Origin of the sequence: Oleidesulfovibrio alaskensis DSM 16109, from assembly GCF_000482745.1 — a bacterium.
GTDB classification, from domain to species: Bacteria; Desulfobacterota; Desulfovibrionia; order Desulfovibrionales; family Desulfovibrionaceae; genus Oleidesulfovibrio; species Oleidesulfovibrio alaskensis.
Genome location: NZ_KI519495.1, coordinates 57,672 through 173,014 on the forward strand (window position 1 = coordinate 57,672; position 115,343 = coordinate 173,014).

Below are 115,343 nucleotides of genomic sequence, written 5' to 3' on the forward strand. Positions count from 1 at the left end.
CGGACCCCAGCGCCTTCGGCCAGTGGACGGCATCGTCCGCCGACCTGTTCAGCAACGGGCACGACTACATGGCAGCCATGATGTGCCAGGCATGCCACGGCGCAACCCATGCCGTGTATATGGCCGACAACGCATGGGGCGGCATGGAGCGCGACAACATACAGCCCCTGCAGTATCAGCAGATGGCAGGACCCGTAGGCGGGGCCAACAACTGCGGCGTGTGCCACACGCGTGAACTGGATATGTCAGAATCGGCACATCACCCCATTCCGCAGTAACCGCATAACAAACCACAACGAAAAACGCCCCGACCTGCACCGTCGGGGCGTTTTCTGTATGGAGTTCCGGCACAACGCTGCCGGATTCCAAGGGAGGAGGCTACAAGACCAAGGCCGGATGACCAATCCGGCCGCAGGATAAAAACACCACGGCTCCCTTTTCTTACAGCGTGAAAAGGGAGCCGCAAGGAGGAGCGGGCTGGCACTCGGACGGCGCGGGATTTGCGGAAGCCGCACCGGTGAAGGAGGGGGAAGCGTACCAGCCGGTATGCATGAAGAATTACTTCCGGCCCCAGCCCTTGCCGAAGGCGTCAAAGGCGCTGGCAAAAGCGGGTGCTGCCTGACGGGCTGCGTCCCTGCCGGTGCGGCCGGATTCGCGCTTGCTGTTGCGGGCAGCATCAGCGGAAGAGGAAACATTCACAGTGTGATTGATAGTAGCTTGATATGTTGTCATGGCGTACTCCTTATGAAGCAGCGTTTGTTTACTCAATCTATAGCGCGAAGCGTGCCAAAACAATCTTATCATTAAATATCATACAGTTGAAAGAATGGCATGTTTTCAATTCTGGCCATCTGTTCAATTATGGTGCATCATTTTTGACCAGTTGATCAAAAAATAACCGGAGCCGCTTCATGAGCATAGCCCTCATAGCCCCGTACGAAAGTCTGGCCACCCTGTGCCGGTCCATCTGTCAGGAACTGGATCTTGATGTTTCGGTACATACCGGCAGCATGGAAGACGGAGTGCGCATTGCCAGAAACCTTATGGCCGAAGGTGTGGACTTTTTCATCAGCCGCGGGCTGACAGCCCAGCTCATACGCGAGCAGTGCCCGCTGCCCGTGGCCGAGCTGGAGGTTTCGGCATTTGACATTTACCTGTGCCTCGAACCGTTGCTCAGGAGCGGCAAAAGCATCGGCGTCGTCGGCCACAGTGACATTCTGCGCAAGGCCAAGGGAGCCAGCGCGGCGCTGGGGTTCACCATCGACTTTTATGCCACGGCCCACCCCGGCGGCATGGGACACATAATGGAAGCCGCCCGCAGACAGGGCATTGCCGCCATCGCAGGGGACGCTGTGGCGGCGCGCACGGCGGAACGGTACGGCATGGAAGGGGTTCTGGTACAGAACGGTGCGGATTCCGTTACCAACACGCTGCAATATGCCGTTGCCACATACTCATACCTCACACGGCAGGCCACCATGGCGGGCAGGCTGCAGACCGTGCTGGACCGCATGGACGGCGGGGCACTGCTGGCTTCACCCGATGGCCGCATGCTGCACTGCAATGCGGCGGTACGCGCCATGCTGGAGCCTGATCAGGGCTGCACAGACACGTCCATGGACGATCTTTTTCCTCAGCTGGACTGGCGTGCCGTTCCCGAAGGACGCGCCGAAACCGTGCGCGAACTTGTCACCGTGGGCGGGTCCAAGCTGGCGGTTACCGTCACCGGCACCATGCACGACGACGCCATGGATGCGCTCATATGCACCTTTCATGACGTACGGCAGATTGAACAACTGGAACACAGCTTCCGCAAGAGCGCCAAACCGGACACCCCCACGGCGCGCCACACGTTCAGCTCCATTGTACACCGCAGCCCCGCCATGCACCGGTGCATCGCACGGGCCGAACAGTTTGCCGCAACGCAGAGCAGTATATTGCTTGTGGGCGAAACGGGTACGGGCAAAGAACTTTTTGCCCAGAGTATCCACAACCACAGCCCGCGCGCGCAGGGCAATTTTGTGGCCATCAACTGCGGGGCGCTGCCGGAAGACCTGCTGGAAAGCGAACTTTTCGGGTACGCGGGCGGCGCTTTCACGGGGGCACTGAAATCCGGCAAAGCCGGTATGTTTGAACTGGCGCACAACGGCACCCTGTTTCTGGACGAAGTAAACGCAACCAGCCCCAAACTGCAGACGCGGCTGCTGCGCACCCTGCAGGAGCATGAAGTGATGCGCGTGGGTTCCACGGCGGTCATACCGGTGAACGTCCGTGTCATCGCCGCATCAAACGCCCCGCTGGAGGCGGAGGTAAGCGCCGGAAGATTCCGCGCCGACCTGTTCTACCGCCTCAATGTGCTCGACATCCGCATACCGCCGCTGCGTGAACGGCCGGAAGACATCCTGCTGCTGTTCAACATGTTTCTGGAACGCTTCAGCGCGGAACAGCACCGCAGCACGCCGCCGGTGCCCCGCGGTACAGAGCGGAAAATCATGGCCCACGGCTGGCCGGGAAACGTGCGCGAGCTGCAGAACTATGCGGAAAAGTATGCCATTCTGTATCCGGAGGAAGCCGCGCTGGGCGCCGACATAACTCCGTGGACGCCTCACGCCGCCCTCACGGCGGAGAATGCGCACACACCGGCGTACGGCACGGCCGCTGCTCCGGTTTCCCGCGATCTGCTGCATGGAACACTGGAAGACATCACACGAGCAGCCGTTGCCGCCGTGCTGCATGAAGAAAACGGCAACCTGAGCAGTGCGGCACGGCGGCTGGGCATCAGCCGCAACACCCTGCGCCGCAGGCTGGGATAAAGGGGCACAACCGGCGGCAAAGCTTGCCTGCAGGCAGACGCACAAAATTACAACATTCTGTATTTTTTGCTTAAACTATCAGTGTGACCGTGTTTTGCATCTTGCGGCACTACAGGAAAACCCTTCCCAAGGAGTGTCGCATGTCCATTACCGCCACACGCAACGAGGCTCTCGGTTCATCGCTTTCGCGCATTGAAGAAATGCTGGCAAAAGCCAGAGAGGCTTCCGGCCGCAGACAGACCGGCGCCACCACCACGGCACCGGCAGCGCAGCAGCCCATGCAGAGCGTACCCGCGGCCGACGATGTTGATCAGGCCTACGGCATGACCATGAACCTGCTGGGCGGCGGGCTGCACCATAATGCGGATGCAACCCGTACCGGCCACGCACTTGACCCCGAGCGCGTCGCCAAGCTTCTCGAGCTGTAGTCCCTGCGCGCGGCACTGCCGCACAGCCGCACACTTCAGCCCGCAGAACAGCAAAAACCGCATGAGACAGTGCTGTCTCGTGCGGTTTGCCTTCATGACTGCACGGGTATTTCCGCCCCGCCACGGTCACGGCATCAGGAGCCAAGCAGCGCAGCGAACTGCTGCTGCAGCTTGGCAGCCGCACCGTGATTTCCCGAACGCTTGTAGGCATCAATGGTCATTTCCACCACCTGCCGCTCGGGAGAAGCCTTGAGAGCCCTCTTCAGATACCGCAAAGCCAGCGCCGGCTGCGATGCGGCCATCATGCGTTCGCCCATCATCCGGAATATGACGTCCTCATCTTTATGATAGGTCATGGCTTCCTGAAAGGCCTCATCGGCTTCTTTGGGCTTATGGGTTTCCAGCAGGCGGCTGCCGTATATGAACAGCCTGTCCAGTTTCTGCTTGCGTTCAAGAATCTTGCGATGATCTTCATCCAGTTCCTGATGCTGCAGGGCACGCAACACTTTTGCCAGCTGGATAAGCAGACTTTTTTCCTGCCCCGGCTGCCACACCGGGGGGCCGCCCAGCTCTCCTGTGACCTCGTCGGCCCTTCCGAGCAGCGCCACCACTTCGCGCAGGGCGCCTACCAGTTCATTCTTGCCCGCCGGTTCGCCGGCCTGCACCCATGCCTGCAGCGCCGCCGCCGTGGCGGCAACGGCCCGCTGCACATCATGCCTGTTGAAATACGCCTTTGCTCTGGCGAGATTTTCCTTGATGGCCTTTGCACTGTTACTCATTTGCACCTCAGTTTCAGCCGTGCATCATCACTCTGCCGGTCAGCACGCGCGAACGGCACTCGATTGTGTACACCGTTCCGCAGCCATGATAGTCTTCCGGCAGCTAACATATTATCAGTATCCGGAGGTATATTGTATGGCTAAAAATCTTGTTATCGATCAGGAAGAATGTGTGGCCTGCGAATCGTGCGTTGAACTTTGCCCCGAGGCGTTCAGAATGTCCAGCGACGGCTCGTGTGCAGAAGTCATCGACCCGCAGACCGGCGCCGACTGTGTGGAAGACGCCATTTCCACCTGTCCTGTGGAATGTATTTCATGGGTCGACGAATAGCCGGCCCGCGGCGCATCCGCGCCGTCCTGTAACAAAAAAAGGCATCCGCAGGGATGCCTTTTTTATACCTCAGACGCTGCCTGTATACATGATAAAGCCCAGCAGCGTCACAGCCAGCGCCCCCGTGACGGAAAGCAGCGCATAACCGGCCACAACGGCCCGTGTGCTGCGCCCCGTGCTGTGCAGCAGCACCCTGCGCGAAACCATGCTCAGCAGGCCGAACGCCGATGTGGTCAGCCCCATGCCCAGCGCCAGCGCCACCAGCGCCAGCACTCCCGCCTGTGTGATGTCCAGCCCCCGCGCAAAGGTAAGTATAAGCACCGCTGCCGGGCAGGGCACCAGTCCGGCCAGTACGGAAACGGCAGTCAGACTGCCATAACCTGCAGGACATTCCGCCGTGGCCTGCCGCACCCGTCCGCCCAGCCTGCCGCTGAAAAGCTCGTACAGTGCATGCAGCAGCATGGCGGCGCCCACCAGCATGATGATGCCGTAGCTGAAACGCTGCACGGGACCGCTCACACCGTGGATACCGCGGGCGGCGCCCTGCTCGAACAGCAGATGCGCGGCAAAAACCAGCACCGCCGCCGACAGCACATGAACAGATGTCAGCAGGTTGCCCATAAGCAGCCCCCGGGATATTCCGCCCGAACGCCCCAGAAAATAGCAGAAGACCACGGCCTTGCCGTGTCCCGGCCCTATGGCGTGCACCACGCCATACACAAATGACACGGCCAGAAACAGCCAAAAGGAAGTACCGTAAGGTGACTCCTTGATGCCCGAGGCAAAGGAAACCATCCGCCCCCGCAAATAATGCTGCGCTCTGGTGGACAGACTGATGATGCGGTTATAAAGGGGCGGCGGAGTGAAAAAAGGCTCTACGCCCTGTCCGGCATCCGCACCGTAAACGGCCGCGGGCGCGTGCTGATGCCCCCTGCCGCCGGTAAATCCGCCGCCGGTCCCGCGCTCAGCCGCATCCCGCGCTTCTTTTGGTGCGGCATGCTGACCGTCCGCGCCGGAAACCTGCCCCGCGGGCGGCTCCAGCGCAAAAAAACCGCTTTCGGAAGCGGGACCGCGGGCATTGCCCCCGCTGCCTGTAAACGGCGACGCATGGGCGGCACATGCCAGCAGACATACGGCAACCACCGCCGGAAACACTCTTTTCAGCACCATTACAACTCCAGCTCTATGGCATAGGGCACTATCTGCCCGTAATAATAGGCAAGTTCAGGAGCTTCCTGCAGCACCACCCTTGCTTTGTCCGCACCCTTCACCGTCACATGCCGTTCATCAAAGAAAAAGGCTGTGTAATAGGTAGGGTCGTACAAGGCCACTTTGACCACTTCTCCTGCAGCCGCAGGCAGATCGAGCGGCACCGTGAAGGAATACCGCAGCATGCCGTCGCTGAACGTGGCGGTGAAATGCTCCACCCGTGTGACACCGGCGGTCTTTCCGCCCGCATAAATGTGTGTGTAAAAGCCTTCCTCGTGCAGGTAGCCGGTAATGTCCGCCTTCAGTTTTTCCCATTCATCAGGCGTCAGCGCACCGTCCTGATTCAAATCAAGATCGCCCAGAAACAAGGCACTGGACATCTCGTCAAAGCTCCACGTCTCGTGCAGAGCCTTCAGGCGGCCGTTTTCAATCTCCAGCTGTACCAGCGCCTCCACAAACACATGCGGATGCGCAACCGCCTGCTGCGGTACAAATGCCGCACAGCAGACAGCTATAAACCACAGCAGCTGTATGTTAACCTTCATTCTTTTCATTATTTTTTTTCCGGACTGTTTTCTACGTGCGGCCATGCGGGGCGCAGACCGCCCGCCGCGGTTTTCAGGACCGCACTGTTAGCACAGGCTGACAGCCAAGTTGTACCACTTTTTTAGTTGACATTGATTTTCATTTTCACTATAGACTGTATCCATGCTGTGCAATTCAACATGACACCCTACTACGCAGGAGAAAGATTATGTGCGCCACCCTTATCGGAGGCATGGACAGACTGAAGAGAGAATACATCGACACCGCCAGAAAAAGCGGCGTTGACCTCAAGGTGTTCACAGGCAAGGAAAACAGAATTTCCGGCCAGATGGGCTCCACAGACCTTGTCATCGTGTTCACCAACAAAGTCTCGCATTCCGCCCGCAAGGAAGTGATGCAGTATGCCCGTTCGCGCAGCATTCCCGTAGCCATGATCCACTCGTGCGGCATTTCCACGCTGCGCCAGTGCCTCAGCAACCATTCCAGATAATCAGGACACCGCAAAAGGAGAGACACCATGTGCGCCGCCAGCCGTATCACCCATCTCAACCGTACCGGAATGAAGGCTTTTTCCGACGGAAACCTTGCCAATGCCGAATTTTTGCTCCAGCAGGCCCTGCGGCAGGCGCGTCAGCTCAATTCCGACACGTTCGAAGCAAAAATACGCAACAACCTCGGTCTTGTCTGCTTCAAGGCAGGCAGACTGCAGGAAGCCCGCGAACACTTCGGACATGCTCTTGCATTCATCGGCGGCAGGATTGGCAGCGAAAACCGGCTGTACCGTGCCGTGCAGACCAATCTTGCCGCCGCCGAAGCATGCTGAACACACATAATATCATTCCGCTGCATGAAACCGTCAGCATAATGGACTAGACGGAAACACACTCGTCACGTAGTATCGCTATGTTCTGAAAGTGATCATGTATTCGCTCTGTAGGGTGCGGTGCGCATGCGCTGACGTGCTGCACACGCCATTTTCAGGAAAGCAAGGAGACGCTCAGGATGAGCAGCAGCGGAATTGAAATCGCAAAGCCGTTCGTCACGGCCACAACCAACGTGCTGTCCACCATGGCAGGCATACAGCCCATACCCGGCCAGCCGTATGTAAAGAAAAACAACGTTGCCAAGGGTGACGTTTCAGCCGTTGTGGGCATTACCGGCCACAAAAACGGCAGTATTTCCGTGACGTTTACCAAACAATGCGCCATAGCCGTGGTAAAGGCCATGCTGGGGGACGATATTCAGGATATCATACAGGACACCAAAGACGCCGTGGGCGAAGTGACCAACATGATATCAGGTCAGGCCCGAGCCGCCCTTTCTGAAATGGGCATGACCTTTCAGGGAGCCACCCCCTCGGTCATCATGGGCGACGGACACACCATCAGCCATGTGACCAAAAGCCCTGTCATCGCCATTCCCTTCAAAACAAATCACGGAGAATTCACCGTGGAGTTCTGTCTGGAATAGCAAAAGGCTTCTGCAAATTTTCCGGCCCGCCTGTGCGGGCTTTTTTTTATGTTCACCGGCACAGAAAAAGGTTTTTCTATACAACGCTGTGCCCTTGCGCACACAAAACCCCTTCATGCTGTGCGCTTACGCCCGCACAGACCGTATCCACACGCTAAGATACTGTATTTTAACATCATACACATCAAACAACGGGGCGACACAGGGCAAGCAAGCATCCCTCTAGGGGCACCTCGGTTTTCCACATGGTTATTCACTGTGGAAAACCCCCTCCGGCCAAGGCCTCAAAAAGTAAAACAACATGAAAAATTACAAAAACACAAACAAAAACAAGGCATAACCATTTTCCTTTTCTCTTTTTTCCCTTAGCGGCCTGTACAAGATGCACCCCCTCATGTATCTTTCTGACCTGTGCGTACGTACTTTGTTTAAAGTTTTGCTACACATTTTCTAAATCACAACCTCCCTGCCGCAACACAGCAGTTTCACACATAAAAAACGGCTTTCCGATAGACGCCGATTCCTGCGCGTCCGGACGGCGGCAGCAATACCAAGAAGTTATCATAATGAACTCTGCATGGTCCTACGTCCGCGGATTTGAGCGTGTCAGCCTGTGCGACTGGCCCGGCTGCAACACCAGCGTCATCTTCATGGGGGGCTGCAACATGCGCTGCCCCACCTGCCACAACTACACCATAGCATGGCAGCCGGAACAGGTTCCCGCCATCAGCAGACAATCCATACTCACCTACCTGAAAAACAGGGCAAAATGGATTGACGGCGTGGTCGTGACCGGCGGAGAGGCCACTCTGGTGCCGCAGCTGGAAACGGTGCTGCACGACATCAAGGCGCTCGGCATGCGTATAAAACTGGACACCAACGGAATGCGCCCCGACGTGGTTGAATCGCTCATGCAGCAGCAGCTTGTGGACCTGTTTGCCGTGGATGTGAAAGGCCCGTGGGAGCTTTACCCCCGGCTCACCGGCGGCACACACAGCCCCGAAGAAGCCCGCACCGGACTCAGCCGCATATTTGCACTGGCGCAGACCGCGCCTGAGGCGTTTCTCTTCCGGCTGACACAGGTTCCCGTGCTTACCCCTGACCACATTGACACCGCGCGGCAGTATCTGCCGCAGGGATTCACTCTGAAACTTCAGGACTATGTCGCCCCGAGGAGGTCTCATGCCGAAACAGATTCAGAAACGCGACGGATGTCTGGAGACGTGGTCACCCGACCGCATAGCGCTGGCCATACTGAAAGCGCTCAAAGCCAGCGGCATTAAAGACCCGCTGCTCTCCAGACGCCTTGCCCGCAAGGTGGAGCAACGCCTCGAAGGCATTGACGTCCCCTGCCAGGAGCAGGTGCAGGACACCATTGAGATGATTCTCATGGAGTCACGGCTGTACCATGTGGCGCGCCGTTTCATCATCTACCGTGAAAACAGGCGCCAGCTGCGCGAACAGCAGGCAGCGTATCTGGATATTTCCGAGACCATAGACAACTATCTGGACAAGGCTGACTGGCGGGTAAATGAAAACGCCAACATGACCCACTCGTTTCAGGGGCTCATGCTGCATCTTTCCGGCACGCTGCAGGCCAGATATTCGCTGGAAAAGTACCCCGAGGAAGTGCGTCAGGCGCACGAACACGGTTACTTTCACATCCACGATCTTTCCTTCGGGCTGGCGGGCTACTGCGCGGGCTGGAGTCTGCGCGACCTGCTGCTGGAAGGTTTCAATCTGGAAGGACGCTCCAGCGCCGGACCGGCAAAGCATCTTGATACAGCACTGGGCCAGATGAACAATTTTCTCGGCACACTGCAGAACGAGTGGGCCGGTGCACAGGCCTTCAACAATGTGGACACCTACCTTGCGCCCTTTGTGCGCAGGGACGGCCTGAACTACCAGCAGGTGCGTCAGGCCATACAGAAATTTGTCTTCAACCTGAACACAACCTCGCGCTGGGGAGGGCAAAGCCCCTTCACCAACCTGAGCTTCGACCTTGTGTGCCCGCGCCATATAGGCAAGGAAGCGGCCATAATCGGCGGCATGCTGACCGACGACACCTATGCCGGATTCCAGACCGAAATGGACATGATCAACAAGGCATTTCTTGAAGTGATGCTGGGGGGCGACCATGACGGACGCATTTTCTCGTTCCCCATTCCCACCTACAATATAACAACCGACTTTCCGTGGGACAGCGAAATAGGCGACCTGCTGCTGCGGCTTACCGCCAAGTACGGTGTCCCTTATTTCCAGAATTTCATCAGTTCCGACCTGAACCCCGAAGACGTGCGTTCCATGTGCTGCCGCCTGCAGATGGACCTGCGCGAGCTGCGCAAAAAAACCGGCGGCCTTTTCGGGGCGGGCGATCTGACAGGCTCCATCGGCGTGGTCACGCTCAACCTGCCCAAGCTGGCCTATCTGGCGCAGGGTGAGGAAGATTTTCTCGACCTGCTGGAAGAGTATGCCGACCTTGCACGCCAGTCGCTCGAATTCAAACGCAAAATGGTCAATGACAACCTTGAGCGCGGCATGTTCCCATGGAGCAGAAGGTATCTGAAAAACGGACTCAACGGCCACTTTTCCACCATCGGACTGGTGGGCGGGCACGAAGCCTGCCTCAACCTGCTGGGCAAAGGCATTGAAACCGACGCCGGTGTACGGCTGATGCAGCGCGCACTGGAACATCTGCGCAACCTGACGGCCCGTTATCAGGAAGAAACCGGCAACCTGTACAATCTTGAAGCCACTCCGGCGGAAGGCACAAGCTACCGGCTGGCACGCATCGACAAGCGTCTGTATTCCGAAATCAAAGCTTCCGGTAACGGCACGCCCTATTACACCAACTCCACCGCCCTGCCCGTGGGCACCACCGAAGACGTTTTCGCGGCGCTGGAACACCAGAACAAACTGCAGCCTCTGTATACAGGCGGCACCGTGTTTCATACCTATCTGGGCGAAGCCGTGGCCGACCATCAGTCGCTGAAAAAGTTCATTCTCAAGGCGTTCAGCAATACCAAGCTGCCGTACATATCCATCACGCCCACATTTTCCGTGTGCAAAGATCACGGGTACCTGCAGGGCGAACATCACACCTGCCCCTCATGCGGGGCGGACGCCGAAGTCTACACACGCATCGTCGGCTACTACCGCCCTGTTTCGCAATGGAACAAGGGTAAACAGATGGAGTATGACGACCGCACATGTTACAACGGCGTACAATACTAACGACTGCTTCATGTCTCTTTTCAGCGCCTCCGGCACAGGCCGGAGGCGCTGTTTTTTTGTCTCTGCCCGCGTCAGTGCACAACGCGCAGACCATGCCCCTGCGACAGCATCCCCTTCCTTCCACTTCCGGAGCCCTTCACTTCCGGCGCAGAGTGGTGTAGCCCGTGTATGCTTCTGCACCGCCGCATGTACCTGCATCCCCGCGCATAACGGCACGCGGCACTGCAGCGCTCTAAGGCAGCACAGCAACCGGAGATTCCATGACATACGATTTTGATACCCGTCTGAACAGGCTCGGCACGCGTTCCGAAAAGTGGGACGAAATGGAAACACGCTTCGGCGTTCCTGCACAGGGCGACCCGCAGGGCATTGCCATGTGGGTGGCGGATATGGACTTCCGCTCTCCGCCCGCTGTAAACGATGCCGTGGCCGCCATGGCCCGTTCCGGCCTGTACGGCTACCCCGGCGCATGGCGCGATCACGACGAAGCGCTGTGCGGCTGGCTGCAGCAGCGCCACGGCTGGGACATCCGTCCGCAGTGGGTGCTGCGCATGCCCAACGTGGTCACGGTGCTGCACCTTGCCATTCAGGCGTTCACCCGCCCGGGCGAAGGCGTCATAGTGCAGCCGCCGGTGTATCCGCCTTTCATGCTTGCTCCGGGCAACTGCGGCCGCACCGTGCTCGAAAACCCGCTGCGCTGTGAAGACGGGCCGCACGGCCCCCGCTTTGTCATGGATTATGACCATCTGGAACAGCAGATAGATGCCGGCGGCAAACTGCTGCTGCTGTGCAGCCCGCACAACCCCGGCGGCAGGGTATGGTCCCGCGGCGAACTGCAGCGTCTGGCCGAAATATGCCTTGCCCGCGACGTCATCATCATCAGCGACGAAATCCACCACGACCTTGTCTACCCGGAACATACGCACACAGTTCTGGCCCGTATGTCACCGGAAATAGCCGACAGAACGGTCACCTGCATTTCCGCCACCAAAACGTTCAACATTGCCGGATCCATGCTGGGCATGGCCGTGGTGCAGAACGACGGCCTGCGGGCGCGCCTGCAGCAGGCCATGCACGGCGCGGGACTGTTCGACCCTTCGGCATTCGGGCTGGCCATGGGAATTGCCGCATACAGACACGGCAATCCGTGGCGGGAAGCACTGCTGAGCTATCTGGACGGCAACAGACGTCTGGTGCACGACACCCTGTCGGCGCTGGACGGCGTATCTCCCATGCTGCCGGAAGCCACCTATCTCAGCTGGCTTGATTTCAACGGCACGGGACTGGCTTCGGAACAGATCATCGACCGGCTGCAGAGCACGGCCCGTCTGGCTCTCAACCACGGGCCCAGCTTCGGCACCGGCGGAAACGGCTGCATGCGCCTTAACTTCGCCTGCCCGCGCAGCGTGCTGCATGAAGCTCTCGGGCGGATAGTGCGCGCGTTCAGCTAGGCACCGCCGCCCCGGCAGACACCATGCCCGGCCGCCGCCCCCGCAGCGCACCCGGCCGAAATAGCATGGGAATCAAACATGTTACAAAAATGTCATTGTGACATATCAATGGCATTTGAAGCGAAAAGCCCTTGACGGCGGCGGCGTTGCTCGGTTTAGATGGGGCGATTTTTCATCGGCAGCCCCTTATCCCCGTACCGGCGACTGCGGAAGTGCGCCGGCAAAGCAGGGCACCGCTTTTATGCAAAATTTCATTTGGAGGTACTGGATGAAGCGCGTCTTGAAACTCATGCTGCTTGCACTGGTTGCAAGTCTGGCATTCGGCTGCAGCGCCGAGCCGGAAGAAAAAAAGGCTGAATCGGCCCCCGCCGAAAAGGCCGCCGAAGCGCCCAAGGCAGAAAAAAAGGTTCTGCACCTTGCCATGGATGCCGACCCTGTGTCTCTGGACCCCCATGTGCAGCTTTCCGGCGGCATGCTGCAGTATTCGCATCTGGTGTTCGACCCCCTCGTCCGCTGGACGCAGGATATGGCCTTTGAACCCCGCCTTGCCGAAAAGTACGAGCGCATAGACCCCCTGACCATGCGCTTTCACCTGCGCAAGGGCGTCAAGTTCCACAGCGGCAATGAATTTACCGCCAAAGACGTGGTGTGGACGCTGGCCCGTCTGAAAAAATCGCAGGACTACAAAGCCCTGTTCGAGCCTTTTGCCGAGCCCAAGATCATCGACGACTACACCATCGATCTGATCACCCACAAGCCCTACCCCCTGATGCTGAACATGGCCACCTACATCTTCCCCATGGACAGCAAGTTCTACAGCGGAAACGATGAAAACGGCCAGCCCAAGGACGCCATCGTAAAGACCGGCCCCTCCTTTGCCAACGTCAACGAATCCGGCACCGGTCCCTTTACCGTGGAATCCCGCGAACAGGGCGTGCGCATGGTATTCAAGGCATTTCCCGGATACTGGGGCCCCCGCGGCAACGTGGAAGAAATCGACCTGAAGCCCATCAAGAACGACGCCACCCGCGTGGCATCCATTCTGTCCGGCGATGTTGATTTCATCATGCCTGTTCCGCCTCAGGACTACGACCGTCTGGCCAACCACGAAACTGTCAAGCTGATCACCATGGCCGGTTCGCGCCTGATCACCCTGCAGATGAACCAGAACCGCGTGGAAGCCTTCAAGGATCCCCGCGTGCGTCAGGCCGTTGTATACGCCACCGACAATCAGGGCATTGCCGAAAAAATCATGAAAGGCCGCGCCACCGCAGCCGGTCAGCAGAGCCCCGAAGGCTTCTACAGCTACGTGCCCGAACTGGCACCCCGCTATGACCTGGAAAAGGCCAAGCAGCTCATGAAGGAAGCCGGCTACGAAAAGGGCTTTGAAGTTACCATGATCGCCCCCAACAACCGCTACGTGAACGATGAAAAGGTCGCCGAAGCGTTTGTTTCCATGATGGCCAAAATCGGCATCACCGTGAACCTGAAGACCATGCCCAAGGCTCAGTACTGGGATGAGTTTGACGCACAGGTGGCCGACATCCAGATGGTGGGCTGGCACCCCGATACCGAAGACTCCGCCAACTACACCGAGTTTCTGCTGATGTGCCCCAATAAGGAAACCGGCTACGGCCAGTACAACAGCGGCAACTACTGCAACAAAAAGGTGGACGAGCTGACCATCGCCTCGCAGAGCGAGACCGACAAGGCAAAGCGCACCGCACTGCTGCAGGAAGCTGAAAAAATTATCTACGAAGAGGCCGCCTACATTCCCCTGCACTGGCAGCACCTTTCGTGGGCAGTGGGCCCCGGCGTGAAGAATGCAAAGGAAATCGTCAACGTGATGGACTTCCCGTACTTTGGCGACCTTGTAATAGAATAAACCGTCCATGTCGCGGAGCGGGCCGTCAGGTCCGCTCCGCTTTGTGCAAAGACGCTTTGTAGGGAAGGCAAACAACTCCTGCTTGTTGTCCCCGCAAAGCGTCTTTAGGACAGGCGCCATAAGGAACCGGCCCAAAGGCCGGTTCCCGCTTGTCTGCCAGACGGCCAACCACAGTCATCTAACCCTCAAACCCCGCAAGCACTCTATGATCGCTTTTATTGTTCGACGGGTGACACAGGCGCTTATCGTCATGTTTGTCATCAGCTTCATCGGGTTTGCCATCAAACACTCGCTTGGCGACCCTGTGCGTGAAATGGTGGGCGTCAGCGTTTCTGTACAGGAACGTGAGGCCCTGCGTGAGCAACTGGGGTTGAACGATCCCTACCTTGTCCAGTGGGGGCGTTTTGTCAAAAACGCCGCTCAGGGCGATCTGGGTCAATCGTTCTTTTACCGCAAGCCCGCAATGGAAGTCATTCTCGACAAGGCTCCGGCCACGCTCGAACTGGTTTTCTGCAGCACACTGCTCATTCTGCTCATCTCAACCCCTGTGGGCGTGTATGCGGCCTACCGGCCCAACTCGCCGTTATCGCGTTTTTTCATGGGCTTCAGCGTTGTCGGTGTTTCCATTCCGGTCTTTCTGACAGCCATCCTGCTCATCTACATATTCGCGGTGGAACTGCACTGGCTGCCATCATACGGCAGAGGAGAAACCGTAACCCTTTTCGGTTTCTGGAGCACCGGCCTGCTTACGCTTGACGGGCTCAAACACCTCATCCTGCCCAGCATCGCGCTTTCTTCCATCATGCTGCCGCTTTTTATCCGGCTTATCCGCGCAGAAATGAAGGAAGTGCTGGAAACAGAGTACGTCAAGTTCGCCCGCGCCAAAGGGCTGCGCGAACGCAGAGTGCTCATGGTGCATGCATTTAAAAACACGCTTCTGCCGGTCATTACCGTGGGCGGCGTGCAGATAGGCCTCATGATCGCCTACACCATTCTCACCGAAACGGTTTTTCAGTGGCAGGGCATGGGCTTTATGTTCATCGAAGCCGTCGAACGATCCGACACCGCCCTGCTGGTGGCCTACATGGTTTTCGTGGGGGCTCTTTTCGTGGTGGTGAATACGGTGGTGGACATCATATACGGACTGGTGAACCCCATGGTCCGCGTCGCGGGGAGGAAATAGATGCTGGCCAGACTGAAACAATTGCGCGATTCGGATTTTCTGTATCACTTCGTACGCGACAAAATAGCGCTGACCAGCTTCATCGTGGTTGCCGTGCTGGTGCTTTCAGCCGCGTTTGCGCCGCTGCTCACCTCGCACAATCCGTATGACGGTGCCAGCATCGACGTAATGAACGCCGAAACGCCTCCCTCGTGGAAAGCCGGCGGTTCCGCCGAATTTCTGCTGGGTACCGATGCGCAGGGACGCGACATGTTTTCCGCCATCCTGTACGGCATGCGCGTGTCCATTCTTATCGGCATGGGCGCCGTGGCGCTGCAGGCTTCGCTGGGCATTCTCATCGGGCTTATGGCCGGATACGGCTCCAAGCGGCTGGACAGCCTGCTGATGCGTGTTACCGACGTACAGCTTTCGTTTTCTTCATACATGGTTGCCATCTTCTTCGGTGCGGTCATTCAGGCAGCTTTCGGCGTGGCCAAATTTGCCGAAATCGCCGTACCGTTCATCGTGCTGGTCATCGGTCTTTCCGAATGGCCCCAGTATGCCCGTACCGTGCGTGCATCGGTACTGGCCGAAAAGAAAAAAGAATATGTAGAAGCGGCACGCGTCATCGGGTTGAAACCGCGGCGCATCATGTGGCGGCATATCCTGCCAAACACGCTTACTCCGGTGCTGGTTATTTCCACCGTGCAGGTGGCAAACGCCATCATGAGCGAAGCAGCCCTGTCTTTTCTGGGACTGGGCATGCCCGTTAACCAGCCCTCGCTCGGTTCGCTCATCAAGTCAGGCTTCGAGTACATTTTCAGCGGCAGCTGGTGGATCACCCTGTTCCCCGGTGTGGTGCTGGTGCTGCTTGTGCTCACCATAAACCTGCTGGGCGACTGGCTGCGGGATTATCTCAATCCCAAACTCTACAAGGACTAGACCATGAGCACGCTGCTTGAAGTCAAAAACATGACCGTCCAGTTCGCCATGCGCGACACGCAGCTCACAGCGGTCGACAATGTTTCGTTTTCCCTGAACAGGGGGGAACGGCTCGGCCTTGTGGGCGAATCCGGGGCGGGAAAATCCGTGACCGGCTTTTCCATAATCAATCTTGTCAGCAAGCCCGGCCGCATCACCGGCGGTTCCATACTGTTTGAAGGACACGACCTGACCAAAGCTTCGCCCGAAGTACTGCGTCACATCAGGGGCAACCGCATCAGCATGATCTTTCAGGATCCCATGATGACCCTGAACCCCGTGCTGACCATAGGTACCCAGATGGTGGAAACCATTCTGGCGCACAAGAAAGTCTCGGTGAAAGAAGCGGAAGCCATTGCGCTGGAAAAACTGCGCAAGGTGTACATACCCTCGCCGGAAAAACGGCTTAAACAGTACCCGCACGAGTTCTCCGGCGGCATGCGCCAGCGCATAGTCATCGCCATCGCGCTGCTTACCTCGCCCGCGCTTATCATCGCGGACGAGCCCACCACGGCGCTGGACGTGACCATTCAGGCCGAGATCATGGATTTGCTGCTAGAGCTGTGCGAATCGGAAAACATGGGCCTTATTCTCATCACGCACGACCTCGGCGTGGTGTCTCAGGTCACCGAAAAGATAGCCGTCATGTATGCCGGGCGCATAGTTGAAATGGGCGAAACGGACAAAGTGGTCGCCGCGCCCCAGCATCCCTATACCAAAGGTCTGCTGGCCGCCCTGCCGCAGGGGGTCAAGGGCAAACGCCTCAACCAGATACCCGGCATCATGCCCGGTCTCGGCTCCATTCCCCGAGGCTGTGCGTTCAACAACCGCTGTACCTGCCGCGAAGACCAGTGTCTTCAGGAGCGGCCCTGTCTGGAACTCAAGAAATCAGGCGGCATGGCTGCCTGCCACATTCTGGAATAAGTCATGGCTACAACACCGTTGCTCGATCTGAAAAACCTGTCCAAGCGGTTCGACATTTCCGGCGGACTGCTGGACCAGCTGCGTTTTCAAGGCGGCAGACTGACACGCAGAAAAACCGTGGTGCATGCCGTGAACAATGTCTCGTTTTCCATAAACGAAGGCGAAACCCTGTCTGTGGTGGGCGAATCCGGCTGCGGCAAATCCACGCTGGCACGCACGGTCATAGGGCTGTACCGGCCCAATGCCGGTGAAATAATCTACCGCGGCCAGCGTATAGACAATCTGTCAGAAAAAGCAGCCCTGCCCTACCGCACCCGCATGCAGATGGTCTTTCAGGACCCGTACGCCTCGCTCAACCCGCGTATGCGCGTACGTCAGATTCTGGAAGAACCCGTGCGGTTTCACAACCCAGCCATGACCGGCGCCGAAGTACGCGAACGCGTGGCGGGTGTGATGGATCAGGTGGGCATAAACCCCGCATGGGCAGACAGATACCCACACGAGTTTTCCGGCGGCCAGCGGCAGCGCATATCCATCGCGCGGGCGCTGGTGGTCAAACCGGAATTCATTGTGGCCGACGAACCCATATCCGCACTGGATGTGTCCATTCAGGCGCAGGTACTCAATCTGCTGATGGACCTGCAGGAAGAATTCGGCCTGACGTATCTGTTCATCAGCCACGATCTGTCTGTGGTGGAACACATTTCCAACCGCGTGGCGGTCATGTATCTGGGCAGCCTGTGTGAACTGGCTACGGCGGAATCGCTTTTTGAAAATCCCCGTCATCCCTACACGCAGGCGCTGCTTTCCGCCATTCCGCGCATCGGGCAGAAAGGCTCGCGGCATATCCGCCTGACCGGTGATGTGCCCACGCCCATCAACCTGCCCAGCGGATGCGTATTCAACGGCAGGTGTCCGCACGCGGACGACCGCTGCCGCCACGAGACCCCCGAGGCCCTGATGCAGCCAGACGGTGCTCTGGTTGCCTGCCACGCGCGGCAGGAAGGCCGTATCTGACCCCGTATCTGCAGCCGCAGACGGCGCCGCCCCGCACGGGACGGCGCCGTTTTAGTCTGTACACCTGCCGTCATGCAGCCTGTGACTGCGCGCAGCATGCTTTTGCAGATTCACTCAGATAAGGCGTGGCACACCGCACAACAGACTGCCGGAAAACACAGTATGCATCCGGCATGTTGCCGCTATCCTGCAAATCAGGGTACAGTCTTTTTTCCGGCATGTGTTTCCTTTCGCATCCAAAGTCAGTATAGACCGATGATACAACATGCCGCCGCATCTGCGCGGAGAAGTACATACACCGGCCCGCTGCCCTGCGCCGCGCCTGTGCCGGATTTGCAGGAGGCTTTTTCCATGACTTCATCAGCACGCCTTGTATCCGCATGCCGTGTCTTTCTTTGCGCCATGCTGTTCGCGGCCCTGGCTGTTCTGGCCGGATGCGGTTCCGATACGGAAGAACGCTCTGACAGGCAGCCCTCCGCGGCGCACAACGCCGCTGCCAATGCCACATCTGAAATACCGCACGAACAGCAGACAGTTGCCGCACAGGAACCGCCCGAGTTCAGCTATACGGGAGCGACCCTTGCAGAATCGGAAAACGGCCCGGAAATATGCTTTGACTTCACACAGGCACTGGATGCTTCCGGCAATGTATCCTATCAGGACTACATACGCTCCGCCGCAGGACTGACGGTATCGCGCATTCAGGCGCAGCGCATGTGCCTGACCGGCGGCAAAGCCGGAGACACCATTGCGGTGACGCTGCGCGCCGGGTTGCCTGCCGCATCGGGAGATGTTCTGGCGTCGGACGCCGAAGTCAGCATATCACTGCGCAACCTCAAGCCTTCGGTAAACTTTGAGCGCGGTTTTGTACTGCCGCGCGGTTCTGCCCGCGGGCTGCCCGTGACCACCGTAAACACCGAAAACTGCTGGCTGGCCGTGCTGCGCATGCCGCCCCACGCCATCACGCAGGTATATGGTGATATTCTTTCGGGCAGACGCTTCAACCCGTGGGATGTGGTTCAGCTCAACCGCACGCAGGCCGCGCTGGCATGGAACGGTACCATGCAGGTGGTGCCCAAGCTCAACGAACCGGTTACCACGCTGTTTCCCGTACGCGACGTGGCCATCCGCAATAAACCGGGACTGTATTTCATTATCGGATCACCCGCTCCGCTGGCGCCCTCTTCCGGCACATTCAGCTATGAAGACCTGCCCGAAGAAGTGGGCGGGCAACTTGTACTGGAAACCGACCTTGCCCTTACAACCTATCAGGGCACTGACGGCATGACAGTGTCTGTGCGTTCCTATGCCACCGCACAGCCTGTGTCCGGTGTCACGCTGACACTGATCAGCCGCAATCTTGAAGAACTGGGCACAGCCGTCACCGACAGGCAGGGCATGGCCTCGTTTGCCGCCGGTCTCACCCGCGGTCAGGGTGCCGCGGAACCCGTGCTGCTGACCGCTGCCAGAGAAGACGACACCGCCCTGCTGGACCTGCGGGGCACTCCGCTCGATCTTTCCGACCGCGGCATAGAGGGGCGCACTCCCATTCAGGGTGTTGATGCCTATCTGTACACCGACCGGGGCGTATACCGCCCGCGCGAAACCGTTAACCTGATGGCCATGCTGCGCACCCCGCAGGGAGCGGCCGTCACAGATGCCCCGCTGACTGTCACCGTCGTCAGGCCCGACGGCAAAATCTACCGCCGCACCACCGTACAGCGGCAGGAGCAGGGAGCGGCGCATCTGCCTGTACATCTTTCGGAAACAGCCCTGCGCGGCCGCTGGCAAGCCACGGCCCACATCGACCCGCAGGGGCCACCCGTGGGCGAGGTGTTCTTTCAGGTGGAAGACTTTGTGCCGGAACGCCTTGCCGTGAGCCTGCACACCGCGCAGAGCGCCATAACGCCGCAGACCCCCGCCGCAGTCGCCGTGCAGGCCGACTTTCTGTACGGCGCTCCGGGCAACGGTCTGCAGGCCGAGGCCGAAACAACGCTGCGGCCCGACCCTGCTCCGTTCAAGGGAGCCTATGCGGGGTACCTTTTCGGCGACGTCACCGCCCGTCCGCTGCGCATGGACAACGAAGTTCCCCCCACAGACGAAACAGGCAAAACAGCGCTGCAGATATCTCTTGCCGACCTCACCGCGGCAGCGTCCGCCCGCCGGGCCGAAACGCAGCTGCTGCTGGACCAGCCCGCGCTGGCAGACATAACCGTGCGCGTGCAGGAACCCGGCGGAAGAACCACCCGTGCCGCTGTTTCCGTACCCGTACTTGCGCGCAAGGAGTACATAGGCCTGCGGCCTCTGTTCCGCGACGGATACGCCCCCGTGGGGCAACCCGCCCGGTTTGAAGCCGTCTGCGTGGATGCAGGCGGACGCACCACGGGGCTGGATAACGCCACCGTCACATGGAAGCGCATCAGCGTTTCGTGGCAGTGGTCGCGCACCGGCGGCAGCTGGCGCTACGAACGTGTGGAACGCGTGGCCGAAACCCGCACCGAACCGCTGGCAGTTACGGCGGACGCTCCCGCACACATCAGCCGTATGCTTGACTGGGGCCGGTACCAGATAGAAATCAGTGCCCCCGGACAGAAGCAGACAGTGGCATACACATTTAATGTCGGCTGGGGTGCAGAAACCGATGACGACAGGCCGGACAGGCTGGATGTCCGTCTGGACAGCCCGCTGTACAAGGCCGGTTCGCAGGCGCGCCTGCACATCGATTCCCCTGTGGCGGGCAAGGCCACGGTGGTCATTGCCAACGAGCGGGTGCTGGATGTCATCACGGCGGACATACCCGCCGGAGGCGGCACGGTTGACCTTCCTGTACGGCAGGACTGGGGGGCGGGCGCCTACGCGCTGGTAACGCTGCACCAGCCCCTGCAGCAGCGCACCGGACGCTCGCCCGTGCGTGCCGTGGGTGTTTCATGGATACCCGTGGACATGGCGGAGCACACTCTGGCGGTAAGCATAGCATCGCCGGAGCGCATCCGCCCGCGCAGCACGGTCTCGGTACCTGTGCGCATACAGGGCGGTGCCGGAGCGCATGTCACGCTGGCCGCCGTGGATGAAGGCATTCTGCAGCTCACACGCTTTTCGTCCCCTTCTCCGGACGGATACTTTTTTGCCAAACGCCGGCTGGGTGTCACCATGCGCGACGACTACGGCAGGCTGATAGAAGGCGAAGGCACCACGGGGACCATCCGGCAGGGCGGCGACATGGCCGGAGCATCCGGTTCGCTGGAGGCAGTACCGCTGCGCATCGTGTCGCTGTTCAGCGGCGTGGTGACGGCCGACAGTTCCGGCCTTGCCAGCATCCCTCTTGAAATTCCCGAATTTCAGGGCAGGCTGCGGCTTATGGCCGTGGCATGGAACACTGCCGGTGTCGGTTCCGCTTCGGCGCACATGACGGTACGCGACCCGCTGGTGCAGGATATTATTCTGCCGCGTTTCCTCGCGCCGCAGGACACGGCACAGGCAACCGTACTGCTGCACAATCTCGAGGCGGCGGAAGGCACCTACACTGTGACGCTGGCAGGTAACGGCACCCTTTCCGTCAGTCCGGCAGACCTCAAGGTCACACTCAAACAGGGGCAGCGGGTACTGCTGCCCGTGACTGTAAGCGCACAGGGCAACGGACAGGGCAGTATCAGCGCTCTTGTACAGGGGCCGGAATTCCGTGCCGACCTGCACCGCGACATGACAGTACGGCCCGCGTTCGGCCATCAGACAGTACGCAGTTCCGTCACGCTTGATCCCGGGTCATCCCTTGCCATCGACACGGCCCTGCTTGAAAAAACACTTCTGGCACAGGGCCTTACCACGAACCACATTCTGAAAGGAACGCTGGAGACATCCGTGCAGGCCGGCTCTGTTCCCGGAGCGGATGTGCCGTCGCTGCTGCGCTGGCTTGACCGCTACCCTTATGGTTGTCTGGAGCAGACAGCCAGCCGCGCCATGCCGCTTCTGTACCTGCGGCAGGTGGCTGCCATGAGCGGACTGGAAGAAACATCGCCCGCGGCAGAACGAATCCGCGACGCCATAGACCGCATAGGCGACATGCAGAACCCTGACGGCAGTCTGAACATGTGGCCGGGCGACACATGGCGTGCCGACCCGTGGACCACGGTGTACGCCATGGACTTTCTGACGCGTGCTGCGCTGGAGGGACACAACGTGCCCGAACCGGTGCTGGACGGTGCAAGAAAATATCTTACCGCAGTGGCCCGCAGCGGGTCATACGGGGCCTCGCCCGAGGCCATGGCTTACGCCTACAGGGTTCTTGCCCAGTCCGGCGTGCTGCTGACGGCGGACATGCGCTACTTCCACGACAGCTCGCCGCAGCTGGACAGCACCGGCTGGGCCAGTCTCGGCAGAGCCTTTGACCTTGTGGGCGACAGGCCCCGCGCCGCATCAAGCTTTGACCGTGCGGGAGCAGTCATCGCATCGGGCGTACGGCCGCAAAACGCGCAGCCTGCCCCCTACGGTACCGGCAAGCGCAATCTGGCTTTTGCCGTAGCCGCAGCCGCGGAATCAGGCAGAGTGCAACTGGCTGCCGAACTGCTGCAACGCGGCGGCGGATTCGGCCCCGACAACGGCCTCATGCGCACCACCACACAGGAGGCGGGTTGGAAGCTGCTGGCCGTCCACGGTCTGCTTAAGGAGGCTGAACGCACACAGGTCACACTGGACGGACGTCCGGTGACCACCCGCGGCGGTTTCAGCATAATCCGTCTGCCCGAAAGCGCCTTTCTGCAGAGCGGCGGCAGTGCCCCTGCGCTGGGCAACGCGGGCGAAGGCATCGCATGGGTCACCACGGCATTCGACTTTGCCCTTGCCGCGCCGCGCCCCGCTGTGACGCACAAAAGCCTTTCTCTTAAACGGGAATATCTTACATTCGAAGGACAGCCGGTAGACACCGCCACCGTGCGCCGTAACGACAGATTCATCGTGCGGCTTACACTGCGGGCCCTTCAGAGCCAGCACAGACAGATTGTGGTGCAGGACCTGCTGCCGGCAGGTCTGGAAGTGGAAAGCATAATTCCGCAAAACAATGCTGCGCAGCCCTGGCTTAAACCCACGGCAGCATCGCTGCTGCAACGGCAGGACGACCGCGTGGTGGCCGTCTATGACTTTGAACGGCTGCCGTGGAACAACGCCCGCGGCAGGGAACCGCTGGTGGCCGCATACATTGTGCGCGCTGTCACCGCAGGTTCATTCACCATACCGCCGGCAAGCGCGGAAGACATGTACGACCCGCAGTTCGCCGTACGCGGCGAAGCCGGCAGCATGACCATCGCGCCGTAACAGCCCGGCCGGCAGAAACAACCGGAACTCCCGCGCCGGCGGCATATGCCGCCGGCGCGCATTATGTGCAACGGTAACCCGCCCGAAACAGACTTTCCCATGCCTCTGACACAGCACCAGCCTCCCGCCACGCAGCACACGGCACGCACCCGCCCGGCGCTCATCCGCCCGGCGTTCATCCGCGCCGCGGCTGCCGTCGGCATATCGCTGTTTTGTACGGTAATGCTGCTACTTGTTCTGGATGCGGCCTTTCCGCCCGACCTCTCGCGCTACAACCGGCGTTCCGTGCTGGTGACCGATGCAGAGGGCAGACTGCTGCACGCTTTTCTCAGTCCCGACGGCATGTGGCGGCTGCACACAACACCGCATGATGTGGACAGCCGGTACCTCGACATGCTCAGAACCTATGAAGACAAACGCTTCGGCATGCATCCGGGGGTGGACCCGCTGGCTGTTCTGCGGGCCGCGGCACAGCTTGCCGTTTCCGGGCATGTGGTATCCGGTGCGTCCACACTGTCCATGCAGGCAGCACGGCTGCTGCAGCCGCGGCCGCGTACACTGAAAGCCAAACTGACCGAAGCCCTGCGCGCCATGCAGCTGCACTGGCGCTACGGCAGCAACGGGGTGCTTTCCATCTATCTCACTCTGGCGCCGTTCGGGTCCAACATTGAAGGGGTGCGGGCCGCCTCGCTGACATATTTCGGTAAAGAACCGCGCAGGCTGACCACGGGAGAAGCAGCGCTGCTTGTGGCACTGCCTCAGTCCCCCACGCAGCTGCGGCCGGACAGAAACCCTCTGGATGCCCGCAAAGCGAGAGATAAGATTCTCGGCCGCATGCACGCCGCAGGCATTATCAGCGGCAGGCAGCACACCGAAGCCCGCACGGAATCCATTCCGGCTGTCCGCAGGCAAATGCCCGCGCTGGCGTCTGTTCTGGCCCTGAACATGCGCAATGCAGCCCCCCGCCGTGAGCACATTGCCACCGCCCTGAGCCTGCCTGTGCAGCACGCAACCGAAACACTGTGCCAGCGTCATGCCCTGAGCATGGAGCAGGGAGCCGCCACCGCAGCCGTGGTGCTGCACCGCGCCACCCGGCAGGTGCGAGCCTATGTGGGCGGCAAAAATGCCGACGCTTCGCGCAATTATCTGGACCTGCCCCGCGCACTGCGTTCACCCGGTTCCACGCTGAAGCCATTCATCTACGGACTGGCTTTCAGTGAACACATTCTGCATCCCGAAACCCTCATCAGTGACGAAGCACACCGGTTCGGCGACTTCAGCCCGCGTAATTTCCGCAGGGGGTATCAGGGCGCTGTAACGGTGCGCGAGGCTCTGCGTGACTCACTGAACGTGCCCGCCGTCAGCGTGCTGTACGCACTGGGCCCCGACAGACTGGTTGCGGCGCTGCGTAACGCCGGTGCAACGCTGGCCGTGGAAGGCGATGCCACACTGCCCATAGCGCTGGGCGGTGCCGGCACCACTCTGCTGGACCTCACAACCCTGTATGCAGCACTGGCAGACGGCGGCACAGCGCTGCCGCCGCAGTTTGTTCCCGCCGTCCTGTCCGCCCCGCAGCAGGGATTCCGGCTGATGGACAGCGCTGCGGCATGGCAGGTCATTGATATTCTGAAAGACTCGCCGAGGCCGCAGGGCTATCTGTCAGCCGCGGCCGGCGGCAGACCTGTCGCCTTCAAAACGGGCACGTCATACGGATACCGCGACGCGTGGGCCGTGGGTGCTTCTCCTGACTGGGTGGTGGGGGTGTGGACAGGCAGGCCCGACGGCAGACCCCGCCCCGGCGCAGTGGGGCGCACCGCCGCTGTACCGCTGCTGCTTGATATTTTCGGCAGGTTGCCGCCGGATACTGGCCCGTGGCCTTCTCCCCCGGCAGGGGTGCTGGATGTGCGCGACAACCGCAGGCTGCCTACGGGGCTGCAGCACTTTGTGCCGGGCAGCGGCACGGGCCTGCCTGTACTGGCCGGCGAGCCTCCGCGCATACTGCACCCGCAGCAGGGAGCCACTGTGGAATCACTGGGGCAGCAGGCAGGAGAAGGCATAGCTCTGCGCGCATCGGGCGGCACCGCCCCGCTGCGCTGGGTTGTCAACGGACTGCCCCTGCCCGAAGACCAGCATTACTGGCTGCCGGACAGTGAAGGCTTTGCCCGGCTGACGCTGGTCGATGCGGCAGGACGCAGCGCCACAGTGCAGATCCGCATCATTCTGCCGCAGCAGCCGGCACTCGCCCCGTAATTCTTGTTCATACGGCCCCGCCTGCCGGCGGACGCCGGAAAAAAAAAGCGCACAGCCCTGCGGGCCGTGCGCCTGTAGTCATGGTTCCGGCTGTATTCAGCCTTCCCAGATATCCAGATTGTCCTCGGGAATATCGTGCTCTTCCAAAACGGCTCCGGCCACGCCCTCATCGCCTTCGGGCACGATGATAACGCACTGGCAGCCGTGTTCCGCGGCATGGACAGCCAGAGCGCGGATGCGCTCTGCAGTTTCCAGCCGCGCCAGCGTCACCTCTGTCTCCACGACAAAGTAGTACACCACGCCTTTGGTATTTTCTCCCTGCAGGTCGGGCTGAAAGCCTTCGACGGTGTCGGGGCTGTCCAGTTCTTCCAGCAGGCCTTTTATCTTTTTGAAGCCCCCTTCAAACAGGGCTTCGCAGGCGGTTTCCAGCAGGTCCTGCCGCTGGATGTCCGCATCGGATTGATTGCTGCTCATACGTTGCACCTCAAAGAAATGTGAGCGCCACATTTCCACAAACGAGCCGCACACGCAAGCAGGGAAATCCCCCGTGCGTACCGGCGCCTGCCCGGCGCCTGTCCGGCGTCAGGTCTCCGGCGGTCGCATGCCCCCCCGTGCGGCCCGAAGGCATTTGCAACCGACCCCGCAATTATTACATATATCTATACATCTAACGGCATATGTAGGCGTTTTTCAATTTGACCCTGCCCTGCGCGGACGGTCATATTTTAGCGTTACTCCCGTAACATTCCCCGCCACCGCAGCCACTTTACGGAGCTTTCCATGCCGCCCCAGCAGCCCTCAGCACCGCAGACAGCACCCGACTCCGCCCCGCCGTCCCCGGCCAGCACGGCGTCTGTTCCCGATGCGGCACGCATGGCCGTCCAATGTACAGAATGCGGTGCCTGTGTCAGAATGTGTCCTTTTCTGCAGGAACACGGCACTCCGGCGCACATGGCCCGTCAACTGCAGCACAGCCCGCAGACAGTGCTGAACGCTTATGCATGCAGCCTGTGCTCGCTGTGTTCCGCAGTATGTCCGGAAAAACTCGATCCGGCGCAGATGTTCATGGACATGCGCCGCGCCGCTGTGGCCTCCGGCCTGCTGGACACGGCGCCTTACCGGCGTATTCTGGGCTATGAAGCGCTGGGCATATCTGCGGCTTTCACCCTGTACGGCCTGCCGCAGGGGGCCGACACGGTATTTTTTCCCGGATGCACACTGGCCGGAACCCGCCCGCGCACGGTACAGGCGGCCTTCAGCTATCTGCGCACGGTGTTTCCCCGCGCCGGTGCCGTGCTTGCCTGCTGCAGCAAGCCTTCGCATGATCTGGGTATGCAGAGCCTGTTCAACGAGCGGTTCACTCAGCTGTACAACCGGCTTGCGCAACACGGTATACGGCGGGTGGTCACGGCCTGCCCCAACTGCCACAAGGTATTCACCACATACGCACAGGATATGGAGGTTGTCAGCATATACGAAGTGCTGGCCCGCAGACCTGCCATGGCCGCCGGTCATGACTGCAGCGCACCTTCCTGCACGGCCGCACTGCACGACCCGTGCCCGCTGCGTGAGTTTCCGGCCATTCACCATGCCGCGCGCGTTCTGGCGGCAGAAGCCGGAATAGACGTCACAGAGCTGCCCGGCACACGCCGCCGCACACTGTGCTGCGGCGAGGGCGGTGCCGTAGGCGCGGTGCGCCCCGACCTTGCGGGCGGATGGACCGCACGCCGCGCAGCCGCAGCGCCGCAAAAAAGAATATTCACCTACTGTGCGGGGTGTGCGGGCAGCCTTTCCGCTGCGGGCCGCCGCACCGACCATCTGCTTGATCTTGTTTTTTACCCGCGCCGCACACTGGCCGGTCGCATGAAACCCGCCCGCGCCCCGTTCAGCTATCTGCACAGGCTATGGCTGAAGCTGCGCTGGCGGCTGCTGCTGACCCGCGGAACAGACGGAAAGTAATCCGCGCGGCAGATATAATCCGCTTTTTTCCCCCGCGTTGACACGGCTGCCATGCGCTTTATACTGGACGCAAACGCCCCCGGAGGCGTGCCGAATCCTTCGGCACGCCGCGGGGCATCACCTCGCGCCCTTACGCGAGCAGCATCCTGACGGGATAATCATGTCTTCCGACAAACCCCATTCGCCGGAAATTCACATCCGCGAAATGAGCATTGACGATCTGGCTCCTGTTTTTCACATGGGCGAACGACTGTTCACCTGCGATCTGTATCCTTTTCTGTACCGCACCTGGGATGAGTGGGAAGTGGTGGGGCACTACAACACCGACCCCGAATTCTGTCTTGTGGCCGAAGCCGACGGCCGGCTGGCAGGATTCATCATCGGCACACTGATAAGTAAAGCATCATGGACCTACGGCTACATTATCTGGATAGGCGTCGAGCCGGAATTCCACGGTTGCGGCATCGGCCACCGGCTGTACGACAAAATGGTGGACCGCATGGTGGCTGAAGGTGCGCGCTACCTTATTGCCGATACGGACCCCAGCAACGGCCCCGCACTACGGTTTTTCAGCGGCAAAGGCTTTTCCAGCGAGCAGGACCACGTCATCCTGACACTTAACCTGCATCACAACCCGCAGTACCAGCAGGTGCTTAAAAAGCACGGATCAGGTTCGACCGTGGCAAAGGAACATACTCCGACGCGCTCTAAAAAACGCCGCACCAGAACCCCGGCCGAGCCGAAAACAGGCAAAACAGAAGGCGTTCACCCCCGTGACCCCGCAGCAGCCGGCGGTCACGGCAGCTGCGGCAGCTCAAAAGACAGCGCATAATCACACACCGTGCAGCCGCACGCGCCGCCGCGCACACATTGCCAAACCTGCCCGCCCGTGCCATGTACACGGCGGGCGGGCTGCCTGTGCATGCCCGCCGGCATAACCGCATGACGGAAAAGCAATGGGACATCTGGCAGCCAAAGACATCTACCGTTCACTGGCGGCAACCATAGACGGCACCCCCGTGCGCACGCCCGATTCCCCCGCGTTTCAGGCCATGCTGCGCGCCCTGTATACCCCGCAGGAAGCAGCTCTTGTCAGCCGCATGCCGTACCGCCCCTCCACCGCGGCCCGCATAGCCGCACTCTGCGGCATGCCGCCCGAAGACCTTATCCCGCAGCTTGAAACCCTGTGCGGCAAAGGGCTTGTGCTCGATATCTGGGACGGCAGCACATATCAGTACATGATAAGCCCCATCGTCATCGGCATCTTCGAGTTCACCATGATGCGTACCGGGGGAAACCTTCCGCTCAGGCAGTGGGCAGAACTTTTCCACGACTACATGTTTGGCGACAAAGCCTTTTTCGAAGCAAATTTCGGCGACGGTCAGCAGGTATCCGTCATGCGCGCGCTGCCCTATGAACAGGTGCTTGCCGGCGACCACGTGGAAATACTGGATTATGAAAAAGCCTCTGCGCTGGTGGAACGGCACAGTGTTTTTTCCGTGGGGCTGTGTTCCTGCAGACACGAAAAACATCATATGGGGCAGAAATGCCGCGTGCCCATGGAAACGTGCACTTCCATGGGCAGCGGAGCGGAATTTCTCATCCGCAACAAGTTCGCACGCCGCATAGACAAAGCGGAAATGCACGACATACTGGACAGGTCGCGTGATTTCGCACTCACACTTTCCACCGACAACGTCCGTCAGGACGCCAATTTCATCTGCCACTGCTGCGGCTGCTGCTGCAATCTGATGCAGGGCATACGCGAAACGGGGCTGGGCAACATTCTTGTTTCATCAACCTGCATGGCGCAGGTACAGGAAGAACGCTGCACCGGCTGCGGCAAATGTGCGGCGGCGTGCCCCATAGACGCCGTAACCATGGTACCCGCAGCACAGACTACCCCGGACACCCGCACACGCAGAAGCGTACAGGTGGACACTTCGCTTTGTCTGGGCTGCGGGGCATGCGCCCTGAAATGCCCGACGGGGGCCATGGTGCTGGAAAAGCGCCGGCAGCGGGTCTTTCATCCCGAAGATTCATTCGAACGGGTCATCCTGCAGAGTCTTGAACGCGGAACGCTGCAGAACCTGATATTTGACAACCCCAACAGCCGTACCGAGCACTTCATGCGGCACCTTCTGGGCGGTTTTCTGCGCCTGTCCCCCGTCAAACGCGCTCTGATGAGCGAAACGCTGCGCTCGCGGTTTCTGACGGCATTCCGCAACGCCGCGCTCTGACACACACCGGAGAAACGCACATATGCATCAGGCACCGTTCGAGGCACCGCCTTCTTTGCCCGCATGGCATGCACGTGATGACAGCGGGCCCGACCTTGTGATGGGGCTTGCAGCGGGATACCACTACGGCGATGTGCGTCCTTTTGTACGCTCACTCGAAGGGACAGGCTTTTCCGGACACTGCGTGCTGTTTGTCTCGCCCACCACGCGCGGGCTGCAGGAAATCGCCGCCCACGGGGTGCGGCTGATACCGTTTGAACGCGCCGCCCCCTGCAGCCACCTGCCCTACAATGCCCTGCGGTATACTCTGTACCGCGACTATCTGGCCTCGGCGTCGTGCCGGTACCGGCGCATTCTTATCACCGATGTGCGCGACGTGGTCTTTCAGCATAATCCTTTCGACTTCCGCTGGGCGGCGGGTATTAATGTGACACTGGAAGACCGGCGCATGAGCATCGGCCGCTGCCCGTACATGACCCGCTGGATAACCGGCCATCTGGGAGACGATGCATTACGCTCGCTGCACGCGCAGCCCATATCGTGTTCCGGAACCACGGCAGGCTGCCACGGCGGCATGACGGCTTATCTGCAGCTCATGCTGGACAGGCTGCTGCCGTTTGTTCCGGCAAACGGCATGGCGGGCTACGATCAGGGTGTGCATAATTTTCTGCTGCACAGCGGCATACTGGCCCGCACCATGCCTGTGACGGTACACGACAACACCGGCCCCGTACTGACTCTGGGCTATGTGGAAGGCACACCGCCCCATGATGAACAGGGGCATGTGGCCCCGCTGCCGCATGCAGAGCGGCCGCCGTATATCGTGCACCAGTACGACCGCAAGCCGGAGCTTTTCCGCGCACTCCGCGCCCGCTATGCCCCGCCGCGCAAACACCGTTCCGGCCGCTGAATCCCCCGCCTTTCCGCCTGTTGCGGCACCCCCCTCATGCTGCGTCACCGCTTTGTCATCATTCCTTCACACACACGGCACACGGCCCCCTCACAACCTGCTACAACCACGTGCGTCCGCCGCGCCGCGGACACCATTCAGGGGGAAACATGGCTGATTCATGCAGCGGTTACACAGAAAAACATGCCCTGCCCGCAGGGATACTCCGCGCATGGCCGGTCATCAGCGCTCCGGTACGGCAGCGGCTGCAACTGCCCCTTGCAGGGGCAATATACTTTGTGGCGGTGCTCTGCGGGCTGCAGTCGGGAATCGCCTGCGGTCTGCCGCCCTCCATCCATCCCGCCGCCGGCTTCGGATTTGCCATGCTGACCCTGAGGGGAGGCACCATGCTGCCTGTGCTCATGCTGGCCGATTTCTGCGCGGGCATGACGGCTCTGCCACCGCTGCCCGCGCTGGCGCTGGCCGCAGGTAACACCGCGGGCATCGCACTGGCATGGCAGCTCATGCAGGCCAAGGCCCCGCAGGTACGTATTTTCGACCTGCCGCGCCATGCCGTTCTGTTCATCTGCGCAGCTCCGCTGGTTCAAAGCGTCACCGCGGCCACGGCAGGCACCTTCAGTCTGACACTTGTAGGCATCGTGCACCACTCGCAGGCTTCGACCGTATGGGGTGCATGGACTCTTGCCCAGGGTGCGGGCTTCATTCTTTCGGGCATGGCCGCTCTGTCATGGACACGTCCTGCACCGCCCGATGCCGCAACACCGGACAGGCGGCGTCTGTTAAAAGCTTCGGGAGCAGCACTGCTGCTGTGTCTGCTGGTACTGGGGCCGCATCCGCTGCCGGATTCACTGCGTTATCTGCTGCTGTTCATCATCATCCCCGCCACGGCATGGGCCGGATTCAAACTGCCGCCCGCGCATCTTTCATCCCTGCTGCTGGCCGGCGGCACACTGGGGGCATGGCTTACCCACGCTGACCACGGCGTACTGAGCACCCTGCCCGCCCCGCTGCCGTTCGTACTGCTGCAGGGCGCCATGCTGCTGCTGAGCGCCATGGCGCTGATGACGCAGGTGCTGGCCACCACCAACAGGCACATGCGCCGCTCGCTTTCCACCACGCAGGATGCCGCGCTCTTCAGTCTGGCATCACTGGCGGAAACACGCGACAATGAAACAGGCGCCCACATAATGCGTACACAGGCGTATGTCCGCGTGCTGGCCCGGCAGTTGCGCACACATGTGCGCTTCCGCTCCGTACTTACCCCCGAAGGCATTGAACAGCTGTGCAAATCCGCCCCGCTGCACGACATCGGCAAAGTAGGCGTGCCCGACGCCATCCTGCGCAAACAGGGGCCTCTGACCCCGCAGGAAATGGATCAGATAAAGCTGCACACCGTATACGGGCGTGATGCTCTGCGCCACGCTTCCATGAGACTGGGCGGCAGTTCTTTTCTGCAGATGGCGGAAGAACTGGTGCACACGCACCATGAATGCTGGGACGGCACGGGATATCCGCAGCAGCTGACAGGAGAGCAGATACCCGTGGCAGGCAGACTTATGGCGCTTGCCGATGTCTATGACGCACTTATAAGCCGCCGCTGCTACAAAAAGCCCGTTCCGCACCATCAGGCACGCGAGATCATACTCAAAGGACGCGGCACACGTTTTGACCCCGCCGTGGTTGATGCCTTTCTGCGGGCGGAGCATGACTTCCTAGCCATTGCCGCCGCCTTCAGAGACGAGCCTGATACCTGCACCTGAAACGCCGCGGCACACGAGCCGCCGTATCCGCTCCTGCCGTGCGTGCAATAAAAAAACCGGCGCACCGCACACGGTGCACCGGCCTTAATCCGTTTTCTGCCTGTCTGCCGGTCTTATGCGCCGGCACCACCGAGATACGCGTTCTGCACCTCGGGATTGGCCAGCAGACTGGCCGCCGTATCTTCCATGACAATGTTGCCCACTTCCAGCACATAACCGCGTGTGGCCAGCTTGAGAGCCGCACGGGCATTCTGTTCCACAAGCACCACCGTCACTCCGGCCTGATTAATCTTGCGCACGGTTTCAAAAATGGAGCGCACCAGTATGGGCGCAAGGCCGAGGCTGGGTTCGTCCAGCAGCAGAATGCGCGGGTCGCCCATAAGAGCACGCCCGATGGCCAGCATCTGCTGCTCTCCGCCGGAAAGAGTGCCTGCCAGTTGCTCGCGGCGTTCTGCAAGGCGCGGAAAAAGCGAGTAAATCCAATCCAGATTGCGCCGGATTCCGGCCTGATCCTTACGGGTGAACGCCCCCAGATTCATGTTTTCCTGCACGGTCAGCGTACCAAACACACGCCGTCCCTCCGGAGACTGCGTGATGCCGCGTTTGACAACCTCGTGACTGGGCAGCTTGTGCAGCGGCTCGCCTTCAAACCATATACCGCCCTGCGACGGCTTCACCAGTCCGCTCACAGCCATGAGCGTGGTGGATTTTCCGGCACCGTTGGCACCCAGAATAGTGACAATTTCGCCCTGATTCACGGTCACATTGACACCGTGCAGCGCTTCGACATTGCCGTACTTCACATGCAGGTCGCGTATTTCAAGAAACATCCGTCCCCCTTACAGGTCGTCGTCCGCACCGAGGTACGCTTCAATAACTCTGGGGTCGGCCTTCACGGCGTCGGGCGTTCCCTGCGCGATGACGGCACCGTATTCCAGCACCACCAGCTGTTCGCACACCTTCATGACCAGCCCCATATCGTGTTCGATAAGCAGCACGGTTATGCCCCTGTCACGTATGGCCCGTATAAGATCAATAAGCTGGGCTGTTTCGTGGTCGTTCATCCCCCCGGCGGGCTCGTCCAGTATGATGAAGCGCGGGTCGGAAGCCAGCGCGCGGGCAATTTCGAGCAGACGCTGGTTGCCGTATGACAGGTTTCTGGCCAGATTGGCATGCTGCGCGGCAAGCCCCACAAATTCCAGCTCGTGCACGGCGCGTTCCAGCGCCCTGCGTTCTTCCGCCCGCTGGCTGCGGGTGCGGAACAACGACGAAAGCAGGCCGGACTTCATGCGGCAATGACAGCCCGCCAGGACGTTTTCCAGCACGCTCATGTTCTGGAACAGCCGTATGGTCTGAAAAGTACGCGCGATACCACGCACGACAATACGGTGCGTCGGCCTGCCGGTCAGGTCTTCCCCGTCAAATTCAACCGTACCGCTGTCAGGTTTGTAATTGCCTGTTATCAGGTTGAACACGGTGGTCTTTCCCGCGCCGTTGGGGCCTATCAGCCCCACAATGCTGCCCTGCTCCACAGTCATGGAAACATCATTGACGGCAATAAGCCCGCCGAAGGTCTTGGTAAGGTTGGTCAGTCTGAGCAGGCTCATGCGCGCTCCTCCCGCGTCTGCGTGCCGGACATGATTCCCCGCAGGTCATAATGGCGCGGTGCCGGAGGCAGCAGACCCTGCGTACGGAAAATCATCATGGCCACCATGGCCGCACCGAACACCAGCATACGGGCGCTTGCCAGCTCGCGGAAAACTTCGGGCAGGCCGACGATGAGAAAGGCCCCCAGCAACACCCCGCGGATGGAACCCATGCCGCCCAGAATCACAATGGTGAACATGACCACAGATTCCCAGAAAGAAAATGATTCCGGTGAGATGATGGTCATTTTAGCGGCAAAGAGAGTTCCGGCCATACCCGCCCAGAAAGCACCCAGCACAAAAGCACCCAGCTTGTAGGCTGCGGTGTTCACTCCGCTGCCTTCCGCGGCCACTTCGTCTTCACGTATGTAGTTGAGCGCTCTGCCGAAACGCGAATTTTCGAGCCAGTGGAACAGCAGGATGGTCACAGCGCAGAAGCCCCAGATAAGATAGAAAAAATGCACGGGCTTGCGGATCTTGAAACCGAACAGTTCCGGCCGGGCTATGCCGAAAATGCCGTTGGCGCCGCCGGTCATGTCAAAGATGTTGTTCACCAGCGCTATACGCACAATTTCCACTATGCCTATGGTCACGATAAGCAGGTAGTCGCCCCGCAGATGAATGATGGGACGTGCCACCACCAGCGCAAACAATGCCGCAAGCACACCGGCCGCAGGCATGGCCCACAGCACGGGAACATGAAATGTCACGTTGAGAACGGCCGTGGTGTAGGCCCCCACGGCGTAAAAGGCGGCATGCCCCATGTGAAACATGCCCGCATGGCCCAGAATGATATTCAGCGACAGAGCCAGAACCGCATACAGTCCCACGGTGTTGAGCACATCGGTCCAGTAGGGGTTGATAAAGGCCGGCATGGTGGCAAACGCCGCCGCAGCGACCATGTACATCGCGTAGCGTCTGTTCATATTTTGTCAGCCACCCTTTCGCCCAGCAGGCCTGTCGGCCTGATTATCAGAATGATGATGAGCACGAAGAAGGCGATGGCATCTTTCCAGGCGATGGAAATATATGCCGCACCCAGCGCTTCGATGACTCCCAGCAGCAGGCCGCCCACCATGGCGCCCGGTATGTTGCCTATACCGCCCAGAATGGCCGCTGTGAACGCCTTGAGCCCGTACACCCACCCCATGGTGAAATTGATCTGGCCGTAGTACAGCCCCACCATCAGGCCGGCGGCGCCGCCCAGCGCGGGACCTATCAGAAAGACCAGAGAAACAACCCTGTTCACATTGATGCCCATGAGCTTGGCTGCACCCTGATCAATGGCCGCAGCGCGGATGGCGGTACCTGTTCTGGTTTTCTGAATAAAAAAGTACAGCCCCAGCATGAGCACCACAGACGTCAGGAACATGAGAATGCGCACCAGAGGAACATCAAGGCCCAGCAGGCTTACGGTGGCGGAAGGCAGTATATCGTGCGGATACACCTGAAAACGCGCACCGTAGATGAGCATCACGGCGTTCTGGAAAAAAATGGAGGCACCCAGCGCCGATACCACGGCGGAAAGCCGCGGCGACTGCCGCAATGGTCTGTAGGCCACCCTTTCAAGCAGGTAACCGATGATGGCCACCAGCACCTGCACCATGACAGCCAGTACCAGCACTCCTGCCACAGCGCCCAGATGACCGGTAAGCCCCATGGATGTCAGCAGGGTGAGCCCCAGATACGCTCCGATGGTGAACAAGTCGCCGTGCGCGAAGTTGATAAGCTTCAGCACGCCGTACACCATGGTGTATCCGAGGGCGATAAGGGCATATATGCCACCCACGGCCAGACCGTTGGTCAATTGTTGGAAAAACTCTTCCATGAACGTAAACCCTGTGTCTTGCCGGCCGCAAAACCGGCGTGAAGGAAAAGCCGCGACACGCTGCGGCTGTCCTGCCTTTCCGCCCGCTGCAGCACGCCGTAAACGTGCGGCGCGGAGGAAAAAATCATGCCCGGCAGGCTGCACCGCGGCAAAAGGCTATGCGGTGCGCTGAAAGTGCGGTGCGTCACACCGGTCTGACCGGCATGATCCGGCTATGCGGCAGGACGGGGAGCATACACCCCCCGTCCGTGTTTGCCAATGGGGTAAGGTGGTTACGGCTGCAGTACAAAGTTGCCGTTTTCATCCACGCGGTACAGGCGGTACAGGTCGCCCACACGGTCGCCTTTTTCGTTGAACGAAAGCGAACCGGTAAGACCCGGCAGATCCTTGAGATCTTTTTTCATGTACGCGGCAATATCCTGCGGGTCGGTGGAACCGGCACCGGTGATGGCGGCCTTCAGAGCGATAAAGGCATCGCCGGCCAGCACAGACCACACGGAAGCAGGCATGGTACCGTAGCGGGCCTTGTAAGCGGCGGCAAAGTCCTTTGCCTGCTTGTCGGGCAGGTCCTGCAGGGTGGGCGGGCTGATGAACAGGAATCCGGCAGCGGATTTGCCCGCAATTTTCACCAGATCAAGGTTGTTGGTGGCGTCGCCGCCCATCATGGGCACGTCCCACTTCATTTCCTGCTTCTGCCGCAGCAGCATGCCTGCCTCGGGGTAGTAGCCGGTAAAGAATATGGCGTCGGGCCCTGCGGCCTTCAGCTTGGTAAGTATTGCGGAATAATCACGTTCGTTGGGAGTGAGCGCATCATAGAACACCACTTCGGTGCCTGCGCTTTTCAGCAGAGTCAGCGTTTCTTCGGCCAACCCTTTGGCATACGACGTGTTGTCGTGCAGGATGGCGATCTTTTTATAGCCTTTTTCCTTCAGCACGGCTGCGGCCACGCGGCCCTGTTCGTCGTCGCGCGGACAGGTGCGGAAAAACAACGGCAGACCTTTTTCGGTAAGCCGGATGGCCGTGGAACCGGTAGCCACCTGCACGATGTCCATCTCGTCATAGATGGCCTGCGAGGCTTCGGTAATGGCCGAACCGTATGTGCCGATGACGGCCGAAACACCCATGGTGGAAAGACGCTGGGCTGCCAGTGCGGCAGTTTTGGGGTCCCCGGCATCGTCCTCGACCACTATCTCCACCATGTCGCCGTTAATGCCGCCCTGAGCGTTGGTCTGTTCGGCCAGCATCAGAACAATGTTGCGCATGTCCTGACCTTCGCTGGCCCACGAACCGGTCAGCGGACACATAAGACCGATTTTAACGGTACCGGCCATGGCAGTGCCGGCCATCAGCACCGTGGCAACAACACCCAGAACAAAAGCCGTCATTTTTCTGCTCATGAAAAAACCTCCTGCCCGCGGGTATGCGGGCGTCATGCGTACGCGGCCTGATGCCATCATTCCTCAACGTCCGCCACTGTTGCCGCCGGAGCCTCCGTGCGCCGTATGCGTCTGCGGAGACGGGTATCCCGTGAGGAGCATATACCGGCCAGACAGAATTGTCAAAAAGGCAGTCCTTTTACATGGCTTTCACCCGATCATTTATACTCATTTCAGCAAACGGACATGCCGTCACTGATTAATTATGCGTCTCAGGTGGCGCCGCCTTGCCGATACCCCTGTGATAATGGCATAGTGTCAGTTGACCTTGTGCCTGCAAACGCGAGAGGCTTTAATGATGTATGCCGTGCACGCCCTGCTCAAAGCCCTGTGGCGTCTGGAAAAAGAAAACGAAACGCTGCGAAGCGCCCTGAGCGGTACGCAGCATGCGGCGCAGGCCAGACCGCTGGGCGGGCTGCCGTATGCAGAGGTGGCTCTGCGTCCCGGAGCCGGAGAGCAGACCGGAGGAGAGGCCGGGAAACAGGCGGACACATCTCCGGAAATGGGCCGCGACCTGTACGTCAGCCATGTAAGCGACGCGCTGCTGGAACTGGCCGGCATGACAGCGCCCCTGAAAGACCCCGCAGACATATTCACGGCCGTGCCGTGGCAGCTGGCCCTGCTGTGCACGCAAAGCACCCCCGTGCTGGTCAGCATTCCCCTGCGCATCCGCACCGCACAAGGGGGCTCGCTGCCGGTGCTGGCCATGCCGCTTCCGCTGCCGCATCACGACTCCGCGGCGTCCCGGACCTCATGGCGGTTCATGGTGCTGCCGGTTGACGGCGTTCCCTGCGAAGACGGTATCAACCTGACCCGCGCCATGGCAGACAACATGATAGACATGCTGTGGGCAAAGGACACCAAGGGCCGTTACCTTTTCGCCAACAGAGCCATCTGCGAAAAACTGCTCTGCTGCGACGGCATAGACCCGCTGGGACGCGATGATATCTATTTCGCACGGCGCCAGCGCGCGCTGGGCTGGCAGCACACCTTCGGCGAACTGTGCCTCAACAGCGATGACATCGTACTGCTGTCGCAAAAGCCCGGCAGATTTGTGGAAGACGGTCTGGTACAGAACAAGTATCTGGCTCTGGAAGTGCAGAAATCGCCGCTGTACGATCCGCGGGGTGTGCTGATAGGCACCGTGGGCACAGGCAGGGACATAACACGCCAGAAAGAGGCGGAAGAAGCCCTGCGGCGCAGCGAGCACCGCTTCGGCATGGTGCTGCGCGCCACCAGCGACATCATATGGGCCTATGACATCGCCAAAGACACCATGACCTGCGGCAAGATGGACTCGCCCGACCCGTTCCGCGCCATGCAGGAATGCCATTGTCTGCCGGTGCACCATGAAGAACTCAAAGACATCAAAGACCATGTGAGCCGCTTTTTCAGAGAAGGCGGCGACAACCTGCAGCATGAGTTCAATCTTACCGCACACGACGGAAATACCATATGGCTGCTTTCACGCGGGCGTGTCATGGAATTTGACGAAAAAGGCGCGCCGCTGCTGGCCGTGGGGTCGCATACCGACATCACGGAACTGAAAACAGCACAGGTGGCCGCAGAAGCCGCGGCAAAAGCCAAAAGCGCCTTTCTGGCCACCATGAGCCATGAAATACGCACCCCCCTCAACGGTGTACTGGGCATGCTCCAGATACTCGGCAACGAAATTACCGACCCCAAACCGCTGCGCCTGACAAGAACTGCGCTGGATTCCGGACGCAAACTGCTGGCCATCATCAACGATATTCTGGATTTTTCCACCATCGACGCCGGAGCGGCACCGCTGGACCACGCACCTTTGCGCATCCGCGAGACCGTGAACTCCGTGCTGGCCAACTTCAGCGAAGAAGTACGGCAGAAAGGACTCACCCTTACGGCTGTGGTGGACCGGGCAGTACCCGACGTGCTGGTGGGCGATGAATCACGCATCAGACAGATTCTGTTCAATCTTGTGGGCAACGCCGTCAAGTTCACACGCGAAGGTTCCGTGCGCGTCGACGTGCTGCTGCTTACCGCCCCGGCTGACGAAGAGGCGCGGCTGCTGGTAACGGTGGAAGACACGGGCATCGGCATGGAAGCAGAAATGCTGCCGCGCATTTTCGATCCTTTTTTCCAGGTAGACGGAACCTACCGCCGCCGTTATCAGGGCACCGGACTGGGGCTGGGCATCGTACGGTCTCTGGTAAGCATGATGAACGGCAATATAAGCGTGGAAAGCACCCCCGGGGTGGGCACCACCATCTGCTGTTCGCTGCTGCTGCGCAAGGCGCAGCCCCAAGAGCAACCGGCCGGAGGACAGGAGCAGGAAATACCCGCCTTGCCGCCCGCCCGCATTCTGCTGGCGGAAGATGAAGAAGTGAACCGCATGGCCGCCACATATCTGCTGCGCAAAATGGGACACACCGTCACCGCGGCCACCAGCGGACTGCATGTCATCGAACTGCTGCAGGACCATGAACCGGACTGCATTCTCATGGATATCCAGATGCCCGACATGGACGGCATAGAAACCACAAAGGTCATACGCGGCGGCCAGATAGCAGGGCTGGAAAACATACCCATCATAGCGCTGACGGCACATGCCATGAAAGGGGACAAGGAAATATTCCTTGCCGCGGGCATGGACGGCTACATTTCTAAACCCATTGATGCGGCAGAACTGCAGCGCGAACTGTACAGAATACTGCATACCGGCAAAAACAAAAAACCGCCGCACACCAAGCACGACGGCACACAGGAATAACAAACGCAGCCGCGCGGCCGCGGCGGGCAGGCACAGGGCATCAGACCAGCAGACTGCGGTACAGCCGCATGTACGCCCCCGCCATGCGGACGTCGGTAAATTCTTCCAGCGACTGCCTGCCCCCCTGCACCAGACGGGCACACAGCCCCGCGTCCGAAGCCAGACGGGCGATGCCCCGCGCCAGAGCACCATGGTCGCCGTTGGCAAATGCCAGCCCGTTATCTTCGTGCCGCACCAGCTCAAGGTTTGAGGCAAGGTCCGAGGCAATGACGGGCAGCCCAACGGCCCAGCCTTCCTTGATGACGGCACTGGAACCTTCGCCGTCCACCGATGGCACAGCCAGTATGTCAAAACCGGGCATCATGACCCTGCTGTCCTGCCAGCCGAGGCAGGCCATACGGCTTTCAACACCTTCCTGCCGCGCAAGCTCAAGCAGCGGCTCAAACAACGGCCCGCTGCCTATGATGCGCGCCTCCCACGGCGGCAGCGTGCCCGCTGCACCGCGATGCAGTTCGCCCAGCGCGCGGACAAACACATCATGCCCTTTCTGCCGCGTAAGCGCCCCGACCATGCCGATGACCAGCCGCCCGTCCTGTCTGGTGGTTCTGGGAGTATACAGCGAAGCGTCTATGCCCGAATGAATGACGTGCACCTTTTCTGCGGGCATGCCTGAATCGCGCATGACCTGTGCTATTTCAGCACTGACCCCCACCACGGCATCTGCCAGCAGATATTTGCGGCCCCGCCAGCCCTGACGCAGCGGATACGAGACCCGCCGGGTATGCAGCAGGCGGGTGGCGCCGCCGCTGCGGCTGTGCAGCCAGGCCCCCAGTCCCGCACTGTGGGCGTCGTTGGTGTGCAGAATGCATGTTCTGCCGCGCAGGTGCCGCATCAGGGTATACAGCGTACGCGGGTCCCACGCGCGCCTTCCGCCCAGCGGCAGCACCGGCAGACCGGCGTCCGCCGCCATATGCAGCAGCGGAGCGTTACGCGGCGCGGCAACGACGCAGGAAAATTCAGGGCTGTCCGCCAGCCGCTGCGCAAGGTAAAAAACCTGTCGCTGACCGCCGCGCAATTCATGCCCGAGGTCAAGCAAAACTATATGCATATCCATCACTGCCGCTACCGTGTTGCGTTCTTGCCCGCCCCGAGAAAACAGGGCCGCGCCGGCTTGCGGCGCGGCCCCGGTATGTTCTGCGGGTGCAGGGCGTTTGCCTTCTGCAGGCTTCCGGTTAAAAAGAAATACCGTTCTCCGCAAGATCCCTGCGCAGGAGCTCGCGGAAACGGCGTGCCACAGGGCCGGGTCTGCCCCCGCCCACGGGCTGCCCCTCAAAGGAGACAACACTCACACATTCCGTCGTGGTGCCCAGCACCATGACTTCTGCGGCGCGGTACAGTTCATCCTCGCGCACCTTGCGGAATGCCACATTCATTTCATCACGCACCAGATCAATGACACGCATGATGGTGGTGCCGGAAAGCGCGTTGGTGAATTCGGGAACAACCAGCGTGCCGTCGGCGTCCACAAGGCAGAGGTTTTCCGTGGGGCCTTCGGCAATGAAATCATTCTCGTCAAAACTGACGGGAATGTCGCAGCCGCGGGAACGGGCCTCAAGTTTCATGAGCACGTTGGGAATATAGTTGGCGTTCTTGATGGTGGCCAGATAGCCCTGTTTCGCGGGAATGGACGTCCGGAACGCGGTAACGCCCTTTTCATACCATTCCTCAGGCTTGGGCGTAAGGCTGTACGCCACAACGTACAGGCTGGGCACAGGGCACTCGGCAGGGTCGATGCCGAACCCGCCGGGACCACGTCCCAGCAGAATGCGTATGCAGCCGTCGGGCGTGTCCGCTGCGCGGGCTACCTGCAGCACGATGTCGCGCAGCACGCTCTGCGTGCATGGGGGTGTCAGGTATATCCCCCGCGCCGAGCGCTCCATGCGCTCCAGATGGGCATCCAGCTGGTACAGCCTGCGCCCTTCAAACTTCATGCTTTCAAAAACACCGTCGCCGCGGTGGGCAAGGTGATCATCGGCCGGCATCAGCAGCAGACGCGGGTCACGGCAGATGGCCTCCATGCGGTGTTCGTAAAACGCAAGAATCTTGCCTTCGGCACTGCGGCGTGTCGAAAGCAGCTTTTCCACCCACGCATCGGTATCAAGAACAGGTATCAACGCAACTGCTCCGTTATATTACAGGAATTTTCCGGGATCGGCGATATCCAGCAGAGAACGCTCCACCAGTTCTTCGGCAATCTGTACGGCATTAAGTGCGGCGCCTTTGCGCAGGTTGTCAGCCACCACCCACATGTTCAGACCGTTTTCAATGGTATGGTCTTCACGGATGCGCCCGACAAAGGTTTCATCCTCACCTGCGGCATGAATGGCCATGGGGTAGATATTTTCCGAAGGATTATCCAGCACACGCACGCCGGGAGCCTGCGCCAGCACGGCGCGGGCCTGCGCCGCGGTCAGTTTTTTCTCCGTTTCGATGTTCAGCGATTCGGAATGGCCGTAAAAAACCGGCACGCGCACGGTGGTGGCGGTAACCTTCACCGACGGGTCGCCCATTATCTTCACGGTTTCCTGCACCATCTTCAGTTCTTCCTTGGTGTAGCCGTCTTCAAGGAAAACATCGATGTGCGGCAGACAGTTGAACGCTATCTGATACGGATATACCGAAGCTTCGGGCTCCTGCATGTTAAACATCTGCCGCACCTGTTTTTCCAGTTCGGATATGGCCTTCTGGCCGGTACCGGAAACAGCCTGATAGGTGGAAACCACCACGCGGCGTACGCCTGCCGCATCATGCAGAGGCTTGAGGGCCACAACCATCTGGATGGTCGAGCAGTTGGGGTTGGCAATGATGCCGTTGTGCAGCTTGAGGGCGTCGGGGTTGACCTCGGGCACCACCAGCGGGCAGCGCTCATCCATGCGCCAGTTGCTGGAGTTGTCCACCACCACGCAGCCGGATTTCACGGCATGGGGGGCAAACCGGGCCGAAGTGCCGCCGCCTGCAGAAAACAATGCGATATCAACACCTTCAAAGGAGTCTTCGGTAAGTTCGCGCACGGTGAGCTCGCCACCCTTGAAGGGTACGGTGGTTCCTGCGCTGCGGGCAGAGGCCAGCGCGCGCACCTCATGAGCGGGAAATTCACGATCTTCCAGCGTCTTCAGCATTTCGCGGCCCACAGCACCCGTGGCACCTACAACCGCAACGACCAAACGTTCCTTGGACATTAAAAACTCCTTGTGAGTGGAAAAACATGTGCCGCCGCCCGTTTTCCGGACTATGCGGTAACGCCCCGCGAACGCAGGAATCTGCCCAGCTCCTTGTCACGCACCATAACATGGTCCTTCCACCAGTCCTGCAGATAGTCAAGCATTTCAGGTGTTATTTCAGAACCTTCTTCGATGTAGCGCAACAGAAAACCGATGGCGTCCGTAAAAAACTCGCGATGCTCCTGCATATGCTGTTCATAATCCGGCATTTCAAAGACAAACCGCTCCATGTACTGGCGCTCCAGCGCGAAATGTTCATGTGCGTAGTCGTTCAGACGGGTTATGAGACCGCACAGCACCGCACGGTGATTCCCCTGCATATAGGCGTAATACAGCTCATTGATGATCTCTGTAAGCTGCTGATGCTGATCATCAAGCTCTTTTATGCCGATCTTCATCGAATCCTTGAGTTCAAGCTGCCGCATATGCTTTTCCGCTTTGGCCCTGCCGGCCTTATGCATTATCGCCCGATCCTGCCATAGATCCGGCGAAAACGGTCCTGAACCATTCTATGCCAACATTGCGGCAAAGAAAACCCTCGGCGCCTGCGGCGCACAATTAAAACCGCCGGATGAGATACACGCCCGCCCCCACCATGACAAGCCCCGCAAGGCGCGGCAGATTGACGGATCGGGCCTGATAGCCCAGCACCCCGAAGTGATCCAGCAGCACCGAGGCCGTCACCTGTCCCGCCAGAATGAGCGCGACCATGGTTGTGGCCCCCAGTCGGGGCGCAAGAAAAGTGACCGCGCTGACAAAAAAAGCCCCGAGCAGACCGCCTGTCCAGTGCCACCACTGTGTGGTGCCCGGAACAGGTACCGCCGGCGCGGTGCGCGTGACCAGACACCAGCACACAAGCGCCGCGGTGCCCACGCTGAATGATACCAGCGACGCCAGTACCGGGCTGCCCGCCCAGTGCGCCTGAAGTCCGCTGTTTATCCCCGCCTGCGTGGGCAGGGTGGCCCCCGCCAGCAGCGCCATGACAAATAACAGTGCGCTCATGGGTATCCCCCGTCAGAATGTGATGGTGGCCAGATCGGCCACAAGCGGCCTGTCCGCCTCCAGAAAACGCAGCCGCAGCGCCTCGTCGCACCGCAGCCACGCCAGCCTGTGACCTTCCAGCCCCTGAGGCTCGCCCGCAAAGCCGGTCACATGAAAAAACCTCAGGCGCACGGCGAGATCCTCGTAAGCATGCTCCACGCTGCGCCAGAAGCAGAAATCCCGGACATCCACGCCCAGCTCTTCCTTCAGTTCGCGCGCCAGAGCCTGTTCCGGAGTTTCGCCCTGTTCTATCTTGCCGCCGGGAAACTCCCAGAAGCCGGCACGGGGTCTGCCCTGCGGGCGCTCCACTGCCAGAAAACGGCCGCCGCGCCACAGAATGCCCGCCACCACATCAACAGATTTCATACTGTTCCCGTATCATGACGCCACACTTCCGGCGACAAATAAAAACATCACAAACCGGCCTGCTGTCTGCGGGCCTCTATGTCCGCCATGCCGGATTCCAGATCGGCCATGGCCTCCATCAGCTCTTCACCCCGGGCCTGCAGACTGTGGAACAGCCTGAGCAGTTCCGAAGCCCTGCCGGCGTCGGCATACACATCAGGACTGGCAAGCAGGGTCTCGGTCTCGGTCTGTTCCGCCAGTACCGACTCAAACTCTTTTTCCAGCGCATCGTACTTCTGCTGCAGGGGCTTCATCTCCCTGTGCAGTCTGTTGCGCAGCTCTGCCTGTTCCCGCTTGACGCGTTTCTGCTCCTCGCGGCTCAGCCCTGCCTGCACCGGACGCTCCGCACTGTCATCCCGCGCGTCCAGACTGATGCGGCGGGCCTTTCTGGCCTCATCCCACGCCTCATAGCCCCGTTCGTACACGGTAAAGCCCTGTGCGCCCAGCTCCCACACCTGCTCGGCAGCGCAGGAAAGCAGATGTCTGTCGTGCGCCACCATAAGCAGCGTGCCCGGAAAACTGTCCAGCGCATCCACCAGCGCCTCGCGGCTTTCAAGGTCCAGATGGTTGGTGGGTTCGTCCAGCACCAGAAAATTGCACCGCGCAAGAAAGAGCATGGCCAGAATGAGCCTGCTTTTTTCGCCGCCGGAAAGAGCGGAAACCTGACGCTCAAAGTACGCCTGTCCCAGCATGAACAGACCGAGCACGCTCATCAGCTCTTCTTCCGTGGTACGGGGGTCGCTCAGTCTGCGTATTTCACCCAGCACCGTATTGGCCGGATTAAGTGTATCCAGCTGATGCTGGCTGAAATAGCCCATACGCACCAGACTGCCCTGCACCACGGACCCGCCGGTTTTTTCCAGCCTGCCGGCCACAAGCTTGAGCAACGTAGACTTGCCGCAGCCGTTCGGTCCCACGAGCGCTATTTTCTGCCCGCGGTACAGCTGAAAGCTGAGTGCAGGCCACAGGGCGGTGCCGTCGCCGAAGCTGAACGTCAGGTCCACCACGCTGAGCACGGTTTTGTCCGCCCGCGCAGGTTCGGGCCAGGCGAAATCAAGCGTACGCCGTCTGGCCTCCAGCGTCACACCGTCCAGCTCGCGTTCCATCTTTTCTATCTGCTTCTTGCGCGAATTGGCCTGCCGCGCCTTGGTCGCCTTGGCCTTGAAACGGCGCACGAAATCCATCTTGCGCTCAATCTCTTCGGCCATGCGCTGCATCTCGCGTTCCTTGCGTGCTTCGTTTTCTTCGTGCAGCGCCAGAAACTGCGTAAACGTGCCTTTGCGGTACATGGGTCTGCTGCCGCCCAGATACAGCACATGGGTACCCACCTTATCCATGAACACCCGGTCGTGGGCCACAAACACCAGTGCGCCCTTATACTCCGTCAGAAACTGTTCAAGCCACTCCACGGCATCCAGATCAAGGTGGTTGGTAGGTTCGTCCAGCAGCAGCACATCGGCCCCCGCCGTCAGCACCCGCGCCAGCTTGGCCCTTTCGCGCCAGCCGCCCGAAAGCTCTCTCAGGGTTCTGTCCCATTTGCTCTCGGCAAACCCGAGCCCCGAAAGAACGGCCCGCGCGCGGTGCTCGGGATTGTAGCCGTATACCTGCTCCAGTTCGGCCTGCCGGTGGCCCAGAGAACGCAGGGCGGCCTCGTCGCGCCGCTCTGAAGCTGCCTCCCATTCATGCCAGAAATCATTCCAGTCGGGCAGCACATCCAGCACCCACTCAAGCAGGGGGGTGTCGAGTCTGGTCTCGTCCAGCTCCTGTTCCACATAGCCGAGACGGCAGTTTTTCGGATAGGTCACCCTGCCGCCGTCGGGCGCAGCGGCTCCTGCCAGCATGCGCAGAAAGGTCGATTTGCCGCATCCGTTGGGCCCGCAGACGCACAGACGCACGCCTGAAGGCACCTCCAGTGAAAAATCGGAGAACAGCTCGTGTCCGCCGTATGATTTTGTCAGATTGAGTACTGAAATCTTCATAATCTCTCCGGAGCGCATACCGGAAGCGCTCCCCTGCAGTCATCGCTGCCGCACCGCACGGCAGGTACGGCGGCACATACGACAAGGCCCCGCTCCGCAGGTGACGGAACGGGGCCCTGCCCGAAACATGTCTACTGAAACGGCGTCGGCGCGGTGGTTCAGCAGGCTCTGAATTCGCCGCTTTTACCGCCCGATTTGTACACCAGACGACAGTCGCGCAGCACGATGTCCTTCTGAACAGCCTTGCACATGTCGTAAATGGTCATGGCCGCAACCTGCGCGGCCACAAGGGCTTCCATTTCGACACCCGTCTGCCCCGTGGTTCTGGCTTCGGCTTCCACCACCACGCCGGGCAGAGATTCATCCACGGTAAAACGCACATCCACATAGCTGAGAAACAGCGGATGGCACAGGGGAATAAGTTCCCACGTGCGTTTGGCCGCCTGAATGCCTGCCACTTTGGCCGTGGTAAGCACATCGCCTTTGGGCAGCGCCTGTTTCACAAGCATGTCCAGCGTGGCAGGGGCCATTTCCACCTTGCCGCGCACGATGGCCGTGCGTCTGGTGTCTTTTTTGTCACCCACATCCACCATGGTGATGGAACCGTCGCCGTCCATGTGTGAAAAGCCGCTGCTCATTTTCAGTCCATTCCCATGGCCTTGCCGGCCTTTTTGAACATATTCTTGACCTTGCGCAGGGGTCTGTTCTCTTCCAGCCGCTCAAATTCGCGCAGCAGCTTTTCCTGCTCGTCATTGACGCTGGAAGGAATGCGCACAGTGACCTCAACCAGCAGCGCACCTGTCTGGCTGCTGCCGAGATGAGGCAGCCCCTTGCCGGCGATGCGGAACACTTCGCCGCTCTGGGTGCCGCGCGGAATATCCACGGTCACGGGATCATCCAGCGTGGGCACTTCCACCTTGTCGCCCAGAATGGCCTGCACAAAGGAAATCTCTTTGCGCACCACAAGGTCCTGTCCCTGACGGCGGAAGGTTTTGTCGTCGTCCACCCGTATGACCACATACAGGTCGCCGGGGGGCCCCCCGTGCACGCCGGGTTCGCCTTCGCCGCGCAGACGCAGACGGTTGCCGGTATCCACTCCGGCGGGAATGCGTACGGAAAGCTCACGGATGTCCTGCACCTGCCCGGCACCGCGGCAGCGCGGACACGGGTTGCGCACTATACGTCCTTCGCCGCGGCAGGCACTGCAGGGCATGGCCATCTGGAAAAAGCCCTGCTGGCGCACCACCTGTCCCGAACCGCCGCACTGGGGGCAGGTTTCGGGCTGTGTTCCCGGTGCCGCGCCGCTGCCCGAACAGTCGGGACAGGTCACATTTTTAGGAATGCGCAGGGTGACTTCGTCGCCCCGTGCCGCCTGTCTGAAAGAAATATTCAGATTGTAACGCAGATCGGAACCGGCCTGCGGACGCGGACCGCGCGCACCGCCCATGCCGGCGAACCCGAAAAGGTCTCCGAATATATCTCCGAAATGAGCGAAGATATCTTCCGTGCTGGAAAAGCCGCCGCCTCCGCCATAGCCGTTGCCGTTTACACCGGCATGGCCGAAGCGGTCGTACCGTGCGCGCTTTTCTGCGTCACGCAGCACGTCGTATGCTTCCGCGGCTTCCTTGAATTTAGCTTCCGCTTCGGGGTTGTCAGGATTTCTGTCAGGATGAAATTCCATGGCCTTTTTGCGGTAGGCACGTTTTATTTCATCGTCTGCGGCATCCCGCGAAACCCCGAGCACCTCGTAATAGTCACGCTGGCTCATGATGCTTTATTCGGCTCTGTTTTCCGCCGCGGCGGCGGACAGCTCGTCTTCAGGCACAACCTTGGCGGCTGCGATTTCGCGCAGGGCGGTCACGATTTCCTTGTTTTTAGAGGGAACCAGAGGCTCGTATCCCTCGCGGAACTGCTTCACGCGCTTGATAGCCATCTGTACAAGCAGAAAGCGGTTGCTTACGCGCTCCATGCAATCTTCTACGGTAATGCGTGCCATGTTAGACTCCTTGACGATATTGAATGCGGGCGGTCACTGCCCGTTTGCCTGTTCTGTGGCATTGGCGGCGGCAGAGGACGGTGCGGACGGAGGCTCTGTCTGCGGCATGACCGGATCCGGTGCCGGAGCGGGCACCCTGCTCAGCATGTCATCCACAAGACGCGTACCCACCGTAAACCACGGTCCCGTGTCGTCCACCCTGACCCGGCAAAACCCCGCGGGCAGCGCCGGATCTTTATAAAAATACAAGGCAAGCGCCGCTGCGCCGCCCTCTCCGTACAGTTCCCACACAAGCCAGGGCACGGCCTGTTCCGGAGGCGTGTCCTGCGGCGGAAACTCGTACTGCAGCGACCCAAGTCCGTAGGTGATGACATCCAGCCCCAGCACGGTGCCGCCGGTTACCAGATCACGCCATCCCTGTTCCTTGCGCCCCAGCAGAAAGGTGGTTTCCACACCGTCTCTGCGCAGGGTTATCTTCTGCCCTTCCACCCCGTTCAGCGGACGTGAAAGCACAGGGCGCTCGCTCATATCAAAGGCAGAGCGCGAAAGCTTGTCAACGCGGTCATCTTCCAGCAGCACAAAACCGGGCTGCCGGCTGGCCTGACACAAAAAAGAAGAACCGCCGTTGCCGGTATGATAAATGAGCACCTCTTCCGGCCGGGCTGCTCCCTGCCGCCACACACTGATGCGCAGCTGCGGGGGCGGCAGATCCTCCGGTGCAGTTTCCGTAAGACCGGAAGCCCTCATCCCCGTCAGCACATGCAGATAAAAATCGACAGCCTGCGAAGACACCTGCGCGTCTGTACCGGCCAGCTGCCCCGAAAAGGCAAATCCCGAAGCCGTACGGGCAACCTCCCACGCACCAATGCCGGGGCCTTCCACTGCCAGCCGGACAACCTGCGCGGCAGAAACACCCACAAGCCCCATATCACAGTACGATGCGGCCTCCGCCGAAAGCATGTCGCGGTACACGCTGTCCAGCAGGTACATGTCGTCGCCTTCCTGCGTGGCGCGGGCATACACGGTATGCTTGCGCCAGCCTTCGGCTCCCACATGAATGCTCCACTGCCTGCGCCCGTAAAACGTAAGACCGGTCAGATTTTTGTCCAGCCCGTAGGCTGCGGCTGCAGAAGGCTCGAACGCGCCCAGATGCTGCACGGGGCGGTTCTGCCGCACCGTGTCCACCAGCCGGTTCACGCGGGCGGAATCGGCAAGACACATCATACCTGTCTGCGGGTCCTGCACCACCCAGCGGCCGTCGCCGGATATCAGATCAAACGGCGTACCGCCGGAAATCATGGAAATGCGCGCAAGGGAGGAGACCGCAGGCACAGGCCAGGCGGAATCGGAAAACACCATCACGCGGCGCGTCCACCAGTAGCCCCCCGCGGCGACGAGTAAGGCAAGCCCCGTAACGGCCATCGTTACCAACAGGCGTCTGCTCATGAGTGCACTTGTATCTATAAAAATAAAAAGGCATACCGCGAAGCGGGCGGCCGGTTTTCCGGTAATGCTGTGCCGCAGCGCCGTGTCGCGCGTCCTGCCGGTATTGTTGTATTCTGCGTGGTTCGTCCTTACGGCACGCAACACGCCAAGCTGCACAGCTTACCCGCAGCGCTTGTCGCTGTCAATACCTGACACAGCATATCATAAACGGGCAGGCGCTTCCACCCTGCGCTCAAAATGTGTCCGCATGTGCAACCGTCACCTTTTCCGGCCGCAGCGGCACTGCACAAACTTGCATCGCACGGCGGAAGCAGGTATCTCACCCCGCGCCGGTCCACGGCACACTCTGCCGTCAGCGGCACACAGCGGGGAATCCATACATGGGTAAAGAACAGCTCAACTACGCACAGAAACAATGCATCGCCAGCGCGGGCAAGCTCATGCAGACCACCGGCATGCTGTACCCCGGCGCCCGGGTCGGGGTGGCGGTATCAGGCGGCATGGACAGCTGGGTGCTGCTGCAGGTGCTGCTGTACAGACAGCGCATTGTCCCTTTTCACTTTGAAATAATGGCCCTGCATGTCAATCCCGGCTTTGACCCGCAAAGCCATGCCCCGCTGCTGGAATGGCTGCACCGCAACGGCGTGGCCGGCCATGTGGAGCTGACGGACCACGGCCCGCGCGCCCATTCTCCGGAAAACAGACGCAACTCGCCGTGCTTTTATTGCGCCATGCTGCGCCGCAAGCACCTTTTTGACCTGTGCGGCAGGTACAACCTGACGCATCTGGCCTTCGGCCATAATGCCGACGATCTTGTGGCCACATTTTATATGAATCTGTACGAAGGCGGACGGGTGGAAGGCATGGGCATGTGCGAAGACTTTTTCGGCGGCAGGCTTAAAGTCATCCGGCCGCTGATGCTGGTGGAAAAATCTGTCATCCATCGTGCGGTGCGCGCATGGGAACTGCCGCTGTGGACAAACCCCTGTCCTTCGGCTTTCAACTCGCGCCGCAGCGAGGTCATGGATGAATTTAAAGCCATGTGTAAAAACAACAAAACAATGAAAAGTAATGTTTTCAATGGGTTGATACGCTGGCAGCTTGACTTGACACGTAAAGCGCAATCAAAGTAACTAGTATCGTTGATCCGCCTGTCCTGTTCCGGCGGCACGAACTGACACCATAACCCCCCGGCTATGCTTTTTAACAAATACCACATTGTCATCTTCAAAGGCGATCAGGGCTGCTGCAGCAAACTACGGCTGCGCGGGTGGCTGCTGTGCGCCCTGTTGCTTGTCATGGCCGGTCTTGTGGGCAGCAATATCTACTTTGCCAAATACTACTCGCAGTATCACACCCTGCGGGACAAGCTGGCATCGTCTGAAAAGCTGGTGGACGAACAGAATGTGCAGATTCTCAGCATGGCGGGCAAGCTGAAGAGCATCCGCGACGACCTGCAGCGCATCCGGCAGTTCGACTCCAAACTGCGCATCATGATCAACATGGACAGAGAGCCTGCGGAAACCTCTTCCGTCGGCGGTGCCCGCACAGACGATTTTTCCAGCGACTACCTGCCCATTCACCGGCAGGAACTGCTGGCCCGCAAAATGCACAGCTTTCTCAAGCAGCTTAACACCGAAGTACGGCTTGAAGAAGTCAAACAGCAGGAACTGCTGAACGCCCTTAACGAAAACCGCGAACTGCTGGCCGCCACGCCTTCCATCTGGCCCACCGAAGGCTGGATAACCTCTCCCTTCGGCCCGCGGCGGTCTCCCTTTACGGGACGCAAGGACTTTCACAAGGGACTGGATATTTCCAACCGTCCCGGCACCCCCATATACGCTCCGGCCAACGGCGAAGTTCTGTTCACCGGAACAGATGGCGCCTACGGCCGTACCGTGCTCGTCCGGCACAGCGCCGGCATTGTCACCCGCTATGCCCACCTGCGCAGCTCTGCAGTTAAAAAAGGGCAGAAAGTGGCCCGGGGCGAGCTCATCGCCTACATGGGCAATACCGGCCGCAGCACCGGTCCGCACCTGCACTACGAGGTACGCCTGAACGGTGTGTGCGTCGATCCCATGCGCTACATCCTCAACTAGACTTCCCGACTTCAAGCCCTGCCCTGCAGGGCTTTTTTCTGCATCCGCCGTGCAGACCGGCGATGTTTATAACATCCGCAACCTGTGCGCCTCAGTGCGCCTGTGTTATGGTCTGTCTGTCATGCGCAGTCGCGCACGGCAGGAAGGTGCCTTATGAAACGGCCCGTCGGCCTCTTTGTCAGCAGTATCTCAGCGGTGCTCATCATATTCCTTTGTGCGCCGGTCAGCGCCGATGACCGGCAGGAGCTTGCTCCGCTGCTGTTCGCAACGCAGGAATTTCCGCCCTATGCCTATACCGAACACGGCAGACCTGCGGGAACGGTGGTAAAAGCAGTGCTGGCCGCCTGCGCAGAAGCGGGATTCCCCTGTTCGGTAGCCGTCTATCCGTGGGGCCGCGCCCAGAGCAAAGTCAGAAACGGGCAGGCTGACGGACTTTTTCCTGTCGTACGCACCCGCAGCAGGGACCGCTGGCTCAGGTTCAGTGTGCCCGTCAGCACCGTGGAATACGGTTTTTTCGTACACGAAAATGATCCCGTCCAGCTGGTGTCTGCAGCGGACATGGCAGGATACAGAGTAAGCGTTTACGGTCCTTCCAACACATCACAGACGCTTGAAGCGCTGAACCGCAACCGCATGTTCACCATAGACAGACAACCTGCCAGCCTGACCGGCTTCCTCAAACTGGAGAAAGGCCGCGTCGATGCCGTATTTTCAAACAAAGCCGTGGGGGAAACGCTCATATCCCTGCATAACCTGCGCGGACTGCGCTATGCCGGAACAGCAGCCACGACTTACTACTATGTGGGTTTTTCCAGAAAAACCATACGGGATCCGGTGCTGAAGCGCTTCAACGAGGCGCTGCGGAGCCTGCCCGCACATTACGGACTGCCCGTGCCTGACCCGCTCCGGCAGGACGGAGACGATGCACAGCCTGCTTCCGCCGGAGCAGAGGAGCAGGCCGGCAACGCTGCCGGCGAGTGAAAGAAGTGCATCCGCAGGGGGGCACGCGGCCCTTCTGCATAGACACCATGACATGCCGCACGTACCATGTGCAGACGCACCGCCGCAAAAATATTCCCCGCCGCACCAATGTCACCATGAAGGAGAAGCCATGCCCCCAGCCACCCGTACGGAACATGACAGCATGGGCGCAGTGGAAGTGCCCGCCGACCGCTACTGGGGCGCGCAGACGCAGCGCTCGCTCAAATATTTCGCCATCGGGCAGGACACCATGCCCGAAGAAATCATCCGCGCTTTCGGGCTGCTGAAAAAGGCTGCCGCCATTGCCAACCGTGATCTGGGCAGACTGGACCCGGAACTGTGCGGTTTCATATGCGCCGCAGCGGATGAAGTAGCCGACGGAAAACTTTCCGGTCACTTTCCGCTCAAAGTCTGGCAGACGGGCAGCGGCACGCAGACCAACATGAATGTGAACGAGGTCATCGCCAACCGGGCCATTGAGCTGAGCGGAGGCATTCCCGGTTCCAAATCTCCCGTGCACCCCAATGATCATGTGAACATGTCACAATCATCCAACGACACCTTTCCGGCGGCCATGCACATAGCCGCAGCCACAGCCCTTTCCCGCGAACTGGTGCCTGCGGTGCGCACGCTGCGCAACGCGCTGGCACAAAAAAGCCACGACTGGCAGTCGGTGGTCAAGCTGGGCCGCACACATCTGCAGGATGCCGTGCCCATGACGCTGGGGCAGGAATTTTCCGGATACACAGCTCTTCTTGATGACGGACTGGAAAGAATAGAAGCGGTGATGCCCCACCTGCTGCGGCTGGCGCTGGGCGGCACGGCAGTGGGAACGGGGCTTAACGCTCCGCGTGGTTTTGCGGGCATGGCTGCCGCGGGTGTTGCGCGCTTCACGGGTCTGCCTTTTGTACCGGCACCCAATTTTTTTGCCGTGCTTTCAGCCCACGATGCCGTGTGCATGGCCAGCGGAGCGCTGCGCACCCTTGCCGGTTCACTGATGAAAATAGCCAACGACATCCGCTGGCTGGCATCGGGGCCGCGTTGCGGCATCGGCGAACTCAGACTGCCCGCCAACGAACCCGGATCGTCCATCATGCCCGGCAAGGTCAACCCCACGCAGTGCGAAGCTCTGACCATGGTGGCCGTGCAGGTGATGGGGCTGGACGCCGCCACCGGCATAGCCGGTTCGCAGGGCAATTTCGAGCTGAACGTCTTCAAGCCGCTGATGATTTTCAATCTGCTGACATCCGTGCGCCTGCTGACAGACGGCTGCCGTTCATTCACCGCCCATGCAGTGGAAGGCATGCAGCCTGACATGCAGCGTATCAGCGACCATCTGGGCAGGTCGCTCATGCTTGTGACTGCGTTGTCGCCCGTCATCGGCTACGACAATGCCGCCAGAGCGGCGCACCACGCACATGCGCGGGGCACAACGCTCAAAGAGGCCTGTCTGGAACTGGAACTTATTTCGGCAGAAGAATTTGACGCTGCCGTGGACCCCATGGTCATGGCCGTTCCCCACGGCGCATGACTGCCTGCGGCTTCAACAGGCCTGCTGCTGTGCCCCCGCGCCACGGCCGGCTGTGTACGGCAGCAGTATGCGGAAGCAGGCTCCGCCCGATTCCGGAGAAATCATATGAAACTCTCCACCGTGGCGGTCCACCACGATATGAAAGGAAACTGAGAGGCCCAGTCCGGTACCTTTGCCCGGCGGCTTGGTGGTAAAAAACGGATCAAACACCCGTTTTGAGATGTCTTCGGGGATTCCCGGCCCGTTGTCTTCCACTTCTATGCACACGCCCGTCTCCAGAGCAGCCGTGCGGATGCACAGCCGCGGGGTTCTGTTCTGCATGACTTCGGGAGTCATGGCCTGCGCGGCGTTGTGAAACAGGTTCAGCAGCACCTGTTCAATTTCCTGCGCAGCGCAGGGAATCTGCGGCAGCGACGACGCGAAACAGCGCTCCACCTGCACATTGCGGAAATCCCATGCGTCGTGCAGATCATAACTTTTTTCGGCCAGTTCCAGCGCGGCAGCAATAAGCCGGTGCACGTCTGCGGGCTGTTTTTCACCGCTCTGGCGGCTGAAATCCAGCATATCACGCACAATGACGGCGGCACGGCGTCCGGCATGTTCTATGCCGTCCAAAAAATACAGAATCCTGCGCTGTTCCATGTAACGTCCCAGAGCGGCCAGCGTAAGACCCGTTTCGTGCGCGGCCCGCACGTTGGCGGGCAGAGCGCCGTCCAGTCTGCGGCGCACGGTATCCACCCCCTGCAGCACTGCCCCCAGTGGATTGTTCAGTTCATGCGCCATACCTGCGGCCATGCTGCCCAGCGAGAGCATTTTTTCGCTCTGCACCATCAGGTTTTCCATACGGTCACGCACCGAAACATCGTCCAGCCGCACAACCGCACCCCCTGCCTGCGGCACGGGGTGGATATGCAGGTCCCGCACGATGGTTGTGCCCTGCGGCAGAGTCACCCGTTCGCGCAGGCGCGTGTAGGTTTCGCCGTCCTGCATGACGCGGTGCAGCAGAGCAGCATCTACGGACAGCTGCTCAAGCGGCTGCGTAAAGTCACGGCCGGTCACTTCGCCCTCGGGCAGACCGGAAAGCCGTTCCGCCGCAGGATTCCACAAGATGATGTGCCCCCCGGCGCTTATCCCCACAATGGCCGAAGGCAGCGCCCCCATGAGGGCCTGCAGGCGGTTGCGGCTGCGGGCCAGCTCCAGCCGCTGGTCTCTGTTCTCGCACAGCCGCTGATGACTGCGCAGAGCGGAAAACACGGCAGTCTTGAGCCGCTGCGACGTCAGTCCGCTTTTGTCGCGGTAATCATCTATGTCGTAATCCATCATGATGCGCTCTTCCGGCGCCTGTCCCGGATGCCCGGTGCAGAGCACTATTCTTGTCTCCGCAAGGGCCGGAAGATCACGGATGCAGCGCACAAGCTCCAGTCCGGCGTTATCGGTCTCCATCACCACATCAAGAAGAACCAGAGCATAGGTGTTCCGGCGGAGCTTCTCTTCCGCACCGGCCGCACTGCCGGCATGATCAAGCCGTATGCTGCGCTCGTCAAACACCAGATGCTGCAGCACCATGCGGGTCACCGCATGGACAGCCTCGTCGTCATCCACCACAAGGATATCCCATGCACCGCCGGCGGACTGCCGCGGTGCCTCATGTGCGTCATCGGGGGCAAAAAGGATGATTTCATCTTGTAGCTGGCTCATGACCACCTGCACGGCGCACCCGCTGAAACGGTGCTGCCGGTTTCAGATTACAGACCTTGCCACAGTATCCTCCGCGCGGGTCAACGTCGAGTATAACTGTTATAACCGCGTGCCTGTGCCAGAATGTGACACAGGCCTGCCGCCGCCGCATATGCAGCGGCACCTGCCAAAAAGCGAGCGGGCACGTCAGTACCCTTTGCCAATACGGCAAACTCCATATATAGCCCGCTGACTGAGCAAACAGCCTCAGACACCACATCACCAAGGAGTCATCACAATGGAGCACAAGCTTGCCAATCCGGCCCCTCTCGGGCTTATGGGGTTCGGAATGACAACAATTCTGCTGAACATCCACAATGCAGGATTTTTCCCCATCGGTTCCATGATTCTGGCCATGGGCTTTTTCTACGGGGGCATAGCCCAGATCATCGCGGGCATCATGGAATTTAAAAAAGGCAATACCTTCGGGCTTACTGCCTTCACTTCCTACGGACTTTTCTGGCTCACGCTGGTGGTACTCATCGTACTGCCCAAAACAGGGCTTGCCGAACCGGCACCCCACGCCTTCATGGGCTGGTATCTTTTCCTGTGGGGAGTCTTCACGCTGTTCATGTACCTCGGCACGCGTGAAGGTTCGCCGGTGCTGCGCTTTGTATTCCTTTCGCTGACGGTGCTGTTCATGCTGCTTGCCGTGCGCGACTGGACCGGCAGTGAAACCATAGGCACCATTGCCGGTTTTGAGGGCATCATCTGCGGCGCAAGCGCCTTTTATCTGGCCATGGCCGAAGTGCTGCACGAAGTACGCGGCCGCAAGATTCTTCCTTACTAAAACAACACAGCGGCCGGTCCGTGTGCATACGGACCGGCCGCTGCCGTACTTTTTCAGCGGGCGCTTCCGCCGTCCGTCGGCAGCCTGCACGCCGCGGGGTCTTCCGGCGGCAGTTTACGCACCGGCGCGCTTCCGTCGGCTCCGGCCTTGCGACCCAGCGCACGCAGCATTCCTTTGAACACCAGCCCGTGCAGCGGGTACACCAGATACCAGTAAGCCAGTCCCCACAGACCGCGCGGTAAAAACCATGCACGCATCCGCAGCTCTGTCTGCGCGCCAACGGGCACCACACGGATTTCAAGCATGGCTTCGCCGGGGACTTTCATTTCGGCCAGCAGCAGCAGATGCTCCGCATGCCGTACGGAAAGAACCCGCCAGAAATCCAGCGCATCCCCCACACGCAGATCCACGGGATGCCGGCGGCCCCTGCGCGCGCCCACACCGCCCGCCAGCTTGTCCAGCAGCCCGCGCAGCCGCCACAGCCAGTCATCGTAATACCAGCCGGTTTCGCCCCCTATACGGCGCACCGGCTCCCACACGGCTTCCGGCGAAGCGGCAACACGCATGGAATAACCGTCCTGCAGCACGGTGCCTCCGGCATAGGGGGCATCGCCTTCCGCCAGCCATTCGGGGCGGGTGATGGCTCCGGCGTCGGTCCAGCAGGTGGCCACGGCATGCTGGCGTACCTTGTCCAGAGCCATACTTATGGCCGTACGGCAGTCAGTAAGCTGCAGCGGAATGACATCACGGATGGAATTTTCGGCGCAGACCACCCTGTTGCGCAACCCCTCAACCAGCGGCGCAGCCAGTGCGCGCGGAACCGGCGTGACCACATTGAGCCAGTGTGCGCTCAGTGCGGGTGAAAGAAACGGCACGGGAATAATCACCCGCCGCCGCAGCCCCGCCACATCGGCATACAGAGCGAATAATTCCGTATAGCTGAGGATGTCCGGCCCGCCGATATCATATGTACGCCCCGTGGTTTCGGGATGCTCAAGGCACCCTGCCAGATAGGCAAGCACGTCGGACACAGCTATGGGCTGAGTCTGCGTGCGCACCCAGCGGGGAGTGATCATCACGGGCAGTCTGTCGGCAAGATAGCGCAGAATCTCAAACGAGGCACTGCCGGAACCCAGAATCTGGGCGGCGCGCAGAGTTGTCACAGGCACCCTGCCCAGCGCGAGAATACGGGCAACTTCCGCCCGCGAACGCAGATGCGCACTGAGTTGCGGATCATCCGGCACCAGCCCGCTCAGATAGATTATACGCCGCAAACCGGACCCGCCGTCCGCCGCGGTTGCTTCCGCGGCACTGGCGTTGGCGGCCTCCACCATGGCACAGGCGGCCTGCCTGTCCGCCCCCTCGAACCCCCTGCCCCCCGGCGACATGGAATGCACCAGATAGTACGCTGCCTCGCAGCCGCGCATGGCCTGCAGCAGCGAACCCGCATCCCGTGCATCAGCCTCGGTTATGCTGCACGCCGGATGTGCCGCCCACGGGCGGCAGCGCAGCTTTTCCGCGGAACGCCCGGCGGCACGCACATGCCATCCTTTTTCCAGCAGCAGGGGAACAAGGCGCCCCCCCACATAGCCCGACGCCCCCAGCACAAGCACTGTTCCCGGACCATGTGCGGCCGCACGTCCTGCAGATGCTGTCTCACTGTTATCCATGACGGCTCCTTGTTGCTGTTATGTGTTCCGGCCGTATCACGCTGCCCCAGCATACACCACATCGCACGCCGCCGACAGCGGGCATGATGCATTATCGCGGCATTATGCCGCCGCCCGCATGAAAAACTCTTTCCGGCTTCATGCTGACAAGCCGCCGGATACGGCTTACACTCCCGGTAAACGGTGCCCGACCGGACGCAAGTCGGGCTTTGTTGACGTGCCGCGCACCCGGCGGGTATCCGTCGCGTTCAGGCGCCTTACTCCATTATTTTCCAACATCCCATTTTGCAGATATGAAGCTTTCAGCCCGCACCCGCTATGCAGCCAGACTGCTGCTGGATCTGGCCCAGCACGCCACGGACGCACCCCGTACCGCGTCTGCTCTTTCCGAACAGACAGGGGTTTCCGTTCAATTCATCGAACAGATCATCAAACCGCTCAAAAAAGCAAAACTTATCAACAGCGTCCGGGGGGCTGCAGGCGGGCATATGCTTAGCCGCGCGCCCTCTGAAATAACACTGGCCCAGATAGTCGATGTGATGGAAGGCGGCATACGCCTGACAGACTGCTGTACCGACAACGAGCTGTGTACACGCACGCCCACCTGCAAAACGCGGGTGGCGTGGCTGCGCATTTCCGAGGTTCTTGAACGCGAGCTAAACTCCATCACTCTGGAAGACCTCATGTCCGGCGAACACCTGTTCAATATCTGCGGTTCTGACGAAGGGCTGGATGTCCGGCTGGAAGACCTGCCCGAACAGGAAGAATCGGAAGACTGCGGCGTTTGCGGCGGCGGCATCTGACCCTGCGGCACCATCAGCGCCCCCCCAAAAAAGCTCAGGCCGCCCGTAGAGGGCGGCTTTTTTCATGCGCTGCCGCACAGCGCCCGACACGTCGCGAAGGGGTATTTTTCTGCTGTGCCGGAGCAGAAGCAAGAGTTCTCCTATGGACATGGCGGTAGGTATTCAGGTAATAATTTCCGCATTGTGTTTTATTTAGCTGATTGCGTACCGGAACTGACGCAAACAAACCATGACGGAGGAAAGCGATGCGGAAGCTGTTACTTGTTCTGGCTCTTGTGATGAGCCTGACCGGCGTTGCGTACGCCGAAGCACCGGTTCTTATGATGGCCACCACCACCAGCACCGACAACACCGGTCTGCTGGATGACCTTGCCCCCCAGTTTACCAAAGACACCGGCATTGAACTGCGCTGGACAGCTGTGGGCACGGGCAAAGCCCTGAAAATGGGTGAAAACTGCGACGTGGACATTCTGCTGGTACACGCCCCCGCAGCGGAAAAAGCCTTTGTTGATGCCGGTTTCGGCACTGCACGCACCCAGCTTATGTACAATGATTTTGTCATCATCGGCCCCGCCGCCGACCCCGCAGGGGTCAAAGGCATGACCGTGGCCGCGGCTCTGGGCAAGATAGCCGCGGATAATGCCGTATTTGTAAGCCGCGGCGACAACTCGGGCACCCATAAGATGGAAAAAAGCCTGTGGAAGCAGATCGAAGGCCCGTCCCCTGAAAAAGAAGCATGGTATGTGCAGACCGGACAGGGCATGCTGCGCACCATCAACGTGGCTGCCGAAAAAGGCGGGTACACCATGACCGACCGCGGCACCTACATCAAATACGAAGCCTCCATGGACGGCAACCCGCCGCTGAAGATTCTGGTGGAAGGCGACAAAATTCTCTTCAACCAGTACAGCGCCATTCCGGTCAACCCCGCCCATTGCCCCAAGGTGAAAAAAGACCTTGCAGACAAGTTCGTCAACTGGATGGCCAGCCCCGCCACCCAGAAAACCATCGGTGACTTCAAGCTGATGGGCAAGGCGCTGTTCACCCCCAACGCCGAATAATATCCAGCGGCCCGATTTATGCCGGACAACCGTCCGGCCACCGGCAGAGGGGCGACCCGTTCGCCCCTCTGTCATTACAGGTCAGTATACGTCAGTACAGGCCGCCGGCAGCGTATTTTCTCCGGCTGGCACCCAAATCCTACGGAAGCCACGCATGAGCTTTATTCTGGACGGAATGACACAGGCATTCGGCCTGCTGATGGACGGCAATCCCGAAACATGGTCAGCCGTCTACGCCACAGTGGCGGTAACCACCATGTCTGTGGCGGCCAGCGTTATTCTGGGCGCGCCGCTGGGTTTTCTGCTGGGATACTGTTCATTCCCGGGCAAGCGGGCGCTGCGCATGCTTGCGGACACACTGCTTTCTTTTCCCACCGTGGTCATAGGGCTTATCGTCTATGCCCTGCTGTCCAGCAGAGGACCGCTGGGCGGGGCGGGGCTGCTGTTCACCCTGCCGGGGGTGGCCATAGGTCAGACCCTGCTGGGACTGCCCATGGTCATAGCGCTGACCGCCAATGCCGTGGAATACGCCGACACCCGCCTGCGTGACACGCTGCTCACGCTCGGGGCTTCGGGCGGACAGGTGCTGCGGGCCATGCTGTGGGAAGTGCGTTATCATCTGCTGCTTGCCGCTGTGGCCGCTTACGGACGCATTGTGTCCGAGGTGGGCATATCCATGATGGTGGGCGGCAACATAAAGTGGCACACCCGCACCATAACCACGGCCATTGCGCTGGAAACAGGCAAAGGCGAGTTCGCCATGGGCATTGCACTGGGCGTGGTGCTGATGGTCATAGCCTTTCTGGTCAACCTTTCTCTTTCCGGTCTTAAACGCAGGGCGGTGATACGATGAACCCGGCTGACCATGACACGGCGCCGCTGTACAGTCTGCGCAACGTGACCCAGCAGTACACGGGCAACGACGGCGCGCGGCATACGGCGCTGGATATTGCCGGACTGGACATAGCGCAGGGAGAAATACTGGGCGTGGCCGGTGCCAACGGCAGCGGCAAGTCCACGCTTATGCGGCTGCTGGCTTTTCTGGAGCCTCCGGCCTCCGGCTCTCTTTTTTTTGACGGAAGCGACGCGTGCGCCGCGGGCACGGCCGTACGGCGGCAGGTAACCCTGCTGACACAGGAACCCTATCTGCTGCACCGCAGCGTGGCCGCAAACATTGCATACGGCCTGCGAGCCCGCGGTGAAGACGCCTCGCACAGCCGCCTTGCAGAAGCACTGCAAAGGGTACGGCTCGACCCTGATGATTTTCTGCGGCGTCCATGGTTCCGGCTTTCCGGCGGCGAGGCACAGCGCGTGGCCCTTGCGGCACGGCTGGTCCTGCGCCCCCGTGTGCTTCTGCTGGACGAACCCACCGCCTCGCTTGATGAAGACAGTTCTACAGCGGTGCGCCACGCGGTGCTGACCGAACGCAGAGAACGCGGCACCACGCTGGTTATCGTATCGCATGACCACGGCTGGCTGCGCGATGTCACCGACCGCATTATCCGCATCAGCAAAGGCCGCATGGAATAACCCCGCCCGGCAACTGCTCCGGCCGCACCCTGCGCATACCGCAGGTGCAGTTCTTACCCGCGCTGCGCGCCTCCTGCGGGCTGCCGCTTTCGTCCTTGTGCACCGGCCGCATGACGGCTATGCTTCCCGTTCTCCATGTCTGCCGTCTGTTTTTTTGTACAGCGTCACCTGTGTGCCCTGCGGGTATACCGGCAGCCCGCGGCATGGAAAATCCTCCCAAGCCATGCGAGTGAAACTATGAAAACAGGTTTTTTCAACGTGCTGGATGTGCAGAGCTTTATAGACCGCCTGCGCGGATTCGACCATCTGCCCGCGCTGCAGACCCCGCTTGACGAAGCCCACGGCTGCGTGCTGGCCGCGCCTGTGGTTTCGCCCGAAGACCTGCCGGCGGCAGACCGTTCGTGCATGGACGGCTATGCCGTGCGCGCCGCGGACCTTTTCGGCACCACCGAAGGCAACCCCGCCTACCTTGAATGTACGGGCACCGTCAGCATCGAACGCCCCGCAGATTTCAGCATAGCCGCCGGAGAATGCGCTGCCATAGTCACCGGCGCGCTGCTGCCCCGGGGAGCCGATGCCGTGGTGATGGTGGAGCACACGCAGGAAATGGGCGCGGGCACCGTTGAAATACGCAAATCCGTGGCGCCGCACGAACACGTCATGCTGCGGGGCGAAGATGCCGTGCAGGGGCAACCGGCGCTGACCGCCGGTACGCTGCTGCGCGCGCAGGAAATAGGCCTGCTCGCCGCGCTGGGAGTGCAGACGGTGCATGTGCACCGCCGGCCGCGCGTGGGCATTTTTTCCACCGGAGACGAAGTTATTCCGGCCCATGCCACGCCGCGCCCCGGACAGGTGCGCGATGTGAACAGCCACGCGCTGCAGGCCATGGCCCGTGCCGCAGGAGCCGCCGTAACCTGTTACGGCATTGTGCCGGACGACGAAAAGGCACTGACCGCCATGCTGGCGCGCACCACGGCGGAAAACGACATGGTCCTTCTTTCCGGCGGCAGTTCTGTGGGCACCCGCGACCTGACCATGGCCGCCCTTGATTCGCTGGACGGAGCCGCTGTCATCAACCACGGCGTTGCCATAAGCCCCGGCAAGCCGCTCATACTGGCCTCTGCAGACGGCAAAGGTCAGCGCTGCGCCGTCTGGGGGCTGCCCGGGCAGGTCACCTCGGCGCAGGTTGTCATGTTTGTACTGGGCATCCCTTTTGTTCACTGGCTGGCGGGCAGACGCACGCCGTTTGACCAGTCGGCATGGGCTTCGCGGCGGGCGGTGCTGGCGCGCAACATTGCTTCCAGACAGGGGCGCGAAGACTACATCCGCGTACGGCTGCATGCAGAAGAGGACGGGCGGGTCACGGCCACTCCGGTCACAGGCAAGTCCGGACTGCTGCGCACCATGCTGCAGGCACACGGTGTCGTGCGCATACCGGCACACAGCGAAGGGCTGGACAGCGGTACGCAAGTGGATGTGCTGCTTTTCGGAGGCGGATACTGATGCGTATACTCATGCTGGGCGACGTGGTGGGCAAGCCGGGCAGACTGGCCCTGCGCGAACATCTGCCGCCGCTGATCAGCCGGTGCGGTGCAGACTTCACCGTGGTCAACGGAGAAAACGCCTCCGGCGGCATCGGCCTTACCGGCGAAGGTTTTTCGGCACTTGCCGCGGCCGGTGCCGATGTGGTCACATCGGGCAACCACATATGGAAACACAAAGAAATTTATGCAGTGCTGGGCCGTGAGGAGCGCCTCATACGTCCCGCCAACTATCCTGCAGGCGCTCCGGGCAACGGGCTGACCGTCCGGCAGAGCGCGGACGGGCACAAAATAGCCGTCATCAACCTGCTGGGCAGAACATTCATGGAAGCTGTGGACTGCCCTTTTCAGTGCGCAGAGACGCTGCTGGCATCGCTGCCCGGCGATGTCGTCATACGCCTGCTGGACTTTCACGCCGAGGCCACCAGTGAAAAAAAAGCCATGGGCTGGTATCTGGACGGCCGCATAACCGTGCTGGGCGGCACGCATACCCATGTGCAGACCAACGACGCACAGATTCTGCCGCAGGGCACCGCATATATGACCGACCTTGGCATGTGCGGCGTGGAAAGCTCTGTTCTGGGTATGGATCATGCCTGCATTGTGGAAAAAATGGTCACCAGGCTGCCCCGCCGGTTTGTACCGGCCAAGGGCCGCGGCGGTCTGAACGGACTGCTGACGGAACTGGACCCCGCCACAGGCAAAGCCGTGCAGGTTGAAATTATACGCATTGAACCGTAAAAGCGTGCTGATGCGGGGCAGGTGCGCGGCAGACGGCGTCTTTGACATCAGTGCCGTTCTCTGCAACACCAGCCCGATCAAATACAACTACATGGAAGTGTGACAATGGACATGGATCAACAACTCAAGACGATTCTGCGCGGCAGTGCGGAGTTCATCGATGAAGAAGAACTGAAAAAGAAGCTTGCCAAAGGCAGACCGCTGCGCGTCAAAGCCGGATTCGACCCCACCGCGCCCGACCTGCATCTGGGACACACCGTCCTTATTCACAAGCTGCGTCATTTTCAGGAGCTGGGCCACACGGTCATCTTTCTCATCGGCGACTTCACCGGCATGATCGGCGACCCTTCGGGCCGTTCCGAAACCCGCCCGCCGCTCACCCGCGAACAGGTTCTGCAGAACGCCGAGACCTATAAAAAACAGGTCTTCAAAATTCTGGATCCTGAAAAAACCGAGGTGCGGTTCAACTCCGAATGGATGGACAAATTCGGCGCAGCCGATTTCATCCGTCTTGCTTCGCGATATACCGTTGCCCGCATGCTGGAACGCGACGACTTTGAAAAGCGCTATCGCAGCAACATGACCATTTCCATCCATGAATTTCTGTATCCCCTCGTGCAGGGCTATGACTCCGTGGCGCTTGAAGCCGATGTGGAACTGGGCGGCACCGACCAGAAATTCAACCTGCTGGTGGGCAGACATCTGCAGAGCCAGGAAGGTCAGGAACCGCAGTGCGTGCTCACTGTGCCCATCCTCGAAGGGCTTGACAGCGTCAAAAAGATGTCAAAGTCGCTGGGCAACTATGTGGGCATAGATGAACCGCCCGCCGACATGTTCGGCAAGCTCATGTCCGTTTCCGACGAGCTGATGTGGCGCTATTACGAACTTATCACCACCAAAACGCTGGACGAAATTGCCGAGCTGCAGCGCAGGGTGGAAAGCGGCGAGCTGCATCCCAAAACAGCCAAGGAAGAGCTGGCCGAACACATCACCGCGCAGTACCACGGCAGCGATAAAGCCGCCGAAGCGCGTCAGGGCTTCAATGCCGTGTTTGCGCAGGGCTGTGTGCCCGACGACATGCCCGAGTTCTCGTGTTCCTGCGGCGAAGACAGCACTCCGCCGGCGTTTCTGGCCGATTCCGGGCTTGCCGGTTCACGCGGCGAGGCAAAACGCCTCATCAAACAGGGAGCCCTTTCGCTGGACGGCGAAAAACTGGACGACCCCAACACGCCCCTGACTGCCGGCGAGTATGTCGTGCGGCTGGGTAAAAAACGTTTCCTCAGACTTATTGTGCGCTGAGCAGCCTTTACCGGCAGCATATGACACAAAAAACGGAGCATCCGCCCATGGCGGATGCTCTTTTTTTATGCACCGATGCAACTGACACCCCCTGACCGGCAATTCATCCCCTGCAAGTGCAATTCGTGCCTGCACGTTTGCAGCGCTCCGGAATAAGAGTATAACTTTCTACAATCAGACCATCGGGCACCGGACGGCTGGCCTGCCGCTGCAGCCCGTTTTCTGGCGGAGGAGGGATGCGCCCCGCGCATCGAACCGGAGTTTTGAAAAAGGAGTGGAGTCATGCTGTACTTTTTTCTGGCTGTTGCAGCACTGCTGGTCGGCTACGCCGTATACAGCAAGGTAGTGGAACGCGCCTTCGGCGCGGATGAATGCCGGGCCACACCGGCCTGCACCATGGAAGACGGTGTGGACTATGTGAAGATGGATCCCAAAAAAATCTGGCTGATCCAGCTTCTGAACATTGCCGGTCTGGGTCCCATCTTCGGCCCCATTCTGGGTGCGCTGTACGGTCCCGCGGCCCTGCTGTGGATTGTCATCGGATCTATTTTTGCGGGTGCTGTGCACGACTACTTCGCAGGCATGATGTCGGTGCGCTACAGCGGCAAATCCATCCCCGACGCCGTCGGCTACAACCTTGGTTCTTTCGCCAAGCACTTCATGAACGTGTTCGCCGTCATTCTGCTGCTGCTTGTGGGCGTCGTGTTTGTTCTCGGTCCGGCAAAGCTGCTGGCAGTCAAGCTGGGCTTTGGCCTTGAAGGCGACGGCGCCGTGGCCACCGCCACCATGATCTGGACGGGCATCATTTTCTGTTACTACTTTATCGCCACCGTACTGCCCGTGGATAAAATCATCGGCCGGTTGTACCCCCTGTTCGCCGTGGTGCTGCTTATCATGGCGTTCGGCCTGACCATCATGCTCATCGCCAAGGGATACGAATTCTATCCGCAGGGTCTCACGCTTGAAAACCTGCATCCCAAAAACCTGCCCATGTGGCCGCTGATGTTCATCACCATCGCCTGCGGTGCCATTTCCGGCTTCCATGCCACGCAGTCTCCGCTGATGGCCCGCTGCGTGCCCGATGAAAAATGCGGACGCCCCATATTCTACGGCGCCATGATCGGCGAAGGCATCATCGCCCTTATCTGGGCAACTCTGGGCATGAGCTTTTTCCACACCCCCGGAGAACTGCAGGCCGTGCTGGATAACGGCGGCCCCGCAGCCGTGGTGGATACTGTATCCATGACCCTTATGGGGCCCATAGGCGGCTTCCTTGCCATCATCGGCGTGGTGGTTCTGCCCATCACTTCCGGTGACACGGCTTTCCGTTCCGCCCGTCTCATCATTGCCGACTTCATCAAGCTGCCTCAGAAGGCACCGGTCAAGCGTCTGTTCATTGCCGTGCCGCTGTTCGCAGTCGGCTACGCCATCACGCTCACGCCGTTTGCAGTCATCTGGCGCTACTTCGGCTTTTCCAACCAGCTGCTGGCCACCATCGTGCTGTGGGCGGGCGCCATGTATCTTGTCCGCCACGGCAAGGCACACTGGATGGCATCCATCCCCGCCACATTCATGACGGCAGTATGCGCAACCTACCTTGCCTACGCCAAAATCGGCTTCGGCCTTTCCATGGATATCGCACAGGTTTTCGGCATTGCCGTGGCTGTGCTGTGCGCCGGTTTCTTCCTGGTGAAGATCCGCAGCGTGCCCGTGGAGCCCGACGCCGCCGACGGTCCCGGCCGCATTGGCTGATCCGTCACAGCACTCAGAGCCCCCGCCGCAGCGGGGGCTTTTTTATGCGGCGCCGCATGCCGGTCCGACCACAGGCCCTGCCGGTCACCCCGCGCAATTCCCTGCAGCCCTTGGGCGCCACGGCGCAACCTTTGCCGCAGCACACAAGGGCAACGCGCAGCCTTCCGCCGCCCCGTTCCGTCAGCATCTCTTTTCGGGAAAAGCAGATACGCTTCTGGAAAAGAGCATCTGCTTGCGCTATGGTGCGGGCATCACGTCATATGACCGGAGGCTCCCATGAATCTGTCACAACGCTGGAACACCCTGCCGCGCAAAGCAAAACTTGCCATACTCTGGCTGGCCGGACTGCTTGCCGTCTGGACAGCCGGCGGTTTTTTTCTGGTACCGCACATCGCGCGTGACGCTGTGGAAAGCAACCTGTCGCAGGCTCTGGGACGCAACTGTTCCGTGGGCGGCATGTCGTTCAACCCGTTCACGCTTTCCGTCGAGCTGCGCGATACCGCCGTGCTGCGCAAAGACGGCTCCGGTCCGTTCATCTCCTTCCGCTCCGTCAGGGCGGCACCGGATATCACCACCATATTCTACCGGGCGCCGGTCATCCGCTATATATCCATCGACCGGCTGGCGGTGTCTCTCGAATTCATGGGCAAGGGGCAATACAACTTCTCCGACCTTATGCCTCCTTCCGCCGAAGCCCGGCCGGAAGACAGCGGGCAGGACGACGCGGTATTTCCTTTTGCCGTACGCAATTTCATGCTGACAAACAGCTCCATCGTCTTCCGTGACACGCCCCACGGCATCACCCACACCGTGACGGACCTCAATCTGCAGGTACCGTTCACCTCCAGTCTGGCCGGAGACAGGGACGCTCCCGTGGAACCGCGTATGAACGCCACCGTCAACGGCAATGCCGTCGACTTCGAGGGGCGCATAGTTCCTTTCGGCAACAAACTGCGCACCGACTTCATCTTTGCCGCAGACAACATCGAACTGAAGGATTACTGGCAGTATATTCCCGCCGGAATTCCGCTGGAACTCGCCAGCGGACGGCTTTCAACCGCTGTCAATTTCTCTTTCGCCGAACAGGCTTCGGGTTCGCTGCTGCATATCAGCGGCAACGGCACACTGGCCGATGTGGCTTTGTACGACGGCAAAAAGAAAGTCCTTGGTTTTGATGCATTCTCATACGACATCGGCAGGTTTTCCCTGTTTGAACAGCTGCTGCACGTCCGCAGCGCCGTACTGACAAAACCTTTTGCGGACATCACGCGCAGCGCGTCGGGGCAGCTGAACTGGCAACGCTATGCGGCGGCGCTGCTCACTCCTCCTGCTGCCGCGCAGGAAAACATGGCGCCGGTGCAACGTTCAGCAGCTGCCGCAAACGCCACCGTGCCGAAAAACACAGACGGACAGACCGCAAAGCAGGCAGACGGCTTCGGCTTCAGCATACAGCTTGATGCGGCATCGGTTACCGGCGGTTCGGTGGCCCTGCATGACAACATGGTCGAAGGCGGCTTCAACCACACCTTCGGCCCGTTGGACATAACACTGAACAATCTGAGCACAACCGGCGGTAAAGGCTCTGTGAGCATCTCTATGCAGGGAGCCGGAACCGCCGCGCTGAAAGGCACTCTGGGACTGAACCCCCTGAGCGGCGAGATACAGGCATCTCTGAACAACACCGACCTGCGCCTGTTCACCCCGTATATACATCAGGCACAGCCCCTGCTGCTGGACAGCGGCAGGCTGAGTGCCCGTGCCCGCGCTTCATTCAGCGCGGGGGCAACCCTGAACGCCACCGTGCAGGATGCGGGGATTACCCTTTCTGCACTGGAACTGCGCAAACAGGGCAATAAAACACCGAGCATCCGCATACCCGAACTGACCGTTTCCGGCGTGCAGATACGTCCGGACAGCCGTCAGGCACAGGTGGCGGATATCACGCTGCGCGACGGCTTTGTCCGCATGGTGCGGGAAAAAAGCGGCAGTATGGACCTGCAACGGCTGTTTACAGAACACAGCACGGCCGGAACGGCAGAGGACACCGCCCCGCAGGAAAGCGACGGCAGTCCGTGGTCGTTCACCGTGCAAAAGGCCGCACTGCAAAACAGCGAATGTGTGCTGCTGGATGAAACCCTGCCCCGCGCCGCACGGCTGACGGTCACCGGCATCAATCTGGATGTGACGGGTGCCGGCAGCGATGCCGCCGCGCCGGTGGAGTTCAGTTTTTCCGGCAACTGGCTGCCGCACGGCAGGCTTGCCGCAGAAGGTTCCCTGACCCGCGACCCGCTGCGTGCCGACGTACGCTCCTCCACCCGCAACATGTCGCTGGCGGCCTTTGATCCGTACCTTGCAGCCGTCACCGACATGGTGCTGGCCAAAGGCGGTGTGGACAGCGACCTGCGCGTTTCCGTGCGGGGCAACGGCATGCAGGGCATCCGTGCCGGCGGCAGCGTGGCAGTAAGAGATGTACTGGTACGCGACGCCATGCACAAAGACGGCATCGCATCGCTGGGCAGTCTGGCGGTCAACGGCATCGCCTTTGACGGCGCGGCCGAAACTCTTTCCGCAGAGACCGTGCGCCTTGAAAAGCCGAAACTGGATATCCTGCGGGAACAGGACGGCATGCTGAACCTGCAGCGGGTACTGCGTGCCGGGCCCGTGCAGGTCAACGCCACCGCCGTGGCAGACGCCACCGTTACCGCAGACGTAACCGGCATTCCGGAAGAAGAATCAGTGCTGCCGCAAACCGGTGCCGACGGTGATGTGCAGATGCGTGTGGCCGTCAATGCCACCATGCCCGGAGCACCGGCATCAGACAAAGACAGCGCATCCCCTGCCGGTCTGGAAAAGCACTTTTCAGACGTACGGCTGGGCGGCGCCCTCATCAGCGACGGCACGGTGCATTTCCGCGACGTCTCTGTTTCGCCGCCCTTTGAACTGACACTGGCCGGACTCAATGCCACCCTCTCGTCAGTTTCCCTTTCCGCGGCTTCACGCCCCGACCTGAGGGTCGACGGCAGGCTGAACGGTGTTCCGCTGACACTGCAGGGAGCGCTCAACCCGCTGGTTTCACCACCGTATTCCGATCTGGCCCTGCGCATAGCCAACCTCGACCTTGTGGCGTTTTCGCCGTACTCGCTGCAGGGCATCGCCTATCCCGTCAAACGGGGCAGGCTGGATGTCGAATCACGCTTTAAAACCGAGGACTGGCTGCTTACATCCGACACCCGGCTGCATGTGGCACGGCTGGCGCTGGGAGAAAAAGACAGACGCCCCGACGCCCCCAATTACCCTGTGGAGCTGGGTATAGCCCTGCTGCGCGGCCCCGGAGGCGACATCGACATTTCGCTGCCGGTCCGCGGCCGGCTGGACGACCCCAACTTCCGGGTGGGCGGCATAGTGCTGCAGGCCGTGGTGAATCTGGTCATGAAGGCCATGACATCGCCCTTTGCGCTTATAGGCGGACTCTTCGGCGGCGGAGAAGATCTGGACTTTGTGGCAATGTCTGCCGGAAGCACCTCACTGGATGCCGCGGCAGAGCAGAAAATATCATCCATCGCCACCGCACTGGCCGAAAGGCCGGGACTGGAGCTGGAAATACAGGGGCTGGCCGACGCCGTACGCGACAGACAGGCGCTGGAAAAAGCCGCCTTTGACCTGCGCATAAAAACCCGCAAATATCTGGATCTGCCGCGCAGCGAAAGGGCGGCGACGTCTCCCGCGGAAGTCATGGTGACCGCCGAGGAATATCCGGAATATCTGCGCTCCGCATACGAAGAAGAGCCTTCCGACGACCCTGAAGCCAAACCCACAGGGCTCTTCGGCATCGTAAAAGACCAGCCGGTTGAATTCATGGAGGCTTTTCTGCGCCGCAGCACCGCCGTAAGCGATGCAGACCTCGGCGCTTTTGCACTGGAACGGGCCAGAACCGTGCGTCAGGCCATCCTTGCCCTCCGTCCCGATGTGGCCGGCAGGCTGCTGCTGGTACAGCCTGATATCACCGGCAGACAGGGCGGAAAAGCCGCACAGAAACCCGGAGTTTCGCTGACCTTGCGCTAGCAGCATCCGGCTGACACAAAACACCGCAGACAGGCGGCCCCGATGGGCCGCCTGTTTTGTATGCATCCGGCGCGGTGCAATGCATGCGTCTGTCACAGGGTGAGCGACCGCCCGCGTAATCTCCTCCTGTTCCGGTATATATTCAAGCCGGCAACGCTATAGCAGCACTCTCACACCCCCTGCAAAGCAGATTGAACACCCACTCAAAAAAAGACTTTTTTTCACAAATATCAATACCCTGCAATTTACTGACATTTTTTTAATCTCCTCCCTTGACAGGGGGGATTCGATTGTCTTAATCAGACCAAACAAGTCTGGATTTTGGGGGTCTGCTTTTGCTTAATCCAGACTGTATTAATCTAGATAAATTAAATCCGCTTTACACAATCCACGCCGCCGTCCGCGATGCCGGCATGGATGGAACCGGGAGAGACACATGCGCATTTCTGCATCGTCACACTACGCATCGAGAATTCTCGTCATGCTTACACGCCATGCCGACGAAGCCCCCATTCCTGCAGCCGCTCTGGCAGATCGTTCCGGTATCTCCATCAAGTTTGTGGAAAAGCTCATCCGCCCGCTGAAGCAGGCCGGTCTGGTGGAAAGTGTCCGCGGCGCCACCGGCGGTCACATGCTGGCCATGCGCCCTGAACAGATCAGTCTGGGCGATGTGGTACGCGCCATGGAAGGCGGCATAGACCTGACACACTGCTGCGACGATCCGGAACGCTGCCGTTCCAAGGAATCGTGCCGTACCCGCCAGATGTGGTCAGGCGTCAGCCGCGCCCTTGAACGCACACTGGACGCCATAACCCTGCTGGACCTGCTGAACGACCCCGCCCCCGAATGCACCAGCCTGCCCGAACCGCCCCAGAAAAACAGCCGCCCCGCCAAAGCACAGCAGGCGGAATCCGGTCCGCATACCGGCCGCGAAAAGCTGCTTTCTTCCCGCGGGATGAACACCGGGCGCTGCTGCGACACGCTGCTTACCGCCAAGGGGCAATGCTCATGCAGCCACGGCTGCCCTGCCCCGTAGCGGAACAACCATAAGGAAACGCTCGCCCGCCTTTTCCGCCGGGCGTTCGACAACGCCCACGGATATCCGGGGGCCGGAAGGATACCCGCCGCTCCATTTTGCCACTGGAGGGGCGTAACAAGATTACACGCTTCCTGACTGGAAGCGCCATAAAGGAGAACGGCATGAAAAAGTTGCTCATTCTTGGTGCTGGTGCCGGCGGTACCATGATTGCCACCAAAATGAGGAAAAAGCTGTCGGAACGCGAGTGGGAAATCACTATCATCGACCGCGACCTCACCCATCATTATCAGGCGGGCTGGCTGTTTGTGCCCTTCAGCATATACAACCTGAAGGACTGCGAGCGCCCCAAAAAGTCGTTCATTCCCCGTGGCGTGGAATTTGTGCAGGACACCATCGTCAACGTGGATCCTGTTAAAAAAGTGGTTACCTGCGAAAACGGCAAGCACACCTATGACTGGATCATCGTATCCACCGGCTGCCGTATTGCGCCCGAAGAAGTCGACGGCCTCATGGACGACTGGCACGGCGACATCCACGATTTTTACACACCCAACGGCGCAGTGGCCCTTGAAAAAAAGCTCAAGCAGTTCAAAAAAGGGCGTCTGGTTCACCATATCTGCGAAAGCCCCATCAAGTGTCCGGTTGCACCGCTTGAATTCGTCTACATGGCCGACTGGTACTTCACCAAAATGGGCGTGCGCGACGATATCGAGATAGAGCTTGTCACTCCGCTGACAGGTGCCTTTACCAAGCCGGTGGGCGCCCGCATTCTGGGCGAACTGTGCGACAAGAAAAACATCAAGGTGACCACCAACTATGTGGTGGATAACGTGGATGCCGAGCGCAAGGTCATCGAATCCGTCATGGGTGACGAAATCAACTACGACCTGCTTGTCTCCATTCCGCCCAACTTCGGCCCCACCTATGTGGTGGACAGCGAAATCGGCAACGAAGTCGGCTTCCTGGAAACCGACAAGGGCACTCTGAAGTCCAAGCGCTGGGAAAATATGTATATCCTTGGTGACGGCACCAACGTGCCCACCTCCAAGGCCGGCTCGGTCGCACACTTCGAAGCGGACATCGTCGCCGAAAACCTGATGGCGGACCTCACCGGTTCCGGCCACTACCACCATTTTGACGGGCACTCCACCTGCTTCATCCTGACCGGCTACGAAAAAGCCTCGCTCATCGACTTCAGCTACGATGTGGAACCCCTGCCGGGCATGTTCCCCTTCCCGGGTGTGGGCCCCTGCGAACTGCTGGCCGAAAGCCACATCAACTACTGGGGCAAGCTCATGTTCAAGTGGGTGTACTTCAACCTGATGCTGAAGGGTCACGACCTGCCTCTGGAGCCCAACATGTACCTGCACGGCAAGGATATTTCCCTGCTGCGCAAGAAATAGGTCGGGGGGTAAGACATGACCAACGAAGAACGCATTCTCGAAAAGCTCGAACGTATGGAGGAGCGCCTTGACGAGCTGCAAGAGCGCGGCACCGCCATGCGCGAGCTTGTCGAAGACATGAATCCCATCATCAAGCACATGTTCCTGCTGAGCCTTGAAACCTGTCAGGACCTGCAGGGTGATGTGAATCTGCATGATATAAAAGAACTCGGTTTCCGCGGGCTCAAAAGCGTGCGCAACATCAACTACACGCTTGATCAGCTTGAAAACCTGATCGACCTGTGGCGCACCATCCATCCCGGCATTGCGCCCACATGGCCCCATGTCATCGCAGGACTGGGCCGGTGGGAACAGGAAGGCGTGTTCAAAAAAATGGGCGCGCTGAAAAACGCCGGCGGCAACATTCTGGCCGCCAACAGCCCGGAAGACTTTGAGCGCATGGGCGAATCGCTTGTGTATCTCACCCGTCTGCTGCAGCAGCTGGCCGACCCCAATGTCCAGCGTTTCCTTTCCAACGCAGTGGAAATGCTCGGCGCGCTGGATATGGAAAAAGCCAAGCCCTGCGGCGTATTCGGCGTGGTGGGAGCTCTGGGTTCCAAAGAAGCCAAAGAAGGCCTCGGCGTGGTTGTGGAACTGCTGCGCAACCTCGGCAAACTGAAAGGACAGACTCCGGCGGCTGCCTGATTCTGCCCGCAAAACAACCAACCCCCGCCGTCCTGAGCGACGGCGGGGGTTTTAACCAGCATGCCTTGTGAAGGAAATAACAATGAGCAAGCGAATTCTTGTTGTGGACTGCAACACCGAAGAACGCCGGTCTCTTTGCGATGTGCTTTCCGCCAACGGGTATCAGGTGACCGTCACCGCGTGCACCCGCGAAGGGCTGGATGTCATACGCACACAAAAGCCGGATCTCGTGGCGCTGGAAATGGACATGCCCAGCCCCGGCGGAACCATTTTTTATGCCCGCATGCGGCGCGACCCTGAACTGCGACATACTCCGGTGGTCGTGGTGAGCAGCGTGGGACCGCGTCCCGCCGCCCTGCGCAAAGGGGTACCCGTGGTGCAGAGACCGGCTGCAACCGGTGTTCTGCTGGATACCGTATCCCGTGCCATGGCTGTGTGATACCGGCTCCGCGGCAGAACAGCTCTGCAAAGCAGTCTGCCCGTCAACCGTTACAGCATCGCAGGCGAGTCCGGCATGCGGCCCGTACAGCCGCAGCCGCCGCACCCGTACTCACCAGGACCGGAAAAGACCGGACTCGTCTGTGCCGCACCCGCCGCCCCGCCCGCGGACAAAAGGCGCAAAGCGCGGCACCGCCGGCGGCTTACGCCGCAGCAGCCAGTTCCGTATCGGCAGGATATACACGCAGCCAGCGGCGCATCAGTTTTTCCGCACGCTCAAGCTCTGCCTGCTGCATGCCCGCCTCAAGCGCGGCGCGCGCTTCGCGCGCCTTGGCCAGCCCCGCACGGTCTGCCAGCATAAACCACATAAGCGCACGGGTTTTGCTGGCGCGTACGCCCTGACCGTCACGACACATCACACCCAGCGAGTACATGGCTCTGCAGTTGCCCAGCGCCGCGGCCGACCCGAAAAGCCCCCGCGCCGCATGACTGACGGCAGTCTCCGCAGCGGTGCCGCACAGACCCGAGCCGATACCGTACCGTGCTTCACCTCCCAGCACGCGCGCCCGGTGCAGAAACTGACGTTTGTTGTCCACCGCTTCGGGAGAAAGCAGCCTGTCGCGCCAGTCCGCCGCTATGTCATCATACAGCGGCTCATCATTAAAGCTGTACCGTTCCGCAAGACGGAAGCAGTCCGCCGCGCGGGTGAAATCCTGCCGCACACCCTGACCGTGATAGTGCATCACACCCAGCATGTTCAGGGCCTCGTGGTAACCGCCCCCGGCAGACCGCCCGAACCAGTCGGCTGCCTTGGCGTAGTCCTGCGCGGCTCCGCGTCCTTCGTAAAACATGGCTCCCAGATGAAACTGGGCATTGGTGTCGCCGGCCTCTGCCAGTGAGAAGAGTTCCTGAGATTGCATACCGTCCACCCTTGGTTTGGTGTGTAGTAAAGAACGCCCTTCCCGATGTGGTGCACCCTCCGTGCACCTTTCAGCATGTGAAGCGGACACTGCCGCTTCTGCCACGGCCTGCAATGCGCCGGCTTTGCGCGGTTGCCACTCCGCGCGGCGGTGGTTGCTTTCCGCCCCGGCAACACCCTGTGCGAGCCGCCTGCAAACTCATACCTAATCGGTATGATTTAATTCCTACCCACAGCGTAGGATATTGTCAACGCATCATCCCGACTTTTTTAGTCGGTGATAAATATTTTCCTGTCTGAAAAAGAAAAGCCGCGCCACACGCGGGTGCCGCGCTGCCGGCAGCGCGGCACAAGCACGCCCCGCAACCGCACGACAGGGCCGGTGCCCCCATGGAGACACCGGCCCTTTTTCCGTTCATCCCGGCGTGCTGCGCCGGTTGTATACACCCGCCGCTGTTTCTCAGCGGTTCAGTTCGGTTATCAGCCCGTCCAGTTCCTGCGCTGTCCGGGCCAGCCCGTCAGCGGAATCAAGCATGGCGTGCATACCCTCCGTGGTGGTGTCGGCCACAGAGTTCACCGCTTCCAGCGCCCGGGTTATCTGTTCCGATGCTGCGGACTGCTGTTCCGACGCGGCAGCGATGGACTGCGCCTGCCCGGCGGCATCATCGGCCAGACGGACAATTTCGCGCAGCGCCTCTGCCGACCCCGCGGCCAGCCGGTTGGCCTCATCCACCGATTCCACAGCCTCGGTCATGCTGGCCTGATTCTGGCGCGTGGCCGACTGAATGGTATGTACTCTCTCGGCCACTTCTCTGGTTGCGGCCATGGTTTTTTCGGCCAGTTTGCGCACTTCGTCCGCCACCACGGCAAAACCGCGTCCGGCATCACCGGCACGTGCGGCTTCTATGGCCGCGTTAAGCGCAAGCAGGTTGGTCTGGTCGGCAATTTCATTTATCACATCAATCACCTGACCGATGGATTGGGCATCGCGTCCGGAGCGGGCCATATCTTCCTGCAAGGCCTGAGCAATAGTGTTCACTCTGCGCATGGCTTCTTCCGAACGGGCCACCACACCAAGCCCCTGCTGGGCTTTTTCTCTCGTGACAGCCACCGCCTGCGACGCGCTGCCTGCATTGCGGGCTATCTCCACCACCGTGGCGGTCATTTCTTCCATGGCGGTGGCCGTTTCCGTCAGGCGGTCCTTCTGCACCTGCGCGCCGTCGGCAGCGGTCTGCGCCTGATGGTGCAGCCCTGCGGCCGACTCTGCAAGCCTGCCGGAAATCTCTGCGGTGCGTTCCGCCACCCCCTGCATTCTGCCGAACAGACTGCGCACCTCATGTTCTTTTCTCAAAGCTTCCTGCGTTGCGCTCTCGGCGCGCTGCGCCTGCTGCAACGCTTCGTGCTCTTTGCGGGCCACTTCCTGCATCTGGCTGCGCAGCCCGGAAACCATGGCCATGATATCATCGCGCAGACGGGCAAGTTCACCGGTGAATTCACCCTGCGGAACAGCGGTCAGGTCTCCGCCGGAAACCGCCGCGGAATAGCGCTGCAACGCATCCAGTGAAACAACAATGGAACGCAGCAGCCACAGTACCAGCACCACCACAAACAATGTCGCCCCCACGCCCACGCCCAGCGTCACCATTTCCACACGGGCAACCATCTCTCCGCGCTGCCGCGCAAAGTTCTCGCGCAACGCCAGTATGGACGGCTCGAGCTGCTGTCCCGCTTCCACCATCAAGGCGGTCTGACGAGCCTTCACCCCGTGCTGCTCCACATAGGCGTTGAAAGTACGCCGGTAGCCGCGCAGCTTGTCCAGCAATTCGCTGTTTCCGGCCAGACCGCGCTCCAGTCCTTTCAGCAGGGCATCCACCCTGTCAACGTACAACTGTCCGCCGCGCATCACAAAATTCTTTTCCTGCCGCCGCAGCTGCAGCAGCACGACAAGCACATCTTTGTCACCCAGAGCATCCACGGCCGACTCAAGCTCTCTGGCCGCCATGATGAAATCATGCTCGATACCCGTTTCCAGATTACCCAGAGCGCTGTGGGCCTGTACGGCGGCTTCAAAAGCTCCGGCATAAACACCCAGCCGGTCAAGAATGCGCTCTGTCTGCCGGGCGGCCTCGGGTTGCTGCGCAGCTATGCGCCGCAGGCTGCCTCTGATGGCTTCCAGACTCTGCCGCGCACTGTCCAGCGACTCGCTGTCCGTGCGCAGCAGGTAGTTCTTCTCCTGCCGGCGGACCTGCAGCACCTGTTCTTTGGCGTCCACAGCCAGCCTTTCCAGCGCCAGCACATCCTGCGTCAGGATGTTGCCTGTACGGTCCGCGGCAAACTGCGCACCGAATCCCGCAACACAAATACCCAGCAGCAATAACAACTTGTGTCGTATTCCCATATAGTTCCTCGCTCATCGGCCACGGACAACGGGACGCCGTCTTTGCCTGTCGATCGCTTTTGAACCATGCGTATGCCTGCGGTCGGCACGCCCGGGGACGTTCCATTATGTCGCAACCCTTGTCAGCATGCGGTGGCATTTACAGCCAGAAAACGTTGCACACCCGCAGACTGAACCGTTTAAACATAAAAGAAATCTTATACTGGGCTACTGCAAGCATCCGGCAATGTCTATAACCACCGGACAAAAAAGAAGGCTGGATACCGGAAAAGGTGTTTGCAGCCACCGCAGACCTGCGCCGAACCTAAAACATATTGAAACAAACAGAAAACCGGCCGGAAAACACACTCTGCGCGTTTTCCGGCCGGTTTTTCCGTCGGCAGTCAGATGCGGCACACACGCCGCAGAACAGCGCTACAGCACGCGCACACCATCCTCGGTGCAGTGGACCATATATTCCCAGCGGACACCGCCCCATACAGGAAAATACAACCCCGGTTCCACGGTGATGACCATGCCCGGTTCCAGACGGGCATCGGTGCGGTGGTTGACCGCGGGCGCCTCGTGCGTCTGCAGCCCTATGCCGTGGCCCAGCGAATGCGTGAATGCGGCTGCTACGCCGTGCCGTTCAAAAACGGCCAGTGCCATATTGTGCGCATCGGCAAGGGGCATGCCCGGGCGCATGATGTCGATGGCAACCCGCTGGGCGTGCTGCACCATGTCGCGGGTGCGCAGAAACTCGTCCGCAGGGCGGTCTCCCACCCAGAACGTACGGGTCTGGTCAGAACAGTAATCGTCCACGCGGCAGCCCACATCCACCAGCAGGGGGCAGTTTTCATGCAGCACCGTGTCGTCGGGAATGGCATGGCACATGGCCGCGTTGGCTCCGGCCGCCACAATGCTGGGAAAAGCCAGCTCGGAGGCGCCGTTTTCACGGAAAAACTTTTCAATGTCCCACGCCACCTGCGCCTCGGTTCTGCCCGGATACAGCACCTGCGGCAGCCATTCCATCAACCTGTGGTTCAGGGCGCATGCGCGTTCCAGACGTGCGATTTCTTCCGGTTCCTTTATCACACGCAGCTTTTCAACCAGCCCGTCGGCCTTTTCCAGAGACAATCCTCCGGCGAACGAATCGTAAAACGCCATGCTGACGCAGGACGACTCGTATCCTATGGCACCGGAAAAACGTCCCTTTACAAACTCGCGCAGTCTTTCCGCGGCATTGCCGCTGTAAATGAAAATGTGCTCCCTGTCCCACAGACGGCGGGCCGCCTCTTCAAACCGCGGGTCGGTGCACAGCCAGTCCGGTCCGTCGGCTGTTATGAGCAGACGGCCGCAACTTTCATTTATCTGCGCGTCATGCAGTTCAAAACCGCTCAGGTAAAACCGGTTGGCATCCAGACTGACAAGCAGGGCGTCCAGCCCGTTTTCGCGCAGCAGCGGACGCAGGCGTTCGCGCCGCCGCGCATAATGTTCCGCGTTCATCACTTTTCCTGAATAGTGTAAGTTGTTTCCGGCGTGCCCTGCACCATGCGCTCGGCCCACTCAACCCCCTGCATCACGGAATGATCCATGTTGGCCACTTCGTACTTCCAGCCCCCGAATCTGCCGCGGGAACTGATGCCGTGCTCTTCAAGCCACGGATGCAGAGTGCGCAGGGCGCCGTCACGCTCCAGCGTGGGCACAGGATAGCCGTAATCCACGGCTATGCTCCAGCGCGAGACTATCAGGTCGCGGTGCGCTTCGTCCAACATGGCGGTATTCACAAGTCCCTGCACCGTTTTGTCCATAAGGGACGAAAGATCTTCGGGCTTGTGTTCCGACCACGAGGTTTCGGCCATCAGGGCCCGCTGCCTGCCCGGCAACGCCACATTATTGGGTGAATAATTATGAAAATTGGTAAGGCGGTAATAGGGGCAGTCATCTTCGGGAAAATACATCCAGCAGGTGTCATCGTCGCGGGTGTCTTCAACCCCCACGCCCGCCACAAAAACACCGTTGCGGCTCAGCCTGCCCGCCGCATCGCGCAGCATGGTGTGCGGCGTGTCTATGCAGTCCAGCACCAGCCTGTCCAGCGGGCCGGTGTTCAGCATATACGAATAGCTGATGACATCACCGTCAGCAGTGCGCACGGTGCGCGCTGCAGGGTCCACCTGCACCACGGCGGTGTTAAGACGCACATGGCCGTCCAGCTGCGCACCCATGCGGTGAAAAATCTCTCCGGTACCGCCGTGCAGAGGAAAACGGAACATGTTGTTGGGGCCCCAGCTCACGTTATCCAGTTCCAGCACCAGATTTTTCAGCACCATTTCAAGGTCGATGACGCTTACCCGTTCGCCTATCCAGTGATAGGCCATAAGCTCCGGCGGGGTGGCCCACACCTTGAAATTGTACGGCAGCATGAAATGCCGTGCTATACCTGCGCCGAACACATATTCAATCCACTGCCGGAAGTTGTGCGGCTGCACCTGTGTTCTGATATGCGGCAACAGCGCCTGAACGCATTCCCACTGCATGTCACGGGGCAGATGCCTGATGTTGTTCTGAAAGGGATACGGAATCCAGCGCTGTGCAATACGTACCCGCGCAATGCGCTGGTGTTCCAGATAGGCGTCACCCAGCAGAGACTCTATGAGCCGGTCAAAATAGTCGTAATGCGAAAAAACCACATGGCCGCCGATGTCCCATGTGAACCCCGCATCGTCGGTGAAGCTGGTGGCCAGACCGCCGCAGTAGGCGTTGCGTTCCAGCAGCAGAAAATCGTTTTCTCCCAGTTCGCGCAGGCGTCTTCCTGCTCCCAGCCCTGTGGGACCGGCACCGATGATCAGATATTTGACATGCATGGTTTGATGGCTCCTTGGTTCCGCCGCCCGCACCCCGCAGGCAATCTTGATGAAATATGCCCCAGATGCAGCCCCGCCGCAGCGGAAGAGGCACCTAACCGGCGTCTGCCAGCGTTTCAAGCAAATGCCGTTCCAGCATATCCAGTTCCGCCCGCCGCAGCCGGACAATGCTATCGGGCGGATACATATTGTGCAGTTTGTATTTATTGCCCGCCCCGTTGCCGTACTGCGCGGCGCTCATGCGGACCGCCTTGCCGGTACGCTTCATGTGCCGCACCGTCAGAAATCCCGTATAGCAGGCATGCCGCCCCTGTGTCGCCATGCGCAGGTCATGCTCCAGATCGTCATACTGCGTGGGCGAAAACATAAGCGAAAAATCGCCGGAATCCAGCAGGTCGGCGGTGCGGAACAGGTGACAGCAGCCGGTGACGGAAATACAGGGCCTGATGTAGTCGAACTGCCCCCAGTCCGTTACCTGCGCGTGCACGTCGGACACATTGAACGGACACGCCCGCACCGAGACCAGCGATTCACCGGCCAGCGCGCTGCGTTGCTCCGGCGTATCATCTGCGGAACCGGCCATGGTCAGATGCAGGTCAGCGGACTGCACGATGTACGGGGCAGCGGCGTCCACTATCTTGCCGCCCCAGACGGAAGCGGCCGGACGCACCTGCACCGCACGGGCCATATGCCCCAGCCAGTCTGCAGGCAGGGCCGCATCGTCGTCCAGATAGGCGGCAAAATCACACTCCGCGACCTGCGGCAGATGCATCAGCCAGTTGCGGGCGGCCGGTGCGCCGATGTTCACCGGCAGATGCACGGCATGCATTCTGTCGCCCAGTCTGTCCGCCCACGCGTCTATGACGGCGCCCGTGCCCTGTGCTCCGTCCGTGCTGCCGTTGTCCAGCGCCACAATGGTGTGCAGCTGCTGCGCGCTGTGCGCCAGATGGCTGAGGGCATCATCCAGATCGGCCGCCTTGTTATATGAATACAGCAGCGCCGCCACCCTGCCCAGCCCTGTGCTGCAGGCGGGCACATGCAGCCCGCCGCGCACGGCGTGCGCGCGCAGAGCCAGCGAAACATGAAAAGGACGCGCACGCAGCACATCCTGCCACAACCGCAGCGCCTCATGGCTGTGTCCCTGCAGCTGGCGGATATGCCCGAGCCTTGCGGCCACACCGCACAGCATACCGGCAGCGGTTACTTCTCCGGCCTGCGCATGCAGCTGCTCCAGCACGGCTTCCGCGGTATCAGCACGGCCCGCACACAGCCACAGCCCCGCACCGGCATAGGCAAGCACCGGCTGCAGTGCCTGCGGAGCAGTCGCCGCATACCGGCGCACATGCTCAAGGCTCCATTCCGCATTGCCGGTCAGTTCACCCACGGCGCACACCTGCTGCACCCACCAGATGTTATCCCCATGCTTTGCACGTTCGCCGTCAAGGTAGCGCATGCAGCGTCCGTAATCACCCTGCGCGGCCAGACGCTGGTAGTAACGCAGATTCTCCGGCACAGCACCGGACTGCTGCAGGGCCTGCAGCGCACTGCGCAACGCGCCGGAAAGCCAGGGGCGCCCCTCCTGCCGGCGGGCGTGACCGTCCAGTTCCAGCAGCTGCCCGCCCAGACGGATATTCAGACAGTCATCCTCCCACGCTGCCAGCAGCAGCTCCCGTCCGGTATGCCACCAGAACATTCTGTCGGCCACCGGAGCCGTTTCCAGCGCGGAAAGCATGTCGGAAGCCGCCTGCAGAAGATGCAGACTGCCTGCACTGCCATGCAGCAGACGTTCTCTGAGAAAAGCGGGATACCGCATCCACATGGCGGCGCTGTGTGCTGAAGTCATATATCTCCCGATGGGCGGATGTTACACCGGCGGCATGTGCCGGACGGCGCATGCACGCGGACGCGGCAGGTTGTGAGCACGCAGCGATTAGCTTACTCTGTGCCGCGCATTTGCAAAAAGCATATAAAAAGGAGCCAGCATGAACCGTGCCGCCACCTTAGCCGCATATCTGACAGAAAAAAACTGGATGAGCCAGCCCGTGAGCGCCGGGCAGGTCAGTTTTCTGGCCGCCGGTGAATACAATGAAAACTGGCTGGTACAGTGCGGCGGACATGCGGCGGTGCTGCGCATCAACCACGGCAGCCAGCTGGGATTGCGGAACCAGTCGGAGTACGAATTTTCGGTACTGCGGCATGTGGCCTCCAGCGGCCTGACGCCGCAGCCCTATGCACTGGACCCGCTGCCGTGGAAACACGGCCCCGGCAAGGGTGCCATGCTGATGGAATATATTCCGGGCACACCGCCTGATTACCGCCTGCACGCGGCCGATGCGGCCCGCCTGTTCGCCCGGGTGCACGGCTGCCCTCTGCCGCCGCGGGGGGACATGATCGCGCAGCCTGATCCGGTGCGCGACATCGCGCGGGAAAGTACAGGTCTGCTGCACCGCCAGCCGGACCACCCGCGCAGCGACATCCGTACACGGCTGCTGAACTACCGCGACACCGTCCTGCGTCTGGCGGACGACACGGCACAGCTGTTTGCCGGTGAACCGCAGGTCATCACCAACACCGAGGTCAATTCCGGCAACTTCATAGTCCTGCCGCCGCAGCACCCGCGCAGAGGCAACGAACAGGCCGGAATAGCCCTGTGCCTTGTGGACTGGGAAAAAGCCGTTATCTCGTGCTGTCATCAGGATCTGGGCCATTTTCTGGTGCCCACCACCACGCGCTGGAAAACGGATTTCACCTTTGATGCGCAGAGCCGCACGGACTTTCTGCGTGCGTATCTGCAGGCACGGCACGGCAGCGTCGACGCAGACGCACTGGAAGCCCTGCACCTGCGCACCCGCGTACTGGAACGCACCATTCTGCTGCGGGCACTTTCGTGGTGCTTCATGGCATGGTATGAGTACAGCCGCGGCGACCGCACCCTGCGCAACGAATTCACATACGGCCGCATCACATCCTATCTGGAAAACATCGAATGCATATTGAAATACGGGGAATAAGCATACGCTACGCGGACAGGCCCGTGCTGGACAATGTGAGCTTTGCGGCACAGGCAGGCGACATAGTATCCATTGTGGGGCCTTCGGGCGTCGGCAAAACCACGCTGCTGCGCATCATCGCCGGACTGGAGCACCCCCATGCCGGAGAGGTGCTTTTTTCGGGTCTGCCCGCACCGGCACAGCAAAAAAAAAGGGCACTCTGGGAAAAAGAACCGGAGCATCCTGCCATCATGGTGTTTCAGGACTATCTGCTTTTCCCCAACCTCACCGTGCACGACAATGTGGCCTTCGGACTGAAAGCGCGGCGCACGCCGCGGCCGGAACGGGCCAGACGGGTGGAGGAAATGCTGCATTTTTTCCAGCTGCATGAACTGGCCGGCAGATATCCGGTACAGCTTTCCGCAGGGCAGAAACAGCGCGTCGCCATCGCCCGCGCCATGGTGGTCAATCCCGCCGTGCTGCTGCTAGACGAACCGTTTGCCAACCTTGACCGCAACCTCAAACTGTCCACTGCGGAATTCATACGCAGCACACAGAAGACTTTCGGCACAACCACCATCAGTGTGACCCACGATCTGGAAGAAGCCTTTGCCATGTCCGACCGCATCGGGGTGATGCTGAACGGCAGGCTGGAGCAGTACGACACGCCGGAGAACCTGCACAACGCCCCCATTGCCGGCAGTGTGGCTGAATTTCTGGGACCCGTGAATGTGCTGGATGCCGCAGCCTGCCTGCAGCTGGGGCTGCCGCACGGTCCGGCCGGCATACGCGTGCGGCCCGAAGCGCTGCTGCTTGCCCCGGACCCTGCAGGGCCCGGCAAAGTGCTTGCCGTACGTTACGGCGGCCACCATGTGCGCTATACCGTACATGCGGCCGGTACCGGGCTGACCGTATATGCCATGCACGACACACTGAAACCGGGTGACAGGGTACGCATAGACATGACACGCGCCCTGCCTGACCCTGACCGTACTTCAGGTCAGGCTGAAACACCCCGCACGGCAGGGGTCTCCGGCGCAACGGGCACTGCGGACTAGCCGCCCTGCAGCCATTGCCACTGCAGGCTGCCGGCCATCATATCCACAAGTTTGCGGTGCCCCGCAGGCAGCGTATAGCCGTCCAGCTCGGCAAAACGCACCCAGCGGCTTTCCGTAGCCGCATGCAGTACGGGCACATCACTGCCGCCACGCAGTTCCAGCAGATAACAATGCAGTGTGGCGCGGTATGTGGTGTAGCCATGACGCACCACGGCTATCTTTTCCCGCGGAACAACGTCGAACTCCGTCTCTTCCATAAACTCGCGCCGCACGGCTTCCTCCGCAGTCTCCCCCTGCTCTATGCAACCGCCGGGGAACTCCCAGAATCCTGCCCATACGCCCATTTCCGGTCGTTTCTGAATAAATATCCTGCCCTGATGCACCAGAAAGCCGGTGGCCACCTCGATAGGCACTATGGATTTGCGGGCGGTAAGCACCGGACGTTCCTGCACAATCCCCAGACGGAACGCCTCGCACCACTGCTGCACGGGACACAGCGGGCAGCGGGCTTTTTTTCCGCAGACCAGCGCGCCCAGCTCCATAAGAGCCTGATTGAACAGGCGGGCCTTGCCGCGGGGCAGCAGGCTCTGCGCCGTATGCCGCACAAAGGCCGCGTTTTCCTTTTCCTTTATGGGAGTATCAATGTCGAACAGACGCGAAAAAACGCGCTCCACATTGGCGTCCACAGCCACGGCATCCTGCTGAAATGCAATGGACGCTATGGCCCCTGCGGTGTAGTCGCCCACACCGGGCAACGCCCTGATATCTTCATACCGGCAGGGAAAAACCCCGCCGTGCTCCTGCATTATCAGACGGGCAGCCCTGTGCAGATTACGCGCGCGTGAATAATACCCCAGACCTTCCCATGCCTTCAGCACATCGTTTTCCGCAGCGCGCGCCACGGCGGCCACATCGGGAAAACGCCCCATCCAGCGGTTGAAGTAGGTCACGCCCCGTTCCATCTGTGTCTGTTGCAGCATTATTTCCGATACCCAGACGCGGTACGGAGTATAATCGCGGCGCCACGGCAGATCGCGCATATTCACGGAAAACCAGCCCAGCAGCGCCTGTACGAACCGTTCTTTATCATCATCATGTATCATGCCGGTCTTGTACCCTTACCGGACAGGCTTGAAAAGCTCTCCGCGGGCAGCCCGCCGCTATTCGCGCTGCACGGAAAATGTGCTATTATGACGGCAAAAGACAGGAGCCGCACCCCATGAGCATATACGGACACCACTTTTTACTTCCGGCACAGGCCGCCGCTGCCTGCCTGACCCTGCTGGCAGCCGCGCCCGCGGTACCGGCCGCTCAGCGCACTGCGGACGTAATGGCCGGCACATGGACATACGGCGGCAGGCCCTACATGCTGCTGCTGGGCATACTGGTTGTCGTATCCGCCGGTATGGCGGTTACCGGCATGGTCCGGGCCAGAAATTCCGCCCGCCGCGCAGCGCAGATGGAAAAACTGCTCCGCCAGCGGCTGGGAGAAACAACCGAATGGGCCGACAGAGAACGCGAAATACGGACGCTCATGCACCATGCCGCCATCGGCATCTACCGTTCAACGCTTGACGGTTCGCGCTTTATCGAAGCCAACAAGCATCTTGCGCTGCTGTACGGCATGCATGATGAAAAAGAATTTCTGCGCACCGTCACGCCGCTGGATATGCACCCGTCGGGACAAAACCGGCAGGAACTCATGCAGAAGCTGCGCCGCGACGGCGTGGTCAGCAGGCAGAAAATCCTGCTGCGCGACAAATCAGGCAGTCTGCGGCACGCCATCACGTCCGCGCTCATCAGCTCCCGCAATGAAAGCATCTTCGGGCTTATCTATGACATGACGGACGAACACAACAGCAAAGAGGAAATGCGCCGCACCGGCGCCATGCTGCAGTCGGTCATTGATGCCATGCCCAACCCGTTCTTTTTTAAAAATGCCCGGGGCCGCTATAAGATTGTGAACCGCGCCTTCTGCCGGCTTGTGAACCGCCCTGCCGAAGCGCTGGTGGACCGTACGGTCGAAGCTTTCGCCTCGCCCGCCATGGCACAGATATACAACGATGCCGACGCAGTGCTGCTGACAGCGGCAGGCCCCGCCGTGCAGCGGTATGAAACCGTTGTCGAATCGGAAGAAGGCGGCACTGAGGTGCTGCTGTACAAAGAAAGCATATGCGACGATAACGGAACCATCACGGGCATAGTGGGCGCAGCGTTTGACATCACATCGCGCAAGGAAACCGAATCGGCCCTGCGGCAGGCGGAAGAACGGTACCGCACCATTTTCATGCATGCTCTGGACGGCATTTTCACCTGCACGCCGCAAGGTCTCCTGCTGGAAGCCAACCCCGCTTTTGCGCGCATGTTCGGTTACGAAAGCCGTGAAACCCTGCTGGAAACCGCTCCGTCCGTCCGCTCGCTGTGGGTCAGCAGCCAGACACACGACGAAGTGATGGGCCTTTTATGCAACCGGCAGCAACTCACGGCGCAGCGTGCCGAGATGCTGCGCCGCAACGGCGAACACTTCTGGGCGGAAATAAACTGTCAGGCCTTTTATGACATGCAGGGCGAAGTGACACGCGTAGAGGGCGTCATCTCTGACGTGACGCACCATATGATGCAGGAACGTGAGCTGCGGACGCAGGCTTCCACGGACAAGCTGACCGGCCTCATGAACCGTTACGGCTTTGATGAAGCCTTTGAGCGGCTGCTGGCGCAGGCGCAGCGCAGTACGCGCAAGGTGGGCGTGGCGTTCATTGATCTGGACGGGTTCAAGGAGATCAATGACAGATTCGGCCACGACACAGGAGACATGCTGTTGAAAGAGGTGGCACGCAGACTGCAGCAACGCGTGCGCGAAACCGATATAACGGCCAGACCGGGCGGTGACGAGTTTGCCGTGCTGTTGTGGGATGTGGGCGGAACCGAAGACCTGCGGCGGCTGGGGGAAAGCCTGCTGGACGCGCTGCGTCCGCCCTACCGCTGCGATGCAAATGTCTGTACGCTGACAGCCAGCATAGGGCTGAGCCTGTACCCCGACCACGGGCTGACCGCAGGAACCCTGCTGCGGCAGGCTGACCAGGCCATGTATGCGGTAAAAAACGCCGGAAAAAACGCTGTCCGGCTGGCTGTGTGACACACCACGGAAAACGGGCGGCAGCCTTTCTGTAAACCGGCCGCCGCCCGCAGGAATTCTCCGGACTTATTTCTTCCAGCGCGAAGACTGCAGGTCTTCAAATGCCGACAACGCCGCCGTGGCACCGTTGCCCACGGCTGTCACTATCTGCCGTATGCCGCCGGTCACATCACCGGCAGCGTACACTCTGGGGATATTGGTACGCATGGCACGGTCCACCGCTATGGTGCCGTCTTCATTAAGCGTGACCCCCAGTTCGGCAGCCAGAGCGGAATTAGGCACATGTCCCACGGCCACGAACACCCCGTCCAGTGCCACTTCGTGCACATCGCCGCTTTTGACGTTTTTCAGTCTGGCACCGGTGACCAGACCGTCAGTGCCCAGAATTTCCTCCACCACAGTGTCCCACAACACGGGAATCTGCTCGCGCTCCAGCGCATCCTGCAGCTGCTGTTCCGCCCTGAAGGCGTCGCGGCGGTGCACCACGGTGATATCCACACCCAGATTTTTCAGATGCAGCGCATCGGTCAGTGCCGTATTGCCGCCGCCCACAATGATGACTTTTTTACCCTTGAACATGAAACCGTCACACGATGCGCAGTGCGAAACCCCCTTGCCGAAGTAGGTATCCTCTCCCGGCACGCCCAGTTCACGCCACTGGGCACCGGTGGCAAACACAAGCGCACGCGCCAGATACACGTTTCTTGCCGTGTACACCTCTATGTTACGGCCTATCTTGATTTCCTCTATTTCTTCATGCTCCTGCACATGGGCATATTCACGGGTATGCGCGGCCAGCATCTCCACCAGATTCATGCCGCCCACATTTTTAAAGCCGGGATAGTTTTCCACCACGGGTGTCACCGCCACCTGTCCGCCCACAACAGCCTTGTCCAGCACCACGCTTTTCAAACCGCTGCGTTCGGCATAGATACCGGCCGTCAGACCGGCAGGCCCCGCACCCACAATCACCAGATCAACCTTTTCCACGGGGTAGTCGCCTGTGCCCGCATCCTGTCCGGCTTCACGCACCATGCCGGAAGCGTCCTTCATGGTTACCAGTTCAACCGCAAAGCGCTCTTCAGGCATCAGCCCCACGGCGTCAAATTCGTCATTGATGTTGGTATGCGGAACCGAACCGACGCCGTACTTGCGTGAAAGCTCGGGAAATTCGTCAGAATTGACTGCCTCGGCACTGACCAGCTGAGGGCTGGCAATGACGCATTTCACCGCGTTCACCACCTGCCCGGGGCAGTAGGGACACCCCGGCGACGAAAACACCCGGACGGTTCTTTTTTCTTCCAGCCGTTCAAGAATCCTGCCCACGTTTTCAGAAACAGCGGTCTTACCGGCGGAAACAAGCATAATGGCTTCGATGAACCCTCTGGCTTCTTCTCCCAGCGGTGCACCGGTAAACCGTATGGCGTAGGTACCGGCATTGAGCAGCGTGCTCGGTCCCAGCGTGACGCCCAGCCGCTGAGCCTCGGCACTGTCCAGAGCATGCACGCGGGTGTCTATTTTATCGGCCAGTTCCGCAAGCTCCTGCGCAAACCGGACAGTGTATTCATTGTACTGATTTTTTTCATCGCCGTCGGTAAAGACATCCAGAGTGACCTCACCGGGCAGTCCGGCAAACACACCGGCCAGATGCTTGCGTCCTTCTTCGGGTATAAGCCACCGGCGTTCTTCGCTGTTCTGTGCAGAATCATTTTCGCTCATGGAGACCTCCATTGCTTATATTCGTAACTGAAAGAATATGTTGCATGATTTACAGCTCAGCATACCACATCGGCAGAACGGTGCAAGGCCGCTTGCCTTTTTCCCGCAGGCGGGGCAAACACGGCGGATATTACTCCCATCATTCAAGGAAGGAACGCACATGAGCAATCCCATGGTGCTGCTGGAAACATCTTCCGGCGATATGCTGATAGAACTCTATGCCGACAAGGCCCCTGAAACCGTGAAAAACTTTCTGCGCTATGTGGAGGAAGGTTTTTACGAAAACACCATCTTCCACCGTGTCATTAAAAATTTCATGATTCAGGGCGGTGGCGTTACCATGCGCATGGAAGACAAAAAAGGCCACGAACCCATTGCCAACGAGGCAGGCAACGGCCTTAAAAACGTCCGCGGCACCATTGCCATGGCGCGCACCGCAGCCCCCCACAGCGCGACTTCACAGTTTTTCATCAACCTTGTGGACAACCCCGACCTTGACCATCAGGACGATTCCGATGCCGGATTCGGCTACTGCGTTTTCGGTGCCGTGGTTGAAGGCATGGACGTGGTTGATGCCATAGGCAAGCTGAAAACCAAACCCATGGGTGAGCACGATGATGTTCCCGTGGATTCGGTGGTCATCACCGGCGCAGGCCTTTTCGACCTGTAGGCAGGCACCTGACGGCAGACATCCGCCGCAGCGGTGCCGCAGCGCAGAAATACCGCCCCGCCTCAGCGCGGACGGTAACGGACGCGCTTCTGCCTGCATGCATCCGCAGGCAGCCGCCGCACCTGATATCAACACCAAAGCCGCTTCATGCATGAAGCGGCTTTTTCTGTGTCCGCCATCTTCAGGGGGAGCTGCAGCGGACGACTTTTTTTGCAGCCCCAACCCCTTCTGCATACAGGCGTTCTAAAGAGTACCACTAAATATACGGTGTACGTACTTGCACAAACAGTTGCCATGCACACCGTCTCTGCGCTACTGTCCTGCGCTGTATTTTTATTCATTTTCCGGAACGACCAGTACAACACTTGTGAAGGGGGTAGTATGCGTTCGTTTCTTACAGGCATTCCGGCGTCGCTTGCGGGGTTGCTGCTGTGCAGCATACCGGCGCTGGCCGCGGATGCCAGCCTGGGCCCCGTCAATGCCGAACGGTTCGGCATCTGGACGCTTATCCCGCCCGTTGTGGCCATCCTGCTGGCCTTCATCACGCGCAACGTGGTGCTTTCGCTGTTTATCGGTGTTTTCTCCGGCGCATTCATGCTGGAAGCAAAAGGCTTTGACCTGTACTCCGGCATAGTGGACGGTTTTCTGCGTCTGTCGGGCGAAATTCTGACCTCGCTGGCCGACCCGTGGAACGCGGGCATCGTGCTGCAGGTGCTGGCCATCGGCGGCCTTATTGCACTGGTTTCGCGCATGGGCGGCGCAAAGGCCATTGCAGAGGCACTGGCACGCAAAGCCAGAAATGCCAAAAGCGCACAGATGTCCACATTTCTCATGGGCATAGTCATTTTCTTTGACGATTACGCCAACTCGCTGACCGTGGGCCCCATCATGCGCCCCGTCACCGACAAAATGAAAGTTTCCCGCGAAAAACTGGCGTTCATCATCGATGCCACTGCCGCCCCCATTGCCGGCATGGCGCTCATATCCACATGGGTGGCCTACGAAATAGGCCTCATCAAAGACGGGTTCGACGCCATCGGCCTGCAGGGCAACGCCTACGGTACCTTTGTGGAAACGCTGCCTTTCCGTTTTTACAATATTTTCATGCTGGTATTTGTGGTGGCGGGCATCTGGCTGCTGCGCGAATTCGGCCCCATGCTGAAAGCCGAACAGCGTGCGCGCACCACCGGCAAGGTGCTGGACGACAACGCCAAGCCCATGGTTGCCGACGAGGCAACCGACCTTGAGCCGGACCCGGACACCCCGCTGAGCATCTGGAACGCCATCATCCCCATCGGGGTGCTTATCGTCGCGGCGTTTCTGGGCTTCTACTTCAACGGTTACAACGCCATCATGGCAGGCGACAACGCAGCCCTCATTGCTTCCGTGAAGGAATCGCCCATGGGCTTTGCCTCGCTGCGTGACTGCTTCGGCGCCTCCGACGCATCGGTGGTGCTTTTTCAGGCTGCGTTGCTGGCAGGCATTGTGGCCATCACCATGGGGGTCAGCCGTCGCATCTTCACGCTGGAAGAAGCTCTTTCCACATGGGTTCAGGGCATCAAGTCGCTCAGCATCACCGCCGTCATCCTGCTGCTGGCGTGGTCGCTTTCCGGCATGATCAAAGAACTGGGCACGGCACGCTATCTGGTGACCGTTCTTTCCGATGCGTTGCCGCCCTTCCTGCTGCCCAGCATCATCTTCATCCTCGGTTCGTGCATCTCGTTCGCCACCGGTACGTCTTACGGCACCATGGGCATACTCATGCCGCTGGCCATTCCGCTGGCATGGGCCATCACGCCGGAACACAACTATCTTATCATGAACATCGGGGCCGTGCTTACGGGGGCCATTTTCGGCGACCACTGCTCGCCCATTTCAGACACCACCATTCTGTCTTCCATGGGGGCCGCGTGCGACCACATCGACCACACGCGCACACAGCTTGTCTATGCCCTTACCGTGGGAGCCTGTGCGGTGCTGTTCGGTTACCTGCCCGCGGGCCTCGGCCTGCCGGTGCTGCTGGTGCTGCCTCTGGGTATCGCATCCGTGTTCATCATGACCCGTCTTCTGGGCACCCGCCTGCCGGAATAATCCGGCGGTCCGCCTTTCTGTAAAAAAAAAGCCGCCGGAACCATTCCGGCGGCTTTTACGCATTGTACGGTCTGCTTTTTTGCAGAAAAAAAAGGGCACACAAGGCTCTGCCGCCAGACAGCGGCACAGACAGCGGCACAGGCAGGGGCACAGGCGGGGATACAGGCAGCGCGGCCGCCGTGAACCGCACGCCCCGCGGCAGATCAACCCCGGGCGGCGTTTCAGCGCCACAGCGGCAGCTGCGGCAGCCACGAACCGGAAACACCTGTCACTTCAGCGTTATCCAGCACCAGCACAGCGCCGCCGGCAGCCGTGGTGTACTGTGCAACAAGACTGCTGCCGCCGAAGATACCCGCACATGTCACATGGTCGCCCACGCCCACTTTAAGCTCTCCCAGACGGTGCACCTGATCCTGCCGGATATACACCACCACCCTGTCATCCAGCACCAGATACACTGAACGCATGAACGACTGGTCCAATCTGGTCACGGTACCGCTTATGTTCACCACCCGCCCTTCCAGATCGGCGGCATGCTGCCGGTGTGCCAGATAGTCTTCATGCAGACTGTGCGCATCGTAGCGGGGTATGGCCGTCTTTTTATGCAGGCAGCCGCCGGACACGAACAGTACCGCCAGAAACAGAACTGCCGCTATGCGCAGCGCAATGTCGGGCATAACAATCTTCCTCGCATGACAGATATGGCGGAACGGAACACGTTACCGCCCGCCCAGACTGATACCCGGCAAAAGCAGCGGCTGCGCCCCTCTTTTGCGGGCGCGCACTCTGCGCCATGTTTCCGGACTGCAGCCGAACCTGAACGACCACAGTGCGCAGGTTTCCCGCGCAGCGCAGCGGCGCACCTCGGCCCGTTCTCCGCCGCTGCATGTCAGGCAGTGACAGCGGATGGCCTGCACGCCCGAACGTCCGGCCTGCGGCTGTTCCTCGCCCAGACGCCAGACATACAGCGCGCACGACGTATCGTCACAGCCGCGCACCATGGCGGCCGAACCGCCCTGACAGGCAATGCAGAACCGCCTGATGGCCTTGATGGGAGTTATTTTTGCCATACCGCTGGTGTATACGTTTTTACCGGTGCTTGTCATGTCCTGCCGCGGCAGGCGCAGGCGGGACACCCCCTGCCGGACAAGGCAAAAGGCCGGAGCGTATTGCGCTCCGGCCCGGATAGGTGACGATGCTGCGTGAAAACAGCCTGAAACCGCTGCGGACTAGGCGCGGCCGCAGCACTTCTTGTACTTTTTGCCGCTGCCGCAGGGGCAGGGTTCGTTGCGGCCCACCTTGGGCTCTTCACGGCGCACGGTCTGGCTGTGCACATGACCGTCTTCATACAGCCAGCGGCCGTCCACCCGCACAAAGCTGCTCGTCTCGCGCAGAGTCTGGGGCACACCGCGCATGGTGTAATCCGCCTGAAACTCCACAATGCCTCTGTTGTCCTCTTCGCCGCCTTTTTCGGTACGCAGCACGGTAAGGGCAGTCCAGCGCATATGTTCCGACCACTGCCGGATTTCATCGGCCGAGGCTTCATCACGGATATCAGGGTGCGTTGTGGCTTCAAGATATTCATAAGCACCCACACAGTGCGCGCTGAAACGGGAACGCATGAGGGCCTCGGCCGTGGCGGCCTGGCTGGTTCCGGCAATAAGGGGCCCGCAGCACTCTTCGTACGTTCTGCCGGAGCCGCAATGGCATTGTGTCATAGTCGGTCTACCTGTTCTTCAAGTTATATTAATGCCCGTGGCAGCCTTCGTGGCCGTGGGCATGGCAAATTTCCTGTTTGTCTGTCAGGCGGCCTTCAAGCCAGCTGGCAGCCACGTCCCGCACGGCACCCTGTGCGCCGCGCACCACCTGAATACCGTGCGACTCAAGCTTGTCCACGGCGCCCTGTCCCATGTTGCCGCCCAGCAGCACCTTAACGCCCTTTTCAACCAGAACAGGAACAATGTTGGATTTGCAGCCGCAGCCGGGAGGAGGGGTCAGGCGTTCTTCTTCCACAATCTGCCTGCTTTCGTCCACTGTCATGATGGTGAAATATTCGCAATGGCCGAAATGCTGATCCACGACGCCGTCGCGGGTGGGAAGTGCTATCTTCATTGTGTTTGTCTCCTTGCTGTTGTCTATGGATGAAAACTGCGGGAACTATAATCCCGCATCCTTCCAAGTCAATGACTACTGACACGGTATTCTTCTGATTATAATCCGCAGGCGTTTGTCAGGTCGGGCGTGCTCTGCTATGGTACGCACACACTCTCCCCCTGTCCGGTTTATTCAGAAAGGAGGCCAGCATATGACCCATCAAGAGGAAAAACGCCGCTTCACGCGGCTGCCGAAAGGCTTTTCCATAGAGGCCAGCATCCTGCAGTTTCCGTTCTCCAGCCAGCGGCGGGTGACCAGCAACTGCGCCGACATAGGCGGAGGCGGAGTAAGCTTTGAGTCCCCCGCACGGTTTGAACCCGGCGACAAGCTGCAACTGAAGGTTCACATTCCTACGCTGAACAAGTATTCTCCCGGCTTTTTCAAGGTATATGAAAACGACGCCGAGCAATATCTGCAGGCCATCGGAGAAGTTGCGTGGGTTGACCGCAACGGCGCGGGATACACCACAGGTGTCAAATTCATCGATATCGACCCCGACGTCTGCAAGGCGCTGTGCGGTCTGGTGGAAAAAACGCTGAGAGATCAGGAAAAATAACGGCGCTTCCTGCACGGGCTTACCGGCACAAGCGCCATGCAGGATACCATTATGCTTGAAGTACAGCTGGATGACGGCACCAGCCTTGTCATCCCCGAAGATGAAATATCGTTCAGTGCCTCGCGGGGGTCAGGTCCCGGCGGTCAGCATGTCAACGTGACCGCCAGCAGGGTCACCGTACGCTTCAACGTTCTGCACTCCGCTGTCCTTGACCGGCGGCAAAAGGAACGTATTGCCTCGCGGCTTGCTTCGCGCATTTCGTCCGCCGGCGAACTGGCCGTTTCCTGCGCGGACGGACGCAGTCAGCATGCCAACCGCAGGACGGCCCTGCAACGTCTGGCAGCCCTGCTTACCCATGCGCTGCACACCCCAAGGCCCAGAACAAAAACGAAAACTCCGGCCGCCCAGAAACGCAAAAGACTGGATGACAAAAAAAAGCGGGCTCTTACCAAACGCAACAGGCGCAGTATAAGCGATATCTGAACCGGACCGCAGGTGCCTTGCTGCCTGCGGTGTACTGCCGCCAGCCCGCAGCAGCAGCGGTACCGCAGGATGCCGATGGCGGCTGACAGCGGCCCGTCCCCCGTTGCATCACACGGCTGCCCGCAATAAAGCCCGCCGCCGGAATGTGCCTGTGCCCGGTTCACGGCACCCGTTGCACCGCCGCTGTCAGGTCTGCCAGAAATTTATCAACATCTTTGTAACGCTCATTTTTCCTGCGCCCGACCACCAGTGCCACATCGGGAATCGGGGCCGCGAATATCCTGTTCATGTAGTGCATTTCATCAGGATACCGGTAAAACAAACGCCCTGCAGGGTACTGATGCTCTTTTTGCCAGCACTCGAACTCTGCACAAAAGGCCGGATGCTCCGGCGGCGTGACCGTCTCGAAAAAGTCACTGTCCACCAGCCTTGCCAGACGGTAAAGACCGTGGACTTCTTTTGCAAAGCACTTCATATACTTGCCAAAAACATACCCCGTCTGCATACGCTGATATCCGGCGCATGCCTGTTCCAGCGCTCCGCCGGCCGCCTTGTGATCCCGTCTGATAAGCGCCGCGAGGTACCCCACGACCGCAGTGTCAAAGACCGCACTCTTCTTTTTCAAAAAACTGTCGGCCTGTGCCAGCACCTCCGGCAAGTGTACCGACTCGCCGTAATACAGCACCTTGATCATGTTCATGGCCGGAGCCACATAAAACGGAGAGACCGCGAAAGGAAGGGAGGCAGGGAAAAAACGTGCAAACACTTCAAAGTCGTTGCAGGAAAACGCAGTCAGAAGGTCGAGAAGGAAATTGCAGTGGTCAGTGCCGCCGGCAGTTATTCCGCCCAGCAGCAGCTGACGTCTTGCCGTCTGAAACAGCACGTTGTTAAGCGTTTCACAACTACGCTCCTGAAACGCCGTATACAGCCCGAAATCGCCCAGCGCAGACGGCAACAACCGGAGATACGCAGATGTTGCCGCCCCGCAAACCGTCTTGTCTTTCAGGTGCTCTTCATAAATACGATTCTGGTCGGCATACAGTTCGTCCCATGTCCGCACGGGATAATATTCACCAAACCGCGCAAAACGCTCTTCCGCGGCCTTGTTGTACAATGTTATAAACTGCTTCGCGTTTTTCATGCCTGATATTTCATAAAAGATTTCGCACAACCTGCATCGGCGGCAGGCGCCTCACACACGCCCTGTTATCCTCTGAATACAGCGCCGCCATATGCGCATCAAGATAAAATCAGCTGCGGTTCCCGCGCCCCTGCATTACAGCTGCATCGCCACACCCCGCAGCAGCAACCCGTAACATGACACACAGGCTGTGCCGCCGGTTGTGAAATTTCATCCGGTAATCCCCTGCACTGGTTGACCATTCACTGCATAAAAATAAAGCAACGCAAAAAACCTGTGGTCATGCACTTGTTTTGTGCGGTGCATGCGTGCTAACTCTCTTTTTTTGGTTGCATACACAACCAGTATCGGCATCAGCCACAGCCTGTCCGCAAAAACGGCGTTGACATACGCCAAAAGCCTGACAATATGGATACTAGGCCATAGACCCCTTTACGGGTTTTCAGTACCGCGGCACATGAAAACTGCGCACAGACGCAGTTGATAAGGAGCGACACATGGCCAAGACCAGCACAGTAAACGAAACCCCCACGGCGGAAGCCGCCGTCTTCAGAAAGCTGCTGCGCAATGCCAGCGCCGGCGGAGATTCCACCAGCCGCGTTCAGCGCGTCATGCTGGCGCTGGGGTATTCAGTATCCATGACTCCGGCCGGATTTCCCGCGTTTCAGCGCAACATGATGCACAAGGGCATTCCCGTCACGGTATGGGTCATGACCCGCGACACCTATTCCTGCCCTGTTTCTCTGATGGACCCTGTATTTGTGGGGCTGTACACCACCGAAGGCCCGCTTGAGATGGTGAGCAACGAAGAATATCCCCGTCTGCTGGACTACCTGCTGAAGCACCACGGCAAGGCGCTGGGGGCCAACGCGGATACCACGGGTACTGGCAACTAGCAGACGCGTCCGGCAGACACTTCCGGCAGGCGCACCGTCCGGGTCTGCACAGCCGGCCATATACCCGTGCAGACGGTTTTACCGTCTGCTGAGCGGCAGGTTGACCCGTCAGTGCCTTGGGGCTATTCTCCTCCACTGCATTTCGCCCAAGGAGAATCCCCATGCTTGACCTTAAACTGCTGCAGAACAATCCCGAAGTGGTTGCCGAGGCCCTTGCCAAACGCAATTCGGGCATTGATATCACCCTGTTTACCGCACTTGACCAGCGCCGCAGAGAACTGCTGCTGGAAGTGGAAGCGCTGAAAAGCGAACGCAACAAGGCTTCCGGCGATGTCGCCCGCATGAAGCGCGCCGGAGAAAACGCCGACGCACTCATCGAAAAACTGGGCGCTCTGTCAGACCGCATCAAAACACTGGACGCTGAAACCGAAACGGTAAAAGCCGAAGTGCACCAGTGGCTCATTTCTCTGCCCAATATCCCGCACGAAAGCGTTCCCGCCGGAGCAGACGAAAACGACAACGTATTTCTGCATGCATGGGGAGAAAAGCCTTCTTTTGACTTCACTCCCAAAGAGCACTGGGAAATCGGCCCTGCACTGGGGCTTGATTTTGAACGCGGCAGCCGTCTGACGGGCAGCCGTTTCACCGTGCTGTGGCACTGGGCGGCAAAGCTGGAACGCGCCCTGACGGCATTCTTTCTGGACGTGCACACCCGCGAACACGGGTACATGGAAGTCTACCCTCCCGCCATGGTCAACGCCCAGACCATGACCGGCACCGGACAACTGCCCAAGTTTGAGGAAGACCTCTTCAAGCTGCGCGATTCCGAGTACTATCTTATTCCCACGGCAGAAGTACCGCTGACAAACCTGCACAGCGGCGAAGTGGTGCCGGAAGAAAAACTGCCCATAGCCTATACCGCGCAGACACAGTGCTTCCGCTCCGAAGCGGGCAGCTACGGCAAGGATACCAAAGGCTTCATACGCCAGCATCAGTTCACCAAAGTGGAAATGGTGCGGTTTGCCCACCCTGAAAAATCGTTTGAAGAGCTGGAAAAACTGCGCAGTCACGCCGAAGTGCTGTTGCAGAAGCTGGGCCTGCATTACAGGGTTGTCACCCTGTGCAGCGGGGATATGGGCTTTTCTGCGGCAAAAACATACGATCTGGAAGTGTGGCTGCCCGGACAGGATAAATACCGCGAGATATCCTCGTGTTCCAACTGCACCGATTTTCAGGCCCGCAGAGCCAATATCCGCACCAGACTGGCCGATGCTAAAAAACCTGTGTTCCTGCACACGCTCAACGGTTCGGGGCTGGCTGTGGGCCGTACGCTGGTGGCCATACTGGAAAACTACCAGCAGGCTGACGGCAGTGTGGTGGTGCCCGAAGTTCTGCGTCCCTACATGGGCGGCGTGGCACTGCTGACTCCCGACGGACCTTTCTAGGCGCGGCCGGCAGACTGTCGACGATTTTTTTCATTTTTCCGCTTGACAGTTTTGCCCTCGCACCGTACAACGCATTCCTCACTTCGGGGGCGTTAACTCAGCCGGTAGAGTACCTGCCTTTTAAGCAGAGAGCCGCTGGTTCGAATCCAGCACGCCCCACCAAGTAAGCAAAGGTTGCGACACATGTCGCAACCTTTTTTCGTTTCCGGCTCCTGTCTTCTGCACCACCTGCATACGCCTGCCCGGCACACAGAAAAACAGGCGGCAGCAGTTCCGGCAAACAGGTGGCAGACAACCGGCCCTGCCCGCGGCACCGTTCCTGACGCCCGTGCGGCCGCCCGCCCCCTGCGGAGCATTCCCGGACAAACAGCATCCGGCATTGCAGCACCGGGCATTGCAGCACCGGGCATTGCAGCACCGGGCAGACGCCCGCAAGCTGCACAGCTCCTCCGTGCTCCGGACAGTCCTTCAAAAAGACAGAAAACTGCACCTTCCGCCCCGTACAGACAACAATGCCCCGCAGGGCGGGGCATCGGCGGGTACCATCACAGCACAGCGTTATACTTCGTAATCAATGGCTTTGCGGCCGGAAACCACGGCCTTGATAAAGCCCACGCACTTCACATGCTCCGGGTGCTCCGCATATGCCTGCAGGTCTTCCGCACTGGCATGCACGGTCTGCAGAATAACATCCACCTGTTCCGTTGTGGTCGCGGCAATGGCCGAAGACGCTTCAATGGCCATGAGCGACGGAATCCGGCCATCCAGTTCGCGCAGCATACGGATCATCTTTTCAGCATTTTCCGCTGCTGTGGCGCCTTCCGCCTCTTCCTTGAGCGTCCACCAGACAATATGCTTGATCATTTGTCACCTCTGTTTATGGGGGTTGCACTGCCAGTAACAGCCGGCAGAGTATGCGGCATGCCGCCGCGGGGTCAAGTATCGGGATTGCAGCCTTCGCCTGTTTCCCTTACACGAAGGGGGACCTTTTACCGGCCGTAACGACCTGCGGAGGCTATCAGATGCAGTCCCTTGAAATATTCACGCTGCGCCACGTGCTTGACCGGAGCGCAGAACTCTTTGCCGATCAACCGGCACTTTCCGCCGTGGGCGGCACACCTGTCACCTACAGCGAGTTTAAAGAACAGGTGGAAACCCTCAGCGGTCTGCTGATCGAACAAGGCATCGCGCCGGGCGATCGCGTGGCCCTGCTGGCGGAAAACAGCCCCAACTGGGGCATCGCTTTTTTTGCCATCACCACCATGGGCGCCGTGGCAGTGCCCATCCTGCCGGAATTCCATCCGGACGCGGTGCACCACATCATCCGCCACTCAGAATCAAAGGCGGTCTTTGTTTCTGAAAAACTGTTCAGCAAGGTGGAAGACGGGCATTATGACGAAACGCCGGTTTTCCTGCTGATGGAAACATTCCGTCCGGTGGAGCTGGGCACATCGCGCGACCTTGTGCGCGAATTCAAGGCAGCCGGTCTGCGCGAATTCCGCAGACTGAAAGAAAAAGCCATGCGGCTTGCCCAGATGGAACCGGCAGAGGTGAAAGAAGACGACGTGGCCTCGCTCATCTACACATCCGGTACCACCGGCCATTCCAAGGGTGTCGTGCTGCTGCACCGGAACATTGTTTTCGACGCCGACGCCGTCAAAAGCATTGTTCAGGTAGGCCCCGGCGACAGGCTGCTTTCCATCCTGCCGCTTTCACACACTTACGAATGTACGCTGGGGCTTGTGCTGCCGGTGCTCAACGGTGCCCACATCCATTATATGGACAAGCCGCCCACCGCCCGCGCACTTATTCCGGCCATGGGCAAAGTGCGCCCGACATGTATGCTTTCCGTGCCGCTTGTCATTGAAAAGATTTATAAATCAGCCATCCTGCCCAAACTGACAGGATCCTTTTTCAAACGCCTGCTGTACGGCATTGCTCCGGTGCGCAAAAAATTGAACGCCGTGGCCGGCAAAAAACTGCTGGAAACCTTCGGCGGCAAGCTGCGCATATTCTGCATCGGCGGAGCATCTCTGGCTCCCGATGTGGAGCAGTTCCTGCGTGAGGCGGCCTTTCCCTACGCCATCGGGTACGGTCTGACAGAAACCTCGCCCCTTGTGGCGGGGTCCGGTCCGGCGCACACGCGCTTTACATCCACGGGCTGGCCGCTCATCGGCGTGGAGGTGCGCATCGACGCCCCCGATCCGGCCACGGGAGAAGGCGAAATTCTGGTCAAAGGCCCCAATGTGATGCGTGAATATTACAAAGCGCCGGAAATCACCAAAAACACCTTCACAGAAGACGGCTGGTTCCGCACCGGCGATCTGGGCAAATTTGACGCCGACGGCTACCTGTACATCAAGGGACGGCTGAAAAATGTCATTGTCGGCCCCAGCGGCGAAAACATTTATCCGGAAGAGATAGAGGCGGTCATCCAGCAGTCGCCCTATGTGCTTGAAACGCTGGTCTACCGTCACGAAGGCAAGCTCGCAGCGCGCATCCACCTTGATTATGCCCGGCTTGACGAAGAGTACGGGTCGCTGCCTGCAGCCAAAATGGCTAAAAAAACAGACGACCTGCTGGAAGAAATACGCACTGCCGCCAACCAGCAGGTGGCCAGCTTTGCGCGTCTGCATAAAGTGTTTGAGCAGACTGAACCTTTTGAAAAAACCCCCACGCACAAAATCAAAAGATATCTGTACGTGGAGCAGCAATAACTGCCTGCATCGGGCGGGGTGCCAACCACCCTGCCCGATGCATACCTGATGCCCGCCGCATGTCCGCAGCGCCCCGCCCGATATCCTGACTGATCTTCCGTCTGCCGGTCCGCCGGATGTATGGTGCAAAAACTTTTACTCCGGCATACGCTTCTCTTCGCCGGTTAAAGTTTTTATACGTCCGCGTCGCTGCACCCTGCAAACGCACCACACAATGAAATACTTATATAACAGAATGATACAAGACAAAGCAGCACGGCCACACATGTTGGCACGGCAGTTGCTATATACAAATTACCTTCTTTCTTTTGCGAACATTTTAACCGACTGAACGGCTTCCGGCGACGGAGGCCGTTTTTTCATGCCCCCGACAGGGCTTCCGTGCCTTCGGGTTTTCCTTGCGCTTTGGGCAGCACGCGGGCAGAACAGGGGCATTCTCTGATGCGGCCACATGCACCGCGTATTAACTTTCTCTGCTCTCATAAGGAGGCGCCATGCAGCTTCATACTGTTTCCGTAAAAAACCCCGAAAGCCTCAATATGATTCTGGGACAGTCCCACTTCATCAAAACCGTTGAAGACGTGCACGAGGCCATTGTGTGCACGGTGCCCGGAGCAAAATTCGGCATTGCCTTCTGCGAAGCTTCGGCAGACTGCCTTATCCGCTGGAGCGGCACAGACCAGTCGCTCATCGACCTTGCCGTCACCAACGCGCAGGCGCTTGGCTGCGGACACACCTTCATCATCTTCATGCGCGACATGTTCCCCATCAATATCCTGAACACCATCCAGCAGGTACCTGAAGTGGTCCGTATTTTCTGCGCCACAGCCAACCCCGTGCAGGGCATTGTCGCCGAAACCGATCAGGGCCGCGGCCTTATGGGCGTGGTGGACGGTTTTGCTCCCAAGGGTGTGGAAACGGAAGAGCATATCGCCAAGCGCAAAGGATTTCTGCGGACCATCGGCTACAAACTGTAACCGACCGCATGCACACAATCAGAAACCGGCTCCGGCCGGTTTTTTTTATGCCCTCCGGCGGCTTTCACGCACTTCGTTCTACAGGGCGGCCCCTGCCTGTCCCAAACCGGCATAACGGCAACACGGACAGCATTAGCCTCGTAAAAACAGCATATTACCATCAAAAGCCTGCCTTAAAAGCAGAAAGCCTCTCCGGAATTCTCTGCACGCAACAAAAAAAGTCAGTATGCAACGAGTATACTATTACAATGCATACAACAAAAACTTTGTCTTTATAAAAATTTTTATGACGCATAAAATACATCAAGTATATAAAAAACAACATTACCGTCCGCGATTTGACAAAAAACTGACGTTCTGTATAGTAAAATAAGACATAAGCAGGAAAGAAAGACAAATCAGTCTTCTGAATGCGGCGTTTTGTTACAAGATATAATCCTGCACTGACTGGAAACTTGCATACATGCCGCACTCGGAAAGCGCCGCAGCGCTGCCCGCAGGCAGCCCCGCCGACACGCGGCCAGACGCAACAAGACGGCCCTTGTTGCCGCGCCACCATCCATGAAAGAGCTCAACGAACGTCAACGCGAAGTAGTAAGCATGCTGGGCAACAGCACTTCCACCTCCGGCTGGGAGGACTGGAAATGGCATGTCCGCAATTCCATCCGTACTGTCGAAGCAGCGGAAAAAATTCTCGGGGTCACCTTCAGCGATGAAAAACGCGCTCTGTACAAGCGCACGCTGGACAAATTCCCCATGTCCATCACCCCCTATTATTTTTCGCTCATCGATCAGGAAGACTACGAAAGCGATCCCGTTTTCATGCAGGCTTTTCCGGATATACGCGAACTGAACGTAAGCCCGCACGACATGGCAGACCCGCTGCACGAAGATGAAGACAGCCCCGCACCGGGCATTACACACCGTTACCCCGACCGCGTGTTGTTTCACGTTTCCAACCTGTGCTCCATGTACTGCCGCCACTGCACCAGAAAGCGCAAGGTGGGCGACAGGGACTCGGTGCCGGACCGCGGACAGCTGAAACAGGGCATTGAATACATCCGCCGCACCCCCGCCATACGCGACGTGCTGCTTTCCGGCGGCGACCCGCTGATGCTCTCTGACGAACGGCTGGACTGGCTGCTGGGTGAAATACGCAGCATCCCGCATGTGGAAATTATCCGCATCGGCAGCCGCATGCCCGTGGTCCTGCCCTACCGCATCACCGACGGGCTGCTTGCCGTACTTAAAAAACACCACCCGCTGTGGCTGAACACACATTTCAACCACCCGAGAGAGCTTACCCGCACATCACGCCGGGCACTGGCCCGCATGGCGGATGCAGGCATTCCGCTGGGCAACCAGAGTGTTCTGCTGGCGGATGTGAACGACTGCCCCCGCCTTTTCAGAACTCTGAACCAGAAGCTGGTGCAGAACAGAGTGCGCCCTTACTACATGTATCAGTGCGACCTGTCCGAAGGGCTTTCCCACTTCCGCACACCGGTGGGCAAGGGTATCGAAATTATTGAAAGCCTTGTGGGACATACCAGCGGCATGGCTGTTCCGACCTATGTCATAGACGCCCCCGGCGGTGGCGGCAAAATACCCATGATGCCCAACTACGCCATATCTCAGGGCGTAAACAAAGTGGTGCTGCGCAATTACGAAGGCGTCATAACAACATACACCGAACCGGACAGCTATGAGCCATCCTATTGCGACCGCGACTGCCGGTCGTGCCATCTGACGCTGAAAGAAGACGACGCGGACGAAACCGGCGCCATAGGTATAGAAAAGCTGCTCTCGGACTGGGACGACACAACCAGCCTTACACCGGAAAACAACGAGCGCCTGGCCCGCCGCGATGCCCCTGCGGACAACCCCGCGGACGACGGCGCTGCGCCTGCGGTGCAGGCAAAGGGGTGACAGCATGCAGACAAGCCTGACCGAATTTGTCACCGAGACACGCCCCGTGTGTCCTCCCGATGCGGAACAGCCCGACGAAGTGCGCACCGTCGGCCGTTCCGTCATACAGCACGGCCCGCTGAACGACAGAGTCTATCTGATGAAGGTGGACCCTGACGAAGCCCCGCAGCTTATCAGAAAAGTATACGGCCTTGCCGAGGAACACGGGTATTCGAAACTGTTTGCCAAGGTTCCCCAGAAGGCTATTCCGCTGTTCACGCAGCACGGATTCACCAAAGAAGCCTGTGTGCCCGGCATGCAGAACGGAGACGGCGACATATGCTTTATGAGCCGCTTTCTGCGGCTGTGGCGGCAGAAACCCGCCGACAGTGCAAAAATGCGCTCAGTTTTGCAGATAGCCGCTGCCAAACCCCCTCTGCCGCCGTCCGCACTGCCTGCGGGATATGAACTGCAGGAAATGCGGCCCCGCCATACGCGGGAGATGGCGGCGCTGTATGCCCGCGTCTTTCCCAGCTATCCGTTTCCCATCCACGAACCGGACTATCTGGAGCACTGCATGAAAAACGACGTGCGCTTTTTCGGGGCAATGGCCGGTGACGGCATTGCGGCGCTGGCTTCCGCCGAAATGGACACCGCACATGCCAACGCCGAAATGACAGACTTTGCCACGCTGCCCGCCCACCGCGGCAAACGCCTTGCGCGTCACCTGCTGGCGCACATGGAAAAAGCCCTGCCTGAAAACGGCATACGCACGGCCTACACCATCGCCCGTGCCGTTTCTGCGGGCATGAATGTGACCTTTGCCCGCTGCGGCTACCGCTATGCGGGCACACTGGTCAACAATACAAATATCGCCGGACGCATAGAGAGCATGAACGTCTGGTTCAGGCAGCTTGCATGACGTTTGCCGCCCGCGCTTCGCGGTGCCTCCGGCACTGCTGCGCAGCAGCGGCACCGCGTGCAGCCGGAACACAAACCGCCCCGGAAAAATTATTCTCCGGGGCGGTTTACCATATGGTGCAGAAAGCTATTTTTTCAGCGTCTTGCCGGCGCTGAAAGCCTGTCCCAGATACTCGCCCACGGCATAGTAGCCGCGCGTCACCGGTGCAAAAATGACCGGATCAACCTTGCGGATATCAGGCATACCGTCTTCGCCCAGGCAGGTTTCATCCACTTTGACGTCCAGTATTTCGCCTATGAACTGGGTATGCAGACCGATGCTGTGCGAATGAGTCAGTGCGCACTCGATGACCAGAGGAAACTCCGCCACATAGGGTGCATCCACAAATCCGCCTTTTTCGGGAGTCAGCCCCAGCGTTTCAAACTTGTTTTCGGTCTCGCCGCTGACCATGCCCGCATAATCGGCATGAGCCATATACGCCGAGGAAGGTATGGACACGGTGAACGCCCTGCGGGCCAGAATGGCGCCGTGCGAATAGGTTGCGGGACGCAGCGAAACGGCAAGACTGGGCGGCTTTGAGCAGCAGATGCCTGCCCATGCCGCAGCCATGATATTGGGGCGGTCCTGCGCGTCATAGGTGCCCACGCAGAAAAGCGGAGCAGGATATGCAAGCGTCTTTGCGCCGAACGATTTCTTCATGGGTATACTCCTGACTGGATTTCGGCCGTTACCGGCGGCCGTTATACGCAAGCCGGCTAAATGCCGGTTTGCTGCATTGTGCCTGCCCCGCGTCCGTGTGGCAAGCCGCTGCCCTGCAAACGCAAAATTGACAACACCGGCAGCCGCAAACCGGCGCACGACGTTTCATTTTGCCATTTTTGTATTTTTGCAACTTGCAGGGTGTGCCGCTTTCTGCTAGCGACAAACTGTTGTTGTCTCGGCATTACGGGAACTTCCGCTCTCAAGGAAGTGGTCACTCCCGTCCGGCTTCGTGCCCGCAGTCAACCCTTTCCAACCCCGAAGAAGGATACGAGCATGTTGAGGAAGTTCACCATCATGGCAGCAGTGCTGGCGCTTTCGCTGGCCTTCGCAGGAACCGCTTTTGCGGGCAAGACCCTCATCAACGGCATTGACGCCAACTACCCGCCCTTTGCCTATGTGGACAAAGACGGCAAACCCGCAGGCTTCGACGTGGACGCCATGGAATGGATTGCCGCAAAAATGGGATTCACCGTAAAGCACAAGCCCATGGAATGGTCCACCATCGTACAGAGCCTTGTCTCCAAAAAAATCGACATGGTCTGTTCCGGCATGAGCATCACCGAAGAGCGCGCCCGTCAGGTCAGCTTCTCCGACCCGTACTGGACCGTGGCGCAGGTATTCATCGCCAAAAAAGGCTCCGGCCTTACCGTGGAGCAGGTATTCACCGGCGGTAAAAAGCTGGGCGTGCAGTCCGGCACCTCTGAAGCCGACTGGCTGGACAAGGAAAAACCCAACAAGCCCGAGTGGAACTACACCGTCCGTTTTTACGATTCCGCACCGCTGGCCATTGAAGATGTGATCAACGGCCGCATAGACGCCGCCGCCATGGACATCGCCCCTGCGCAGGACGCCCAGCGGGTGAAGCCCATTGAAGTGGTGGGTTCCTTCACCGATCCTGAATATTTCGGCATAGCCGTACGCAAAGAAGACAAAGAACTGCTGGAAACCATCAACAAGGGACTGGCACTGCTGAAAGCCGACCCCTACTGGGAAGAGCTGAAAGCCAAGTATCTGGGCGAAAAGCACTGATGCCGTAATGCTCTGCCGCATGTTCCGGCCGGTTTACCCGCCGGAACATGCGGCAAAACAGCTATCGCCTTCCGGACGAAATTTCTGTATAGCGGACAGGCGCCGGACGCACCGATGCAGGCCGCGCCCGACGCACACAGCCTGTCAGACCCGCGGCACCGGCTGCCGCCGGCATCAGCCGTCCCCCGACGGACGGCCGCTCACGGCGTACCGCACGCACATGCGGCACGCCACACTTTTTCCAACTGGTAATAAGACTGATGATGCAACAACTCACAACCGTACTCGAAGCCATGCCCTACATCCTGCAGGGGGGGCTGGTCTCTCTGCTCATTGTGGCCGGCGCCATGATGCTGGGGCTGGCCATGGGCATACCCATGGCAGTGGGACAGGTGTACGGTTCGCCTTTTCTGCGCAGGCTCATCGGCCTGTATGTATGGTTCTTCCGCGGCGTTCCCATTCTGGTACTCATGTTTCTTTTCTATTTCGGCGTGTTTGAACTGCTGGGCCTGAACCTGAGCGCCATTTCCGCCACGGCGCTGGTGCTGGGCATGACCAGCGCCGCCTACCAGTCGCAGATTTTCCGCGGTTCCATACAGGCGCTGCCCGCAGGGCAGCTTAAAGCGGCACGGGCCATGGGCATGAGCGATTCTCAGGCCATACGGGCCGTTATACTGCCGCAGGCGCTGCGCCTTTCCCTGCCGGGCTGGTCCAACGAATATTCCATCATACTCAAAGACTCGGCTCTGGCCTATGTGGTCGGCGCCATGGACATTTTCACGCGTACGCACTTTGTGGCATCGCGCACCTACGAGCATCTGCCGCTGTTCATCGCGGCCGGCGCACTGTATTTCGTCATCACCCTGACCGGCGTCAAACTGCTTGCCGCACTTGAGAAAAAAGTCCGCATTCCGGGCTACACCACATAAGGAATTTTAACCCATGACAGCAGCCAAAAGCCCCATCCTGCGTGTGGAAAACGTCTGTAAGCAGCTTGGCGGCAAAGAAATACTCAAATCTGTCACCCTTTCCGTCAACAAGGGTGAACTCAAGGTGCTTATCGGCCCTTCCGGCGCAGGCAAATCCACCCTGCTGCAGTGTATCAACTATCTCATTCCGCCGGACAGCGGTGATGTGTATCTGGAAAACCGCAAGGTGGAACTGCACCGCAAGGCCGAGCTGTATGAACTGCGCCAGCAGGTAGGCATGATTTTTCAGGATTTCAACCTGTTTGACCACCTGACCGCTGCGGACAACGTTTCCATTGCACTGCGCAAGGTCAAGGGCATGAGCCGTAAGGACGCCGCCGCAAGGGCCATGCAGGAACTGGAACGTGTGGGGCTGGTCGAGCGCGCATCACTGTACCCTGCCGAGCTTTCCGGCGGGCAGAAGCAGCGTGTGGCCATAGCCCGCGCGCTGGCCATGGATCCCAAGGTCATCCTGCTGGACGAGCCCACTTCGGCACTGGACCCCGAACTGGTGGGCGAAGTGCTCACCGTTATCCGCGATCTGGCGCGCGGCGGCATGACCATGATCATGGCCACACACCAGATGGATTTTGCACAGGCTCTGGCACACGAAATCCTCTTCATGCAGGACGGTGCCATCATTGAGCAGGGAACCCCGGCGGAACTGCTGGCCGAAGGCGCCAACACACGCACGCAGGATTTCTGCAGCAGGCTTTCCAACCTGTGCGAGGAGCTGTGCTAGTGCTGGACAGCTTTTATACCGACCAGCTGTTTCCCGCGCTGAACAGAGGTCTGCTGATGAGCTTTCTGCTCATTGTGCCTTCCGCGCTGCTGGGACAGCTTACCGGCATAGCCGTTGGTACGCTGCGTGTCTTCGGGTCCGCGCCGGTTAAAAAAATAATGAATGCCTACACGGCGGTATTCCGCGGTGTTCCGCTGATGGTACAACTTTTTGTGCTGTATTTCGGCCTGCCCAACGTGGGCATTTATCTTGAACCGTACACAGCCGCGCTGGCAGGCTTTGTGCTGTGCAGCGGTGCGTACAATTCGGAATATGTGCGCGGCGCCCTGCTTTCCATCAGACAGGGCCAGATAAAAGCCGCTCAGGCTCTGGGCATGAGCAAATTCAAAACCATTTTCTGGATCGTCATTCCACAGGCGTTCCGCCGCGCCCTGCCCGGCTGCGGCAACGAGGTGATCTACCTCATCAAATACTCCTCGCTGGCGTACATCATCACCTGCATTGAACTGACCGGCGAAGCGCGTGCCGTGGCCACCAAGACCTTCCGCTTCACCGAAGCGTTCATGGTGGTCGGCATGTACTATCTGGCACTGGTGACCGTTGCCACGTGGATACTGGACAAGCTTGAGCAGCGTCTGTACATCCCCGGTTTCGGACGCAGCAAAAAATAACCCTCCGTTCCGCGCTCCGCGGGGCCGACCATATGCCGACACGACATAGCCGCCCCGCCGGAAAGGCGTGAGCGGCTTTTTTACGCACAGGGCCAGCCCGTCTGCGGCAACAGCCCGGACGGCGGCCATATATCCGGCTGCCCGCACGGAGAAACGCAAATGACCTGCACCACCACACCCGACCTTGACCGCATTGCTGAAGAGCTTACAGCCATTCTGGGGCCGCAGGGCGTACTGACCGCCCCCGGAGAACCCTATGACCGCGATTCTTCGCCTTTCACAGCCGCACCGGACATCGTGGCACTGCCCGAAACGACCGAACAGGTCAGCCGCATAGTCCGGCTTGCCAGCCGGCTCGGTTTTGCCCTCATTCCCCGCGGGGCGGGCACCGGCACCGCCGGCGGCTGCCTGCCGCTGAGCGGCGGAGTTGTGATATCGCTGGAACGCATGAAGCGCATCATCACGCTGGATACCCGAAGCCTGTACGCTCACGTGGAAGCCGGAGTGATTACCGGAGAGCTGCGCGATGCCGCAGCCGGACAGGGACTGTTTTTTCCGCCTGATCCGGCAAGTCTGGACACCTCGACCATAGGCGGCAACGTGGCCACCAATGCCGGCGGCCCCGCCTGCGTCAAATACGGTGTCATGCGCGACTATGTGCTGGGTGTCGAAGCCGTCATGCCCGACGGCGAAGTGATACAGGCGGGAGTACGCACGCGCAAAGGCGTTGTGGGCTACGACATGGCGCATCTGCTTACAGGGTCGGAAGGCACGCTGGGTATCATCACCTCCGTGTATCTGAAGCTCATCCCGCTGCCTCCCGCCACGGTGGGGCTGGCAGCCGTGTTCCCTTCGCTGCCCGATGCCATGCGCACAGTGGCCGCCGTGCTGGGACGCGGGCACCTGCCCAGCGCCATTGAATTTCTGGACCATAAATGTCTGGGGCTTGTGGGTGACAAGCTGCCCTTTTCCGTGGAAGACAAATCCGCCTCGCTGCTGATCATCGAACTGGACGGACGGACGGAAGCCATCACACCGGAAATCGACATGGTGGCGGCCATATGTACCGAGCACGGCGCCACGCACCTGATGCCCGGCGGCACAAGGAAGGAACGCGACACCATCTGGAACGTACGCCGCGAAGTTTCCACACGCATACGCGAACATGCGGCACGGTCCTTCTCGGAAGATGTGGTAGTGCCCATCGGCAGCATAGCCTCATTCATTGCCGAGGTTCCCGACTTTGAAAACCGGTTCGGGCTGGATATATTCGCCTTCGGCCATGCGGGCGACGGAAACATCCACCTTATTCTCACCGTGCCCCGCGCGGCACGGCCGGACACGCAGGCACCGCGTCTTGAAGACGGCATAGAAGCCGTTGCCCGCCGCGTACTTGAACTGGGCGGCACCATTTCCGGCGAACACGGTGTGGGCGAAGCCAAAAAACACCTGCTGCCGCTGGAAATAGCACCGGCGTCACTGCGGCTGCAGCGCGGCATCAAACAGCTGTTCGACCCCTGCAACATCATGAATCCGGGCAAGGTCTTTCCCTAGCCTGTATATTTTCCGGAGCTGAACGTGGCAAAACACAGAAGACGAAAACCAATGCCCCCGCTGCCGCCCCCGCGGTTTTCCCGCCGGCTGTACGTGCATGTGGCGCCGGCGGATGTCGGCATGTTCCGGTTTCTGCTCGAAGCGCAGGACAATCTGGGCTACATGAGCGTCATCAACAAGTTTGACGGCGTGCTGCAGGTGGTCTTTTCGCCCCATCAGGAACGCGAAATGCGCGATTTTCTGCAGGGCATGCAGCAGACAATCGCCTTTACCATCAGCGAACCGCCCGCCTGCGGTCCCATTGCAGCACACCCTGCCCCGCAGGATGCGCAGGCCGACCCGCGCACCCGGTAACGATATGAGGCACCGCCGCAACGCGCTGCCGTGCAGATAAAACCACCACGGACTGTGCAGACAAAAACGGGCATGGTCCGGCTGTGCGGCCACATGCGCAAGAAAGGCTTCCGCATACAAAAAGACGCGCTTCCGGTCACGGAAGCGCGTCACAAAAATACAGGCGCACGCGGGGCAACTCAGGCCCGCCCTTTTCTGAAGGCCATCAGCTCACGCATCATATCCAGCTTGTCCATGGTCTGATTCACCCGCCAGTAAAATTCTTCAACTTCGAACGGCTTTGTCAGAAAATCGCTGGCACCGTTTTTTAAAAAACGGGCGGTGAGCGGGCCGGACCCCGCAGCGGATACCCCGATAAGCCCCATCTCGTCCGGTCTGTACCGCTGGCGCAGTTCGCTGACCAGCTCGACCCCCGTCATGCGGGGCATATTGTCATCGGTAATGACCAGCCCGATGTTGTTACCGGCTTCGATAATTTCCAGCGCCTCGCGACCGTTCTCGGCCTGAAGCACCTGAAAGCGCTGCACTTCAAGCAGGTGCGCCATCTGATGCCGTGCCGTGCGCGAATCATCCACCACCAGAGCCCGCACCCACTGGTTACGGAACACCCGCACCAGCGCCGCCACCATGGGATCCATATCGCGGACGCTGCCTTTGAGAAAATAATCCACCACACTGCGGTCAAAAAACCGTGCCCGCACCCCTTCGTCGAAAGACGCCGTAAGCACCACACTGGGCACCCCCGCGGCAATGCAGGCATCGGCAGCTTCGCCGTCGGGCGCATCGGGCAGATTAAGGTCCACCACGGCAATGAAAAGCCCTTCTTCGGGATTAGCGCCGGCCAGAGCACTGCGGGTTTCCAGAACATCCCGGGTTTCCTGCAGCGAAGATGCCGTCACCACGCGGAAGGGGGTCAACGTTTCAATATGATTCTGGATTATCCGTGTCTGCACGGGGCTGTCTTCTACCAGCAGCACCGTACGGGCAACCTGTTCAGCCATGATGCACTCCTTGATACACACGGTCCGGACATGATTGTCCGCGCCGTGCAATGACGGGTAAGTCCTGCCGCCGCTCCTGCGAAGCACTACAGCAGCAGGCCCTGTGCCGGTTTCCGCCGGCCGCCCCCGCGGGAGACGGGTGCCGGAACAGGATGATTTTCAAGCGCCGCCACAGCGGCCACATAACCGTCCACATCAAATTTGGACCGTGCTCCGTTATAGCTCATGAAACGGATGGTGCCAAACACTTCGCGTTCGCGCCACGGCCTGTCGTGCACCCCGCCCACAGACCACGCCGCGCCTGCGTATCCGTTGGAGTCACGCCCGTCCAGCGACCAGCGGTCGTTCTGGCGGATGACAATGCGCAGCGCCTCTTCAGGCGACTCGGTCCATTCAAGAATTTTTTTGGCCCAGTACATGCGCATGTACCCGTGCATCTTGCCGGTAAGCACTATTTCCTGCTGCGCCGCATTCCACAGCGGGTCATGGGTGCGGGCCTTTTCCAGCTGCTGCTCATCGTACAGATACGGGCGGCGGTCTGCGCGGTGTCTGTCCAGCGTCTTCAGCGCCCAGTCGGGAAAAGCTTCCACGCTGTCGTAGGACGGTTCATACCAGCAGAAATTATCCGCCAGCTCACGCCGCACCACAAGTTCTTCCACAAAGGCAGCGGCCCCTTCGCCGTACGTGCCTCCGGCAGTAGTCCCCTGTGCCTGCATAACCTCCAGCACCGCGCGCTGAGCCGACAGCATGCCGAAATGCAGATATGGTGACAGATGCGAAAGCACCGGCATGAGCGGATTATTCCGTTCGGCGGCATAACGGTGCATACGCACCCTGATGAACGCCGTCAGTTCGGCCAGTGCCGCGTTCTCTCCGGGGGGCAGCCAGCCCGCCGGCTGCACTGATGCATCGGCCTGCAGACTGTCCAGCGCCGCCTGCCAGTCCGGACGCTGATACGCGCCTTTCCACGGCACGGCTGCGGGCTGCAGGGCAGGCAGCGGATCAAGGTATTCATCAAGCAGGCGGTGAATTTTAGGGCGTATGGTACGGGCCGCGTATTCGCGTTTGTCAGAAGCACGCAGGCAGGGCACCACATTGCGGCTGTCCACCACATCCACGGCTATGTCCAGCTGTCTGGCGGCTTCCACCGCGCTGCGTATCCACTGCCGCTTGATGCGCAGCGTGTCAAAATCGGTCACCACGCGTGACGCGCCGTGCGCCTGTGCAAAGCGGACAACCTCCTCCGGCGGCGTACCGCGCAGAAGAAACAGCGGAATGCCCAGCTCTTCCAGAATACGGGCAGTTTCTTCCAGCCCCTGCAGCATAAAATGGAAATGCCGCAGTCCGGCATCGATAAACTGCGGCACAAGGCAGAACACCACGGCCAGAGGCGCTCCGTCGGCCGCGGCGCACTGCTGCGCATGCAGCAGCGCCCAGTTGTCACGGGCGCGCATCTCGCGGTGCATCCAGTACAGAACCGGCGCTCCCGCGGCATGTCCGCGGGCTTCTTGCGGCGGTACCGTGCTGTAACTCAGACGTCCAGAGTGCATTATCCCTCCGGCAGGGTATCCTGACAGGTCCGCAGGTCTTTCATCACTTCCAGCACGCTTACGGTCTG

100 protein-coding genes and 1 tRNA gene (2 of these 101 cut by a window edge) are annotated in these 115,343 nt (G+C 59.8%); 61 read left to right on the top strand and 40 right to left on the bottom strand.

Annotation, left to right across the window (positions count from 1 at the left end):
• On the top strand, positions 1-278 hold the 3' portion of the coding sequence (locus tag H586_RS0115600; protein WP_027182499.1) for a cytochrome ubiquinol oxidase subunit I. 2,248 nt of this gene lie to the left of the window's left edge; only the last 278 of its 2,526 coding nucleotides appear in the window; its start codon lies beyond the left edge, outside the window; it ends in the stop codon at positions 276-278.
• A gap of 280 nt (positions 279-558) precedes the next feature.
• Here the strand turns inward: H586_RS0115600 and H586_RS20750 are convergent, their stop codons facing one another.
• Complete coding sequence (locus tag H586_RS20750; RefSeq protein WP_011366437.1) at positions 559-732, bottom strand: hypothetical protein; 174 nt, start codon at positions 730-732, stop codon at positions 559-561.
• A 179-nt stretch (positions 733-911) separates the two neighbouring features.
• Here H586_RS20750 and H586_RS19555 point away from each other — a divergent pair, with 179 nt between their 5' ends.
• Positions 912-2,813: a sigma-54-dependent Fis family transcriptional regulator gene (locus tag H586_RS19555; RefSeq protein ID WP_051364065.1), complete on the top strand. Its 1,902-nt coding sequence runs from the start codon at positions 912-914 to the stop codon at positions 2,811-2,813.
• Between the two features lie 140 nt (positions 2,814-2,953).
• Positions 2,954-3,241, top strand: a complete 288-nt coding sequence (locus H586_RS0115615) for a hypothetical protein (protein WP_011366435.1) — start codon at positions 2,954-2,956, stop codon at positions 3,239-3,241.
• Positions 3,242-3,375: 134 nt separating this feature from the next.
• Here the strand turns inward: H586_RS0115615 and H586_RS19560 are convergent, their stop codons facing one another.
• Positions 3,376-4,020 carry a tetratricopeptide repeat protein gene (locus tag H586_RS19560; protein WP_011366434.1) on the bottom strand — a complete coding sequence of 215 codons (645 nt, stop codon included), beginning with the start codon at positions 4,018-4,020 and terminating at the stop codon, positions 3,376-3,378.
• 136 nt (positions 4,021-4,156) lie between these two features.
• On the opposite strand from H586_RS19560, the gene H586_RS0115625 reads away from it, so the two are divergent.
• On the top strand, positions 4,157-4,351 hold the full coding sequence (locus H586_RS0115625) for a ferredoxin (RefSeq protein WP_011366433.1): 195 nt from the start codon (positions 4,157-4,159) through the stop codon (positions 4,349-4,351).
• A gap of 69 nt (positions 4,352-4,420) precedes the next feature.
• Here the strand turns inward: H586_RS0115625 and H586_RS19565 are convergent, their stop codons facing one another.
• Complete coding sequence (locus H586_RS19565) at positions 4,421-5,521, bottom strand: nickel/cobalt transporter (RefSeq protein ID WP_051364066.1); 1,101 nt, start codon at positions 5,519-5,521, stop codon at positions 4,421-4,423.
• Positions 5,521-6,114: a DUF1007 family protein gene (locus tag H586_RS0115635; RefSeq protein WP_027182500.1), complete on the bottom strand. Its 594-nt coding sequence runs from the start codon at positions 6,112-6,114 to the stop codon at positions 5,521-5,523. Before H586_RS0115635 ends, H586_RS19565 begins: the two co-directional genes overlap by 1 nt.
• Positions 6,115-6,314: 200 nt before the next feature.
• Between H586_RS0115635 and H586_RS0115640 the strand changes: the two genes are divergently transcribed.
• The 13 genes from H586_RS0115640 (at position 6,315) to pbpC (ending at position 25,787) form a co-directional block, all read left to right on the top strand.
• Positions 6,315-6,596: a DUF2325 domain-containing protein gene (locus tag H586_RS0115640; protein WP_011366430.1), complete on the top strand. Its 282-nt coding sequence runs from the start codon at positions 6,315-6,317 to the stop codon at positions 6,594-6,596.
• A gap of 27 nt (positions 6,597-6,623) precedes the next feature.
• Positions 6,624-6,929 carry a tetratricopeptide repeat protein gene (locus tag H586_RS0115645; RefSeq protein ID WP_011366429.1) on the top strand — a complete coding sequence of 102 codons (306 nt, stop codon included), beginning with the start codon at positions 6,624-6,626 and terminating at the stop codon, positions 6,927-6,929.
• 179 nt (positions 6,930-7,108) lie between these two features.
• Positions 7,109-7,576 carry a chemotaxis protein CheX gene (locus H586_RS0115650; protein WP_011366428.1) on the top strand — a complete coding sequence of 156 codons (468 nt, stop codon included), beginning with the start codon at positions 7,109-7,111 and terminating at the stop codon, positions 7,574-7,576.
• A gap of 566 nt (positions 7,577-8,142) precedes the next feature.
• Positions 8,143-8,859 carry an anaerobic ribonucleoside-triphosphate reductase activating protein gene (locus H586_RS19570; protein ID WP_034619545.1) on the top strand — a complete coding sequence of 239 codons (717 nt, stop codon included), beginning with the start codon at positions 8,143-8,145 and terminating at the stop codon, positions 8,857-8,859.
• Positions 8,759-10,810, top strand: coding sequence for a ribonucleoside triphosphate reductase (locus H586_RS0115660; RefSeq protein WP_027182501.1), 2,052 nt, complete (start codon positions 8,759-8,761; stop codon positions 10,808-10,810). The genes H586_RS19570 and H586_RS0115660 overlap by 101 nt, the downstream gene beginning before the upstream one ends.
• A 260-nt stretch (positions 10,811-11,070) precedes the next feature.
• On the top strand, positions 11,071-12,261 hold the full coding sequence (locus H586_RS0115665) for a MalY/PatB family protein (protein ID WP_011366425.1): 1,191 nt from the start codon (positions 11,071-11,073) through the stop codon (positions 12,259-12,261).
• Positions 12,262-12,529: 268 nt separating this feature from the next.
• A complete protein-coding gene (locus H586_RS0115670; RefSeq protein ID WP_011366424.1) occupies positions 12,530-14,146 on the top strand; it encodes an ABC transporter substrate-binding protein in 1,617 nt (538 codons plus the stop codon).
• Positions 14,147-14,351: 205 nt separating this feature from the next.
• Entirely contained in the window at positions 14,352-15,329 is a 978-nt protein-coding gene (locus H586_RS0115675) for an ABC transporter permease (protein ID WP_027182502.1), read from the top strand.
• Positions 15,330-16,250 (top strand): ABC transporter permease, encoded by a 921-nt coding sequence (locus H586_RS0115680; protein ID WP_011366422.1) that lies wholly within the window; start codon positions 15,330-15,332, stop codon positions 16,248-16,250.
• Between the two features lie 3 nt (positions 16,251-16,253).
• Positions 16,254-17,213 (top strand): ABC transporter ATP-binding protein, encoded by a 960-nt coding sequence (locus tag H586_RS0115685; RefSeq protein WP_011366421.1) that lies wholly within the window; start codon positions 16,254-16,256, stop codon positions 17,211-17,213.
• Between the two features lie 3 nt (positions 17,214-17,216).
• Entirely contained in the window at positions 17,217-18,230 is a 1,014-nt protein-coding gene (locus tag H586_RS0115690; protein ID WP_011366420.1) for an ABC transporter ATP-binding protein, read from the top strand.
• 351 nt (positions 18,231-18,581) lie between these two features.
• Positions 18,582-23,537, top strand: a complete 4,956-nt coding sequence (locus H586_RS0115700) for an alpha-2-macroglobulin family protein (RefSeq protein WP_027182504.1) — start codon at positions 18,582-18,584, stop codon at positions 23,535-23,537.
• Between the two features lie 63 nt (positions 23,538-23,600).
• Positions 23,601-25,787 (top strand): penicillin-binding protein 1C, encoded by a 2,187-nt coding sequence (gene pbpC, locus H586_RS0115705; protein WP_162147980.1) that lies wholly within the window; start codon positions 23,601-23,603, stop codon positions 25,785-25,787.
• 96 nt (positions 25,788-25,883) lie between these two features.
• Here pbpC and H586_RS0115710 read toward each other — a convergent pair whose 3' ends face one another.
• A complete protein-coding gene (locus tag H586_RS0115710) occupies positions 25,884-26,261 on the bottom strand; it encodes a hypothetical protein (protein ID WP_011366417.1) in 378 nt (125 codons plus the stop codon).
• A 306-nt stretch (positions 26,262-26,567) separates the two neighbouring features.
• Between H586_RS0115710 and H586_RS19575 the strand changes: the two genes are divergently transcribed.
• From H586_RS19575 to H586_RS21105, 5 genes are all read left to right on the top strand, one after another.
• Complete coding sequence (locus H586_RS19575) at positions 26,568-27,746, top strand: (Fe-S)-binding protein (RefSeq protein WP_051364068.1); 1,179 nt, start codon at positions 26,568-26,570, stop codon at positions 27,744-27,746.
• Between the two features lie 160 nt (positions 27,747-27,906).
• A complete protein-coding gene (locus H586_RS19580) occupies positions 27,907-28,578 on the top strand; it encodes a GNAT family N-acetyltransferase (RefSeq protein ID WP_011366415.1) in 672 nt (223 codons plus the stop codon).
• A gap of 124 nt (positions 28,579-28,702) precedes the next feature.
• Positions 28,703-29,986 (top strand): ATP-binding protein, encoded by a 1,284-nt coding sequence (locus tag H586_RS0115725; protein WP_027182507.1) that lies wholly within the window; start codon positions 28,703-28,705, stop codon positions 29,984-29,986.
• Positions 29,987-30,008: 22 nt separating this feature from the next.
• Entirely contained in the window at positions 30,009-30,896 is an 888-nt protein-coding gene (locus tag H586_RS0115730; RefSeq protein WP_027182508.1) for a hypothetical protein, read from the top strand.
• A 149-nt stretch (positions 30,897-31,045) separates the two neighbouring features.
• Positions 31,046-32,656, top strand: coding sequence for an HD domain-containing phosphohydrolase (locus H586_RS21105; RefSeq protein ID WP_051364069.1), 1,611 nt, complete (start codon positions 31,046-31,048; stop codon positions 32,654-32,656).
• A 113-nt stretch (positions 32,657-32,769) separates the two neighbouring features.
• Here the strand turns inward: H586_RS21105 and H586_RS0115740 are convergent, their stop codons facing one another.
• From H586_RS0115740 to H586_RS0115765, 5 genes are all read right to left on the bottom strand, one after another.
• Positions 32,770-33,486: an ABC transporter ATP-binding protein gene (locus tag H586_RS0115740; RefSeq protein WP_011366411.1), complete on the bottom strand. Its 717-nt coding sequence runs from the start codon at positions 33,484-33,486 to the stop codon at positions 32,770-32,772.
• A 9-nt stretch (positions 33,487-33,495) separates the two neighbouring features.
• Positions 33,496-34,263, bottom strand: coding sequence for an ABC transporter ATP-binding protein (locus tag H586_RS0115745; RefSeq protein WP_011366410.1), 768 nt, complete (start codon positions 34,261-34,263; stop codon positions 33,496-33,498).
• Entirely contained in the window at positions 34,260-35,228 is a 969-nt protein-coding gene (locus H586_RS0115750) for a branched-chain amino acid ABC transporter permease (protein WP_011366409.1), read from the bottom strand. Before H586_RS0115750 ends, H586_RS0115745 begins: the two co-directional genes overlap by 4 nt.
• Positions 35,225-36,130 carry a branched-chain amino acid ABC transporter permease gene (locus H586_RS0115755; RefSeq protein WP_011366408.1) on the bottom strand — a complete coding sequence of 302 codons (906 nt, stop codon included), beginning with the start codon at positions 36,128-36,130 and terminating at the stop codon, positions 35,225-35,227. The genes H586_RS0115750 and H586_RS0115755 overlap by 4 nt, the downstream gene beginning before the upstream one ends.
• Positions 36,131-36,402: 272 nt before the next feature.
• Complete coding sequence (locus H586_RS0115765) at positions 36,403-37,527, bottom strand: branched-chain amino acid ABC transporter substrate-binding protein (protein ID WP_027182509.1); 1,125 nt, start codon at positions 37,525-37,527, stop codon at positions 36,403-36,405.
• 334 nt (positions 37,528-37,861) lie between these two features.
• Here H586_RS0115765 and H586_RS19590 point away from each other — a divergent pair, with 334 nt between their 5' ends.
• Positions 37,862-40,315 carry an ATP-binding protein gene (locus H586_RS19590; RefSeq protein WP_051364070.1) on the top strand — a complete coding sequence of 818 codons (2,454 nt, stop codon included), beginning with the start codon at positions 37,862-37,864 and terminating at the stop codon, positions 40,313-40,315.
• A gap of 40 nt (positions 40,316-40,355) precedes the next feature.
• Here the strand turns inward: H586_RS19590 and H586_RS0115775 are convergent, their stop codons facing one another.
• From H586_RS0115775 to H586_RS0115825, 11 genes are all read right to left on the bottom strand, one after another.
• Positions 40,356-41,423 carry a glycosyltransferase gene (locus H586_RS0115775; RefSeq protein ID WP_027182510.1) on the bottom strand — a complete coding sequence of 356 codons (1,068 nt, stop codon included), beginning with the start codon at positions 41,421-41,423 and terminating at the stop codon, positions 40,356-40,358.
• Between the two features lie 124 nt (positions 41,424-41,547).
• Positions 41,548-42,489, bottom strand: a complete 942-nt coding sequence (locus H586_RS0115780) for an aminodeoxychorismate lyase (RefSeq protein ID WP_011366404.1) — start codon at positions 42,487-42,489, stop codon at positions 41,548-41,550.
• 18 nt (positions 42,490-42,507) lie between these two features.
• Complete coding sequence (locus H586_RS0115785) at positions 42,508-43,554, bottom strand: aspartate-semialdehyde dehydrogenase (protein WP_011366403.1); 1,047 nt, start codon at positions 43,552-43,554, stop codon at positions 42,508-42,510.
• A 50-nt stretch (positions 43,555-43,604) separates the two neighbouring features.
• Complete coding sequence (locus H586_RS0115790; protein ID WP_027182511.1) at positions 43,605-44,021, bottom strand: bacteriohemerythrin; 417 nt, start codon at positions 44,019-44,021, stop codon at positions 43,605-43,607.
• A gap of 133 nt (positions 44,022-44,154) precedes the next feature.
• Positions 44,155-44,598, bottom strand: coding sequence for a DMT family transporter (locus tag H586_RS0115795; protein WP_027182512.1), 444 nt, complete (start codon positions 44,596-44,598; stop codon positions 44,155-44,157).
• Between the two features lie 12 nt (positions 44,599-44,610).
• Entirely contained in the window at positions 44,611-45,003 is a 393-nt protein-coding gene (locus H586_RS0115800; protein WP_011366400.1) for a (deoxy)nucleoside triphosphate pyrophosphohydrolase, read from the bottom strand.
• 47 nt (positions 45,004-45,050) lie between these two features.
• Positions 45,051-47,021 (bottom strand): ABC-F family ATP-binding cassette domain-containing protein, encoded by a 1,971-nt coding sequence (locus tag H586_RS0115805; RefSeq protein WP_027182513.1) that lies wholly within the window; start codon positions 47,019-47,021, stop codon positions 45,051-45,053.
• Positions 47,022-47,179: 158 nt separating this feature from the next.
• Positions 47,180-47,659: a cyclic pyranopterin monophosphate synthase MoaC gene (moaC, locus tag H586_RS0115810; RefSeq protein ID WP_011366398.1), complete on the bottom strand. Its 480-nt coding sequence runs from the start codon at positions 47,657-47,659 to the stop codon at positions 47,180-47,182.
• A 2-nt stretch (positions 47,660-47,661) separates the two neighbouring features.
• The gene (dnaJ, locus tag H586_RS0115815; protein WP_011366397.1) at positions 47,662-48,789 is read right to left on the bottom strand and encodes a molecular chaperone DnaJ; all 1,128 of its coding nucleotides are present in this window, start codon (positions 48,787-48,789) and stop codon (positions 47,662-47,664) included.
• A gap of 6 nt (positions 48,790-48,795) precedes the next feature.
• Positions 48,796-49,017: a DNA-directed RNA polymerase subunit omega gene (gene rpoZ, locus H586_RS0115820; RefSeq protein WP_011366396.1), complete on the bottom strand. Its 222-nt coding sequence runs from the start codon at positions 49,015-49,017 to the stop codon at positions 48,796-48,798.
• A 33-nt stretch (positions 49,018-49,050) separates the two neighbouring features.
• Positions 49,051-50,463 carry a DUF4340 domain-containing protein gene (locus H586_RS0115825; RefSeq protein ID WP_011366395.1) on the bottom strand — a complete coding sequence of 471 codons (1,413 nt, stop codon included), beginning with the start codon at positions 50,461-50,463 and terminating at the stop codon, positions 49,051-49,053.
• 380 nt (positions 50,464-50,843) lie between these two features.
• On the opposite strand from H586_RS0115825, the gene H586_RS0115830 reads away from it, so the two are divergent.
• From H586_RS0115830 to fumC, 4 genes are all read left to right on the top strand, one after another.
• The gene (locus H586_RS0115830) at positions 50,844-51,596 is read left to right on the top strand and encodes a tRNA lysidine(34) synthetase (protein WP_027182515.1); all 753 of its coding nucleotides are present in this window, start codon (positions 50,844-50,846) and stop codon (positions 51,594-51,596) included.
• 63 nt (positions 51,597-51,659) lie between these two features.
• Positions 51,660-52,562: a M23 family metallopeptidase gene (locus tag H586_RS0115835; protein ID WP_011366393.1), complete on the top strand. Its 903-nt coding sequence runs from the start codon at positions 51,660-51,662 to the stop codon at positions 52,560-52,562.
• A gap of 153 nt (positions 52,563-52,715) precedes the next feature.
• Positions 52,716-53,543 carry a substrate-binding periplasmic protein gene (locus H586_RS19595; protein WP_027182516.1) on the top strand — a complete coding sequence of 276 codons (828 nt, stop codon included), beginning with the start codon at positions 52,716-52,718 and terminating at the stop codon, positions 53,541-53,543.
• Positions 53,544-53,673: 130 nt separating this feature from the next.
• Positions 53,674-55,074 carry a class II fumarate hydratase gene (fumC, locus tag H586_RS0115845; protein ID WP_027182517.1) on the top strand — a complete coding sequence of 467 codons (1,401 nt, stop codon included), beginning with the start codon at positions 53,674-53,676 and terminating at the stop codon, positions 55,072-55,074.
• 12 nt (positions 55,075-55,086) lie between these two features.
• On the opposite strand, the gene H586_RS0115850 is transcribed toward fumC, so the two are convergent.
• A complete protein-coding gene (locus H586_RS0115850) occupies positions 55,087-56,772 on the bottom strand; it encodes an ATP-binding response regulator (protein WP_027182518.1) in 1,686 nt (561 codons plus the stop codon).
• A 277-nt stretch (positions 56,773-57,049) separates the two neighbouring features.
• Between H586_RS0115850 and H586_RS0115855 the strand changes: the two genes are divergently transcribed.
• The gene (locus H586_RS0115855; RefSeq protein WP_027182519.1) at positions 57,050-57,601 is read left to right on the top strand and encodes an acetate uptake transporter; all 552 of its coding nucleotides are present in this window, start codon (positions 57,050-57,052) and stop codon (positions 57,599-57,601) included.
• A gap of 53 nt (positions 57,602-57,654) precedes the next feature.
• Here the strand turns inward: H586_RS0115855 and H586_RS0115860 are convergent, their stop codons facing one another.
• Positions 57,655-59,271: an SDR family oxidoreductase gene (locus H586_RS0115860; protein ID WP_051364071.1), complete on the bottom strand. Its 1,617-nt coding sequence runs from the start codon at positions 59,269-59,271 to the stop codon at positions 57,655-57,657.
• A 293-nt stretch (positions 59,272-59,564) separates the two neighbouring features.
• Here H586_RS0115860 and H586_RS19600 point away from each other — a divergent pair, with 293 nt between their 5' ends.
• The 13 genes from H586_RS19600 to H586_RS0115940 all read left to right on the top strand — a co-directional run bounded on the left by H586_RS19600 (position 59,565) and on the right by H586_RS0115940 (position 75,625).
• The gene (locus tag H586_RS19600; protein ID WP_011366387.1) at positions 59,565-60,074 is read left to right on the top strand and encodes an RrF2 family transcriptional regulator; all 510 of its coding nucleotides are present in this window, start codon (positions 59,565-59,567) and stop codon (positions 60,072-60,074) included.
• 245 nt (positions 60,075-60,319) lie between these two features.
• Entirely contained in the window at positions 60,320-61,135 is an 816-nt protein-coding gene (locus tag H586_RS0115870) for an ABC transporter substrate-binding protein (protein WP_027182521.1), read from the top strand.
• A 154-nt stretch (positions 61,136-61,289) separates the two neighbouring features.
• Complete coding sequence (locus H586_RS0115875) at positions 61,290-61,988, top strand: ABC transporter permease (RefSeq protein WP_011366385.1); 699 nt, start codon at positions 61,290-61,292, stop codon at positions 61,986-61,988.
• Entirely contained in the window at positions 61,985-62,665 is a 681-nt protein-coding gene (locus H586_RS0115880; RefSeq protein ID WP_027182522.1) for an ABC transporter ATP-binding protein, read from the top strand. The genes H586_RS0115875 and H586_RS0115880 overlap by 4 nt, the downstream gene beginning before the upstream one ends.
• A gap of 237 nt (positions 62,666-62,902) precedes the next feature.
• The gene (locus tag H586_RS0115890) at positions 62,903-64,168 is read left to right on the top strand and encodes a molybdopterin molybdotransferase MoeA (protein WP_011366383.1); all 1,266 of its coding nucleotides are present in this window, start codon (positions 62,903-62,905) and stop codon (positions 64,166-64,168) included.
• A complete protein-coding gene (locus tag H586_RS0115895; RefSeq protein WP_011366382.1) occupies positions 64,168-64,947 on the top strand; it encodes a TIGR00282 family metallophosphoesterase in 780 nt (259 codons plus the stop codon). Before H586_RS0115890 ends, H586_RS0115895 begins: the two co-directional genes overlap by 1 nt.
• A 105-nt stretch (positions 64,948-65,052) precedes the next feature.
• Positions 65,053-66,246 (top strand): tyrosine--tRNA ligase, encoded by a 1,194-nt coding sequence (gene tyrS / locus H586_RS0115905; RefSeq protein WP_027182524.1) that lies wholly within the window; start codon positions 65,053-65,055, stop codon positions 66,244-66,246.
• A gap of 282 nt (positions 66,247-66,528) precedes the next feature.
• Entirely contained in the window at positions 66,529-67,998 is a 1,470-nt protein-coding gene (locus tag H586_RS0115910; RefSeq protein ID WP_011366380.1) for a carbon starvation CstA family protein, read from the top strand.
• A gap of 276 nt (positions 67,999-68,274) precedes the next feature.
• Complete coding sequence (locus H586_RS0115920; RefSeq protein WP_027182525.1) at positions 68,275-72,060, top strand: DUF748 domain-containing protein; 3,786 nt, start codon at positions 68,275-68,277, stop codon at positions 72,058-72,060.
• Between the two features lie 436 nt (positions 72,061-72,496).
• Positions 72,497-73,096, top strand: coding sequence for an RrF2 family transcriptional regulator (locus H586_RS19605; protein WP_011366378.1), 600 nt, complete (start codon positions 72,497-72,499; stop codon positions 73,094-73,096).
• A 164-nt stretch (positions 73,097-73,260) separates the two neighbouring features.
• Entirely contained in the window at positions 73,261-74,502 is a 1,242-nt protein-coding gene (gene sqr / locus H586_RS0115930; RefSeq protein ID WP_011366377.1) for a type III sulfide quinone reductase, selenoprotein subtype, read from the top strand.
• A gap of 15 nt (positions 74,503-74,517) precedes the next feature.
• Complete coding sequence (locus tag H586_RS0115935) at positions 74,518-75,186, top strand: DUF1641 domain-containing protein (protein WP_011366376.1); 669 nt, start codon at positions 74,518-74,520, stop codon at positions 75,184-75,186.
• Positions 75,187-75,268: 82 nt separating this feature from the next.
• On the top strand, positions 75,269-75,625 hold the full coding sequence (locus H586_RS0115940) for a response regulator (RefSeq protein WP_011366375.1): 357 nt from the start codon (positions 75,269-75,271) through the stop codon (positions 75,623-75,625).
• Positions 75,626-75,827: 202 nt separating this feature from the next.
• Here H586_RS0115940 and H586_RS0115945 read toward each other — a convergent pair whose 3' ends face one another.
• From H586_RS0115945 to H586_RS19610, 5 genes are all read right to left on the bottom strand, one after another.
• A complete protein-coding gene (locus H586_RS0115945; protein WP_034619557.1) occupies positions 75,828-76,544 on the bottom strand; it encodes a tetratricopeptide repeat protein in 717 nt (238 codons plus the stop codon).
• A 459-nt stretch (positions 76,545-77,003) separates the two neighbouring features.
• Positions 77,004-78,941, bottom strand: coding sequence for a methyl-accepting chemotaxis protein (locus H586_RS0115955; RefSeq protein WP_027182527.1), 1,938 nt, complete (start codon positions 78,939-78,941; stop codon positions 77,004-77,006).
• Between the two features lie 414 nt (positions 78,942-79,355).
• Positions 79,356-80,426: an aminopeptidase P family protein gene (locus H586_RS0115965; RefSeq protein ID WP_027182529.1), complete on the bottom strand. Its 1,071-nt coding sequence runs from the start codon at positions 80,424-80,426 to the stop codon at positions 79,356-79,358.
• Positions 80,426-81,784 carry a protoporphyrinogen/coproporphyrinogen oxidase gene (locus H586_RS0115970; RefSeq protein ID WP_027182530.1) on the bottom strand — a complete coding sequence of 453 codons (1,359 nt, stop codon included), beginning with the start codon at positions 81,782-81,784 and terminating at the stop codon, positions 80,426-80,428. The genes H586_RS0115965 and H586_RS0115970 overlap by 1 nt, the downstream gene beginning before the upstream one ends.
• A gap of 94 nt (positions 81,785-81,878) precedes the next feature.
• Positions 81,879-83,627, bottom strand: a complete 1,749-nt coding sequence (locus H586_RS19610; RefSeq protein ID WP_034619561.1) for a glycosyltransferase — start codon at positions 83,625-83,627, stop codon at positions 81,879-81,881.
• A gap of 139 nt (positions 83,628-83,766) precedes the next feature.
• Here H586_RS19610 and H586_RS0115980 point away from each other — a divergent pair, with 139 nt between their 5' ends.
• Together H586_RS0115980 and H586_RS0115985 are read left to right on the top strand one after the other, a co-directional pair.
• Positions 83,767-84,795 (top strand): aminoglycoside phosphotransferase family protein, encoded by a 1,029-nt coding sequence (locus H586_RS0115980; protein ID WP_027182579.1) that lies wholly within the window; start codon positions 83,767-83,769, stop codon positions 84,793-84,795.
• Positions 84,771-85,832 carry an ABC transporter ATP-binding protein gene (locus tag H586_RS0115985; RefSeq protein ID WP_011366368.1) on the top strand — a complete coding sequence of 354 codons (1,062 nt, stop codon included), beginning with the start codon at positions 84,771-84,773 and terminating at the stop codon, positions 85,830-85,832. Before H586_RS0115980 ends, H586_RS0115985 begins: the two co-directional genes overlap by 25 nt.
• On the opposite strand, the gene mutY is transcribed toward H586_RS0115985, so the two are convergent.
• Entirely contained in the window at positions 85,829-86,935 is a 1,107-nt protein-coding gene (gene mutY / locus H586_RS0115990) for an A/G-specific adenine glycosylase (RefSeq protein WP_011366367.1), read from the bottom strand. The genes H586_RS0115985 and mutY overlap by 4 nt on opposite strands.
• Positions 86,936-87,051: 116 nt before the next feature.
• Between mutY and H586_RS20285 the strand changes: the two genes are divergently transcribed.
• Positions 87,052-88,968 carry a sensor domain-containing protein gene (locus tag H586_RS20285; protein WP_051364072.1) on the top strand — a complete coding sequence of 639 codons (1,917 nt, stop codon included), beginning with the start codon at positions 87,052-87,054 and terminating at the stop codon, positions 88,966-88,968.
• A 66-nt stretch (positions 88,969-89,034) separates the two neighbouring features.
• On the opposite strand, the gene H586_RS0116000 is transcribed toward H586_RS20285, so the two are convergent.
• On the bottom strand, positions 89,035-90,687 hold the full coding sequence (locus H586_RS0116000; protein ID WP_081701880.1) for an FAD-dependent oxidoreductase: 1,653 nt from the start codon (positions 90,685-90,687) through the stop codon (positions 89,035-89,037).
• 160 nt (positions 90,688-90,847) lie between these two features.
• Between H586_RS0116000 and H586_RS0116005 the strand changes: the two genes are divergently transcribed.
• Together H586_RS0116005 and H586_RS0116015 are read left to right on the top strand one after the other, a co-directional pair.
• Entirely contained in the window at positions 90,848-91,357 is a 510-nt protein-coding gene (locus H586_RS0116005) for a peptidylprolyl isomerase (RefSeq protein WP_011366364.1), read from the top strand.
• A 381-nt stretch (positions 91,358-91,738) separates the two neighbouring features.
• Entirely contained in the window at positions 91,739-93,448 is a 1,710-nt protein-coding gene (locus tag H586_RS0116015) for a Na+/H+ antiporter NhaC family protein (RefSeq protein WP_027182532.1), read from the top strand.
• Between the two features lie 221 nt (positions 93,449-93,669).
• Here H586_RS0116015 and H586_RS0116025 read toward each other — a convergent pair whose 3' ends face one another.
• The 4 genes from H586_RS0116025 to H586_RS0116040 all read right to left on the bottom strand — a co-directional run bounded on the left by H586_RS0116025 (position 93,670) and on the right by H586_RS0116040 (position 95,560).
• Positions 93,670-94,125 (bottom strand): hypothetical protein, encoded by a 456-nt coding sequence (locus tag H586_RS0116025; RefSeq protein WP_011366362.1) that lies wholly within the window; start codon positions 94,123-94,125, stop codon positions 93,670-93,672.
• Between the two features lie 42 nt (positions 94,126-94,167).
• Entirely contained in the window at positions 94,168-94,554 is a 387-nt protein-coding gene (locus tag H586_RS0116030) for a hypothetical protein (RefSeq protein WP_011366361.1), read from the bottom strand.
• A 123-nt stretch (positions 94,555-94,677) separates the two neighbouring features.
• Complete coding sequence (locus tag H586_RS0116035) at positions 94,678-95,166, bottom strand: YchJ family protein (protein ID WP_011366360.1); 489 nt, start codon at positions 95,164-95,166, stop codon at positions 94,678-94,680.
• A gap of 28 nt (positions 95,167-95,194) precedes the next feature.
• Positions 95,195-95,560 (bottom strand): NifB/NifX family molybdenum-iron cluster-binding protein, encoded by a 366-nt coding sequence (locus H586_RS0116040; protein WP_011366359.1) that lies wholly within the window; start codon positions 95,558-95,560, stop codon positions 95,195-95,197.
• Positions 95,561-95,753: 193 nt separating this feature from the next.
• Here H586_RS0116040 and H586_RS0116045 point away from each other — a divergent pair, with 193 nt between their 5' ends.
• The gene (locus H586_RS0116045) at positions 95,754-96,158 is read left to right on the top strand and encodes a PilZ domain-containing protein (RefSeq protein WP_011366358.1); all 405 of its coding nucleotides are present in this window, start codon (positions 95,754-95,756) and stop codon (positions 96,156-96,158) included.
• A 51-nt stretch (positions 96,159-96,209) separates the two neighbouring features.
• Positions 96,210-96,641, top strand: coding sequence for an alternative ribosome rescue aminoacyl-tRNA hydrolase ArfB (arfB, locus tag H586_RS0116050; protein ID WP_011366357.1), 432 nt, complete (start codon positions 96,210-96,212; stop codon positions 96,639-96,641).
• Between the two features lie 160 nt (positions 96,642-96,801).
• Here the strand turns inward: arfB and H586_RS0116055 are convergent, their stop codons facing one another.
• The gene (locus tag H586_RS0116055) at positions 96,802-97,782 is read right to left on the bottom strand and encodes a hypothetical protein (RefSeq protein WP_011366356.1); all 981 of its coding nucleotides are present in this window, start codon (positions 97,780-97,782) and stop codon (positions 96,802-96,804) included.
• Positions 97,783-98,279: 497 nt separating this feature from the next.
• Here H586_RS0116055 and H586_RS19620 point away from each other — a divergent pair, with 497 nt between their 5' ends.
• From H586_RS19620 to H586_RS0116075, 3 genes are all read left to right on the top strand, one after another.
• The gene (locus tag H586_RS19620) at positions 98,280-98,678 is read left to right on the top strand and encodes a hypothetical protein (RefSeq protein WP_011366355.1); all 399 of its coding nucleotides are present in this window, start codon (positions 98,280-98,282) and stop codon (positions 98,676-98,678) included.
• 161 nt (positions 98,679-98,839) lie between these two features.
• The gene (gene serS, locus H586_RS0116070) at positions 98,840-100,123 is read left to right on the top strand and encodes a serine--tRNA ligase (RefSeq protein WP_011366354.1); all 1,284 of its coding nucleotides are present in this window, start codon (positions 98,840-98,842) and stop codon (positions 100,121-100,123) included.
• An 86-nt stretch (positions 100,124-100,209) separates the two neighbouring features.
• Positions 100,210-100,285: transfer RNA gene (locus H586_RS0116075), tRNA-Lys, on the top strand.
• A 396-nt stretch (positions 100,286-100,681) separates the two neighbouring features.
• On the opposite strand, the gene H586_RS0116085 is transcribed toward H586_RS0116075, so the two are convergent.
• Entirely contained in the window at positions 100,682-100,987 is a 306-nt protein-coding gene (locus tag H586_RS0116085) for a Dabb family protein (protein ID WP_011366353.1), read from the bottom strand.
• A 158-nt stretch (positions 100,988-101,145) separates the two neighbouring features.
• Between H586_RS0116085 and H586_RS0116090 the strand changes: the two genes are divergently transcribed.
• The 4 genes from H586_RS0116090 to ablB all read left to right on the top strand — a co-directional run bounded on the left by H586_RS0116090 (position 101,146) and on the right by ablB (position 106,644).
• Entirely contained in the window at positions 101,146-102,840 is a 1,695-nt protein-coding gene (locus H586_RS0116090) for an AMP-binding protein (protein ID WP_011366352.1), read from the top strand.
• Positions 102,841-103,334: 494 nt separating this feature from the next.
• Positions 103,335-103,817, top strand: a complete 483-nt coding sequence (locus tag H586_RS0116095; RefSeq protein ID WP_011366351.1) for an adenosine-specific kinase — start codon at positions 103,335-103,337, stop codon at positions 103,815-103,817.
• A 561-nt stretch (positions 103,818-104,378) separates the two neighbouring features.
• The gene (gene kamA, locus H586_RS0116105) at positions 104,379-105,743 is read left to right on the top strand and encodes a lysine 2,3-aminomutase (RefSeq protein ID WP_011366350.1); all 1,365 of its coding nucleotides are present in this window, start codon (positions 104,379-104,381) and stop codon (positions 105,741-105,743) included.
• A 4-nt stretch (positions 105,744-105,747) separates the two neighbouring features.
• Complete coding sequence (gene ablB / locus H586_RS0116110; protein WP_011366349.1) at positions 105,748-106,644, top strand: putative beta-lysine N-acetyltransferase; 897 nt, start codon at positions 105,748-105,750, stop codon at positions 106,642-106,644.
• Positions 106,645-106,770: 126 nt separating this feature from the next.
• On the opposite strand, the gene H586_RS0116115 is transcribed toward ablB, so the two are convergent.
• Entirely contained in the window at positions 106,771-107,343 is a 573-nt protein-coding gene (locus H586_RS0116115) for a flavin reductase family protein (protein ID WP_027182539.1), read from the bottom strand.
• 336 nt (positions 107,344-107,679) lie between these two features.
• Between H586_RS0116115 and H586_RS0116120 the strand changes: the two genes are divergently transcribed.
• The 6 genes from H586_RS0116120 (at position 107,680) to H586_RS19630 (ending at position 112,724) form a co-directional block, all read left to right on the top strand.
• A complete protein-coding gene (locus tag H586_RS0116120; protein WP_011366347.1) occupies positions 107,680-108,435 on the top strand; it encodes an ABC transporter substrate-binding protein in 756 nt (251 codons plus the stop codon).
• Between the two features lie 260 nt (positions 108,436-108,695).
• Positions 108,696-109,364 carry an amino acid ABC transporter permease gene (locus H586_RS0116125; protein ID WP_011366346.1) on the top strand — a complete coding sequence of 223 codons (669 nt, stop codon included), beginning with the start codon at positions 108,696-108,698 and terminating at the stop codon, positions 109,362-109,364.
• 13 nt (positions 109,365-109,377) lie between these two features.
• Entirely contained in the window at positions 109,378-110,145 is a 768-nt protein-coding gene (locus tag H586_RS0116130; RefSeq protein WP_011366345.1) for an amino acid ABC transporter ATP-binding protein, read from the top strand.
• Positions 110,145-110,816, top strand: coding sequence for an amino acid ABC transporter permease (locus H586_RS0116135; RefSeq protein ID WP_011366344.1), 672 nt, complete (start codon positions 110,145-110,147; stop codon positions 110,814-110,816). The genes H586_RS0116130 and H586_RS0116135 overlap by 1 nt, the downstream gene beginning before the upstream one ends.
• 159 nt (positions 110,817-110,975) lie before the next feature.
• Positions 110,976-112,370, top strand: coding sequence for an FAD-binding oxidoreductase (locus H586_RS0116145; RefSeq protein ID WP_011366343.1), 1,395 nt, complete (start codon positions 110,976-110,978; stop codon positions 112,368-112,370).
• A gap of 51 nt (positions 112,371-112,421) precedes the next feature.
• Positions 112,422-112,724, top strand: coding sequence for a DUF4911 domain-containing protein (locus tag H586_RS19630; protein WP_051364073.1), 303 nt, complete (start codon positions 112,422-112,424; stop codon positions 112,722-112,724).
• Between the two features lie 179 nt (positions 112,725-112,903).
• Here the strand turns inward: H586_RS19630 and H586_RS0116155 are convergent, their stop codons facing one another.
• From H586_RS0116155 to H586_RS0116165, 3 genes are all read right to left on the bottom strand, one after another.
• Entirely contained in the window at positions 112,904-113,725 is an 822-nt protein-coding gene (locus H586_RS0116155; protein WP_027182541.1) for a response regulator, read from the bottom strand.
• An 86-nt stretch (positions 113,726-113,811) separates the two neighbouring features.
• Positions 113,812-115,275, bottom strand: coding sequence for a deoxyribodipyrimidine photo-lyase (locus H586_RS0116160; protein ID WP_027182542.1), 1,464 nt, complete (start codon positions 115,273-115,275; stop codon positions 113,812-113,814).
• On the bottom strand, positions 115,275-115,343 hold the 3' portion of the coding sequence (locus tag H586_RS0116165) for a response regulator (RefSeq protein ID WP_011366339.1). It continues 750 nt past the right edge of the window; 69 of the gene's 819 nt are visible here — the last part of the coding sequence; the start codon falls outside the window, past its right edge; the stop codon is at positions 115,275-115,277. The genes H586_RS0116160 and H586_RS0116165 overlap by 1 nt, the downstream gene beginning before the upstream one ends.

Excerpts from the sequence above, each read along its gene's own strand:
- H586_RS0115675 (WP_027182502.1), top strand. The coding sequence starts at position 14,352 with ATGATCGCTTTTATTGTTCGACGGGTGACACAGGCGCTTATCGTCATG.
- H586_RS0115825 (WP_011366395.1), bottom strand. The coding sequence starts at position 50,463 with ATGAGCAGACGCCTGTTGGTAACGATGGCCGTTACGGGGCTTGCCTTA.
- H586_RS19610 (WP_034619561.1), bottom strand. The coding sequence starts at position 83,627 with ATGACTTCAGCACACAGCGCCGCCATGTGGATGCGGTATCCCGCTTTT.
- H586_RS0115725 (WP_027182507.1), top strand. The coding sequence starts at position 28,703 with ATGGGACATCTGGCAGCCAAAGACATCTACCGTTCACTGGCGGCAACC.
- H586_RS0115680 (WP_011366422.1), top strand. The coding sequence starts at position 15,330 with ATGCTGGCCAGACTGAAACAATTGCGCGATTCGGATTTTCTGTATCAC.
- H586_RS20750 (WP_011366437.1), bottom strand. The coding sequence starts at position 732 with ATGACAACATATCAAGCTACTATCAATCACACTGTGAATGTTTCCTCT.
- H586_RS19590 (WP_051364070.1), top strand. The coding sequence starts at position 37,862 with ATGATGTATGCCGTGCACGCCCTGCTCAAAGCCCTGTGGCGTCTGGAA.
- H586_RS0115660 (WP_027182501.1), top strand. The coding sequence starts at position 8,759 with ATGCCGAAACAGATTCAGAAACGCGACGGATGTCTGGAGACGTGGTCA.
- rpoZ (WP_011366396.1), bottom strand. The coding sequence starts at position 49,017 with ATGGCACGCATTACCGTAGAAGATTGCATGGAGCGCGTAAGCAACCGC.
- moaC (WP_011366398.1), bottom strand. The coding sequence starts at position 47,659 with ATGAGCAGCGGCTTTTCACACATGGACGGCGACGGTTCCATCACCATG.
- H586_RS0115700 (WP_027182504.1), top strand. The coding sequence starts at position 18,582 with ATGACTTCATCAGCACGCCTTGTATCCGCATGCCGTGTCTTTCTTTGC.
- H586_RS0116085 (WP_011366353.1), bottom strand. The coding sequence starts at position 100,987 with ATGATCAAGCATATTGTCTGGTGGACGCTCAAGGAAGAGGCGGAAGGC.
- H586_RS0115765 (WP_027182509.1), bottom strand. The coding sequence starts at position 37,527 with ATGAGCAGAAAAATGACGGCTTTTGTTCTGGGTGTTGTTGCCACGGTG.
- H586_RS19560 (WP_011366434.1), bottom strand. The coding sequence starts at position 4,020 with ATGAGTAACAGTGCAAAGGCCATCAAGGAAAATCTCGCCAGAGCAAAG.
- H586_RS0116095 (WP_011366351.1), top strand. The coding sequence starts at position 103,335 with ATGCAGCTTCATACTGTTTCCGTAAAAAACCCCGAAAGCCTCAATATG.
- H586_RS0116120 (WP_011366347.1), top strand. The coding sequence starts at position 107,680 with ATGTTGAGGAAGTTCACCATCATGGCAGCAGTGCTGGCGCTTTCGCTG.
- H586_RS0115985 (WP_011366368.1), top strand. The coding sequence starts at position 84,771 with ATGCATATTGAAATACGGGGAATAAGCATACGCTACGCGGACAGGCCC.
- H586_RS0115850 (WP_027182518.1), bottom strand. The coding sequence starts at position 56,772 with ATGAGCCAGCTACAAGATGAAATCATCCTTTTTGCCCCCGATGACGCA.
- H586_RS0115635 (WP_027182500.1), bottom strand. The coding sequence starts at position 6,114 with ATGAAAAGAATGAAGGTTAACATACAGCTGCTGTGGTTTATAGCTGTC.
- H586_RS0116005 (WP_011366364.1), top strand. The coding sequence starts at position 90,848 with ATGAGCAATCCCATGGTGCTGCTGGAAACATCTTCCGGCGATATGCTG.
- H586_RS0116025 (WP_011366362.1), bottom strand. The coding sequence starts at position 94,125 with ATGCCCGACATTGCGCTGCGCATAGCGGCAGTTCTGTTTCTGGCGGTA.
- H586_RS0115710 (WP_011366417.1), bottom strand. The coding sequence starts at position 26,261 with ATGAGCAGCAATCAATCCGATGCGGACATCCAGCGGCAGGACCTGCTG.
- H586_RS0115875 (WP_011366385.1), top strand. The coding sequence starts at position 61,290 with ATGAGCTTTATTCTGGACGGAATGACACAGGCATTCGGCCTGCTGATG.
- H586_RS0116015 (WP_027182532.1), top strand. The coding sequence starts at position 91,739 with ATGCGTTCGTTTCTTACAGGCATTCCGGCGTCGCTTGCGGGGTTGCTG.
- H586_RS0115800 (WP_011366400.1), bottom strand. The coding sequence starts at position 45,003 with ATGAAATCTGTTGATGTGGTGGCGGGCATTCTGTGGCGCGGCGGCCGT.
- H586_RS0115730 (WP_027182508.1), top strand. The coding sequence starts at position 30,009 with ATGCATCAGGCACCGTTCGAGGCACCGCCTTCTTTGCCCGCATGGCAT.
- H586_RS0115625 (WP_011366433.1), top strand. The coding sequence starts at position 4,157 with ATGGCTAAAAATCTTGTTATCGATCAGGAAGAATGTGTGGCCTGCGAA.
- H586_RS0116145 (WP_011366343.1), top strand. The coding sequence starts at position 110,976 with ATGACCTGCACCACCACACCCGACCTTGACCGCATTGCTGAAGAGCTT.
- H586_RS0116000 (WP_081701880.1), bottom strand. The coding sequence starts at position 90,687 with ATGAGCGAAAATGATTCTGCACAGAACAGCGAAGAACGCCGGTGGCTT.
- H586_RS0116125 (WP_011366346.1), top strand. The coding sequence starts at position 108,696 with ATGATGCAACAACTCACAACCGTACTCGAAGCCATGCCCTACATCCTG.
- H586_RS19570 (WP_034619545.1), top strand. The coding sequence starts at position 8,143 with ATGAACTCTGCATGGTCCTACGTCCGCGGATTTGAGCGTGTCAGCCTG.
- fumC (WP_027182517.1), top strand. The coding sequence starts at position 53,674 with ATGCCCCCAGCCACCCGTACGGAACATGACAGCATGGGCGCAGTGGAA.
- H586_RS0116045 (WP_011366358.1), top strand. The coding sequence starts at position 95,754 with ATGACCCATCAAGAGGAAAAACGCCGCTTCACGCGGCTGCCGAAAGGC.
- H586_RS0115685 (WP_011366421.1), top strand. The coding sequence starts at position 16,254 with ATGAGCACGCTGCTTGAAGTCAAAAACATGACCGTCCAGTTCGCCATG.
- H586_RS0115895 (WP_011366382.1), top strand. The coding sequence starts at position 64,168 with ATGCGTATACTCATGCTGGGCGACGTGGTGGGCAAGCCGGGCAGACTG.
- H586_RS0115830 (WP_027182515.1), top strand. The coding sequence starts at position 50,844 with ATGGGTAAAGAACAGCTCAACTACGCACAGAAACAATGCATCGCCAGC.
- H586_RS0115910 (WP_011366380.1), top strand. The coding sequence starts at position 66,529 with ATGCTGTACTTTTTTCTGGCTGTTGCAGCACTGCTGGTCGGCTACGCC.
- H586_RS0116155 (WP_027182541.1), bottom strand. The coding sequence starts at position 113,725 with ATGGCTGAACAGGTTGCCCGTACGGTGCTGCTGGTAGAAGACAGCCCC.
- H586_RS19595 (WP_027182516.1), top strand. The coding sequence starts at position 52,716 with ATGAAACGGCCCGTCGGCCTCTTTGTCAGCAGTATCTCAGCGGTGCTC.
- H586_RS0115795 (WP_027182512.1), bottom strand. The coding sequence starts at position 44,598 with ATGAGCGCACTGTTATTTGTCATGGCGCTGCTGGCGGGGGCCACCCTG.
- H586_RS0115785 (WP_011366403.1), bottom strand. The coding sequence starts at position 43,554 with ATGTCCAAGGAACGTTTGGTCGTTGCGGTTGTAGGTGCCACGGGTGCT.
- H586_RS0116090 (WP_011366352.1), top strand. The coding sequence starts at position 101,146 with ATGCAGTCCCTTGAAATATTCACGCTGCGCCACGTGCTTGACCGGAGC.
- H586_RS0115740 (WP_011366411.1), bottom strand. The coding sequence starts at position 33,486 with ATGTTTCTTGAAATACGCGACCTGCATGTGAAGTACGGCAATGTCGAA.
- H586_RS0115980 (WP_027182579.1), top strand. The coding sequence starts at position 83,767 with ATGAACCGTGCCGCCACCTTAGCCGCATATCTGACAGAAAAAAACTGG.
- mutY (WP_011366367.1), bottom strand. The coding sequence starts at position 86,935 with ATGATACATGATGATGATAAAGAACGGTTCGTACAGGCGCTGCTGGGC.
- arfB (WP_011366357.1), top strand. The coding sequence starts at position 96,210 with ATGCTTGAAGTACAGCTGGATGACGGCACCAGCCTTGTCATCCCCGAA.
- H586_RS0115665 (WP_011366425.1), top strand. The coding sequence starts at position 11,071 with ATGACATACGATTTTGATACCCGTCTGAACAGGCTCGGCACGCGTTCC.
- H586_RS0116040 (WP_011366359.1), bottom strand. The coding sequence starts at position 95,560 with ATGAAGATAGCACTTCCCACCCGCGACGGCGTCGTGGATCAGCATTTC.
- H586_RS19565 (WP_051364066.1), bottom strand. The coding sequence starts at position 5,521 with ATGGTGCTGAAAAGAGTGTTTCCGGCGGTGGTTGCCGTATGTCTGCTG.
- H586_RS0115860 (WP_051364071.1), bottom strand. The coding sequence starts at position 59,271 with ATGGATAACAGTGAGACAGCATCTGCAGGACGTGCGGCCGCACATGGT.
- H586_RS19605 (WP_011366378.1), top strand. The coding sequence starts at position 72,497 with ATGCGCATTTCTGCATCGTCACACTACGCATCGAGAATTCTCGTCATG.
- H586_RS0116130 (WP_011366345.1), top strand. The coding sequence starts at position 109,378 with ATGACAGCAGCCAAAAGCCCCATCCTGCGTGTGGAAAACGTCTGTAAG.
- H586_RS0115955 (WP_027182527.1), bottom strand. The coding sequence starts at position 78,941 with ATGGGAATACGACACAAGTTGTTATTGCTGCTGGGTATTTGTGTTGCG.
- H586_RS0116160 (WP_027182542.1), bottom strand. The coding sequence starts at position 115,275 with ATGCACTCTGGACGTCTGAGTTACAGCACGGTACCGCCGCAAGAAGCC.
- ablB (WP_011366349.1), top strand. The coding sequence starts at position 105,748 with ATGCAGACAAGCCTGACCGAATTTGTCACCGAGACACGCCCCGTGTGT.
- H586_RS0115945 (WP_034619557.1), bottom strand. The coding sequence starts at position 76,544 with ATGCAATCTCAGGAACTCTTCTCACTGGCAGAGGCCGGCGACACCAAT.
- H586_RS0115835 (WP_011366393.1), top strand. The coding sequence starts at position 51,660 with ATGCTTTTTAACAAATACCACATTGTCATCTTCAAAGGCGATCAGGGC.
- H586_RS21105 (WP_051364069.1), top strand. The coding sequence starts at position 31,046 with ATGGCTGATTCATGCAGCGGTTACACAGAAAAACATGCCCTGCCCGCA.
- H586_RS0116055 (WP_011366356.1), bottom strand. The coding sequence starts at position 97,782 with ATGAAAAACGCGAAGCAGTTTATAACATTGTACAACAAGGCCGCGGAA.
- kamA (WP_011366350.1), top strand. The coding sequence starts at position 104,379 with ATGAAAGAGCTCAACGAACGTCAACGCGAAGTAGTAAGCATGCTGGGC.
- H586_RS0115920 (WP_027182525.1), top strand. The coding sequence starts at position 68,275 with ATGAATCTGTCACAACGCTGGAACACCCTGCCGCGCAAAGCAAAACTT.
- H586_RS19620 (WP_011366355.1), top strand. The coding sequence starts at position 98,280 with ATGGCCAAGACCAGCACAGTAAACGAAACCCCCACGGCGGAAGCCGCC.
- dnaJ (WP_011366397.1), bottom strand. The coding sequence starts at position 48,789 with ATGAGCCAGCGTGACTATTACGAGGTGCTCGGGGTTTCGCGGGATGCC.
- H586_RS0115750 (WP_011366409.1), bottom strand. The coding sequence starts at position 35,228 with ATGAACAGACGCTACGCGATGTACATGGTCGCTGCGGCGGCGTTTGCC.
- sqr (WP_011366377.1), top strand. The coding sequence starts at position 73,261 with ATGAAAAAGTTGCTCATTCTTGGTGCTGGTGCCGGCGGTACCATGATT.
- H586_RS0115640 (WP_011366430.1), top strand. The coding sequence starts at position 6,315 with ATGTGCGCCACCCTTATCGGAGGCATGGACAGACTGAAGAGAGAATAC.
- H586_RS20285 (WP_051364072.1), top strand. The coding sequence starts at position 87,052 with ATGAGCATATACGGACACCACTTTTTACTTCCGGCACAGGCCGCCGCT.
- H586_RS0115935 (WP_011366376.1), top strand. The coding sequence starts at position 74,518 with ATGACCAACGAAGAACGCATTCTCGAAAAGCTCGAACGTATGGAGGAG.
- H586_RS0115790 (WP_027182511.1), bottom strand. The coding sequence starts at position 44,021 with ATGCGGCAGCTTGAACTCAAGGATTCGATGAAGATCGGCATAAAAGAG.
- H586_RS0115775 (WP_027182510.1), bottom strand. The coding sequence starts at position 41,423 with ATGCATATAGTTTTGCTTGACCTCGGGCATGAATTGCGCGGCGGTCAG.
- H586_RS0115645 (WP_011366429.1), top strand. The coding sequence starts at position 6,624 with ATGTGCGCCGCCAGCCGTATCACCCATCTCAACCGTACCGGAATGAAG.
- pbpC (WP_162147980.1), top strand. The coding sequence starts at position 23,601 with ATGTGCAACGGTAACCCGCCCGAAACAGACTTTCCCATGCCTCTGACA.
- H586_RS0116030 (WP_011366361.1), bottom strand. The coding sequence starts at position 94,554 with ATGACAAGCACCGGTAAAAACGTATACACCAGCGGTATGGCAAAAATA.
- H586_RS19555 (WP_051364065.1), top strand. The coding sequence starts at position 912 with ATGAGCATAGCCCTCATAGCCCCGTACGAAAGTCTGGCCACCCTGTGC.
- tyrS (WP_027182524.1), top strand. The coding sequence starts at position 65,053 with ATGGACATGGATCAACAACTCAAGACGATTCTGCGCGGCAGTGCGGAG.
- H586_RS0115805 (WP_027182513.1), bottom strand. The coding sequence starts at position 47,021 with ATGAAGATTTCAGTACTCAATCTGACAAAATCATACGGCGGACACGAG.
- H586_RS0115890 (WP_011366383.1), top strand. The coding sequence starts at position 62,903 with ATGAAAACAGGTTTTTTCAACGTGCTGGATGTGCAGAGCTTTATAGAC.
- H586_RS0115940 (WP_011366375.1), top strand. The coding sequence starts at position 75,269 with ATGAGCAAGCGAATTCTTGTTGTGGACTGCAACACCGAAGAACGCCGG.
- H586_RS0115615 (WP_011366435.1), top strand. The coding sequence starts at position 2,954 with ATGTCCATTACCGCCACACGCAACGAGGCTCTCGGTTCATCGCTTTCG.
- H586_RS0115690 (WP_011366420.1), top strand. The coding sequence starts at position 17,217 with ATGGCTACAACACCGTTGCTCGATCTGAAAAACCTGTCCAAGCGGTTC.
- H586_RS0115870 (WP_027182521.1), top strand. The coding sequence starts at position 60,320 with ATGCGGAAGCTGTTACTTGTTCTGGCTCTTGTGATGAGCCTGACCGGC.
- H586_RS0115755 (WP_011366408.1), bottom strand. The coding sequence starts at position 36,130 with ATGGAAGAGTTTTTCCAACAATTGACCAACGGTCTGGCCGTGGGTGGC.
- H586_RS0115650 (WP_011366428.1), top strand. The coding sequence starts at position 7,109 with ATGAGCAGCAGCGGAATTGAAATCGCAAAGCCGTTCGTCACGGCCACA.
- H586_RS0116035 (WP_011366360.1), bottom strand. The coding sequence starts at position 95,166 with ATGACACAATGCCATTGCGGCTCCGGCAGAACGTACGAAGAGTGCTGC.
- H586_RS19630 (WP_051364073.1), top strand. The coding sequence starts at position 112,422 with ATGCCCCCGCTGCCGCCCCCGCGGTTTTCCCGCCGGCTGTACGTGCAT.
- H586_RS0116115 (WP_027182539.1), bottom strand. The coding sequence starts at position 107,343 with ATGAAGAAATCGTTCGGCGCAAAGACGCTTGCATATCCTGCTCCGCTT.
- H586_RS19575 (WP_051364068.1), top strand. The coding sequence starts at position 26,568 with ATGCCGCCCCAGCAGCCCTCAGCACCGCAGACAGCACCCGACTCCGCC.
- H586_RS0115880 (WP_027182522.1), top strand. The coding sequence starts at position 61,985 with ATGAACCCGGCTGACCATGACACGGCGCCGCTGTACAGTCTGCGCAAC.
- H586_RS0115670 (WP_011366424.1), top strand. The coding sequence starts at position 12,530 with ATGAAGCGCGTCTTGAAACTCATGCTGCTTGCACTGGTTGCAAGTCTG.
- H586_RS0115965 (WP_027182529.1), bottom strand. The coding sequence starts at position 80,426 with ATGAACGCGGAACATTATGCGCGGCGGCGCGAACGCCTGCGTCCGCTG.
- H586_RS0115970 (WP_027182530.1), bottom strand. The coding sequence starts at position 81,784 with ATGCATGTCAAATATCTGATCATCGGTGCCGGTCCCACAGGGCTGGGA.
- H586_RS19600 (WP_011366387.1), top strand. The coding sequence starts at position 59,565 with ATGAAGCTTTCAGCCCGCACCCGCTATGCAGCCAGACTGCTGCTGGAT.
- H586_RS0115745 (WP_011366410.1), bottom strand. The coding sequence starts at position 34,263 with ATGAGCCTGCTCAGACTGACCAACCTTACCAAGACCTTCGGCGGGCTT.
- serS (WP_011366354.1), top strand. The coding sequence starts at position 98,840 with ATGCTTGACCTTAAACTGCTGCAGAACAATCCCGAAGTGGTTGCCGAG.
- H586_RS0115855 (WP_027182519.1), top strand. The coding sequence starts at position 57,050 with ATGGAGCACAAGCTTGCCAATCCGGCCCCTCTCGGGCTTATGGGGTTC.
- H586_RS19580 (WP_011366415.1), top strand. The coding sequence starts at position 27,907 with ATGTCTTCCGACAAACCCCATTCGCCGGAAATTCACATCCGCGAAATG.